This is a genomic window from Streptomyces sp. A5-4, from assembly GCF_051131715.1.
GTDB lineage: Bacteria > Actinomycetota > Actinomycetes > Streptomycetales > Streptomycetaceae > Streptomyces.
In genome coordinates this window covers 7,783,961-7,897,834 of record NZ_CP178591.1, presented here as the reverse complement: position 1 = coordinate 7,897,834, position 113,874 = coordinate 7,783,961, and the positions used below count along the sequence as shown (strand labels likewise).

The window sequence follows — 113,874 nt, the reverse complement described above, 5'->3', positions numbered from 1 at the left end:
CTTGCGCACGGTGCGGACGATGTCGCGCGCCAGGTCTCCCCGGTACAGCTCGTCGACGCCCTCGCGGCCCAACTCGCCGTAGGTGCTGGCCAGATCGGGGTTCTTGAACCGGGAGCCGACCACCGGCAGCTCACCGCCCGGCAGAAACAGCTCCGCCGTGTCGGGGAAGTCCCTGAACCGCGCCTCGTTGGCCTGGGTCTGGCTGCGGAAGGTCGGATCGACGGTGAAGCCGTCGCGTGCGAGCCTCTCGGCCGGCTTCAGCAGGGTGCGCAGGGATTTGCTGCCCCACTTGTCCAGCGCCGTCCGCCAGGTGGCCGGGGTGCCCGGCGTACCGACGCCAAGTCCGCTGCTTACCGCCTGCTCGAAGGGGATCGGCTTGCCGTCCTCCAGGAACAGCGACTTGTCCGCGCTGCGCGGGGCCGTCTCGCGGCCGTCGATCGTGCGCACGGTACGGGACTTGGCGTCGTAGTGGACGAAGTAGCCGCCACCGCCGATGCCCGCCGAGTAGGGCTCGGTGACCCCGAGCGCCGCCGCCGTGGCGACGGCCGCGTCCACCGCGTTGCCACCGTTCCTGAGCACTTCGATCCCGGCCGCCGAGGCGTCCGCGTCGACGCTGGCGACCGCTCCCCCGTACCCGGTGGCGACCGGCGTCTTGCCGGGCGGCGCCTTGGTCGTGGCGGGCGAGGGGGCGGGGCCCCGGGCGGTGGACGGCGGCGCCGTGGCGCCAACCGATGCCATCGCCGCGGCAACGGCCCAGACCGACAATCTCCGTACGGTGGTGCGGCGCATGCGTACCTCCAGTCGTTGACCGTCCGCGCAGCGTAACTTCACCTCGCACTCCCCGCAGGAGCACGCCGAACATCGGTCCGCCTACGGTGCGCGGGGCCGCGAGCACGCCGCCCCATGGATGACGACGTGCGCGACATCGTGCCGGGTGTGACCGCCGCCGGAGTCGACCGACGTGCTAACGCATCACGGGTGGGCCGCACCACCACACGGTGTGTGTGGTGGTGCGGCCCCGAGGTCGCCGATCCGGGGGGCCCTTGGCGCAGGTGGTGGGCAGGATCGAGGAGCCGACCAGGCCCGGCCGCGACGCCGGGGGCCGGGGGCCGACCCTCAGTCCTCGCCCTCCAGGTCGCCCTCCGTCTCCAGATACACCTGTCGCAGTGCGTCCAGCACCGCCGGGTCGGGTTTCGCCCACATGCCGCGTGACTCCGCCTCCAGCAGGCGTTCGGCGATGCCGTGCAGAGCCCAGGGGTTGGCCTGCTGGAGGAATTCGCGGTTGGCCGGGTCCAGGACGTACGTCTCGGTGAGCTTGTCGTACATCCAGTCGGCGACCACGCCTGTCGTGGCGTCGTAGCCGAAGAGGTAGTCGACGGTGGCGGCGAGTTCGAAGGCGCCCTTGTAGCCGTGGCGGCGCATCGCCTCGATCCACCTGGGGTTGACGACCCGGGCCCGGAAGACGCGAGAGGTCTCCTCGACCAGGGTGCGGGTGCGGACGGCTTCCGGCCGCGTGGAGTCGCCGATGTACGCCTCCGGGGCGCTGCCCTTGAGCGCGCGCACCGTGGCGACCATGCCGCCGTGGTACTGGAAGTAGTCGTCCGAGTCGGCGATGTCGTGTTCGCGGGTGTCGGTGTTCTTGGCCGCGACCTCGATGCGCTTGTACGCCGTTTCCATCTCCTCGCGGGCCGGGCGCCCGTCGAGTTCGCGGCCGTAGGCGTAGCCGCCCCAGACGGTGTAGACCTCGGCGAGGTCCGCGTCCGTGCGCCAGTCCCGGGAGTCGATGAGCTGGAGCAGGCCGGCGCCGTACGTACCGGGGCGGGAGCCGAAGATACGGGTGGTGGCACGGCGTTCGTCGCCGTGGGCGGCCAGGTCGGCCTGGGTGTGGGCGCGTACGTAGTTCTGCTCGGCGGATTCCTCCAGCGAGGCGGCGAGGCGAACCGCGTCGTCGAGGAGGCCGATGGTGTGCGGGAAGGCGTCGCGGAAGAAGCCGCTGATGCGGAGGGTGACGTCGATACGCGGGCGGCCGAGTTCGGCCGCCGAAATCGCCTCCAGACCCGTGACACGGCGCGACGCGTCGTCCCAGACCGGTCGGACGCCCAGGAGAGCGAAGGCTTCCGCGACATCGTCGCCGGCGGTGCGCATCGCACTCGTGCCCCACAGGGACAGGCCGACCGAGGTGGGCCACTCGCCGTTGTCGGCGCGGTAGCGGTCCAGGAGCGAGTCGGCCAGTGCCTGGCCGGTCTCCCAGGCAAGGCGGGAGGGCACGGCCTTGGGGTCGACGGAGTAGAAGTTGCGACCGGTCGGCAGGACGTTGACCAGGCCCCGGAGCGGGGAGCCGGAGGGCCCGGCGGGGACGAAGCCACCGTTCAACGCGTGGACGGTGTTGTCGAGTTCATCGGTGGTGGCGGCGAGGCGCGGTACGACCTCGCGGGCGGCGAAGTCGAGGATGTCGGCGACGGGCTGCGGGTGCCCGGCGGCGACATCGACGACGGCGTTCGGGGCCCAGTTCGCGTCCTCCATCGCCTGGACCAGGGCGCGGGCCTGCTCCTCGACCTCGTCGGCGGTGGTGCGGGTGGGCGCCGCCTCGTCGAGGCCCAGGGCCTCGCGCAGGCCGGGCAGAGACGTGGTGCCGCCCCAGATCTGGCGGGCGCGCAGGATCGCCAGGACGAGGTTGACACGGTCGGCGCCGGCGGGCGCGCCGCCCAGGACGTGCAGGCCGTCGCGGATCTGCGCGTCCTTGATCTCACAGAGCCAGCCGTCGAGATGCATGATGAACTCGTCGAAACCCTCGTCCTCGGGGCGGCCTTCGAGCCCCAAGTCGTGGTCGAGCTTCGCGGCTTGGATCAGGGTCCAGATCTGGGCGCGGATCGCCGGGAGCTTCGCCGGGTCCATCGCCGCGATCTGGGCGTGCTCGTCGAGGAGCTGTTCCAGGCGGGCGACGTCGCCGTAGCTGTCGGCGCGGGCCATCGGCGGTACGAGGTGGTCCACCAGAGTGGCGTGGGCGCGGCGCTTGGCCTGGGTTCCCTCACCCGGGTCGTTGACCAGGAACGGGTAGACGAGGGGGAGGTCACCGAGAGCCGCGTCGGGGCCACAGGCGGCGGAGAGGCCGGCGTTCTTGCCAGGCAGCCATTCCAGGTTTCCGTGCTTGCCGAGGTGGATCATCGCGTCCGCGCCGAAGCCGTGGTCCTCGGCGGAGGCAGCGATCCAGCGATAGGCGGCCAAGTAGTGGTGCGAGGGCGGCAGGTCGGGGTCGTGATAGATCGCGATCGGGTTCTCACCGAAGCCGCGCGGCGGCTGGATGAGGATGAGCAGATTGCCGCGGCGCAGGGCGGCGAGGACGATGTCGCCCTCCGGATTGCGCGAACGGTCCACGAACATCTCGCCCGGAGCGGGGCCCCAGTGCTGCTCGACGGCCTCGCGGAGTTCGGGCGGCAGCGTCGCGTACCAGCGCCGGTAGTCGGCCGCCGGGATGCGGACCGGATTGCGGGCCAGTTGTTCCTCGGTGAGCCACTCCTGGTCGTGGCCGCCCGCCTCGATCAGCGCGTAGATCAGCTCGTCGCCGTCGCCGGAGGCCAGGCCCGGCACCTCTTCGGTACCGAAGTCGTATCCTTCGGCGCGGAGGCGGCGCAGCACGGCGACGGCGCTTGCGGGGGTGTCGAGTCCGACCGCGTTGCCGATCCGGGAGTGCTTGGTCGGGTATGCGGACAGGACGAGCGCGATGCGCTTCTCGGTGTTCGGTATGTGGCGAAGTCGTGCATGGCGCACGGCGATCCCCGCGACCCGGGCGGCGCGCTCGGTATCGGCGACGTACGCGGGCAGGCCGTCCTCGTCGATCTCCTTGAACGAGAACGGAACGGTAATCAGGCGGCCGTCGAACTCGGGGACCGCGATCTGGCTTGCGGCATCCAATGGTGAGACGCCCTCGTCGTTGTTCTCCCAGTCTGCCCGTGAACTGGTGAGGCAGAGCGCTTGGAGAATGGGCACGTCAAGGCCAGTGAGGGCGCCGGCGTCCCAGGACTCGTCGTCACCGCCCGCCGACGCCTCGGCGGGCCGGGTACCGCCCGCCGCGAGGACGGTGGTCACGATCGCGTCGGCGGCCCGCAGGGCGTCGATCAGCTCGGGCTCGGGTGCCCGCAGTGAAGCGACGTACAACGGCAGGACGCGGGCGCCCGTGTCTTCCACGGCGCGGCACAGGGCCTCGATGAACGCGGTGTTGCCGCTCATGTGGTGGGCGCGGTAGTAGAGCACCGCGATGGTGGGGCCGTCCGCCTGCTGCGACGTGCGCTCCAGAGGGCCCCAGGAGGGCGCCGGGGCGGGCGGTTCGAAGCCGTGGCCGGTGAGCAGGACCGTGTCGCAGAGGAACCTGGCCAGCTGCTCCAGGTTGGTGGGCCCGCCGTGGGCCAGGTAGGCATGGGCCTCGGCGGCGATGCCGATCGGGACCGTGGAGGCAGCCATCAGCTGCGCGTCGGGGGCCTGTTCCCCGGTGAGGACGACGACGGGGCGCCCGGTGGCGAGGACGTGATCGAGACCGTCCTGCCAGGCGCGGACGCCACCGAGGAGACGTACGACGACCAGGTCGGCGCCGTCCAAGAGCTGCGGAAGGTCCTGGAGCGGGAGCCGGGAAGGGTTCGCGTAGCGATAGGTGACCGGGCCGTTGGCGGCGCGGGCGCTGAGCAGGTCGGTATCGGACGTCGACAGGAGCAGGATCATGCGGCGTCTGGCCTTCCTCGGGGTGTCCACGCCCCGGGCGGTGTCGGATGGCGGTCCCCTGCTCACGCCGGATCGCGAGCGGTGGGGACGGGAGTTCCTGACTCGCCCGGCTGGTGGGCCGGGCTCACAGTGGCGGGACCGCGCCGGAATCGCACCGGGCTTCCTCCCTTGTCGCCGTCTGTGGCGACGACGTGCCGGATGGCCCGTCGCTAGGCATAGTAAGGGTCGCTCTTCTGGTGGGGGTCATACGGACCTGGTGAGGGGGTCGGTATGCTCGCCGCCATGCCCCCGCCAGCCACCTTGCCCGTACCCCTGTCCCCAGGAAACGCGTCAGCCCGTGCCCGTGGCGACGCCTGCCCCGGGGCGCTGCGGCTGCACCAGGCGGACGACGGTGCGCTGGCCCGCGTCCGTGTTCCCGGCGGCGTACTCACCGTGGCGCAGGCCGACGTGCTGCGGGAGTTGGCAGGACGCCTGGGCGATGGTGAGCTGCATCTCACTTCGCGCGGCAATGTGCAGTTGCGCGGCCTGGGACCGGACTGTGGCAGCGAACTGGTCTCCCGGATGGGCGCGTCAGGGCTGCTGCCTTCCGAGCGCCACGAGCGGATCCGCAACGTGGTGGCCTCCCCGCTGTCCGGGCTCGACGGCCGGGGAGATCGGGACATCCGCCCGTGGCTGTCCGCGTTGGACGACCTGTTGTGCGCGAGTGACACGGCGGTTGGCCTGTCCGGGCGCTTCCTGTTCGCGCTCGACGACGGCCGCGGCGATGTGGACGTGCTTGGCGCCGATGTGGCCCTGACGGCACGGAGCGGCGAGGACGCACTGCTACGGATCGGGTCGTCGGAGTCCGTGGTGCGCATACCTGCCAACCGAGCGCCGGAGGCCGCCCTGATCGCCGCCGAGGCCTTCCTGGACGCCGCGCCCGGCTCCGGTGCCTGGCGTGTGACGGATCTGTCCGGGGGTGGCGAGATCCTCCTCGACGAGGTCCTACGGCGGTTGCGGCAGGCCAAAATCCGCTCCACCCGCACCGCCGGCCCCGTACGCCCGCCCGACTCGGCGACTCCAGCCCTCGGCGTCGTGACTGGTCCGCAGGACGCGGTCACGCTGTCTGTCGGCGTGCCGCTGGGACGCATCGGCGCAGCGCAGTGGCAGGCGCTGACGGACACCGCCCGGCGCTGCGGAAGTGGCGAACTGCGGCTGACTCCTTGGCGCGGCGTCGTCGTCCCGGGCACGGATCCGGCGCACGCCGCAGAGGCGCTGGCCCGCCTGGGTTCGGTCGGCCTGATCATCGGCCCCCGCTCCCCCTGGACCGGGGTGGGCGCCTGTATCGGGCGGCCCGGCTGCGCCAAGTCCCTGGCCGATGTGCGGGGCGAGGCGGCAGCGACCGTGGGGGCCGCGGGGGCTCTGCCCGTGTACTGGTCGGGGTGCGAACGCCGGTGCGGTCATCCGCGGGGCGAGTGGGTCGACGTCGTCGCCACCCCGGACGGCCACCAGGTCTCCGTGGTGCGGGGCGAAGAACGAGGCGGCGCCCAGAGCATCCCTGACAGCCCCGCCGCGCTCGCGGCGGCCGTGGCGGCGGCCCGCGGCACCCTGAGCTGACCGCGCCCTACCAAACCGCGAAACCTGTCCGTTTCGCATCCATTCCATGCCCAATGAAGAGAGCGAAAGCACTGTGCACCAGTACGAGAAGGACGGACCGGCCATCTATCGCCAGTCCTTCGCCACGATCCGCGCGGAGGCGGACCTGGTCGGCCTGCCCGCCGATGTGAGCCAGGTCGCGGTCCGGATGATCCACGCCTGCGGAATGGTCGACCTCGTACGCGATCTCGCCTTCACCCCGGACGTGGTGACCCGCGCTCGCCAGGCGCTGCGGGCAGGCGCTCCCATCCTGTGCGACGTGGCCATGGTCGCCAGCGGGGTCACCCGCAAGCGGCTGCCTGCGGCCAACGAGGTCGTGTGCACGCTGTCCGACCCGGCGGTTCCCGGTCTCGCGGCGCAGCTCGGTACCACCCGCAGCGCGGCCGCCCTGGAATTGTGGCGTGACCGGATGGAAGGCGCGGTCGTAGCCGTCGGCAACGCGCCCACAGCCCTGTTCCGCCTGCTCGAAATGATCGAAGAGGGTGCCCCGCGCCCCGCGGCCGTCATAGGTGTGCCGGTCGGCTTCGTCGGCGCCGCCGAGTCCAAGGCCGCACTGGCCGCACACCCGTCCGGTCTTGAGCACCTCATCGTGCGGGGCCGTCGCGGCGGAAGCGCCATCGCGGCAGCCGCCCTCAACGCTATCGCCAGCGAGGAAGAGTAAGCGTGAACGAGCAGAAGAAGGGCCGACTGTACGGAGTCGGGCTCGGACCTGGCGATCCGGCGCTGATGACCGTACGAGCCGTGGAAGTCATCGCCGAGGCGGATGTCGTCGCCTATCACAGCGCCCGGCACGGGCGGTCCATCGCCCGGTCCATCGCGGCCGGGCACATCCACGCCGACCACCTGGAAGAGGCACTGGTCTATCCCGTCACGACGGAGACCACCGACCATCCGGGCGGCTACCGGGGCGCGATGGAGGACTTCTACACCGAGGCGGCGGCCCGCCTGGCGGTGCACCTAGACGCAGGGCGCACGGTCGCCGTGCTCGCCGAGGGCGACCCGCTGTTCTACGGCTCCTACATGCACATGCACAAGCGGCTCGCCGACCGCTACGTCACCGAAGTCATCCCCGGTGTCACCTCCATCAGCGCCGCGGCCGCCCGGCTCGGCACCCCGCTCGCCGAGGGCGAGGAGGTGCTGACCATCCTGCCCGGCACCCTGCCGGAGGAGGAGCTCACCGCCCGTCTGGCCGCCACCGACGCCGCGGTGGTGATGAAACTGGGCCGCACCTTCCCTGCCGTCCGCCGCGCCTTCGAGGCGTCGGGGCGGCTGCCCGAGGCGCACTACGTCGAACGCGCCACGATGGCCGGGGAGCGCATGGGCGACCTGGCCGACATCGACCCCGACTCCGTGCCGTACTTCGCGGTGGCGGTCCTGCCCAGCAGGATCGGCAGGCCCCGCCCCGAACGCGCCCCGGACAGCGGAGAGGTCGCCGTGGTCGGCACCGGCCCTGCCGGACCGCTGTGGCTCACGCCCGAGACACGGGGGGTACTGGCCGCCGCCGACGACCTCGTCGGCTACACCACCTACCTGGAGCGGGTGCCGGTCCGCGCCGGGCAGATGCGGCACGGCTCCGACAACAAAGTGGAGTCGGAGCGCGCCGAGTTCGCCCTGGACCTGGCGCGCCGCGGTCGTCGCGTGGCCGTGGTGTCCGGCGGCGACCCAGGGGTCTTCGCCATGGCGACGGCCGTTCTGGAGGTGGCCTCCCAGGAGGAGTACGCGGACCTGCCGGTGCGGGTGTTGCCAGGGGTGACCGCGGCCAACGCGGCCGCCGCCCGCGCGGGAGCGCCGCTGGGCCACGACTACGCCGCGATATCGCTCTCGGACCGTCTCAAGCCGTGGGAGGTCATCGCGGAACGGCTGCGGGCGGCGGCCTCGGCGGACCTGGTGCTCGCGCTGTACAACCCCGGTTCACGCAGCCGGACCTGGCAGGTCGGCAAGGCCCGCAATCTGCTCCTTGAGCACCGTTCACCGGACACACCCGTGGTCCTGGGCCGGGACGTCGGCGGACCGGCCGAGAGTGTGCGCACCGTACGTCTGGCTGATCTTGATCCGGCCGAGGTGGACATGCGCACGATCCTGATCGTCGGGTCCTCGCAGACGCGATGGGTGCGGCGTGGTGACGGACGGCAGATCGTCTGGACACCCCGCCGCTATCCGCAGGGCTGAACCTGTGGCCTGCGACTACGCCTGAGAGCGCAGGTGTTCGCGCAGCCAGGCGACGGCCAGGCCGGGGGTGCCGGCCACCGTGATTCCCTCGGGAACCGGTGGCCGGCGCACCACGATCACCGGGATCCGCGCCTCGCGGGCGGCGGCGAGTTTGGGGGCGGTGGCCGCGCCGCCACTGTCCTTCGTGACGACGACATCGATGCGATGGCGGCGGATCAGCTCGCGTTCCCCGTCGAGGGCGAACGGGCCCCGGTCGAGCAGCACCTCCATGCGCGCGGGGTGCGGGGGTTCGGGGGCGTCCACCGACCGCATCAGGAACCACAGGTCGTCCAGCCCCGCGAAGGCGGCCAGCCCCATGCGTCCCGTCGTGAGAAAAACGCGCTGCCCCAGCGCGGGCAGCGCCCGCGCCGCCCCAGCCAGGGAGTCGACCGGATGCCAGTCGTCGCCGCCGCCAGGCACCCAGCCGGGCCGGCGCAGTGCCAGCAGGGGAACATGAGCAGCCGCGGCAGCTGTCGCGGCGTTGAAACTGATCGTCTCGGCGAAAGGATGGGTGGCGTCGATGAGCGCGTCCACCTGGTGCGTACGCAGCCACTCGGCAAGCCCTTCGGCTCCGCCGAAGCCGCCGACGCGGACCTCACCCGGTGAGAGCTTCGGACTGGCCACGCGCCCGGCCAGCGAGCTGGTCACCTTGGCCCCGTCGGGCAGCTCCGCCACCAGCAGCTCGGCGAGGCGGCGGGCTTCCGTGGTCCCGGCGAGTACGAGTACGTGCATGGGGTCCATCCATGAGTGAGGCGAGAGGTGGTCGCAGCGCCCAACTCAAACACACCGGTCTGCGGCCGGGCTGGACGACCGGTGCCTGCGCGACCGCGGCGGCCACCGCCGCGTACACGGCCCTGCTGAGCGGTGACTTCCCCGACCCGGTCACCATCACCCTCCCCCGGGGGCAGGCCACGGCCTTCGCGCTGGCGGTGGAGGAGCTGACCGAGGGGCGGGCGACGGCCGGGGTGGTCAAGGACGCGGGCGACGACCCGGACGTCACCCACGGTGCTCTCGTACGCGCCACCATACGGAGACTGCCGACCGGCTCGGGCGTGGTGTTCAAAGCGGGGCCCGGCGTGGGAACGGTCACCCTGCCCGGGCTGCCGCTCGACGTCGGCGAGCCCGCGGTCAACCCCGTTCCGCGTCAGATGATCCGCGACCACATCGCCCGGGTGGCCGCCGCACACCGGGGCACGGGGGACGTCGAGGTCACCGTCTCCGTGGACCACGGCGAGGAGATCGCCCGCTCCACCTGGAACCCTCGTCTGGGAATCCTGGGCGGCCTCTCGATCCTGGGCACGACCGGCATCGTGGTGCCGTACTCGTGCTCGGCATGGATCGACTCGATCCGGCGCGGCGTGGACGTCGCCCGCGCCGCCGGACACACCCATGTGGCGGGATGCACCGGTTCGACCTCGGAGAAGACCGTAGTGGCCGAGTACGGGCTGCCGGAGATCGCGCTCCTCGACATGGGGGATTTCGCGGGCGCCGTGCTCAAGTACGTACGCCGGCATCCGACGGACCGGCTCACCATCTGCGGCGGATTCGCCAAGCTGTCGAAGCTCGCCGCCGGACACCTCGACCTGCACTCGGCCCGATCCCAGGTCGACAAACCCTTCCTGGCCGAACTGGCCCGACGGGGCGGCGCCGACGAAGCCCTTGCCGCCGAAGTGGCGGCCGCCAACACGGGCCTAGCGGCCCTCCAGTTGTGCCAGGCGCGGGGTGTGCCGCTCGGGGACCTGGTGGCCGTGGCGGCTCGGGACGAGGCTCTGTCGGTCCTGCGGGGCGCTCCGGTCGCCGTCGATGTCATCTGCATCGACCGGGCAGGCACGGTCGTCGGGCGCGGCAGCGTGCGCCGACCGGCCGCCCGGCCGGGGTGACGGCGCCGTCAGCAGGCGTGCCGCTCGCGTCCGGGCGAGTAGAGGTGGCTGTCGTGGAACTGCTCGGCGCCGAGCGTGCGGCCGACCATGATGACGGCGGTACGGATCACGCCCGCCGCCTTCACCTGCTCCGCGATGCCTTCGAGCGGCCCGCGCAGGATGAGCTCGTCGGGGCGGGAGGCCAGCGCCACGACGGCGGCGGGGCAGTCGGCACCGTAGTGCGGCAGTAGTTCCTCGACGACCCGGTCCGCGTACTTGGCGGCGAGGTGCAGGACGATCAGGGCGCCGCTGCGGCCCAGGGTCGCCAGGTCCTCGCCCTCGGGCATCGCGGTGGCGCGGTTGGCCACCCGGGTGAGGATGACGGTCTGGCCGACCGTGGGCACGGTCAGCTCCCGCTTGAGGGCCGCCGCGGCGGCCGCGAACGCGGGCACACCCGGAACCACTTCGTAGGGCACGCCCGCCTCGTCGAGGCGCCTCATCTGCTCGTTGACCGCGCTGAAGACGGAGGGGTCACCGGAGTGCAGGCGGGCCACGTCGTGGCCCTCGCTGTGCGCGCGGATGAGTTCCTCGGTGATGCGGTCGATGTCGAGCTGCGCGGTGTCGACCAGCCTGGCGTCCGGAGGGCACTCGGCGAGCAATTCACGGGGCACCAGGCTGCCCGCGTACAGGCACACTCCGCAGGCGGCGAGCGTGCGCGCACCACGCACCGTGATCAGGTCGGCCGCACCCGGCCCCGCGCCGATGAAGTACACGGTCATCTGTCGTCTCCTGAGTGTTCTGCGGGGGGTGCGGCTGAGCGTTCCGCGGTGGGGGTGAGCGAGGGCTTGCGTACGGACCACTGGGTGACCGGCATCGCCTGGCGCCAGCCGGTGAAGCCGCCGACGGGCACGGCGTGGGCGACGGCGAGACGGGTCAGCTCACCGCCATGCCGTCGGTATCGCTCGGCGAGCAGCGCCTCGGACTCCAGCGTGACCGTGTTGGCGACCAGGCGACCGCCGACCGGCAGCGCTTCCCAGCAGGCGTCGAGAAGGCCCGGGACGGTCAGCCCGCCGCCGATGAAGACGGCGTCGGGCGTGGGCAGTCCGGTCAAGTTGTCGGGGGCCCGGCCGGTGAGCACGCGCAGGGTGGGCACACCGAGGTGTTCGGCGTTGCGTGTGATGCGCTCCGCCCGTACGGGGTCGCGCTCCACGGTGATCGCCCGGCAGGAGGGGTGGGTGCGCATCCACTCGATCGCCACGGACCCGGAGCCGCCGCCGATGTCCCACAGGAGCTCCCCTGGGGCAGGTGCGAGCACGCCGAGGGTGGCGGCCCGGACGTGGCGCTTGGTGAGCTGGCCGTCGTGTTCGTACGCCTCGTCGGGCAGCCCGGGGACGGCCCCGAGGCGCGGGGTGTCGGGGGCAGGGCGCGCGGCGCCCGGAAGCCCGGCCCCCCCGTCGGCTCCGGTGCCCACGACGCTCACTGCGGGTGCCGGGCGTGCGGCGGGTTGGGGGTCACGGACGGTACCTCGATGATCGGGGGCTGACACATCCGAACCCTACTGTCCGGCCACAGCCGGACACCGGTCAGGTGGTCTTCGCCGTACCCTCCCCGATACCGCCGGTGCGCAACTCCCTCCGGGCGACCGGGCAGTCGGCCGGTCACGCCCGGGGGCCGACGGCGGGCGTCGCCTACGGAGAGCCTTGTCACACTCGCGTTCCGTCGATTTTTCCCGATTTCCGCAACCCGAAAGCCGCGAATCGACTCTGCCTTGGAGACAGACATCGCACCGGAGGTTTTCGAGTTGAGCCGCATACGCACGTCGAGCCGCACGCGCACCCTGGTCATCGGCACCGCGGCGCTTGCCGTCGCGCTCTCCGCCTGTTCCGGCGGTGGGACCGACCAGGCCGGAGCGGCTGATTTGTCCGAGAAGTCCCCCGAGATCTCGGTGAATCTGCAGGGCAAGCAGGCCAGGGCAGGGCAGCCGGTGAAGGTGACACTGGCCGACGGCAAGCTGCAGCAGGTCACGGTGGCGAACGGTGACGGCGAGAAGCTCGACGGGAAGATATCCGCCGACGGGAAGACCTGGACATCCGCCCGCGGGGCCGCGCCAGGCACCAGCTACAGCGTCCAGGCCAGGGCCGACGCGGGCGGCACGGCGAAGGCGTCCTTCGCCACCGCCGCACCGGAGAAGGTCAACAAGCTCAGCCTGGCCCCCGGCAAGAATTCCACCGTCGGCATCGCCCAGCCGCTGTCGATCGTCTTCGACCACCCGGTGAAGAACAAGGCCGAGGTGGAGAAGAACCTGAAGGTCAGCACCTCGAACAACACCGAGGGCTCCTGGGGCTGGATGGAGGACTACTCCGGCAGCACCAGGGTCGACTGGCGGCCCAAGGAGTACTGGAAGGCGGGCACCAAGGTCACGCTCGACGCCGACCTCGGCGGCATCGACTCCGGCACCGGCGGCTGGTTCGTCCGTGACTACAGGACGAATCTGACCATCGGCAAGAACCAGGTCGTCAAGGTCGACCTCGACAATCACCGGCTGAAGCTGATGCGCGACGGGCAGCAGGTCGCGGACGTCGCCATGTCGGCGGGCACCCCGGGCGGCGACAAGGCCTCCTGGCGCGGCAAGACCGTACTCATGTCGAAGGAGGGCACGATCAATATGCGCTCCGAGACCGTGGGCCTGGGCGACGCCTACGACAAGATGGTCGACTACTCGATGCGGCTCACCTGGTCCGGGATGTACGCGCACGCCGCGCCCTGGAACGCCGGGTACTTCGGCAGCGCCAACAAGAGCTCGGGCTGCATCGGCATGAGCGACGCGGACGCACGGTCGATCTACGACCAGGTTCAGATCGGGGACCCGTTCGAGGTCACCGGCGACGACGCCAAGGGCACCCAGGCGATCAACAACGGTTACGGCGAGTGGAACCTCTCCTGGACCGACTGGCAGACGAAGAGCGCCCTGCGCTGAGCCGGGCCGGGCCGCCGCAGGAGCCGTTGGCGCACCCTGCTGACACCACATCCAATAATCGTTACCCGCACGTAACTTACCGACCAGTTACCAGCGGTAAGCGGCGGAGGTTACCGTCGGGTCACTTTGCACTTACACGAGTGAGGAGTGATCCGTGAGATCCCCCCGCACAGCTCTGCGCGTCTCCACCGTCGGTGCCGCCGCCGCTGCCCTGCTCGCCACCACGGCCACCGGCACGGCGCCGATGGCCATGGCCGCCGACCCCGCCGTACAGCCGGCCGCGGCCACCGCGTCCGGCGCTCAGCCCGGTGTCCGGTTCGTCGACATCGCCGGCGACGGCGGCACCGTCCTCAAGGCCAATGTCTTCACCCCGGCCGGCGCCGACGGCGCGCGCTCCTACCCGGTGATCGTGCTGCCCACCAGCTGGGCCGTACCGCAGATCGAATACATCGCGCAGGCCAAGAAGCTCGCCGACTCCGGTTATGTCGTGGTCAGTTACAACGTCCGCGGCTTCTGGGAGTCCGGCGGCAATATCGAGGTGGCGGGTCCGCCGGACATCGCCGACGCCTCCAAGGTGATCGACTGGGCACTCGCCAACACCCCGGCCGATCCCCGGAAGGTGGGCATGGCGGGCGTCTCGTACGGCGCCGGTATCAGCCTGCTGGCCGCCGGCCACGACAAGCGGATCAAGGCGGTGGTGGCCCTCAGCGGCTGGGCCGACCTCATCGAGTCGATCTACAGCGGCCGCACCCAGCACCTCCAGGCCGCCGCGGTGCTCACCGGCGCCGGATACCTCACCGGCCGCCCCAGCCCCGAACTCCAGCAGACCATGAAGGACTTCCTCGGCTCCAATCTGGCCAAGGAACAGGACATGATCGAGTGGGGCAGGAAGCGCTCCCCCACCACCTACCTCGACCAGATCAACAAGAACGGCTCGGCGGTGATGCTGGGCAACGCCTGGGGCGACACCCTCTTCCCGCCGAACCAGTACGCCAAGTTCTACGAGAAGCTGACCGGCCCCAAGCGCCTGGAGTTCCGGCCGGGCGACCACGCCACCGCCGAGGCCACCGGTCTGCTCGGGCTGCCCAACGACGTCTGGACCAACGCCCAGCGCTGGTTCGACCATCACCTGAACGGCGCCGACAACGGCATCGACCGCGAGCAGCCCGTCCAGCTCAAGTCCCGCTCCACCAACGGCTACGAGGGCTACCCCGACTGGAAGTCGGTCGGCGCCAACCAGCGCAAGATCGAGCTCGGCGGCACCAAGAAGATCTACGCGAACGTGGACTCGGGCGCCAACGGCGGAGTGGTGTTCCTGTCCAACGCGCTCGACCAGTTTTTGAGGCTTCCCCCCACCGCCTCAGTTCCGCTGCTGCCGCGTTCCTTCGCCTCGGTCTGGCAGTCCGAGCGGTACGCCACGGCGCAGCGCGTGCGCGGCACCAGCAAGCTGCATACGACGGTCACCAGTACCAAGGAGAGCGGCACCCTCGTCGCATACCTCTACGACGTGGGCCCGCTCGGCCTCGGCAAGCTGGTCAGCAATGCGCCGTACACCTTCCACGACAAGGCGCCGGGCCGGCCGTTCCCCGTCGACCTGGAGTTGTTCTCCACGGCCTACGACGTACCGGCCGGCCACCGACTGGCCGTGGTGGTCGACACCGTCGACCCGCTCTACATCGAACACAACCCGTCCGGCGCGCAGCTGACCTTCTCGTCACCCGGGACCGACCCGTCGTATCTGACGGTCCCCTTGCGCGACAACTGATCTCCGGCTGCTGCCGGGCAGGCATGTGCCCTTTGAACTACCGCACGCCCGGCAGCAGCGTGCCCGGCTCGGCCGTGGAGACGTCCACGGCCTCGTTCTTGGGGTTGCGCTGCTCCCGCTTGGCCACCCACTGGGCGAACCAGGAGAGCAGCATGCACATCCCGATGTAGATCGGCGAGATCACCATCACTACGGGGATGAACGGCAAATCGTAGTCGAGATTCGACGCGATGAGCTTGCCGGCGTGGAGGAACTCCTCGTAGGTGATCAGGTAGCCGAGCGAGGTGTCCTTCAGCGCGACCACGAGCTGACTGATGATCGTCGGCAGCATCGCGCGGACGCCCTGCGGCACCAGCACGAACGTCATGACCTGGGTTTTGCGCATGCCGAGCGCGTACGCAGCCTCCCGCTGCCCCCTTTCCACGGAGTTGACCCCCGTACGGAACACCTCGGCGAGCACCGAGCCGTTGTAGAGCGTCAGTCCGGCCACCAGGGCTGGGAGCGGCTGGACCTTCAGCGCCACGAAGATGAAGAAGATCATCACCAGTACGGGCATGGCGCGGAAGAATTCGACCAGCAGCGTCGCGACCCATCGCAGCGCGCGGTGCTGGGAGAGCCGGCCCGTCGCGAGGACCGCGCCGAGCGCGAGCGAGAGGACGGCGGCGTACGCGAAGGCCTTGAGTGTGTTGCCCAGGCCGCGCAGCAGCAGCTCCTGGATCCCCTTGTACTGGAAGGGGTTCCACTTGGCCGACGTGAACTGGTTGGTGTCGAACAGCAGATACAGCACCCAGCCGAACAGCGCGGCGATGACGATGGTCGACGCGACGCCGTACAGGAAGTGCCGCTTGCGGGTCTTGGGCCCCGGGACGTCGTAGAGGGCGGTGGAAGTGGCGGTCATCGGGCGACTCCCCAGCGCTTCTCCAGCACGTTGAAGAGCGCGCTGATGGTCAGGGTGATGATCAGGTAGCCGACGGCGATCCAGACGAACGTCCAAATGATGCTGTAGCCCAGCTCGTTGAGGGTCTTGTAGGTGCCGAGCAGCTCCGTGACGCTGAACGCGCCGGCGATCGCCGAGTTCTTGGCGAGCGCGATGAGCGTGGAGCCGACGGGCGGGATGACGGAGCGGAAGGCCTGCGGCAGTACGACGGTGCTCAGGGTCTGGCCGAAGGTCATGCCGAGGCTGCGGGCGGCCTCGCCCTGCCCCAGCGGGACGGTGTTGATGCCGGAGCGCACCGCCTCGCAGATGAAGGCCGAGGTGTAGCAGCCGAGTGCGAGCACCGCGAAGAGCTGGAAGGGCAGGACGAGCCCGAAGCGCGGCAGGCCGAGCAGGACGGCGAAGAACAGCAGCGTCAGCGGGGTGTTGCGCAGCACGGTGACCCAGACGGTGCCCAGCACCCGGAGGGATCCGACGGGCGCGACTCGGCAGGAGGCCATCAGGAAGCCGAGCACCAGCGCGAGTACCGAGGCGTAGACCGTGAGCTCGACGGTGCCGAGGAAGCCCTTGCCGTAGAGAGAGAAATTCTCGGTGAGTACGTTCACGATGTCCTCAGCTCGCCGGATAGCGGTCGATCGCGGGCGGCTTGGGGGCCGGCACTCCGGAGAGGCCGAGCGTCGCGTCGTACGCCTTCGTCCAGTTCCCGTTCTTCTCGTTGGCCTCGATCGCGTCGTCGATGGCCAGCCGCAACGCGTTGTCGCGGCGCGGGACACCGATGCCGTACGGCTCTTCGGAGAAGGGCTTGCCGACGATCTTGAGCTCCTCGGGCACCTTGGCCGCGTAGCCGATGAGGATGGCGTCGTCGGTGGTGACGGCGTCGACCTGGAACGTCAGCAGGTTGTCGACGCAGACCGAGTAGGTGTCGTACGCGACGAGGTCGGCCTTCGGGTAGTCGGCCTGGATCCGCTGGTACGGGGTCGACCCGGCGGCCGAGCAGACCCGCTTGCCGGCGAGGTCCTGCGGTCCCTTGATGTCGGTCTCGTCGGTGCGCACGAGCAGCGACTGGCCGCCCATGTAGTACGGGCCCGCGAAGCCGACGAGCTTCTTGCGGTTGTCGTTGATCGTGTAGGTGCCGACGTAGTAGTCGATCTGGCCGTTCTGCAGGGCGGTCTCGCGGTTGGCCGAGGCGATCGTCTTGAACTGGATCTTCTGCGGTTCGAAGCCCAGCGAGGCGGCGACCATCTTGGCGATCTCGATGTCGAACCCGGAGTAGACGCCGCTGGCCGGGTCCTTCTCGCCCATGTACGGCTGGTCCTCCTTGGCTCCGACGACGAGGCGACCCCGGCGCTTCGCCTTCCCCCAGGTGCGGGAGGCGGGCAGGTCGAAGCCCTTCGCCACCGTGTACTTGGGCAGTTCATCGGGCTGCGGGCCCTTCACCGGCGGACTGCCCTCCTTGCCGCAGGCGGCGGCGAGCAGGACGAGCACGACGGCGGCGAGGGTACGTGACATGCGCTTCATGAGTCCGTACACCGCCCGTCAGTGCTTGAGGATCTTGGAGAGGAAGTCCTTGGCGCGGTCGCTCTCCGGGGCGGTGAAGAAGGCTTCGGGGGTGCGGTCCTCGATGACGCAGCCGTCCGACATGAAGACGACACGGTTGGCCGCCGAGCGGGCGAAGCCCATCTCATGGGTGACGACCACCATCGTCATGCCCTCCCGGGCCAGCTGCTGCATGACTTCAAGGACCTCGTTGATCATCTCCGGGTCGAGCGCGGAGGTCGGCTCGTCGAAGAGGAGGACCTTGGGGTCCATGGCGAGGGCGCGGGCGATGGCCACGCGCTGCTGCTGGCCGCCCGAGAGCTGGGCCGGGAGCTTGTCGGCCTGGTCGGCGAGTCCGACGCGTTCCAGCAGTTCGCGGGAGCGCTGGTCGGCGTCTTCCTTCTTGCGTTTACGGACCTTGAGCTGCGCCAGGGAGACGTTGGCCAGCACGGTCTTGTGCGCGAAGAGGTTGAAGGACTGGAACACCATCCCCACCTCGGCCCGCAGCTGCGCGAGGGCGCGCCCCTCCTCGGGGACGGGTCTGCCGTCGATGCGGATACTGCCGGACTCGATCGTCTCCAGGCGGTTCATCGTCCGGCAGAGCGTTGACTTGCCCGAGCCGGACGGACCGATGACTACCACCACCTCCCCGCGCGCGACGCTGAGATTGATGTCCTGCAGGACATGCAACTTCCCGTAGTGCTTGTTGACGTCACGCAGCTCGATCAACGGATCGACGGCCATACGCTGCCCTACCCATTCTCAGCTGTGTCGAGGTCAGCGCAAACTATCCATCCCGCCAAGGGACTTCACACTCGACACGCTCAAATAGGGCATAAGGCGCACTAAAGAGTTTAAAGGCCTGCGCCCGGGAACGGTCAGGCCTCGGCGGCTTCCCCGTACACTTGGGAGAGCTCGGGCGCACCGTTGACCGCCCAGTCCAGACCGGCCTCCACCACATTGATCTCGCGCCCCGAGGCAAGCCTGACCACCGGCTGGCCGCTCGGCCACAGCTGCCACAACGCCCCCGGGACCGTACGCACGATCACCGTGCCGAGGTAGAGGCCCGCGTCATTGCCCAGCCAGGGCAACTCCTCGGGATCGTCGCGCCAGCGCGGCGGCAGCTGGTCGAGCGCCTCCAACGAGGCCGGGGAGTCGTCCAGTTCGAGACCGGCCTGCGCCACCCGGACGCGGAGCAGCTCGCACTCGGAGAACAGCTCGGCGATACCTTCCTGGTCGGCGTCGGCATCGATGGCGAACACGGCGGTGCCGCGCGCCGTGTCATGCCGCTTGCGCCAGTTGTCCAGAAAAGGGATGTTCTTCATACCGCTCAGCCTCGCATTCGTCCTGCCGTGTGCACCACCGGCGCGCGGGTACCTGCTCGCCTCGGAGGCCGAAGCGAACGCCGGGTCAGAGATCGAGGTCGACGACCACCGGCGCATGGTCGGACGAGCCCTTGCCCTTGCGCTCCTCGCGGTCCACATAACTGTCCTTGACCGCGGCGGTGAAGGGGGCGTTGCCGTAGACCAGGTCGATGCGCATGCCCCTGTTCTTGGGGAAGCCGAGCTCGCGGTAGTCCCAGAAGGTGAACGGCCGGTCGTACTTCAGCGGGCGCGGCATCACGTCCGAGAGTCCGGCGTCGCGCAACGCGGTGAGGGCCGCGCGCTCGGCGGGGGTCACATGGGTGGCCCCCTCGAACAGCGCGGGGTCCCAGACGTCCTCGTCGGTGGGGGCCACATTGAAGTCGCCGAGGACGGCGAACGGGCGCTCGCCCGCCGTGTCCGCGACCACGGCCTTGTGGAGCGCCTCGAACCAACGCAGCTTGTACGCGTAGTGGTCGTGCCCGACCTCGCGGCCGTTCGGCACGTAGACCGACCAGAGGCGCAGCGGGCCGCAAGTCGCGGAGATCGCCCGCGGCTCCTGTGCGCCCTCGTAGTCCGGCCCGTCGGGCAGGCCCGTGACGACGTCTTCGAGGCCGACCCTGGAGACCACGGCCACGCCGTTCCACCGGCCGGTGGCGTTGACCGCGGACTCGTAGCCGAGCTCGCGCAGCTGGTCGGCCGGGAAGCCCTCGGCGGTGGTCTTGGTCTCCTGGATGCACAGCACATCGGTGCCGGTGCTCTCCAGCCAGGCCAGCAGCCGGGGCAGCCGGGCGGTGATCGAATTGACGTTCCAGGTGGCGATGCGCATGTACGTCATGTTATCCGCGGGGTGTGACACTCACAGGTCGGTGGAGTCGCCCGGCGTCAGCCTGCTGTGGTCCGTGCCGCCCAGTGAGCCGATCTGCGAGTCGTAGATCGGCCGGGCCAGGTCGGTGAGCAGTGCGTCGTGAATGTCGATGGCGCGCTGCGGCTTCACCTCACGCACATAGTCGATGACCTCGGAGAGCTTCGACCAGGGCGCCATCACTGGAAGCATCAGCGTCTCGACGGGGTGGCCGGGGACGGTGAGCGCGTCGCCGGGGTGGAAGAGCGAGCCGTCCACCAGGAACCCGACGTTGGTGACGCGCGGGAGGTCCGGGTGGATGACGGCGTGCAGCTCGCCGTGCACCTGCACGTCGAAGCCGGCCGCCGTGAAGGTGTCGCCGTGGCCGACCGTGTGCACCCGGCCGGGGAAAGCCGCCGAGAGCTGGTCCGCGACGCTGCGCAGGGTCCAGATCTCGGCGGCCTGGTTCGACTCCAGACCGGCCCGCAGCCGGTCCTCGTGAAAGTGGTCGAGGTGCTCGTGGGTCACGAGGATGACGTCCGCGCCGACCGCCGCGTCCTGTTCGCTGAAAGCCCCCGGGTCGATGACGAGCCGGCGGCCGTCCTTCTCCAGGCTGATGCAGGCGTGGGTCCTCTTCGTCAGCTTCATACATCCATCCTGCTACGCCTGCGGGGTGGTCTCCTGCTGGATGACGGCCTGCGCGACCTTGAAGGCCGAGTTCGCCGCCGGGACGCCGCAGTAGACGGCCGTGTGGATCAGCACTTCCTTGATCTCGGCGGGGGTCAGGCCGTTGCGCAGGGCGGCGCGGGTGTGAAAGGCCAGCTCGTCCAAGTGGCCGCCCGCGACCAGCGCGGTGAGGGTGATGACGCTGCGGGTACGGCGGTCGAGGCCGCCCCTGGTCCACACCTCGCCCCACGCGTAGCGGGTGATCAGCTCCTGGAAGTCGCCGGTGAACGCGTCGGCGTCGCCGAGCGCCCGGTCCACATGGGCGTCGCCGAGCACCTCACGGCGGACCTTGAGCCCGGCGGCGTACGGATCGGCGCGACCGCCCTCGTCGAGCACGGCCTCGGGCTGCACGGCCGCGGCGATCTCGGCGACCGGGCCGGTGGGCGCGGGGATCGCCGACAGCAGGGGCGGGGCCTGGATCGCCTGCATGCCGGTGGTCGTGCCCGGCGCGGCCTGCCAGGCGGTCGAGAAGTGCCGTACGAGCAGGTCGGTGACGGCGGCGGGCTGCTCGACGGGGGCCAGGTGGGAGGCCCCGGGGACCAGCGCCAGGCGGGCGTCGGGGATGCCCGCGACGAGGGTGCGGGCCTCGGCGGGCCCGGTGACCTGGTCGTCGGAGCCGACCAGAACGAGAGTCGGGACGCCGATGCGGCCCAGCTCGGCGCGTACGTCGAAGGCGGCCAGCGCCTCGCACGCGGCGATGTAACAGCCGGGGTCGGTGGTGCGGACCATCTGGACGGCCCACTCCACGATCGCGGGCTGGGCGGCGGCGAAGCCGTGGGTGAACCAGCGCGAGGGCGCGGTGGCCGCCATCGGCTCCAGGCCGTTGGTCCGCACGATCACACCGCGCTGGCGGAACTCGTCGGCGGTGCCGAACCGGGGCGAGGCCGCGACCAGGCCGAGCGAGGCGATGCGGTGCGGGTGGCGCAGCGCCAGCTCCGCGCCGATGGCGCCGCCGATGGAGCAGCCCGCGTAGCCGAAGCGCTGCACGCCCAGGCCGTCGATGGTCGCGAGGAGCCGGTCGGCCAGGTCGGAGACCGAGGCGGCGGGGTGGGCGGGGGCGCCGCCGTGCCCCGGCAGGTCGAAGCGGAACACCCGCCAGTGGCGGATCAGCTCCGGTATCTGACGATCCCACATGTGCCATGTGGTACCCAGTGAGGGACCCAAGATCAGGACCGGGGCGTCTTCTGGCCCGTCAAAGCGGTATTGGAGGGTGTTCTTCGGTGTCTCGCTCACTCGTCCGAGCCTCTCATCTGTCACGAGATGTCACATCGCCGGGGTGGACCCCGTGGTTCTTGCCTCCCTCGTGGCGGCAAGTCCGGCACTGCGGGAACCATCGAGGGACCAGGTAAGCGCTCACCGGCGTGTACTCGCGACCCTGTCGACAGTCTGTCATCCACGCACGCGCCCTCCCCAATGCCTACGGCAAGACCTTGTGCCTCGGTCGTGGCCTCCATGTGATCGGTTTGCACCAGCAAGCGTCATGGCACAAGCAAGCGACTCGGCAAGCGCTCGGCGGGTGGACCGCATGGTTCACGCTCGCCCCTCCCCCACAACCCCGTGCAATTCATCCCATGTGGTGGCGGCCCCGCGCAGATCCTCTACGTCCGGTTTGATGTACCACCGCTTGGTCGTCTTGATATTCGTATGCCCGGCCCACCGCGCGAGGATGTGGTCCGGCACACCGTTGTTGGCCAGGAGGGTGAAGCACGACGCGCGTGCGTCATAGAGCCTGACTCGACGGAGCCCGAGAAGCTCCATGAGCCGGTACGCGCGCCGACGAAGTTGCTTGATGGTGAAGGCATCTCCCTCCTCGTGCACCAGCACGTAGCCGGACCTCACGTACGCCTCCCCCAGAGCAATCCTCTCCTCGGCCTGGAGAGCCCGGAGCGCCTTGAGGGCGGCTCGCACCAGAGCCGGGAGCGGCAGATCCCGCTCACCCGCAAGAGACTTGGTGTCCTTCTCCACCACGTACCGGTTGCCCATCATCGTGCGCGTATTGGCAATCGTGATCTTGGCGTTCTCCAAGTCAACGTCTTCCCACCGAAGGCCACAGACTTCAGCCGGACGGAGACCCATCAGCGAAAGAAGAAGAGCAGCATAAAGACGCTCTGCTTCAATACCATGAATGAACTTCTGAACCTCCTGGACGTTCCACGGCTTAACCGTCTCCTTTGTCTTGCGCTCTTCCTTTCGTGCCCTCCGAGGAATGGTTACGTGTGCGGCGACATTGACATACACCAACCGTCGCGTAACAGCCCGCCCCAAAGCCTCCTTCAGCCGACCGAGGCTCATATCGACGCTGGTTACCCCGAGCGGCGTCCCGGCCTTCAGGCCACGCACACGCCCATACGCGAGCGCCCAGTCCCTCCACTCTTCCACATGCTCTTCGGTAAGTTCCTGAAGGAGGATTCCTCCGAGCCTCCCCCGGACTCGGTCCAAGGTGACGCGATAGTTATATATGGTCGTCTCTTCAAGGTCCTCCGACTTCATGGTCAACCACCGATCGAGCCACTCATTTACGGTGATCTTATTCGGCGCCACTAGCGATCCTTCGTGCCGCCGATTAGTTATGTTCGCGTACTCAGCCCTAGCTTCCTTCAATGAATCGAAGGTGCGCCTCAGCTGCTTACGCTTCCCAGTATCGGGGTCGACTCCTGCGTCGACAACAAAACGGTACCTGACCTTCCCATTCGAGTTCGGCGGAAGTTTCTTGATGGGATCTGGCAGGACAATCACTCTCCTCGAATAAGCACTTCACAACGCCGCCGCTGACGGTGCCGATCAGGGCTAGGCGAACTATTCGCGCCCGCCGTCACAGCTCCACCGCCAAGCGCAGCCACTGCGAACTCCTAATGGTCGTGCCGATCGCCGGTTTGGCTAACCGGCGATCGTCGTCTATGTTGCGTGCCGCATCACCGAAGTCCGATTGCTTCTGTGCTGGCTGCGGCTAGGAAGCCAACCGGTATGACCGCAGGGCTGGGGTCGCGCCGTCCGTGACGACTACCAGCAGACCGTCATCAGTGAGCCGGTCAAGATTTCGCGCTACGACACGCTCCGGAGCCCTTATCGCACGGGCCACGTGCCGAGTTAACGATTCCGGGTGCACCGCAACATATGCAAGGACGGCCCGGTCACGACGATAGGCGCGTTGCAGTAGGTCCTCGCCGAACAGCCCGGCCGCGCATACACACACAGCCCACTGGACACGGCACCGTAGTCCCCGGCCGTTTGGCCGGACCAAGCGCTCACTGCGCCGAGCGCAAAGAGGACGGGGAAGTGAAACGGGCGGAGCGGAAAGCGGAATCCGACAGACGGACCTCCTAGTACTCCAGCCGTAGTTCGTGATCTCGATGGTGAAGGGTGCCGAGGAGACAGGTGGCCAGCGTTGATCGTCTGGACGAGATCGGCCACGCCATCGGGAGGTGTCGGTTCCTTCCCCGCCTACCCGAGGCCGCCGAGACGGAGGGCGTCCCTTATCGGGTCTTCGAATTTAGTGGGGGTGCTGCTCCCGTCGGGCTCGCCGGGTTGTAGCGCAACGTGAGCGCAGGCGTTGGTTGGCGCGGTTGCGGAAGCCGAAGGCGTTGCGGGCTTCGAGCTTGATGAGGCGGTTGTTGCCTTCGCTGGCGGCGTTGGTGATCCCGGTCGTGATGTACGCCTCGATGCCGTCCCACCAGGTGTCGATGGTCTCGGCGAGGGTGACCAGTTCGGGGAGGTGGGCGTGGTCGGCGATGTGGGTGTTGAAGCGGTGGCGGGCGGCGGAGATCGCGGAGCGGTCAGGGTGGGTGTGGGTGTGCTTGAAGGCCAGGCGGAGCAGGTCGCGCAGAAGTTCCTTGGCCTGCCAGCCGGCGTATATCTGCCGCCCGTAGGTGCCCATCTGGTCCAACTCGGTGTTCAGAATGGTGAGTTGGTCGGGGTTGAGGTCTTCCTTGTTACGGCGCAACAGCTTGCGGACGGTGTAGATGCCATCGCCCTTGCGGGCCCGGCGGCCGTGCTGTTTCCAGGTGAGGCGACGGCGCAGGTCGGCGAGGTGGCGTTGGGCGAGCTGGACGATGTGGAAGCAGTCGACGACCACGACCGCATCGGGCAGTGCGGTGCGCACGGCGGCCCGGAAGGTCGCGCACAGGTCGATGGCGACGTACTTGACGTGCTGTTTCCAGTGTTCGGGCTGGAGGGTGAGCCAGGCGGCGACGCAGGCGGCGTTGCGTCCCTCGACCTGGCCGAACAGGCCGCGTCCGCCGATGGCGTCGACGAAGCCGATGTGCCAGGCATCCGCGAGGAGTTCCCACTTGCCGGTGTCCGGGTTCTGCTTCCAGACCGGCTTGCCGCGCCGGGTCTCATCGATCCCGACCGCCTCGGTGGCCTCGGGCTCGGCAGGCAGGGCGGTGGCGGCGAAGGAGATGAAGCAGCGGTGGACGACCGGCCAGGAGAGCCCCAGATCGCGGCCGGTCTGGACAATGGTGCGGCCGCCGTCGACCACCGCCGCCCCAGCCGCCCGGCGCAACGTGATCGTCGTCCGCATTCCGGCAGTAACCTGCGGTATCTGCTCGGTGAACGAGCCGCGCTCGCACCGGGTTTCGGCGCAGTACCAGCGGGCCTTGCGCCAGTGGACGGCCACGGGCCGGCCCCCGCAGGGCAGGTGCCTGGGCCGGGTGGTGCGGTAGTCCTTGAGCCGGGTGGCGAACACCCCGCAGCCAGGACAGGCCCGCGCGGCCGGGTCGGCGGTCACCACGTGCACCAGGCTGCCGCCCGCCCCGTCGTCCACGACGTTCACCACACTCACCCCCTCTACCCCCAGCAGGCGCGTCGCCGCCGCGTTGATCTCTGTATCGTTGATGGTCGAGCCCGCAGGTTCTTCTTGATCCGTTGTCTAGACACCAACCATGATCACGAAGCCCTGCGGGCTCTTCACATCGGGGGCGCCACACCCGACTAAACGTCACGCTGCGTAGCCATCGCGGCCGTTGGCACTCACCGCACCCCCACCAAGCTCGAAGACCCCCCTTATCTCGCTGAGCTTCGCGGTTGTCGCCGGGGTCCGCTCCTTCGCCTGTCCGCTGAGACGGAGGGCATCCTCAATCTCGCTGAGTTTCGGGGAGGACAGGACGCCTGCCCGCTCGATCAGGTCGTCCCGGGACACGGTGGTTAGCCACGTGCAAGGGGTTAAGCCTGGACGCGCGAGGGCGAACCGCAGCACGCCTTCGAAAGGCAGTCCTTCCATGGCGCCAACTCGCACTTCGACGCCCAGACCGCTGATGTCGACGCCCGCCGGAGCGACGACCTGCATCGCCCGGATCCCGGACGCGTCGTCTACCGACAGCAGTACGACCAGCCGCCGCTCGTCGAACTCGACCCACCAGACTTCGCCACGTTGCACATGTCCTCCTGACACAGGACGGCAGGCAAACGCTGCGCGACCCTGACACGCTGTGGAGACGGGTGCGGCCACCGTTGATCATCGGTGTGTGAAGACAAACGATCATGTGATGGCCGCAGGTCACAGCGTAGACCCTGCCCGCTGGCAGGAGGCTTTCGAGGGCCTGATGAGCCGGATCGCAGGCCGGTTCACGCGGGTCGAACCCCGGCGTCGGGTCCGGCAATTGGTACTCGGCCTGCTGTCGGACCTGCCGCGCAAGAACTGCTGGACCATCGCCGAGTGGGCCGGAGAGAGGACCCCGGACGGCATGCAGCACCTGCTCGGGCGGGCCAAGTGGGACGCCGACCAGGTCCGCGACGACGTGCGTGGCTACGTGGTGGAGCACCTGCACGACGGCCAGGCGGTTCTGGTAGTCGACGAGACCGGCGACGTGAAGAAGGGCAACGGCACGGTCGGCGTGCAGCGGCAGTACACCGGCACCGCGGGCAGGATCGAGAACGCCCAGGTTGCTGTCTACCTGGTCTACGCGGGACGACGCGGACACGCCGCGGTGGACCGGGAACTGTACGTTCCTCGCTCCTGGACCTCCGACTCCGACCGCTGCCGGGCCGCCGGGCTCGGCGAGGAGACAGGGTTCGCGACCAAGCCGGAGTTGGCCGCTCGCATGGTCGCCCGGTTCCTGGACGCCGGCCACCGGGCCGCCTGGGTTGCGGGGGACGAGGTCTACGGCGGCAACCCGACGCTGCGAACCACGCTGGAGGAACGCGGCACCGGCTACGTCCTCGCGGTGGCCTGCTCGCACGAAGTCACCACAGGCGCCGGGAAGTTCCGCGCGGACGCCCTGGCCAAGAAGGTGCCCAAGCGGGCCTGGCAGAAGCTGTCCGCAGGGGCCGGAGCCAAGGGCCACCGCTTCTACGACTGGGTCGTCATCGACCTCGTCGACTCCCGGCCCGGGAATCGCCAGTTGCTCATCCGCCGCAACCGCAGCACCGGCGAACTCGCGTACTACCGCTGCTACTCGCCCGCACCGGTGCCGCTGACCACCCTGGTGCGAGTTGCTGGATCAAGGTGGCGGGTGGAGGAGTTCTTCCAGTCCGGCAAGGGCCTGGCCGCCCTGGACGAGCACCAGGTCCGCCGCTACCCGTCCTGGTCCCGCTGGGTCACCCTGGTCATGCTCGCCCACGCCTTCCTGGCCGTCGTCCGCGCGGACGAACACGCCCGCCACCCCGCACCCGAAGCCCTCATACCGCTCACCTGCAACGAGATCCAACGACTGTTCGTCACGCTCGTCGTCCAACCCGTCCACGACGCCGTCCACCGGCTCGGCTGGTCCGACTGGCGACGCCGCCACCAGGCCCGATCCCAGGCCAGCCACTACCGACGACAAGCCACTCAGGCATGAAGATCACGATCTACGGCTGGAGTACTAGGTAGGGACCATGCCAGAGGGTGGCCGGTGCGGCCGGGATTTCGAATCAGTCGCAATCCCGGCCACACCGGGGGAACCGCACCGTCTGACCTGGTATTTGCCGGGACGTTGTACGTTGACATGCTCCCGGCGGAGGTATCCAGTCCTTTGGGGTTCTTTCTTGTCTGCCGTGGGCGAATGCCCACGATCAGCTGCCGATGAACCGCTGGTATCGACCTTGATGAGGTGAAGGGCCGCCACAGGCACCCTGAACACGGCGCATACCTTCGGCGACCGACAACGAGCGCGGCTCTGGCTCACCCAAAGGGCCGCGCTCGGACAGCGTTCAGCTATCGCTCGTCACGTTGCGCTCGGGCGTACGCGCCCGCAGCGAGGGTGCGGTCGATCCTGCGACGCACTTCGTCCATCCAGCCTGGCGCGCTGACAAGGCTCGCTTCCGTTGCTGGCACCAGCAGGTTCAAGGTGGCAGCTTGCTGGTGAACCTTGTCGGCCCGGTAATCCCGGCGGTCGCCAGATCGAGTTCTCGCGCGTTGGCCTGGTAGAGCCTGCACAGAGGGTCGATGGTGGCGGGCTGCCGGCGGTGCTCGGGCCTCGTCTCCCAGACCCGCAGCTGATCCTGGTTCAGTTGGGGACCTGCCAGCCCCTGTACGGCACACATCGACCGAAGTTCTGTACGGCACGGACCAGCGTCCAGCCCCGGGGCGAGACGGTATCCACGGAGCCGGGAGACCCCACAGCATGTAGTGATCTCGTCGACCAGCCGGCTCGTGTACTCCAACCCGCTTCCTGTGCACGCACCCGCCAGCTGGCGACGCATCGTGAACCGTGCCCGGTCGACATCGCACTCCCTACGAACATCCCCTGATCGCTGGCCAGTTGCTCGTAGGAAACTGGGGGTTCTCCGGCGTGGAAAAGCCGCGAGGAAATCAGCGGTTGGCCCGAAAGCGGTAGAGGAGCCAATCCGTTGGAGCTCATGTGGCGGGTGGCACGATCCTCAATCCGTATGCATCGTGCTCGGCGCCGGAACGACATCTGTGACGCACTCGAATGGGGTCGCCTGCTCACGCCAAAGCACGAAGCCTCGGTGCATCTTCAGCTGCCTTTCCGCCAGTGTGCGGTCGCACTGGTTGAGATCTCCCGCGGGTGCAGGAGCTGGCAAACGGCTGTAGAGCTCGGCTTTTTTCGTCTTCATGCCGCGGGCAGCCACTCCGTCTCCAGCACGGAGTGGACAATGGAGTCCCTCCACTGGCCGCCCTTGCAGATGTGTTCGCGGATACGGCCTTCCTCGACCATGCCGGCCTTGTTCATGGTCTGGGCCGAGGCCGCGTTGCGCGGGGAACGGGCACCCCACACGCGGTGGAGGCCCAGCTCCTCGAAGGCGAGACCGAGGAGGAGCTGGACGCATTCCAGGCCGTAGCCGTCGCCCCAAGTACTGGGGTTCAGGGCGAAGCCCATGGTGGCCGCACGTTGTTGGTGGGGGTCCATGGCCAACCGGGCGAAGCCGAGCACTTCGCCGTCGTCGCGTTCGGCCAGCGCGAGTGCGTACTCGGTGCGCGGCTCTGCGGTGGCGGAGGCGATCGAGCGGGTCACGATGTCGCGGACCTGGTCGTGGGTACGGGGCGTGAACGAGAGATGCTCGGTAGCAAGTTCGCTTCCGTAGATCGCGTGGATGGCGTCCACGTCGCCGACGGTGAGCTCGCGGAGCGCCAGGCGCTGGCTTCGGCGGTTGACCGGGTACATGTCAGCGGACTCTACCCGGACCGTCGGGGCGGCTCAGCGCGGGAGAGCGGGGCGGCGGGTGGGGCCGTACGCCTCGATCTCCTCTCGCAAATCGCGGGCCAGCGTCGCGTCGCGTGCGGCGCTGTGCAGCAGGGCCTGGCCCACGCGTTCGGCGGAGACGACGATGCCGCGATTGCGCAGTCCGGACTGAAGGTCCAGGACGGGGCGCAGGGCTTCGGCGGCGCCGTCGACTTCGTTGCCGCGCAGCCGGGTGAGGGCGAGGTTGCAGCGGGCGCCGGCCTGGTCGCCGAAGGCCCAGTGCGGCGCCTGGGGGTCTTCAAACGCCTCGACGGCCCGTTCGGCGAGGGCGACCGTTTCGCTGTCGCCGCGGCCCAGCAGGACCTGAGCTTCGGTGGCGTAGTACAGGTGCTTGGGCTCGGGGAAGGTCAGCAGGCCGCCGTAGGCGTCGAGGCTGTCCGGGGTGACCCGTTCGCGGAGGCCCTGGGCTCGGTGGAGGGCGGTGATGGCGGCCTGGTCGTCGCCGAGGAGGGCTGCGGCTCGTGCTTCGAGGCCGGCCAGCCAGACGCCGACGGTGCCGTGCAGGTCCGGCTGTTCGGCGGCCCCCTGCCGTGCGTAGTGCAGGGCCTGGGAGCCCTTGCCAGACCAGTAGGTGATGAGGCTCTTGAGGCCGTAGGTGAGCGCGATCAGCCCGCCGTGTTCGGCCTGCTGGGCGCAGACGCCGGCGGCGCGGGCCTGGACCATGGCCGACTTCTCGTCGCCCATGTCGTGGCTGGCTTTGGCCATGTGGATGGACAGGATCGTGGCGAGGAAGTGGAGGTCGCGGGTCTGGGAGGGGCGTGCCCGGCCGCCTTCAATCAGGCGGAACGTGTCGTCCTGGGCTTCGGCGATGCTGTCCCAAATTTCCGAAAGCGGCACTTTGGGGTATTGCTCGACGATGTCGCCCACGGTGTCGGTCAGGAGCCCGAGGGTCTCGGGCCCGATCTGTCCGCGCTCTGCCCCCAGGGCGAAGTCTGCTGCGCGTCGTGCGGCCATGGCTGCCGTCCTTCTCATCTCGTGGTGCACCGCGCCGCTGTCGGCGCGGAGGTCGGCGGACGCGCCAGCCTGAGGGGAGGGTGCGGCTCCTTCGGGAGCCGGATTCCAGAGCTCCTCGATGCTGTGGCCGAGCATGTGTGTCAGCACCCGGCGGGCATCCCTTTGTGGTTGGCGCTGCCCGTAGTACCAGCCCTCGTACGTGGACAGGGCGGGCTCCAGGTTGCACAGCGACGCGTTCTCCTCGATTGCCGCTCGTTGTCGGGCCGCGGCTTTGAAGTCGGGCAAAAACGCGGCGTAGTCCGAGCGCCCGCTGGTGTCGAGCAGCTGTCGGAACAACGTGCGCATCGCGCCTCCCGTGTGCCCTGTGGCCAGTGCGTCCGTACCTCCGACGGTAGAACGTCGACATCCCCAATGTTCCCTGGACAGACGGTACTTGCCCAGTCCGAAGTGGCTCCGAGGGAGACCCGAGGAAGATCCGGCGACTCACCTCGGACCTTCCTCGGCTTCCGAGGGCGGGATGGGGCTGGAGTTGCATCCAACGGCTCGTCAGGATCGAAGCATCCATTACGGAGGGTGCGTCACCGGTGCTCCGCCCCGGTCCCCCTGCACTGCCCCACACTGATCCGCTCCGAACGAAAATCCTCCCGGAGGACACGATGAGGACCACTACCGTCTGGCCGCCCGCAGCTCGGGACCATGTGGGCCTGGTGCGCGGATACGAGGTGGTGCTGGGCTGGGCCCTCATCGTGGGCGGGCAAAGCGTCTCCTCGGCCTCGCGCGCCGCCCAGGAGATGGCCCGTGACGAGAACCTCCGCCTGCGCACCATGTGTTCGGCCTTCGACGCCATTTCCCTTCCCCGTGCGGCAGGCACGGACGCTCTACTCCGCCTGGACCGGCGTGACCTGTCTGCGCCCAGCCTTATCTCCGCAGACCGGGTGACGCTGTTGGTGACAGCCGGCACGGGCACCCGGCTCCGCGACCTGCCCGGCGTGGAGGTCGCTTTCGGAAGTAATGCGTGGTTGGCACTTCCTCCGTCGGCCGGGGTCCGTTGGGACACCGTGCCCTGGTCGACCTCGTCCCCGGATCCGCTCGAACTGCCCGACGGGATGATGGTGCGCGGGTCACTGGCGGACGGGCTGCGCCTCTATGGCCAGAGCGCCGCGCACCACACCAGCCCACCGCTCAGCACCCCGACTTTGACCAACCGTTCGGCTGCAGCCCGCACCCAGGCCACCGGCGCCCGGCAGGCCCGGCGATGAACGAGACGCTGTCCGGAGGGTCGGGCTGGGTGCTGGCGATCGGCATCGCGCTCCTGGTGATGATGTCGGTGCTGCTGACACTTCCGCAGTCGTCCCTCTCCCCCACGGACTCTGATGCCCCCGATGCGGACGTCTCCGGCGACGGACAGGAGACTTTACGGTGAGCGAGATCGGCACGCGCACGACCGTGGCTCGGCTGCACAAGATCCGCGCCCCCCGGGACCAGACCGGACCCCGCTGCCAGCAGGACGCCGCCGCGCTGCGCAAAGACCTGGCAGTCCTCGTGGTTGCGGCGACGGCCCTGCAGCAGGAAGTCTCCACCGACACCAGCCACAGGGTTCTGCGCGCTGCCGTACGCACCGCGACCTCGGTGCTGGCGTTGCCTGCCCAGGACGGCGAGCAGGGGTCGGGGGCTGTGACCGGGCGGCTGGCCTCGCATCAGCCCGTCTCGCGCACCGTCCGACTGGCCCGGCAAAGACGGCCGGACTTGGTGCGAGTCCCGAATCCCTGCGAGCAGGCCCTCATGCCCGTCCGTGTGAGCACCAGCAACGAGGGGTCACGGGCAGCCGAGCTACGGACGCGCCGAAGCATCCAACCAGTAAGTGGCAAGCATCTCGCCCGGCCACGCTGGCTGACGGATGTCGCTTCGGGGCCCCATCTCCTCGAAGTACGGCGCCAGGTCGATGACCGGAGTCCCATCGATGGCGTCGAGATCCGTTACCAGAAGTTCCCGGCCCTCCACTTTCAGCAACCGCGGGTAGCTGGTCGCCAGTTGGTTGGGCCTCCGGTGGTTGCGGTGGACGAACGTGCCGGTCGCCGGCCACGCCGGGTTCCCTCGGGGGCTACGCGCGTGCAGCTGGACGTCTTCCGGCTGCGCCAGGTGGAAGCGCCACGTGACCGTCAAGTGGGAGAACTCCTCGATGCCCTGCAGGGTTTCGAGGGGATACGCCTCGTTGAGTCGGATGATCGATTCGACCCCGCCCTGGTAGTCGTCCTGAACGCGGGCGTGGCCCCCGACCAGCGTTGCGATCGATTTGACCTCGTACGTCGCCATCGGGGTTCGTTCCTCTCCCTCAAAGTTGCGCATTCGGAAGCCACCACGCGAAGCGACTGGCCTGCTCCGCAGTCACCCTATGGCCCGCAGCATCTCCCTTGCCCGACGGTCCAGTTGGGTGACTTGGCTACCCCCGCGTTGCCGGACGGGCGAGAGATCGCTCTGCATCCGAACGATGACGTCGCGGGCGCGGCCGGAGTGGACGCCGGCCATGGCATCAAGGGCCTGGCCCCAGGTAACACATGCCTCATCGAGGCGTCCTTGCTGGACCTGGACGGCACCGAGGTAGCCAAGGGTCACGCTGTGTGTCCGAGCATATTGCTGTCGGCGGCGGGTGGCAGCACTGCGTTGGAAGTGGATCTCCGCATCGGCTGGCTGGCCCATGTCGCGCAGAGCGCAGGCGGTCTCGTGGGCGAGGGAGGCTTCCTGGAAGAAGTCCACGCGGCCTGGCGCATCGTCATTGTCGGCGCGGGCGAGGTCCCGCTCCGCGCGACTGATGGCCGCGAGGGTGCCGGGCCGGTCGCCGTCAGCCGCGAGCGCTCGGGCGTGGACGATCGCGAGCAGGGCCTTCTCGCGCTGGCTGGCCTGACCATAGCGGTCGCGGGACATGGAGGCGTCGGCCATGGCGAGTGCTTTGCGGGGGTGCCCGAGGTCCACTGCTTGGTGTGCGAGGGCGCGCAGGATGTGGCCGGCGAGCGGCCCGTCCCCGGCTTCGGCCGCGATGCGGGCGGCGAGAGTGAGGTAGCGCTGGGCCGTGCGGTGTTCGGAGGCGTCGAAGGCCATCCAGCCAGCGAGGTAGGTCATCTCCGCGACGGCGGAGTACGTGTCGCGACGGTGTCGGTCCGTACGAAAACGACTGCCGAGCAGGGGGGCTGCTTCGTCGCGAAGATGGCCGGCCAGGGCCGAGCGCCCGGAGGCTCCGCCGCGCTGCTGGTCGCGTGCGGAGTAGAAGTTGGTGAGGTCGCGGACGTCGTCGATGTCAGCCTGGCCTACCAGCCGAGGGGAAACTGCCGTGCGCTGGCTGCTGCGGCAGGGGCGGCTGTCCACCACGAGGAAGTGGGCAAGGCGAGACCGGCGGCGGAGTACGCGGCGGTCGCCAGCAGCTTGCGTCGGTGCATGTCCAGATCGTCGCTTCCCAGCTCGGCCAGCACAGTCAGAGGTTCGACGCTCCAGTCGGAACCGTGGTCAGTCGCGCCTGTCGGCTCGACTTCCAGCCCGAGGTCTGCCTGGGTCAGGGGGCGGCGGAGCCTGCGGGACAGCGTCTCGCGCAGGATATGCCGCGCCCTTCCGCTGGGTTTCGTGCCCTGGACCCACATGGCGATGTGCGAGCGGGAGATGGCCTCCAGCTCCCGCACGATCCTCGCTCCGGCCCGGTGGCGTCTGGACCGGCCGGAATTGCCCGACCACCGGGCCTCCTGGGAGGAATGGCACAAAGCGGCCGAGGAGTGGCGCACGCGCCGCCGAGAACTCCTGTTCGGATCAAGCCAAGTTGAGTTGGCAGGACGGTCTACAGACTCCCACCGCCACCGCAGTGCGCGCTGGGACGGCCTACGTAACGAACGCCGCCTACTTCACCCAGCAGGACCCCAACCTGCTCCTGGCCGACATCGACCTTCCGTAGCACGTCAGTCGCCGCGCAATGGCCAAACCCGCAGCGGGTAGCTCCTGCCCCCCAGTTATCTTTTTCGCGGTCCTGCAAGAGGGCCGCTGGCCTCCGGGCCCGACATGACTTCCCCCCTTTGTCAGCCATGACAATGCCGTTGCTTTAGACCGTGTCCTACATGGTGAATTGGCGCTTGTACTGGCCATGGGGAGTGGACGGTGGGATTGGATCGCTCCGGACGGCTTGTGGGAGATGGCGGCGCCGTTGCTACCGCGCGGAACCAAGCTTCACCTACGCTCGCGGCACACCGGCGCCAACCAGAAGCGGCCTCTACCCGGCCAAGCAACCCTTCGACTCCATCGTCACCGCGAGGGGCTGGGCCGACGACGGCTTACGCCTCGTCGTCGACCCAGCTCATGAGCTTGCGAAGCTCCTTGCCGGTGGTCTCCAGGAGGTGCTCGGAGTCCTGCGCTTTGTACTCGTTGTACTTTTTCAGACCGCCGTGATATTCGGCCATCCGCTGCTTGGCAAAGGCCCCGTCCTGGATCTCGGCCAGGACCTTCTTCATCTCCACCTTGGTCTGGTCGGTGATGATGCGGGGGCCGGTGACATAGTCGCCCCACTCGGCGGTCTCGGAGACCGACCAGCGCATCTTCTCCAGGCCGCCCTCGTACATGAGGTCGACGATGAGCTTCAGCTCGTGGAGGCACTCGAAGTACGCGATCTCCGGCTGGTAACCGGCCTCGGTCAGCGTCTCGAAACCGGCCTTGACCAGGGTGGCGGTGCCACCGCAGAGGACGGCCTGCTCGCCGAAGAGGTCGGTCTCGGTCTCCTCCTTGAAGCTCGTCCTGATGACGCCGGCGCGGGTGCCGCCGATCCCCTTCGCGTAGGAGAGGGCCAGGGCGAAGGCGTCGCCCGTGGCGTCCTGCTCGGCGGCCACCAGACACGGGACGCCGCGGCCCTCCTCGTACTGACGGCGCACCAGGTGCCCCGGGCCCTTCGGGCGACCCTGCAGATGTCGACGCCTGCCGGCGGCTCGATGAAGCCGAAGCGGATGTTCAGGCCGTGGCCAAAGAAGAGCGCGCCACCCTTCTGGAGGTTGTCCTTGACGGACTCCTCATAGACCTGGGCCTGGACCGGGTCCGGGGTGAGGATCATGATCAGGTCGGCCTCGGCCGACGCCTCAGCGACGGAGACGACGCGCAGGACCTGTTCCTCGGCCTTGGCCCTGGACCTGGAGCCCTCCTGGAGGCCGATGCGGACGCCGGAGTCACGGAGCGACAGCGCGTGGGCGTGGCCCTGGCTGCCGTAACCGATGACCGCGACCTTGCGGCCCTGGATAATGGACAGGTCAGCGTCGGCGTCGTAGAACAGCTCGGCCACTGTGGGTTCTCTCCTTGCGTGCGGGCGTGTCGCGCCCCACCGCATGCCGGTGAGGGGAAGTGATGTCCGGGGGGCGACCGCCGTCGTGGCGCGGCGCGAGGGGCGCGGCGCGGAAGCCCGGTGGGATTCGGGGCGCGCTCCGCGCGATCGACGGCGGTCGCCGCCGTCGGCCGGTGGCGGTCCCCCTTCTCGTCAGGCCAGAGTCGCCGAGGCGGCGACGATCCAGTTTCTGAACTCCACGGCGAAGTGCCGGAGGTGGTGCTCCAGGACCTCAGGCGAGCACGAGGTGGGCAGGTAGACGGACAGGCTGGAGGTGAAGCCGCCCTCGGTGTCGCCGAACTGGATCAGGACCCGGCCGACGATCGTACCGTCGGCGAGGAAGAGGTTCGTGGCCTTCTTGAACGGGAAATCGGCCTTCGGGAGGAGTTCGGCCGCGTCCTCGGCCCAGGCCATCGCCTCCGCCGCCCAGTCTCCGAGGTAGAAGGAGCAGACGTGGGGGCCGACGTTCTCCACCACGTGGACCGACCCGTCGGCCTGGCCGACCATCGCGTAGTGCTCCGGCTGCGCCTCGAGGAGGACGTTCTCATCGGCGAAGGCCTTGTCCATCCAGCCCACGAACGCGGCCGCGCCAAGACCCCGCGTCGAGAGGACCGTCGTCCCGCCGGTGAAGGCGCCGCCGGAAGTGCGGGCACTCTCCCGCAGGAAGGCCTCACCCTTGTCGAGGTCGTCGGCCAGCAGGTTAAGCAGAGCCTGCCGCCCCAGCAGGTTCCGGAGGCGGCTCAGGGCACGGCGCGCGTAGAACAGCTCGAAGTCGTCGATGCTCCCGGGGCCGGTCGGCCCCGATACGAGTGTCACGGTCGCAGGCGTTGAAGTCAGGTGGTCAGTCATGCCCAAAACCCCATTAATGCGAATGTGAACTTACATTCGCGATAGTAGATTGATGCGGTCGCCTCTTGTCAAGGAAATCCGCTGAGGTGATCGCCGATACGATGCGCAGCGTGATGGCCGACGCGAACCCCCGAACCCACTACCGGGAGCCGCGGCAGGCGCGCAGCGCCGCGACGCTGGGCGCATCCTGCACTCCGCCGAGGAGCTCGCGTCGGCGACCGGCCCGAAGGAGATGACGGTCACCGGCGTCGCGGAACGGGCCGGCGTCTCGGTGGGCTCGATCTACCGGCGCTTCGGGGGCAAGGAACGACTGGTCACCGCGCTGACGGAGCGGATACTGGACCAGCGCGAGGAGTACGTGCGGGAGCAGTTGTGCCATGCGGAGCCGTCACTCCCCGGCATCGCGGACTCCTGCACCCGCGCGCTGCTGCGTTCCTTCGCCGACAGCAGCAATCTCTTCACCGAACTGCTGCGCATGCGAGGCGCCCACACCCTGGACCGCGGGTCCGGACCCTCACCGAGATCCACCGCCTGCTGTTCGAAGCGGCTGGCCCCTTCACCGACCAGATCCGGCGCGAACGATCCGCGGACGGCGCTGGACACGGTGGCGCGCGCCCTCCTCGGCGCGTGCTTCCACGACTCGCTCCGCCACGACCGCCCCGCCGGCGAGGCGGCCCGGATCCGGCACGCGGACGAGCTCAGCGGTATGGCGATCGCCTATCTCCGCACGCCCGGCCGACGCCGCCCCACCCACTCCTGAGACGCCGGCCTGGCCGGACACCGGGCACGAGGGGTGGCCTCGCGCCGCCTCCGGCACCATGCACGGCGGCGGAGTACGCCGACCCCGCGCACCGGCGTACCGCTACGCGGTCTGGATCGCGTTGAGGAACCCGACCCTTCCCGCCTCGCTGTGCTCGCGCAGGACGTTGTTCTCCATGTCGGGGTTGTGCTCGGCGTTCGGCTCGGGCACCAGGGGATTTCCGGTCCAGGACATGAGCCGGCAGACGCGGTGTCGGATACGCCAGCCCTCGTCGGTACGGACGAGCTCGTCGTCGTACCAGCCCGTTCCCTGCCACTTCGGGCCGCCTTCGGCGCCCTCGCGCACCAGGACCCAGTTGCCGTAGCTGAACGCGTAGGCCTTGTCGCCGTCGACGTGCACCAGGTGGCTCATCATCGTGTGCTGATGACCAGTCAGGCTCTCGTGGAACTCGGCGAAGGAGCGCTTGAATTCGCCCAGGCCGTGCCAGGCGGCGCCGGCCGGGCCGAACTCCGCCGTCACGTCGTCGGTGAAGACACGGTCGAAAAGGTCCCACCGGTGGGCGTCGAGCGCGAGACCGTAGAGATTCAGGGCCTCGATGATTGCGGCTTTGTCATGTTCAGCCATGGTTGCGCTCCTCGTTCGTTCAATAGCGATCGGGCAGGTGACACCGCCCGCCACGCTCGGTGGCGCACCGCGCCGCCCGCACACCGGGAGCCTGCCCGGGGCCGGTCACGTCGGCCTCGGGACACCGGGTGGGGCGCCGCGGAGATTCGCGCTTCGTCGGCCAGGCACCACCCGGCCCGCCCCCGTGATCATGGACGGGTACGGCGGCACGCGGGTGGCAGCATGCAGGTCGGTCAGCGGGTGACGTGACCATGGGCTCGTCCCCCGTGTCGGTCCGACTGCCGGACCGGCATCCCCCGCTCGACGACTCCGGGCCGACGGAAGGGGTGGCGGGCAGGGGACCATCATCAGGAGCCACTTCAGACATGTCAACAGTTTGCACCAGGCAAGCAGAGTCGGCATACCGCCCGATCATCCGGGGAGCGGACATCACTCGCGCCAGACTCCCTCTTCTGGGCGGCATCGATCCGCCGTCGAGGGCGATGACGTGCATTCTTCGCGGAGTCGGGCGGCGTAGCACCGAGAACGCACACGATGACTATGCCTTCGTGAAGGGCACATGAAATGTTGACACTCTGTGGTGCGTTCTCTTACGGTGCCGGTGGTGAACAGTACGACGGAGCCGGTCTCGGCGGCCCGCGCGATCAACAGGCCGAGAGTCGCCGGACGACGGCATTCCCTCCTGGGAGCCGCCGCCCGCCCTCGCCGAGCAGCGGAACGAGCACGACGGGATCGGCGTTCGTCGCGTTCCTCCCCGTCCGGAGTCACCGCCGTACGCGCCCACCGCCGCCGGTCCGCAGGACGGGTGGCACGAGACGTCCGTATCCGTGCAGCCGCCCTGGTGCCGGTGCGCACACCCGTATACCTCAGCGACATCGCCGATGCCGCCGGAGCGGCGCCGAGCGTGCCTTCCGCCGATCCGGTCGCGGCCTCGCGACACCAGGTACGCCCCCGGCCGGCATTAGTGGATCCGGCCCTCGATCCGCACGAACGAAGCACAGGAGATGACGACGATGGTTGCGACCCCCGACACGTCCGAGGCGCTGGCGACGGTTCTCCGACAAGTCCGCACGCTCGGACCCGACCTGCGCAAGCGTGCGCTCGACGCGGAACGCGCGGGCCGCCACGCGGACGAGACCATCGAGGACCTGGACGCCACCGGCGCGTTCGACATCGGCAGCCCCGCCGAGTACGGCGGCTACGAGCTGACCGTCCGGCAACAGCTGGACGTCGTCTCCGAGGTCGCGAAGTGGGACGGCTCGGCCGGTTGGACCGTGTGGGTGGGGGCCTCCACGAACTGGATCCCCGCCGGTTCGGGCGCTCGCGTCGTCGAGGAGGTCTACGGATCCGAATGGGTCGGACCGCGGGTCGCGGGATCGAGTCACTTCCCTGCCTCCCGGGGACGCGCACGACGGGCGGAGGGCGGCTGGGTCGTCACCGGCGGCCCATGGACGTTCGGGAGCGACTCGCTCTGGGCGCCATACACCAACCTCGGCTGCATCGCCGACGACGGCGACGGCCCCTATCTGGTGGGCGTCCAGGTTCCGCGCGATGAGCTGCGCTTCCTCGACGACTGGCAGGTCGCCGGGATGCGCGCCACCGGCAGTGTCTCCCTCACCCTCGTGGGCGACGAGCTCTTCGTACCGGACTACCGCTGCGTCGACTTCCGTCACATCGTGGGCGCGACCATCGACAACGGCCTCAAGGGCTCGCTGTGGAAGGCTCCCTCGCTCGGCTGGGCGTTCAGCCTGATGGCGGGGATGTCCATCGGTCTCGCACAGGGGGCACTGGAACGGTTCCTGGAGCGCTCCGCAGGGCGGCCCATCCGCGGCACCACGTACAAGAACCAGCTCGAAGCCCCCTCCACACATCTGATGCTCGCCGAGGTCCACTCCAAGCTCCAGTCCGCGAGCCTGTCGGCACGGGCCAACGCCGAGGAGACCGACCGGCTCGGTGAACTCGCCGCCGCCGGGACGCCGGCCGATCCGGAATACATGCAGAAGTTCAGCGCCCGGGTACTCGTCGAGACGGCGTACGCGGCCAAGTGGTGCGCGGAGGCGATCGAGCTGCTCCAGCGAAACTCGGGCTCGACCGCGATCATGGAGACCGAACCGATCCAGCGGGCCTGGCGTGACGCCCGGGTCATCACGCTGCACGGCGCGCTCAACCTGGAGGCGCTGTCCGAGAACTACGGACGGCTGATGGCCGGATCCCAGCCGCACAAGTTCGCGGGGATCACGACCCTCGACCGCTTCGCCCCGGCTCCGCCGGCCGCGCCCGGCAAGGTCTGACGGTTTCGTTCTTCCCACTGCCGCCGCCCCTGTCGTCCCGGGCCCGCGGACGCACCGAAAGGTGCCGTCCGTGGGCCCAGGGTCGTTTCCGATCTGCGCCGTCCCGTCTCTCACCGCCCCCGTGCCGGGTCGAGCGGGGAGCGGTGAGGGGGCCAGGGGCGTCGGCGGCGTACCCCCGACACCCCCGTCCCGCGCTCTCCTACGACCGTCGTTCGAGCAGGCTCGACGACGTGGGTACGGCCGCGACCCCGCACAGCGCCCGTCCCGTGTTCTCCATCCAGGTGTCGATGTTGTGCGCCGCGTGCAGGCTGCCGGCCCGGCAGTTGCGGGCGATCAGCTGGAGTGGCTGGCGCTTGACGATCGCCGAGGCGCCGGAAGCCCGGAAGAGCGTCTCGACCGCGACACTGCAGGCGTCCCAGACGTAGGCCACGTCCGTGTGGAACTGGACTATTTCACGCTCGGAGGGGTCCGCCCCCTCGGCGTCGAGCCGGTCCAGCTCGGCCACCGCCGCGTCGGCCACCAGGCTCGCCGCGTGGAGCTGGGCGTGGGCGCGGCCGACCGTGAGGTGGGTGACCGGCGCGTCGAGCTGCCGCGCGTAGGACGAGTAGGGGATGTTCCGCTTGCCGACACCGCCGAGGAACACCTCCATGGCGTGGTCGGCCATGCCGAGTGCGACGCCGGTGCCCGTTACGAGTGAGCGTGCGAGTCCGCCGCGTCGCGGTCCCCGTCCTTCCTCGGTGAGAACGGCGAGGTGGGCCGTGAGCCGCTGGGGGGTGCTGAACCGCTCGTCGGGGACGAAGAGTTCGCCGTCGGTCGCGACGGTCTGGCTGCCTGTGGCCGCCATGCCCATCGCGTCCCAGTCGTCGCGGGCGACGAGCGCGCTCTTCGGCACGAGGACCATGCCGACCTTCGAGTCGTCGGTCTCGTCGAGGAAGACGGCGAGGAAGCCGTGTGACGCGTGCACGCTCCCGGTGGCGAACGGCCACGCGCCCTCGATCATCCAGCCGCCGTCGACCTGCCGTGCGGTCCCCGACATGCGCCGGCTGGTGCCGCCGACCGCGAAGGTGCGGTTGCCGACCCACGGCATCTCGTACACCGGCGACATGACGTCGTCGGCGAAGGAGAAGCTCCACAGGTTTCCGCCCGCCGCCGCCCACACCATCCAGGCGGTCGCCCCGCAGCCCGCGCCGAGCACCCGGTAGACGTCGTGGAGTTCACGCGTCGTCAGATCCGCACCGCCGTAGCGCCGGGGCGAGGTCAGCGCGAAGAGACCGGCCGCGTCGAGGCGCTCGATGCTCTCCTGTGGGATGCGGTGCTGCTGCTCGGCGTCGGCCTGGTGCTCGCGCAGCCAGGGCCGCAGTTCCGTCAGGCGGGCGATGATCTCCTGTGCCTGGGGCCGGGCGATATCTGTCGTGACGGTTGTCGCCATGATCTTCATGACCTCCTGGGTCGCCTCGGCCACTCGGACCGGATTCGGTCGCTGGCGGCCGGGCACGCTCGAAGCAGATCAGCGTCCCGCCGGCGCTGTGGTGCCGGGAGTGACGGCGTGGTGCCGGCGGGACGTGCGGGTTGTCTGTCGGCGAAGGGCGCGCGGCCCTTCGCCGGGGGCCGGAGAGCTCCGGGTCAGGCGGGCCATATACCGTCGGTCAGCGGTGTCCCGTCGAAACCGGCGACCTCGCGGAGGCTGGGGTCGCTTCCGTCCCGGCGCCCCACGGAGGCGTCGGGGTGGTCGTCGAACCAGCCGTCGGCCGGGTACTTGTACATCCACTCGACGTGCATTCCGCGGCGGGCTATCAGCCACTTCCCGTCCCGGCGCTCGAACCTGTCGAGGTAGCGCGCCCAGAGCTTGACGGTCTCGCCCTTCCACTGGTGCTGTTCCGTGCCCTGGTGGTCGGCCTGGAAGTACGTCTCGACGTGAGCGGCGTCGGGACCGTCGAACTCGACGAGGCTGTTCCCGAGGAAGTGCATGGTCCGGACGAACCGCGGCATCTCCCCCGCCAGGAAGTCGACGAAGCCGTGGACCGGCCCGACGTGCAGGCTCTCCGGGAACTGGATCCAGGCGTCCGAGTGGAAGGCGCCCCGAACCAGACTCATGTCCACCCGGTCGAGGCCGCGACAGTAGCGCAGCAGTACGTCGTGGATCTCCGCTCGCGCGCTCAGTTCCTCGATGTTCATCAGGTTCTCCCCACTGTCGATGTGCTTCTCAGGGCGGTTCATGCGTGCTGCCGGAGGCCGGCGCGATGGGAGCGTGCGTGCCCGGCTGTGCGCGGGCCGCCGGCTTTCGCTACTTGGGCGGCAGGACGGGCAGTTGCAGATAGCTGGGGTATTCCAGGCCGGTGAAGACCGTGTTCTGTGCGCCGTCGTGGCAGGACGCGTCGTAGGCGTGCCGGTTGCCGTGGCCGACCCCGGTGTACGGCTGGATGTCCAGCCGTATGCGGTGGCCCTTCCGCACCAGACCCGTGTTCGGGATGATCTCCACTTCCACCGGCACGATCTCGCCGTCCCGCAGCGGGGCGTGGTCCGCGCGCAGGTGGGTGTGCTTCGGTCGGAAATCGGTCGACCGCTCCGTGTCCAGCGCGCGGTGCGACACCTTGAGCCATCCCTTGGCCAGCGGGTAGAGCCGGGTGGAGACGCCGGGGATGACCGCCGGGCCGCAGAAGTCGACCTCCCGGTCCTGCTCGTCCAGCACGCGCAGCGAGACGAAGAGGTCCATGTCCTCGCTGGTGGAGGCCACCCACACCACGAGCTTGCTGTATCCGGCGAGCACCGTGTCCTCCTCCAGCGGTGCGCTGACGAAGGTGGCGCCGGGGCTGCACGGAGCGGTGGCCATGACACTCCTCCCGGCGACCGGGGCGGGCGCCAAAACGGGGGCGGCCGGGTCCACCTCGGCCGAATAGGTCACGGACCGCTCGACGTTCGGGACCGTGGTCGCCAGCCGCAGAGTGTGGTCGCAGGGGAGGCGCTCCCCCAAGTCGGAGGGCGACGCGTCCAGGTACCACTTGACGTACCGGGTGCGCGCGACCGGCCACTCCTGCTCTTCCTGGACGTACGACGCGCCTCGCCCCGTCCTGATCTCCAGGCGCACGGGCGGTTTGTCCATGATCCCGTTGTCAATGCCCTTGAGCCAGTGGTCGAAGAACGCCACGTGCTCGTCGACCGCCTCGGCCGAGTAGGACTTCATGAACCAGTCCTCCCAGAAGTCGATCTTCTTGTTCTCGGTGGGCGTGTTCAGGTACGTCTCGCTGCTGCCGAGCTGGTGGAAGTGGGCAGGGTGCGTCGTCACGGCGACCGTCCACAGCGGCACGGTCACGTCACCGAGGTCCGGATTCATCAGCACCTCGGACCGGGGGCCGAAGACCGCCGAGGGATCGGAGTCCTTGAAGGGGTTGGCCCTGGCCATGGCCAGGAAGTCCTTCGCGTCAACCTCGCCGCAGACGGCGGGCGCGATCCCCTTCCGGAACCAGAAGGGGAAAAACTCCTCGTTGAGGATGCCCCCGGTGTAGACGACCTCCTCGTAGAGGTCGGCGTCCGTGCCGATCGCGATCATCGCCTTGAGGTGCGGCGGACGGAGGCTGGCCACCGCGTGCTGGTTGACCGCGTAGTACGACATGCCCCACAGACCGACGTTCCCGTTGGACCACGGCTGGACCCCGGCCCACTCGATCGCGTCGTAGAACGCCTCCGCCTCGTCGATCCCCCAGATGCCGAGAGTCCCCGGGCTCCTGCCGGCCCCGGGGCCGTCGACGCGGACGAGGGCGTAGCCGCGCGGGATCCACGTCGCGGTGTTGATGCTCTCGTGGTTCTCGTACTCGTATCCGTCGGGGTTGCCGTGGAAGTAGCGCTCCTCCATCGCCTCGTGCTTCTCGGCGTCCCGCTCGTCGCAGACGGAGTGGTGGACGAACGCCCGCCCGTACACCCCGCAGTTCATGACGACCGGCACCGGCTCGTCGTGGTCGGGACGGTAGACGTCGGCGTAGACGAACGAGCCGTTCCGCAGGGGGATCCTGACGTCGCGGAAGCGGCGGATGCCGAGGATGTTGCGGCGGACCTCGTTCCGCGCGGCGGCCGCCGACCTGAGCGCGCGCGGGGTGGCACCGGTGAAGACCTTCGCCCGGTTCAAATCGTCCAGCAGCGCGGCGACGGCCGGATCGTCTGTGAAGTCCTGGACGAGGTCGGCAGGAGCCGGCGCGAGCGTCGTCTGGTTGCGGAAGTGGATGACGCGGTCCACCACCAGCGCGTCGATCTCCGGCGTGAGGGTGATCCCGCCGTCCGGATCGCCGTCCCGGCCGAGGGTCTGCAGGAAGCGGGCGATGTTGGTCAGGCCGGGATCGGCCAGTTTGCCGATGTTGCCGGCGACCCGCGCGACGATGTCGGCGACGGTGAGCCGCTCGGCTCCACGCGCCGCGCCGACCACGACGGAACCGACCGAGAAGGCGACGGTCTCGCCGTCCCGGTACTCGAAGGTTCCTTCCACGTCCGTGACGCCGGAACAGGTGGGGGTTTCGTATCGCAGGCCGGCGACTGGGCCTGCGAACTTTCCTTGACGCAGCATGGTTGTCTGCTTTCGGAGTTGGGGCACGACATCTGTCCGGTCGGTCGAGGGGCCGCATCACCCACGAGACCGTGAACCAAAACACCCGTATCAGGCGCCACGACGTTGGCGGACGCCATCGCTGGGCGCGACGCGCTCGAAGAGCCCTGCGCACTCGACGCCACCGCGGATCGGACCGACCAGGACACGCGGGGCCTGGAGAGATTCCCGGACGCGATGCGGCGCGCCGGCGGCAACCTCAAGGACTTCCTACGGACCGGCCGGGCTCCGTACGCGTGCATCGAGGTGCCTGTCCGGGCCGTGCGCGCGGTACGCGTGGCGAGCATCGGGCTCGGCGACGAAGGACGCACCAGGGCCGCCGTCGGGACGCGCCGGGGCGCCGGCGCGTCCGGTGGGTCGGACGGTCGGTCAGGGCTGCGATCCGCCGCCCCGGTCTACGGGCGCGAGGAGTCCCGGGCCGGGACCGGCGGCGGCCGGCCGACCATGACCGCCGATGACGGGGGCCGGGTCACCCTCTTGGAGCGTCCGGTTCCGCGCCCGGCCTCCGCTCGTCCGCACCCGAACTCTCCGCGTCGACGCGACGCGGAGTGGTCCCGTCCGCCGGGGAGCGAGAAGAGCTTGGACATGAGGCGTCTTTTCTGAGCTGTCGCACGGAGCGGAGGGGGACGGCGAGGGGGGTTCCTGGGAGCGGTCAGAACTCGACGGTGCCGGCGGCTACTGGTCGCAGACGACGGCCAGGGCCCGGCGGATCCGGGCGGGCTCGTACGTGGGTGCTGCGATCGAGAGGACGACGAGGGCGGTGCGGCCGAGGTGGATAGCCAGGGCCTGGGAGGCGGCGGCTGCGTCGCCCGCCTTGACCGCCTCGGCGATCGTGCGGTGCTGCGTGCTCGTCTCGGCCTGCCATTCGAGCGGGTTCCACGAGACGAAGGCGAGCCGATAGCGCGTGGCGTGGTCCGACAACAGGGCGAGTTCCCGCTCCATGCGCGGACCGGACGGGTGCACCAGGGCGCGATGAAACCGATCGTGGGGGCACTCCCACTGCTCGACGTCTCCCAGGCGCGCCTTGTCGTCCATCTCCACCAGCAACCGGTCGAGTTGCTCGAGGTGCGCATCGGTCATGCGCGGCACCGCGATCCCCACCGCGAGCGCTTCGAGAGTGATGCGCATGGCGTACAGCTCGTCGAGGTCTTCGTAGCTGAACGTCGTCACCCGCGCTCGGTGCTGGGACTCCTGTTGGACGAAGCCCTCACGCTGCAGGATCCTGAGCGCCTCGCGCAGCGGGCCGCGACTCACGCCCAGCTTCCGGGCCAGGGCGACCTGCGACAGGGGATCGCCGGGGCGGAGCTCTCCGTGCATGATCTCGCGGCGCAGCGTGTGGTGGGCCCTGCTCACCTCGTCGGGGTGAGCGAGGCCGTTCGCCACCTCGGCTGACTGAGCTGTCATGTTGTGCTGGCCTTTCACGCGGGTCCACCGGGCGCCTGGATGAGTTGCAAGGACAACCGTAGCCGATGTCGACCACAATTTTGCCGACACTTTCGGCACCTCCTTGTTTCAGCTCCGATTCCACGGGTCGCATTCTCCTGCCATATAGGGGCCGCCTGGGAAGGAGGCAGCCCTCCCTCGGCCCAAACTGTCGACACTTCATGGTCTCATCGGGCCGCACCACGGCGCCGGTGGCACGCTCCTTTCCGGCCCCGGCGCCGGCGGCCCGGCCGGGCGGTCCGCCGGTCGCCTCAGTGCCTCGGGCCGAGCTGCGCTGCGACGGCGTCGAACGAAGGACGGTGGGCGGAGGCGACCTCCGCCGATCGATGCTGGTTGCCGACGACGGTGTTGCGCACCATCCCCAGCCGTTCCACCTCGACCTCGACCGTGTCCCCCGGCTGCAGGAGCTGGGGCGGCTTGCGGGCGTAGCCGACTCCCGCCGGCGTGCCGGTCGCGAGGAGGTCACCCGGACGCAGTGTCAGGGTGTGCGAGATCAGGGCCAACGTGTCACCGACCGGGTAGATCATCTGGTCGGTTCGGGCGTCCTGCACGGTCACCCCGTTGACGCGGGTCCGCAGCCTCAGGCCCCGGCCCAGGTCGCCGACCTCGGAGGCGGGGACCATCGGGCCGAGCGGGCCGGACCGGTCGCCGTTCTTGCCCAGGATCCACTGGGAGGTCAGCTTCTGCGCCCTGCGCGAGGTCAGGTCATTGAACGCGGCGTACCCGATGACGGACGCCAGGGCCTCCTCGGGGCTCGCGTCGACGAGCGGTGCTCCCACCCAGGCGACGACCTCGCCCTCCCAGTCCAGGCCGTCCTCGTTGGAGGGCACCGGAACCTCCGCCCCGTCCACGGTCAGCGACCGGGTCCAGCGGGCGAACAGAGTCGGGTAGGGCGGCAGCTCCTGGTCGCGGAAGGTGCCTTCCGCGGCGTGCTCCGAGTAGTTGAGCCCGACGCAGAACACACGTGCGTCGGGCAGCACGGGCGGCACCTGTTCGACCGACGCGGCGTCGAGGGTCGGCCCGGCGGGCGGCCGGGACAGATACCCCGCCGGGTCGGCCCAGAAATCGGCCAGTGGGGCGATGACGGTGACGTCAGCGCCGTCGTCGGCGAGGGCCGCGACCTCCACCCCGTAGTCGGCACACTGCCGCCTGACACCCACGATCCTCATGTGCTTCTCCCTGCTTCCGGTCCTCGGGATGTGGCCCGGGGCTCCGTCTCGGTCGTTGCTGTTCTGGTGCCTGAGGCGCCGGTTCGTCCGTCTCGGCCGACCGTCTGGCACCGGGACTCCGCCGGTCAGTCGGCGGTGTCCCCCGGCGCCCCGCCGTGGTCGTGTTCGAGGTGGTGCCGGAGCAGCAGGTCGGCCCCGAAGTCGTTGGAAGGGGCGCGCCAGACGCTGTGGACGTGGTTGGCGTCGTCCTCGGCGTTGTCGAACTCCACAAGGGTGACCGGGCCCTGGATACGGAAGTAGTGCGGCTGCTTGACGGAGGTGCCGCCGGCCCAGGCGAAGTGCAGGTCGTCGACGCCGCCGGCCGCCGCGATCCGGTCCATCTCGAAGCCGACCAGGCCCGGCCGGGCCCGCTCGACGAACAGCGCCAGCAGTTCGTCGAAATGCTCGCGCTGGGCGGGTGAGAGGTCGCCGGCCCGGAAGCCGCGGGGGTGGGCGCGGAAGTAGGCCAGGGCCTTGCGGTCCTCGTCGGTGATCATCGCGTCGCGGCGGCCGACGCCGTGGTATGCGGGGTACTCGACCTCGCCGACCGTCGGCGCGGTCCGGGTGACGAAGTCGGCCGGCGGCCGGGAGTGGATGACCGTCCGTTCCCGCTGGGGGCCGGTGAGGCTGTCCAGGAGGACGAAGGCCGCGTCCTCCTCCTCGCCGAGGATCCGGAAGGGACCGAAGCGGGCGGGCTCGGCGCCGAGCAGGAACGGGGTGGCGTTGACCAGGTCGCCGTCGACGACGGTGATGTTGATCGACAGATGGTGGCCGACCAGCCGCCAGCCCCAGGTGGTGTCCGGCTGCGGCTGGCCGAAGAACGTGAGGAAGTAGCCGCCCGCGTCGCGGAGCGTGGCGGCGACGTGCCCGAAGAGGGGCAGGTTGAGTTCGCGCAGCACGTGCTCATTGGCCATCACCTGGACCACCCGGGCGTAGGCCGGGATCGACATCGACTCGGCGATCAGCCGATGCGCCAGCACCTCCTGGTGCCGGTCCAGCTCTCCGAGCGGCACGCCGGGGCGGCCAGACTCGGGCAGGAAGTTCCAGTGGGTCCTGCCGGGATCCGCGTGGGGGAGCAGTACCCGCGCCCGCTGGTCGGCGCTCAGCCCGTCGAACAGTCCCATCGCCGCGAAGGTGACCGCCGTCGCGTCGAACGAGCCGCCCGCCCGCGGGCGGTGTGCCTGCGGGAGATCGTGGTGCGGGAGCGGAGGGGGCATCGCCGTCATGACGTTCCACGCCTTTCTTCGGAAGCTGATCGGGGTCGTCCGCCGGACGGACGCGCGCGGGGACGCGGGGCGCGGAGGCCGGGGCCGGTGCGGTGGCTTGCGGAGGGGGCTCGCGCCACGAAAGGTATCCGCGCGGGCCCGCGTCGGTGCTGTCCTGCCGACCGAGCGAATGTCCCGCCCCGCGCGGGAGCGGCGGGGCAGGCGGCCCGCCGCACGAGCGGCCGGCGGCCGTGACGTACTGCGGCCGACCGGCCGGTGGACGGTCGGCCGCCGGGGGCCCGTTCACGCGGGGGCCGGGTCGTGCCGATACGGACCGAGGTTGAGGAACAGTCCGGCGCAGATCACGCACCCGACGGCCAGGGTGAGCAGGGCCGGCGTGTAGGAGCCGTAGGCCTCCCTGCTGACACTCACCGCGGACGCGGCGATCGCGGCGCCGATCTGGAACACGGCGAACGCGACGCCGTAGATCTTGCCGAAGGACAGCCGCCCGAAGTAGCGGGGGATGAGGTAGCTCAGGACGTCGAACTCGGCGCCGATGAGCAGCCCCGCCAATGCCGCGGCGACGATGGCCGTCAGCACGTTGGGTCCCCCGGCGAACAGCAGCAGCGAGACGATGCCGCCGATGAGGTAGACGGACATCACCTGGGAGACCTTGAAGCGGTCGAGCAGCCAGCCGGTGGCGATCCTGGCGACGATGAGCGCGACTCCGAGCGCGACCGGCACGAGGTTGGCGACGTCCTGCGAGATCCCAGCCTCCCGGAGCAGCGGGATTTGGTAGACGATGACCGTCGAGCCGATCACCCCGAGTAGGAGGAACGCGCCGAGGACGAGCCAGAACGGCCGCCTCGTCGCCGCGGTCCGCAGCGTGTCGCCACCGACCGGGACGCCCGTCGTGCGCGGGCTGGGTTCGGCGAGGAGGAAGTACGCGACTGGGAACGCGAGGAGCGCGAACGCACCCAGTCCGAGGAACGCCACCCGCCAGCCATAGGCCCCGATCAGCACGGCGGTGAGGACGGGGACGATGACGGTGCCGACCCCGATGCCGGAGTTGGCGATCCCCAGCGCGAAACCGAGCCGGCGCTCGAACCAGCCCGCCGTAAGGCGGAGGTAGGACACCGGCCACAGGCCCAGGCCGCACAGCGGAATGGCGACCCAGGCCAGGTAGAACACGGGCAGGCTGTCGGGGAGGAAGTACATCGCCATCAGGGACAGCGCGAAGACCGGGGAGCTGTACAGGATGAGCCGGCGGCCGCCGAAGCGGTCGACGAGGAGTCCCTGGACCGGCGAGATCACCATGATCGTGATGCTGAGGACGGAGGCGGCGGCCGCGATGGCGGGCACGCCCCATCCGAACTCCCGGTCGAGCGGGGCGATGAACGACCCGAACGCCATGACCGTGAGCACGCTGGGGCCGCACGCGAGGCCGAACGCGGACGCGGCTGCCGTACGCCATCCCGCTGCTGTGTCGGTGGGTTCCGCGATGACCTGGGTGGGCGCTGCGACCTCATGCGTTGCCATGGGAAGTCCTCCTCGGAGTCGCCGGTTCGCCGGCCCGGTCGGGAGAGGCCGCGGAAGGAGCGGTCACGGCCGGTTCGGTCACGACGGGTGCGGTCACGGTGAGCCGGTCGGTGCGCACGGGTGTCATCGGCCACCGCCTGTCGCGGAGGCCGGGCGCAGCGTCTGCCGCAGGCGCGCGACGAAGCGGGGGACGTCGGTGTGATCGCCGGCCGCGTACACGTAGAAGTCGGGCCGGGCGAGGAAGGCCTCGCAGTCATGCTCCTCGAACCAGCGCGCGTAGGCGTCGTCGAGATCCTGGACGGCGCCGCCGTCCGACAGGTCCGCGACGACCCCGCCGAGGTCCCGGAACCAGGCCAGGTCCTCCTCGTCGAGGAGCGCGGCGGGGTTCCCGCGTCGGCTGATGAGCTGCCAGGGACCGCCCACGACGTCGTCGAACAGGCCCACCCGGCCGTCGTACCCGACCCGGCCCTGCGGAGCCAGCCGTCCCTCGGCGCCGCGGCTCGCGAGCGTCAGCGAAGGCTCGCCGAGCCGGGGGTGCGGGGGCTTGCGCGTGGCGGCGGGATCGCGCGCGATCTCCCGCATCCGGGCGTCCCGGACGGCCGCGCGATCGGCGTCGAGTTCGCAGATGACACGTCCCGCTGAGACCGCCTCGTCGATGATCTCCCGTACGTGTCCGACGCGTTCGGGCCCGTACGAGTCGAGCACGGCCGGCGCCGCCAGTCCCCCGTGCACCATTCCCAGCCGCCAGCTCAGCGCCCGTGCGTCCCGCAGGCCCGAGCAGAGCCCCTGCCCGAGGAAGGGGGGCATCAGGTGGGCGGCGTCACCCGCGAGGAAAACGTTCTCCTCGCGCCAGGTGTGCGCCCATCGCCCGCGGAACGTGTAGACGGCGTGCCGCTCCAGCCGGGCGGTCTCCGGGGTCACGCCCCAGGGCTCCATGAGCCGCCAGGCCGTGCTGTCCCGGCCCAGCTCCTCGACGGTTGTGTCCGCGCGGCGCATGAACTCGAAGCGGCGGCGCCCCGGACCGCTGTTGACCGCGGTGGCGGGCTGCGCCGGATCGCAGTACTGGGTGACGAAGGCGCTCCATTTCTCCTCGGCCAGCGGCTGATAGTCCACCACCAGCCAGTCGGCCTCGAAGCCCGAGTCGCCGACGTCGATGCCGAGCCGGGAGCGCACGGCGCTGTTGGCCCCGTCCGCACCGATGAGCCACCGCGCCCGCGCCTGTACGACCTCGGCCGGAGCGTCGGTCCGTGCCACCTGGACGGACACTCCGCCGGGGTACTGCGTCAGGTCCTGGAAGGTCCAGCCGCGGTGCACGCGCACGCCCGGCGTGGCGACCGCCAGCTGTTCGAGGGCGGCTTCGAGGTCGGGCTGGTGGAAGCCGTTGGTGTTCGCCCATCCCGACTCGGCGGGCCGGTTCCAGTCGATGGCCTGCAGGAGTTCGCCGTCGCCGTTGCGGAACTCGTAGCCGCCCCGCTCCCCCTGGGACGCCTCGAACAGGTGGGCGTGGTCCGCCATGAGGCCCGTGGACTGGAGGATCCGGAGTGCCTCGTGGTCGATGGTGCACGCCCGGGGCAGCGGGTACCGCTCGGGCCAGCGCTCCACGACGGACACCCGGAGGCCGGCCCCGCCGAGGAGGACGGCGGTCAGCAGGCCCACCGGGCCACCGCCGACGACGAGGCAGTCGACCTCCGGCCCGGGCGGCGCGGCGGGGTTCGGTTCCTGTGCTGTCGTCATGCGCCCGGCCTCCCCGCTCCCGGAAGGCCCGCAGACGTGATCCGCGCGGCGGACAGGGCGTCGGCCGACGGCACGGGCGGGCCGGTCACCGTGGTGCGGCCCGGTCGCACGAGGACGGGGCCGTAGGTGTCCTGGGGCACGACGACGCACTTGTGGCGCGGCGAGGCCGCCTGGGCCCGCCATGCCGACGGGAGTTCGTCCAGCCCGACGGTGCGGACCTCGACCTGGAGCTCGTCGCGGGCGAGCGCGCTCCACAACCAGGCCAGTGCCGGTCGCTTCGCGTGCAGCGGGGTGTGCAGGCCGGCGAAGCCGGACAGGGTGAGCTGTTTGCCGCGCAGCAGCCCGGCGGGTATCCGGGCGGTCGCACCGGCCGGGTTGCCGATGTTGACCACCCGGGCCCGTGGTGCGCAGACCTGGAGGGCCCCCTCCAGCGGCATGCCGTAGACGCCGTCGAGAACGACGTCCACCGGTCCGGCCACCGCGAGCAGCCGGGCGGCCAGCTCGTCGACGCTCTCCTCGGCCCGCAGTTCGATGACGGCGTCCGCGCCGAGGTGGAGCAGGTCTGCCAGTGCGGCGCGATCGCGGGCGACGCCGATGACCCGGCCCGCTCCACTGCGGTGCGCCACCTGGACCGCCAGCCGGCCGACCGAGCCGGTAGCGCCCAGCACCAGTACCGTCTCCCCGGGGCGCAGGCCGGCGTCCTCGATCAGCGGCATGTAGGCGGCGGTGCCGGAGTTGCCGACGGCCGCGGCCGGTACGGGGTCGAGACCATCGGGCAGCACGAGGAGGTTCTCGTCGGCGACGAGCGTCCGGGTGGCGAACGGGCCCGGGGTGTCCGGCGAGGCGTCGCACTGGCCGTAGACCCAGGAGCCGGGCGGGTGGACGTCGGAGGCGATGACGACGCCCACGCACTCGCTACCGGGGACGTAGGGGGTCTCGTGGCGGGCTGAGTGGAACGTTCCGGAGGCGATCACCAGGTCCAGCGGATTCAGCGGTGCCGCGACCACGGCCACGAGCGTGGTGCCGGTGGCGCGGGGCGGCAATGTGACGGTGCCCAGCCGCGGTTCACTGCCGGGAGCGTCGACGATCGCCGCAGGGATGTGTCCCTGGCGCGCCTCGTCCGGCGATTGCGTGCTCTCCATCGTTCAGCCTCAACTCCTCACAGCCGTGGGTCGGCACGCGTCGCGGTGCCGGTGCGGTTCGGTCGCCCGGGCGGGGCGACGTGCTGCCTCGTCAGATGCCGGCCAGGCGCCGGAAACGGCTGGCGTGGAAGACGAGCGGGGAGGTGTCGGGAACCGCGCTGAGACCCTCGATGCCGAGCAGCACGATGTCGTGGTCCCCGAAGGTGACCTCCTGGTGGATCGTGCAGTCGAGCCACAGCGTGGCGCCGTCCACGAAGACGCTGCCGTCGTCGGAGGCGACCCAGTCCATGCCGGCGAATCGGTCGCCGTCCTTGCTCGCCAGCCGGGCGCAGATCTCGTCCTGCCCCTCGGCCAGCACGCTCAGCCCCAGCCTGCGCTGCTCGCGCAGCTTGGGCCAGGTCGTGGAGGTGTGCTGGATGCACACCGACACCAGCGGCGGCTCCATCGACACGGACGTGAAGGAGCTCGCGGCCAGGCCGACGGGCTCACCGTCACGGTAGCCGCAGAGGGCGGTGACTCCGGACGGGAAGCATCCGAATGCCTGCCGCAGCTGGTGGGCGGCCGTCACCGGCTCGATGTCTCTCACCGAATTCTCCTTCTCGTTCCGTGTGCGGGCCGTCCCGGCCGGCACGGACGTGATGTGTGGGTGTAGTCGGGGGTGGTGCCGCCCCGGGCGCGGTCCGGCCGGCTCACGGGTTTCTTCGGCCCTGTGCGACGGGGCACGGGTCACGTCAGGCGGAGGAGGAAGCGGGCGCCGTGTCCAGCCAGTCCCGGATGGCGCCGGCGTCGGCGTCGAGGACGGGTGGCGGGCGGTGGTCGAGGCGGGTGGTCTCCGTCTCGGCGCCGGCGGCGTCGACGGTGTAGGTCCGCAGCGCCGAGCCCGGCAGCGTGATCTTCCCCAGCGTGTCGTGCTCGATGTCGAGGAGGAGCCGCTGCGAACGGGTCTGCTCCCACGCGTAGACCTCGTCGAGGGTGCGGACCCGGCCGGCGGGGATGTCGGTGTCTGCCAGCCGGTCGAGGAGGTCGTCCAGCTCGCAGCCGACGAACGCGCCTTCGAGCAGTTCGGTGAGGCCGGCCCGGTTCGCCAACCGGTCGGCGTTCGTCGCGTAGCGCGGGTCGGCGGCGTCGAGGTCGAAGGCGAGGCAGAGTCGTCGCCACATGGCGTCGTTCCCGCAGGCGATCTGCACACTTCCGCCCGCGCAGCGGAACAATCCGTAGGGGGCGATCGTCGGGTGCTGGTTCCCCTGCGCCCGGCCGACCTCGCCGGCCACGGTCCAGCGGGTCCCCTGGAACGCGTGGGCCGCGACGACGGAGGCCAGCAGCGAGGTGCGCACGATCTGGCCCTGACCTGTGCGGTCGCGTTCACGCAGCGCCGCGAGCACGCCGAAGGCGCCGTTCATGCCGGCGAGCAGGTCCGCGATCGGCACGCCGACGCGCTGCGGCTGGGTGGGATCCGGTCCGGTGAGGGACATCAGGCCCCCCTCACCCTGAGCGATCTGGTCGTACCCGGCGCGGCCGGCCTCGGGACCGTCGTGCCCGAACCCGCTGATGGACAGCACCACCAGCCGCGGATTGAGCCCCATCAGCCGGGCGGTCCCGAAGCCGAGCCGCTGCAGCGCCCCCGGCTTGTAGTTCTCCAGCAGGACGTCCGTCCGCTCGATGAGCCGGGCCAGTACGCGGGCGTCCTCGTCCCACTTCAAGTTGAGCGTGATCGATTCCTTGTTCCGGTTGCACGACAGGAAGTACGTCGACTCCGCCGTGCCATCGTCGGGGTTGTCGGGGGCGACGAACGGCGGACCCCAGGACCGGGTGTCGTCCCCGGCGGGACTCTCGACCTTGATCACCCGGGCACCGAGGTCCGCGAGCATCATGGCGGCCTGCGGGCCCGCGAGCGCGCGGGTCAGGTCGACGACGAGCAGTCCGGCGAGCGATCCGGTCATGAGCGGGCCTCCGGTGCGGTGGACGCCGGGCCGGCCGGGTTGGGCCGGATCACGAGCATGCTCGCGGCGAGGTTCGTACGGTTCTCGACGGCGCGGAGCGTGCCGACCGTGAGGCGGGCGGAGTCGAGCTCGCGCAGGACGTGGGTCCCGCCGTCGGCGTCGGTGAGGGTGAGGGCGCCGGTGAGCACGGTGTAGACGGTCTCCACGGGGACGGGTGACATGTCGGCCCGCCCTCCCGGCACGTAGTGCGAGAGGGCCACCGTCACGGCGCCGTCGTACTGCTCGCCCCCGAAGAGGTGGACGGGTCCGACGCCGTGGTGGCCCGGGGGCTGGAAGCGTACGGCGTCGGTGAGATGGGTGATGTCGATCGGCACGATGGGCACTCGATTCCGGCTGGGCGTGCAGGCCAGGCGCTTGCGATGGCAGTCGATGACGGCGACCGGCCGCGTCCGGGGTGGCCGTGGGGCTCACCCGCAGCGGGCCTCACCGGCCTGCTCCGGGCCGCCGTCGGCCGGCCGGGATGGCGCGGCGGAAAGGCCGCGGTCAGGAGCACCATGCGACAGTCGAGCCAAATCTGTCAACATTTTTGTAGCCTCCAGTTCACAGACCGCTCCCACCCTCCGCTCCGGCCTCGGCCGCTCGAACCGGGCCATTCCCTGTGTTAATGCAGACAGTGACATGGCGGAGCTCCCACCGGGCGGCCGGGCGTGATGTTTCAAACTGTTGACAGTTTGAGGTCGGCTCGCCAATGCTTGTCACGGCCGTATGCCTTCTGCCGGGCTCGCCTCCCCCGCACGGGGGCGACCCGCGACACGGGCGTCACCTGCGCTCGTCGCCCGGGCCCCGCCGTCCGCACCTCGGCCGGCGACGCTCCCCGGGGCCCGCCCGGCCTGGCAGACGCCTTCGTCCCACGACTCCGTTAGGGCCTCCATGACCGTTCTGCCTGATGACGGGCTCCCGCTCGCCGCCGAGTTCCCCGACGCCTCGCACGAGCAGTGGCGAACCCTTGTAGGGGACGTGCTGCGCAAGTCCGGCGGGGAGGTTCCCGGCACTGCGGCGGAGGACGTCCTGTCCACCAAGCTGGAGGATGGGCTGCGCGCCAGGCCCCTCTACACAGCGGACGCCCCGGCGCCCGACCCGGGATTCCCCGGCTCGGCGCCCTTCGTACGCGGCAGGCGGGCGGAGGGGAACACGCTCGGCGGCTGGGACGTACGCCAGCGGCACGCGGTGGCCGACAGCGCCGCGGTCCTGGGCGATCTGGAGAGCGGCGTCACCTCCCTGTGGCTGGTCGTCGGAGCCCACGGCATCCCGGTGTCCGCGCTCGAAGGGACGCTGAAGGGCGTACATCTCGACCTGGCCCCGGTCGTCCTCGACGCCGGGCGCGAGACACCGGCCGCCGCGGAGGAGTTGCTGCGGCTGTACGAGGGGCGGGGCGTCGAGGGGGCCGCAGTGCGGGGTGTCCTGGGGGCGGATCCGCTCGCCCACGAGGCCCGCACCGGCGAGGTGCTGGACCTCGCGCCGCTCCGCCGCCTCTCCCGACTCTGCGTGGCAGGCTATCCGGGCCTGCGCGCGGCCACCGTGGACGCGCTGCCCTACCACGAGGCCGGCGGGTCCGCGGCGCAGGAGCTCGGGTGCTCCCTGGCGACCGGGGTCGCCTATCTGCGCGAGCTGACCGCGGCGGGTCTGGGCGTCGAGGATGCCTGTGGACAGCTGGAGTTCCGTTACGCGGCCACGGCCGACCAGTTCGTCACCGTGGCCAAGTTGCGCGCGGCGCGACGGCTGTGGGCGCGGGTGGCCGAGGCCTGCGGCGCGGCAGGGGCGGGTGCGCAGCACCAGCACGCGGTGACCTCGCCGGTGATGATGACGCGCCGGGACCCGTGGGTGAACATGCTGCGCACCACTGTCGCCACGCTGGCCGCCGGGGTGGGCGGGGCCGACTCCGTCACGGTGTCGCCCTTCGACGACGCGCTCGGCCTGCCGGACGCGTTCGCCCGCCGTATCGCCCGCAACACCTCCGGGATCCTCATCGAGGAGTCGCACCTGGCCCGGGTGATCGACCCGGCCGGCGGCTCGTGGTTCGTGGAGCGGCTGACGGACGAACTCGCCCTTGCGGCCTGGGAGTTCTTCCAGCACATCGAGCGGGCCGGCGGCCAGGCGGCATCCTTGCGCTCCGGGATGATCGGCGAGCGGCTCGCCGCGACCTGGGCCGTGCGCGGCGCGAAGCTGGCCACCCGGAGCGAACCGGTCACCGGGGTCAGCGAGTTCCCCCACCTGGCGGAGAAGCCGGTCGTCCGCGAGCCGGCGCCGGAGCCGCCGTCCGGCGGACTGCCCCGGGTGCGCCGCGACGAGGCGTTCGAGACGCTCCGCGCCCGCTCCGACGCCCACCTCGCCGCCACCGGCGCCCGGCCGCGCGTCTTCCTGGCCGCCCTCGGCCCGGCCGCCGCGCAGACCGCGCACCTCATCTTCGCCTCGAACCTGTTCCAGGCGGGCGGGATCGAACCCGTCACCGACGGCGCCTTCGAGGAGAGCGGCACCCGGGAGGTGTGCCTGTGCTCCGGAGCCGCGCTCCACGAAGAGCGGGCCGGGTCCGCCGCCGGGCGGCTGCGGGCTGCGGGCGCCGGGCACGTGTTCCTCACGGGCCGCGCGGGGCGGTACCCCGGCGTCGACACGTACGTCCACGCGGACTGCGACGCCGTCGCAGTGCTCTCCGCCGCCCTCGACCGCATGGGAGTGTCCTGATGTCCATCCCCGACTTCTCCGGTATCAAGCTCGGCATACCGAAGGCCGCCGGCAGCGCCGACGAGTGGCGGACGGCGGCCGAGGCTGCCGGCGCCGGCCCGCTTTGGGAGACACCGGAAGGCATCGCCGTCAAGCCGCTGTACACCGGGCGGGACCTGGAGGGCCTGGACTTCCTGGACACCCGTCCGGGCATTGCCCCCTACCTGCGTGGCCCGTATCCGACGATGTACGTGAACCAGCCCTGGACCATCCGGCAGTACGCGGGCTTCTCGACCGCCGAGGAGTCCAACGCGTTCTACCGGCGCAACCTGGCGGCCGGGCAGAAGGGCCTGTCCGTCGCCTTCGACCTGCCCACCCACCGCGGCTACGACAGCGACCACCCCCGGGTGACGGGTGACGTCGGCATGGCGGGCGTGGCGATCGACTCGATTCTCGACATGCGTCAGCTCTTCGACGGCATCCCGCTGGACCGGATGACGGTGTCGATGACGATGAACGGCGCGGTGCTGCCGGTCCTGGCCCTGTACATCGTCGCGGCGGAGGAGCAGGGAGTGCCGGCCGAGAAGCTGGCCGGGACCATCCAGAACGACATCCTCAAGGAGTTCATGGTCCGCAACACCTACATCTATCCGCCGAAGCCCTCCATGCGGATCATCTCCGACATCTTCGCGTACACCTCGCAGAAGATGCCGCGCTACAACTCCATCTCGATCTCCGGCTACCACATCCAGGAAGCGGGAGCGACGGCCGATCTGGAGCTCGCCTACACCCTCGCCGACGGCGTGGAGTACATCCGGGCCGGGCGCGAGGCGGGGCTGGACGCGGACGCGTTCGCGCCCCGGCTGTCGTTCTTCTGGGCGATCGGCATGAACTTCTTCATGGAGATCGCCAAGCTGCGCGCCGCCCGGCTGCTGTGGGCGAAGCTGGTGAAGCAGTTCGACCCCCAGAACCCCAAGTCGCTCTCGCTGCGCACCCACGCGCAGACGTCGGGCTGGTCACTGACCGCGCAGGACGTGTTCAACAACGTCACCCGCACCTGCGTGGAGGCGATGGCCGCCACCCAGGGCCACACCCAGTCGCTGCACACCAACGCCCTCGACGAGGCGCTGGCGCTGCCCACCGACTTCTCCGCCCGCATCGCCCGCAACACCCAGCTGCTGCTCCAGCAGGAGTCCGGGACCACGCGCGTGATCGACCCGTGGGGCGGCAGCGCGTACGTGGAGCGGCTGACGTACGACCTCGCCCACCGCGCCTGGCAGCACATTCAGGAGGTGGAGCGGGCGGGCGGCATGGCGAAGGCCATCGACGCGGGCATCCCGAAGCTCCGTATCGAGGAGGCCGCGGCCCGTACGCAAGCGCGGATCGACTCCGGGCGGCAGCCGGTGATCGGCGTGAACAAGTACCGGGTGGAGACCGACGAGCGGATCGACGTGCACACGGTCGACAACTCCTCGGTGCGCGCCCAGCAGATCGCCAAGCTGCGCCGGCTGCGCGCGGAGCGAAACGAGACGGCCTGCCAGGACGCGCTGGACGCGCTCACCCGCGCCGCCGCGGGCAAGGGCAACCTGCTGGAACTCGCGGTGCACGCCGCTCGTGCCATGGCGACGGTCGGGGAAATCTCGGACGCCCTGGAGAAGGTGTACGGGCGGCACACCGGCCAGATCCGGACGATCTCCGGCGTCTACCGCGACGAGGCGGGCGGGTCCCCGTCACTGGACCGCACCCGGACGCTGGTGGACGCCTTCGCCGCGGCCGAGGGCCGCCGCCCGCGCATCCTGGTCGCCAAGATGGGCCAGGACGGCCACGACCGCGGCCAGAAGGTGATCGCCACCGCCTTCGCCGACCTCGGCTTCGACGTGGACGTCGGCGCGCTGTTCCAGACGCCGGCCGAGGTCGCCCGCCAGGCCGTCGAGGCCGATGTACACGTCGTCGGGGTCTCGTCGCTCGCCGCCGGCCACCTCACGCTCGTGCCGGCGCTGCGCGAGCGGCTCGCCGAGGAGTGCCGCAAGGACATCATGGTCGTCGTCGGCGGGGTGATCCCGCCCCAGGATGTCCCCACGCTCCTCGGGATGGGTGCGGCGGCCGTCTTCCCGCCCGGGACGGTGATCCCGGACGCGGCCCACGACCTGGTCGAGCGGCTGGCCGCCGCCCTCGGGCACGAGCTCCCAGACGCGCGGCGACCGTGACGATCGATCTCGACGCGTACGTCGAGGGCGTACTCGCCGCCAGGCGGGCGGTCGTCGCCCGTGCCATCACCCTCGTCGAGTCCGTCCACACCCGGCACCGGGCCCCGGCCCAGCAACTGCTGACCGCGCTGTTGCCGCACAGCGGCAGGGCCCGTCGGATCGGGATCAGCGGAGTGCCGGGGGTGGGCAAGTCGACGTTCATTGACGCCTTCGGCACGATGCTGACGCAGCGAGGGCACCGGGTCGCCGTGCTGGCCGTCGATCCCTCCTCCAGCCGGACCGGCGGCTCCGTCCTCGGCGACAAGACCCGGATGGAACGCCTGGCCGTCGACCCCGCCGCCTTCGTCCGCCCCTCCCCCGCGGCCGGCACCCTCGGCGGCGTCGCCCGGGCCACCCGGGAGTCCATCGTCGTGATGGAGGCCGCCGGCTACGACATCGTCATCGTCGAAACCGTCGGTGTCGGCCAGTCCGAGACGGCCGTGGCGAACATGGTCGACTCCTTCCTGCTGCTCGCTCTGGCGCGCACCGGCGACCAGTTGCAGGGCATCAAGAAGGGCATCCTGGAGCTGGCCGACGTCGTCGCCGTCAACAAGGCCGACGGCCCCCATGAGCGCGAATCCCAGGCCGCTGCACGGGAACTGACGGGGGCCCTGCGGCTGATGCACGGTCACGATGCCTTCTGGACGCCGCCGGTGCTCAGCTGCAGCGCGCGCGAGTCGACCGGACTCGACACCGTCCTGGACCGGCTGGAACACCACGGGGACCTGCTGGAGTCCAGCGGACGGCTCGCAGAGCGACGCCGTGAGCAGCAAGTCGCCTGGACCTGGAGCATGGTCCGCGACGACCTGCTGGGCCGCCTGCACACCGACCCGGCCGTACGGTCCCTGGTGCCGGAGCTGGAACGACAGGTCAGAAGCGGCGAGCTGACTGCCGCACTGGCCGCCGGGCACATTCTGGACGCCTTCGGCGGACAGGGCGGCGAGGTCGTGCCCCTACCCGGTGACACCGGGTAGGGGCACCGACACCACGGACCCGTACCCGGCCCGGTACGGGTCCGTGGTGTCGGTCACACGCCGAGCAGGCGCTCGGCGTTCCGGTGGGCGATGCTCGCCTGCTGCCGGCCGCCCGGGTGCAAGGCGTCCGGGAGGGTGCGCTGGACGTCGGCTACAGCCCCCGACGTCGGGCTCGGCGACGCCGGCGACCTCGTCCTGACCCGGCGCGCGGGAACAGCGCTGTCGATCGCCGTACGGCACGACCACGTACTGGCTTCCGCGCCGTCGGTCACCATGAACGATCTCGCCAACGAGCACCTCGTCGTGTTCGCCGCTGACCAGGACGACGCCAGCGTGCTCGCCCGGCTCGGGACGGCCTCCGGTGAGCACCGGCTCGCGGTGGGCGTGGCCGTGGTCCCCACCACCACGGATCGCATCGCGCTGCCGGAGATCACCTGCCTGCCGCTGCGCGACGCGGGCACCGGACTCGACAGCATGATCATCAATCAGTCCGACGAACTCTCGGGCCCGGTGCGGGCCTTCGTCGACTGCTGCACCGGGGTGGCCCGGACCTGGCCGGCCTGTGCGGGGAGATCCGGGCCGGCCGGGCTGTACCTCCCCGGAGCGCGCCAGGAGCCGGCCCGCTCCGCCCAGGGGGCGGGGCGGGCCGGTCGGGTCAGGCGTTCCGGACCGGAAGCTGCAGGTACGACGCGCGGTCGCCGCCTGTGTGCACGATGTGCTTCCCGCTGTTGGCCGGGGTGTACTCCCGGGTTCCGGGCATCATCGTCCCCAGGAGCGACCGGCCGCTGACGACGAAGCGCAACTGCTCGCCCGGGTGGAAGACCAGGCCGACCGGGAGCAGGTCGATCTCGACGTCGACCGCCTCGCCGGGCGAGAGCTTCTCGACCCGGTCGAAACTGTGGGCCGGGATGTCGTCGACGGACAGCTTCTCGTCCAGGTGGCGCATCGAGACGCGCAGCCGCCCGTCGGAGCCCTTGTACCGCAGGATCGAGGCGCCCCGCTCGGTGACGTCCTGGACCATCGCGCTGCTGTTGGGCGCCGTGAACTGCTGCAGCGGCGTGCCGTGGGCGTCGAGCTTCTGGACGAGGAGGAACAGGTCCATGTCGTCGGAGCCGTCGGCCTCGACCCACAGATGTGCCTTCGGGTACCCGACGAGGACGGTCTCCTGCTCGAAGCGCGTCACGAACGACACGATGTCGGGGTTGGCGCCGACGGTGTAACCCGCCGTCGCCGCGTCGGCGGGCGGCGTCGTCGCCAGGGTCCGCGAGCGGCCGTCGAGGTAGTACTTCGTCGACGTGACCTCCGCCGGCGGGAACTGGTCCGCGGCGACGTTCACCTGGTCGCCGCCCTGGAGGTCCAGGAGTGCGTAGCGCACCCGCGGCGTCTGCTCCCAGCCGTTGTCCTCGCCCTTGAGGTAGCGGTCGAAGAACCGGCGCAGGTCCTCCCGGTTCTCCTCGTCGTAGTAGTCGGGCCACTCCTGGCTGTTGTGGACGCGCAGCCACTTGTCCTGGGACGCGATCCGGCGCCAGGCGCGGAAGGTACCCGCGGTGTGCAGCGTGTTGGAGTAGCTGGCGACGACGTACGCGGGCACGGTGATCCGGTCGAGGAGCGGGGTCTTGTTCTCCCACAGGTCGTTCATCAGCGGGTAGCGCTCCGACTCCGTGATGATGTTCTCCCGGCGGCCGTGGCCCCAGAAGCTGTTGTCCTGCAGCTGCCGGGCGAATCCGTTGTCGGGCATGCCGCCGCGCATCACGAGGTCGCGGTAAACATCGCTGACGCCCTCCCACGGGTTGATCGCCGCCAGGTGGGGCGGCTGCTCGGCGGCGGTGAACCACTGCGCGACCGCCAGGTAGGAGGTGCCGCTCATCGCGACCTTGCCGGTGCACCAGTCCTGGACGCCCAGCCACTCGATCAGGTCGTAGCAGTCCCGGCCCTCCTGCCGGTCCCACACGACGCTGTCGCCCTCGGAGTCACCGACGCCGCGGATGTCCGGGTTGCAGATCGCGTAGCCCTGCGCGCACCAGTAGGCCGGGTCCGGGCCCTCGAACTTCTCCAGGCCGGAGACGATCCCGTTGTCCAGCCCGACCATGCCGAAGATGCCCATCACGCTGGCGGACGTCCCCTGGCCCTTGCCGTAGGGGCTCCAGGCCACGATGACCGGCACCTTCTCCGTCCCGGCGGGGCGGAAGACGTCGATGTGGATCGTAACGCCGTCCCGCAGGGTGACCGGTACGTCCTTCTCGAAAACGATATCGACCGGCACCGGACAGAACTGCGGCGCGATACGGAAGCCTGCCTCCAGCGTGCGTGTCCCGGGCTCGTATCCGCTCAGGATCCCGTACCGGGCACCCGGCTCCAGAGGCTGGGACGGCGTGAATACCTTCTTGTCGTCGCTCATGGTGAGTTCCTCGCATGTCGTCAGCGGACCGGCTCTGGCGGTGATCCGACCGTACGTCCGCGCCTCCAGTAACTCAACCCCTGTTGATATTATCGTCGGAAGGTAGATTCGCAGCATGACCGCGCACACGAGCCCCGCCTCCTCCGCGCGCCGCGGGCGCAGACCGGGGACGAGCACGACCCGGCAGGCCGTCCTCGATGCGGCCCGCGCCCGATTCGCGGCCGACGGCTTCACCGCGACCACGATCCGGCGGGTCGCCACCGACGCCGGGGTGGACGCGTCGCTGGTGATGCAGTTCTTCCGGTCGAAGAACGAACTGTTCGCCGCCGTCATGTCCGTTCCCCCAGAGGCGCTGACCCGCTTCAGCGCGGCGTTCGAGGGGACCGACGACCGTCTCGGCGAACGCGTGGTGCGCGCCTTCATCGAGATCTGGGAGGGCGACGCCCGGAGTTCGGAGCCGTTGATGGCGATGCTCCGTGGCGCCATCGCCAACGATCAGGCGAACGAGCAGCTGCGCGATTTTCTCCAGGAACGACTGCTGGTCGACGCCATCGCCTCGCGCTCCGTCGACAACGCGACGCTCAGGGCGGGGATCGTGTCGTCGATGCTCGTCGGGCTCATGGTGGGACGAGGTGTCGTCGGCGTCCCGACGCTCACGGGGGCGGACCGCGAGACGCTGGTCTCGCTGGTCGGGCCGGCCGTCCAGAGCGTGCTGGTCCCGCCGCCGGCCGGCGACGAGGGGAACGCGGGCTGACGACGGTGGTGACCGACGGTCGGAGTCGGGCCGAGTCCCCTCACCGCGGGCCCGTCCCGCGCTCGCTCGACGGCACCGACGTGGGCGCGCGGGCGCTCCCCGCTCGCGGGACGGCGCCTCCCACGGACCGCGGAGCCCGCTCAGGCGTTCACGCCGCCGCTGTCGGCGGTGCCGCGCCGGTCGGGTGTGAGGAGGTAGGCGATCGCCATGTCGCTGAGCTCGTCCGCGTACTGGCGTCGGCCCGCCTTGCCGGTGGCGGGGTCGGGGCGTACCGAGTTGTGGAAGCAGGCACCGAGGACGGCGCGGGCCACGGTGTCCAGCGCCGCCTGCGGGTCGGAGCGCCGGATCTGGCCGGCGTAGGGGGCCGCCGCTTCGAGCAGGAGCCGGTGGATCGCGGTGATAGTGCGGGCCCCGCGGTCCAGTGACGCGGCCCCCCGGGTGCGCAGCAGCTCCGGGAAGAGGTTGCTGCTGTCGACGAAGGACTGCAGCAGGGCGCGCGCGTAGGCGTCCATCACGCCGGAGAGCGACGGCTCGGCCGCGCCCAGCCGCTCGGCGACGTACGCCTCGCGCCGCTCCAGCATCCGCTCGGTCAGAGCGGTGATCAGCTGTTCCTTGTCCTCGAAGCGGCGGTAGATCGTGCCGACCGAGACGCCGGCGCGCTCCGCGACCCCTGTGATCGTCATCTCGTCCAGGCCCGAGGAGGAGGCGATCTCCTCGGCGGCCAGCAGGACGCGAGCCAGGGTCGCGGCGCTGCGTGCCTGCCGGGGTTCCCGGTAGCGCAGGGGGCGGGCCGGCTCGTCAGTCATGTGCCGCATGGTACCGGCGGCGATCACGGTGGGTTCTTTTGACAAGCGGTGCACACCTCCGGGTACTCTCAAAATGCGAACGTGAATTCACATTTACATCATACGGAGGTTCGACCATGACCAGCCAGACGCCCCCGCCCGTGACCGTGACGCTCGTGTCGGGGCCCACCGGCTCCGGGAGCATCGACGATCACGAGCTGTTCTACGCCCGCCGCGCCCTGGACCGCTTCAGGAGCCGGCTGGGACGCCAGGGCCTGCTCGACCTGCTGGCCACGGACATCGAGAACGGCAACACCTTCCTCCGGGAGAGCGCCCTCGCCTCCAACGGCGGCTTCACACCGGGCACGACGGTGCTCGCGACGCGGGGCCTGACCTCGGGCGAGTTCCTGGCCTGGATGGAAAAAGCCTTCGCGGGCGACGAGGACGCCCTGCTCGCGGCGCACCCCGAGCACTACGTGATGGCCCCCGGCGCCGACGGCTCATTCAACGTGGTGGAGAACATCGGCCCCCACGTCTGCTCCTTCTTCATGGGCGGCTGGGGCACGGACTCGATGGCCTGGGCCGCGGACGCCGACGAGCTCCTCCCGGAGTCCGAGTTTCCGCACAAGATGTCCTCGAACCTCTTCCTGGCCGACGGCACAATCGTCGGACGGGCACTGACCCAGTTCGGCGACACGGCCGACGGCTTCACCGCGAACCTGACCGTGTACGTGCCCTCCTCGTGCCCGGCGGACGTCCTCGAACACCACCTCCGGCACTACGCCGTCGAGTTCAGGAACTGGATCCTCACCGCCACGGCGGCCCGGGCCTGAGGACTTGGCCGGACGACGGGCTGTTCCGGCCGCCGGCGGGCCACCCGGCCCGGCGTCCGACCGACAGCCGCGCGACGCCGACCCGAACGGGTCGACCGGGTCGACACGCACCACCCGCTTCGGCGGGCGCGGCCTTGGACGCGCAGCGCCGCTCCGATCCTCTCCACCGCCCAGGCCGAGAGGAAGCTCCCCCTCTCCCGCGCACGTCATGAAGCAAGGAAAGACTCACCATGCCCCCCTCCTCCCCCCTTCCCGGCACGGGACGCAAGCTGGCCCTGGTCGTCCTCGGCCTGGCAGCGCTGATCACCACGATGCTGTGCGCCTTCGCACTGCCCTCGCTGAACAGCGGCCCGCACCACGTCCCCATCGGCGTCACCGGGCCCCAGCGGGCCACCGACGCCGTCCGGGAGAACACCGACGACAACGCGTGGGACGTCCGCGTCTACGAGACCCCCGCCGAAGTCCGGTCCGCGGTCGAGAACCGTGAGATATCCGGTGCTCTCGCGGTCACCGACCAGGGCGTCGACACTTACGTCGCCACCGCCGGCGGCCCCTCCGCCACCGGCGCCCTCACCGCACTGGGCGACGGCATCGCCGCCCAGCAGAAGACCGAGGCGTCCATCCACGACCTCGTGCCATTCACCGCGGACGACCCCCGTGGCACCGGCCTGACCTCAGCACTCCTGCCCATGATCTTCGGCGGGATCTTCCCCGCTCTGATCCTCAGCAGCGTCTTCCCCGGCCACCGGGGTCTGCGGACCCGCATCGTGGGAGCCCTGCTGTTCTCCGTCGTGGCGGGCGGCGCCGTCACCTCCGTCCTCCAGTTCGGCACCCACTCGATCGACGGCAGTTACTGGCTCACCACCCTCGGCGTCGTCTTGGGCATGGCCGCCATGTCGACGACCATCCTGGGTCTCCAAGCACGCTTCGGCATGGCTGGGTTCGCTTTCGGTGGCGCGCTCATGATGCTGCTGGGCAACCCCCTCTCCGGCCTCACCACCGGCCCCCACTGGCTCCCCAGCGGCTGGGCCACCCTCGGCCAGCTCCTCCCCCCGGGCGCCTCCGGCAGCCTCCTGCGCGCCAACGCCTTCTTCGACGGCGCAAGCGCCAGCCTCCCCACTCTCGACCTCGCCATCTGGGCCGCCGTGGGCATCGCCCTCGCCTTCCTCGCCGACCAGCGCGGCAAGCGCACCGCCCCCTCCCCCTCCCGACTCGAAACCGCCACCGCCTGAACCTCGATTCACGAGTGCTGCTCCGCGCAAGTTCGTGGAGGGGTGTTCAGGTGTCGAGGTAGAGGTGGCAGGCGCAGTCGAGGGCTTCTTCGGGTGAGCCTGCGGGGAGGCCGCTGGGCAGGATGTTGTCTTCGTAGCCGTCTCGGCTGGCGAGGTAGAGGGCGAAGCCCCACGTGTGCAGGACGCCGGTGAAGCGCAGGCGGCACAGTGGCAGGCACTCGCCGTCCGTCAACTCACCCTCCACGTAGGCGAATCCGGCCCGGTAACGGACCTTCACTCCGGCGAGCTGGGGCCAGCGGTTGCGGGCGTGGTCGTTCAGGCGCTGACGCAGGGAGTGCTGCATCGATTCCGGCGGGTTCTTCGGCACGGGACCCATCCTGCACGCCCTTCCCCGCGATGCGCCATGATCACCGGCAGATCGCAGGGGAGGCGAGGGGATCGGTGCTGGTAGCGGAGGCAGTCGCAATCGTGCTGGACGACGACGAAGGGGTACGGGATCGGCTGGTGCGGGCGGCGTCGTCGGTGACAGCACAGGTGCGTCAGGCCCTGCGGGCGCGGATCGTGCTCGCCGCGGCGGACGGGCTGACCAACGGGAGCATCGCCCGTGAGCTGGGGATTTCGGTGAACACGGTCCGTAAATGGCGGGGCCGGTTCGCGGCGGGCGGACTTCAGGGCCTGCTGGACGCGCAACGTTCGGGGCGCCCTCGTACCTACGGGAGCGAGGTGCGGGTCGCGATCGTGGCAGCGGCCACCAGTGCCCCGCCTCATCCGGAGTCGACCTGGTCACACCGCACGATCGCCGCCCAGGTGGCGGGCACCGTGTTCGCGAAGATATCCGCCTCTCAAACCGGCCGGATTCTGGCTGACCTGGACCTCAAGCCGCACCGGGTGCGTGGCTGGCTCACCCGCCGTGACAGCCCCGACTTCTGGGAGCGGGTCGCCGATGTGTGCAGCCTCTACCGCAATCCGCCCGAGGGAGCGGTGGTTCTGTCCATCGACGAGAAGACCGCGATCGCCGCCCGCTCCCGCAGGCACCCCGGCGTCCCGGCCGCACCGGGCCGGGATGTCCGCGAGGAGTTCGAATACCGCCGGCACGGCACCGCCTCCATAGTGGCGGCCATGGACATACGCACCGGCGAGGTGCTGAGCGAGCCGATCGTCCGGAACAACGCGGTCACCTTCACCGCCTTCCTTGCCCGGCTCGATGCGGTCATCGAGCCCGGAAAGGAGATCCACGTGGTGCTGGACAACGGCTCCTCCCACACCGCCAAACACACCCGGAAGTGGTTCCAAGCTCATCCGCGCTGGCGCGTGCACTTCACCCCGCCGCACGCATCCTGGCTCAACCAGGTGGAACTGTTCTTCTCCGCCCTGACCCGCCGGGTCCTGCGGCACGGCGACTTCTCCAGCCGCGACGACCTGATCGACAAGATGGACCACTACGTCATCACGCACAACGAGAAGGCCAAGCCCTACCACTGGACCTACGACGGCACCCCGCTCAAGACCTCCTGATCAACACCCCTCCACGAACTTGCGCGGAGCAGCACTAGGGAGCGGTGATCGCCTGCTGCGTGGTCATCGTACGAACCCCGGTGGGGGTGCGCATCCGGGCCAAGGGCCCGGCTTGCTGGGACCTTGGCCCGGGCGCGGCTCCTGCCGGTGGCTCAGACGCGGCTGTCGTTGGCGGCGCTGGGCACAGCGCAGGTGCCGTCAGGGCCGCACAGGGCCGCGTCGCCGCCCAGGTCGTTCAGGGGACGGGGAACTGGTGAACCGGACCGGCGCTCCGGCCCTCCTGACCACGGCGGACCGGGTCCGCCGTGGTCTGCCTCGAACGCGAAGAGGCCGGACAGGCACTGCGGCTGTCCTACGAACGGGGCCAGGTACTGCCGATCAATGCCGGTGCGGCAGCCCTGGCCCTGCTCGCCTGGGTGCCGAACGAAGAGCTTAACGATCTTCTCGCCAACCCCCTGACCCGGTTCACCGATGCCACCTACGCCGACGCCGACAAGCTGGCAGAACACCTCGCCGACATTCGCCATCAGGGGTACGCGGTCAGCCGCGGCGAACTCGACCCCGACGTCCTCGGCATCGCTGCCCCGGTTCGCGGCGCAGACGGCCGCATCATCGGCGCCATCAGCATCGCGACACTCTCGCATCGGGTGCCCGACGCGACGATCGACCAGTACGTCACCCCTGTTCTTGAGGCAGCCAAGCAGCTGGCTGATCAAGTGGAGATGCGAAACATCGCCTGACGCTGCAGTCCATTCAGTACGGCCGGGGCGGCCAACGCCGCACCATGGGCTGGATTGCCATCGAAATTGGGACGACCAGAGCAGCGACGGGAGCATCGTTCCCAACTCCGGGACCGATGGCCTCGCCGGTGTCTCGGGCGAGCATGGAGCGCCAGTTCCAAGCGCCTCCCTGGTCTACACGTTTTGAGGGCTGCCGAGGCCAGCCACGACCTGCAGCCAACAGCTAAAGGATTTCCCACGCAGGCGATGGACGGCTCAATCCCACCTCTCGTAACTCTTTGTGGCTTTCGCGGCCAGTTGCCTCCCCGTCGACTGGTCGCGAGCGGGGGAGCGGAACGGGCAACTGACACTGTTGGGGGTCTTCGCTGGCGTCAGTGCAGATGATGCTTTCGGCGTGCCCGTGCAGAGCGGGGAATTCACGACACCTGAATGTCCCCCCTCGTGGAGGAGGCGATCGGGTCGCCGTGGGCGAAGTCGCCCGGCGGGATGCCGGGGTAGTGCCCGCCCCGTACGGGCGGCACTGCGGCCGCGGTCCCGAGTGCGAGCCGGGACACGATCCGGTAGCGGTCACCCCGGTAGAGCGAGTGGACGTACTCGACGGGCCGGCCGGTGGTGTCCGAGGTCAGCCGCTCGAAGAGCAGTGCGGGGGAGAGTTCGGGCACATCGAGCAGTTCCGCCTCGGCGCGGGTGACGACAGTGGGTTCGATGGCCTGGACGGCTTCGTGGACATGCACTGCGTGTGTGTTGCGCAGATGCTCGTAGAGGTCGCCGCTCTCAAGTTCCGGGGCCGAGAGGCCGGGGACGAGTGCGGCCCTGATGTGGAGATGCTCGATCGCCATCGGGGCGCCGTCGACCAGCCGCAGCCGTGCGACGTACACGATCTCCTCGGCGGGAGACATGCGCAGCTTGCGGCCGACGCGGGCGCCCGCCTGGAGGGTGGTGAACTCCAGGATCCTGCTCGTCCAGGCTCCGGCCGCCTGCGGGACGCTCAGGGTGAGGTCCGCCGACACGAGTTCCTGGGTGATCTTCGCGGGTGCGACGAACATGCCGCGGCCGTGTTCGCGGACCAGGAGACCGGCGGCGACCAGTTCGTCGATCGCGGCGCGCACGGTGGGCCTCGACACTTCGAGCAGGGCGCACAGAGCACGTTCCGACGGGATAGCGTCCCCGGGTCTGCGTGACTCGATCAGTTCCAGGACGGCATCGCGGGCCCGTTCCCTCTTGAGCACCGTCCCCTGCACATCGGCTTCCATGCTCACCCCTCCGTGAGGCCCGATTTCTTTACCAGTCGATCAGCCAGTGCCTGTGATTATGCCACTGGTCAGTTGAAGTGTAGCTGCCACTCATCACGAGGCGATCGACGGGAACCGCAGAAGATCACCAGTACCCCTTTGTACGCGGGGACTTGACGTTCTCATTGGTCTATGCCACTTTCATCCACCACCAGGAGGTGAGCTGACCAGTGGGCTTCACTGGTCAGGTGTTCAGGTCCTGCTCTTTCCGAGGTGAACCGTGAAGTACCGCTTGCTTGCCGGTGGGTCCGCGCTTGTGATGGCCGCCACGCTCAGTGCCTGCAGTTCCTCGTCGGACAGCGCCGGTGAGGCCGGTGGCGCGACGACGGTCGATGTCTGGCTGATGCGCGACAGCGTCTCGGCCGAGTTCCAGAAGGAGTTCACCGAGGGCTTCGAGGCCCAGCATCCGAAGATCAAGGTGAAGATCCAGGTCCAGGAGTGGGACGGGATCGGCCAGAAGATCACCGCCGCTCTGGCCAGCAACGACGCACCGGATGTGATCGAGACGGGCAACACGCACATCGCGCAGTACGCGCAGAGCGGCGGGTTGCTGGACCTCAGTGACAAGACCGACGAACTCAACGGCAAGGACTGGCTGAAGGGCCTGGCCGAGCCGGGCGCGTACGAGGGGAAGCAGTACGGCATCCCGTACTACGCGGCGAACCGGGTCGTCATCTACCGCACCGACCTCTTCGAGGCGGCGGGGGTCGACGCCACCGCGATCAAGACGCGCGAGCAGTGGACCGACGCCACCACGAAGCTCAACAAGGACAAGACACAGGGCATCTACCTCCCAGGGCAGATGTGGTACGCGCTGGGCGGCTTCATCTGGGACGAGGGCGGGGACTTCGCCACCGAGTCCGACGGCAAGTGGAAGGGCGCACTGGACACTCCCGAGGCCCTGCGTGGCATGGAGTTCTACGCGCGGCTCCAGGCGCTCGGCAAGGGGCCCAAGGACGCCGACGAGGCCGATCCGCCCCAGGCCGACGTGATGGCGAAGGGTGACGTGGCCCAGGTCATCTCCGCGCCCGGCGGAGCCAACGTGGTCATCGAGAAGAACCCGGCCCTCAAGGGCAAGCTCGGTTTCTTCCCGATTCCGGGCAAGACCGCCGACAAGCCGGGCGCGGTGTTCACCGGCGGATCCGATCTGGTGATACCGGCCGCGGCGGGCCACCCCGACGAGGCGCTGACGTTCATCAAGGAACTGACCGGTGACGCCTGGCAGAAGAAGCTCGCCGTGGCCATGAGTTACGTACCCAACCGGACCACTCTGGCATCGGCCGTGGCCGACGACCCGGGCGCCGCCGCGATGGCGGTCGGTGCGGCGAACGGGCACGCCACACCCAACTCCCCCGGCTGGGCAGCGGTGGAGGCGGAGAACCCGATCAAGGACTACATGACCGCGGTGCTCACCGGCGGCGACGCCGCGAAGGAAGCGGCCAAGGCCTCCGAGGACATCGCCCGGGCCATGAACGCCGGTTCCTGACCCGCTTCCCCCATCCGTTCCCTCACCGTTCCCTGCTCCCATCCGTTCCCTCACCGAGAGGAGGCGTGCCGTGCCGGTCACCCGTGAGCGGGCCGCACCACGCACCCCCCAGCACCGACCGGCCGGCCGCCGCCCCGCCGGAGCGCCAACGCGGCGCTCCGGATCGTCGCACAGCCTCTGGCCGTACGCCCTGATCGCACCCGCGATCGCCGGCATGCTCTATCTACTTGTGTACCCACTGGGCCGGGCGGTGCTGATCTCCCTCCAGGACTTCCGGCTCCGCCAGCTCATCAGCGGCGACGCGGAGTTCGTAGGACTGCGGAACTACCGGACCCTGCTGTCCGACCCGCGGTTCTGGGAGGTCGTGGGGCGCACCTTCGTCTTCATGGCCATCAACGTCGTACTGATCATGGTGATCTCCACGCTGGTCGCGCTGATGACGGAGCGGCTGGCCCGGACCGGGCGCACGATCGTCCTCAGTGCGCTCGTGCTTGCCTGGGCCATGCCCGTGGTCGCGGCCACGACTGTGTTCCAGTGGCTGTTCCACTCCGAGTTCGGCATCGTCAACTGGTCGCTGACCTCGCTCGGCTTCGACTCGTTCGACCGCTACCCCTGGTTCGCGAACGGCACCGCGGCCTTCGCCATCCTCGTCGTGCTGATCGTCTGGCAGTCCGTACCGTTCGCGGCGATCACCCTGTACTCGGCACTCACCACGGTTCCCACCGAGCTGTACGAGTCGGCCCGGCTGGACGGCGCGTCCGGCTCCCGGATCTTCCGCTCGGTCACGTTCCCGATGCTGCGGCCGATCTTCATGCTGGTCTTCTCCCTCGAAGTGATCTGGACGTTCAAGGCGTTCGTCCAGATCTGGGTGATGACCCGCGGCGGGCCGGGCGACGCCACCACGATCCTGCCCGTGTACGCGGTCCAGACGGCGCTCTCCAGCCAGCGCTACGACCTGGGCTCCGCCGCCTCGATGCTCACCGTGGTCCTGATGTCCGGGGTGCTCGTCCTCTACTTCCGCCAGATGTTCCGCCAGGAGGACGAACTGCGATGACCCTGCTACGCCCCCGGCTCCGCCGGATACCGTTGAACGCCGCCGCCGTGGTGACCGTCGTGGTGTGCCTGTTCCCCGTGTACTGGATGATCACCACGGCCTTCAAACCGTCCCAGGACATCCAGTCGGCCACCCCACAACTCCTGCCGTACACCTGGACCCTCGATCACTTCCGCCGGGCCATACAGGCCGACGGCTTCGAGCTGTTCTGGCGCAACAGCATCCTGGTCACGCTCGGCGCGGTACTGCTCTCGCTGCTCGTGGCGCTCGGGGCCGCGTTCGCCGTCGCCAGGATGCGCTGGAAGGGGCGCCGGCAGTTCATGCTCCTGGTCTTCATCGCCCAGATGGCACCGTGGGAATCCCTGATCATCCCCATCTACATCATCTCCCGCGACACCGACATGCTCGACCGGCTGCCGACGCTGACGCTGGTCTACTTCATGATCACGCTGCCGTTCACGATCGTGGTGCTCCGGGGTTTCATCGCGACGATTCCGCCCGAGCTGGAGGAAGCGGCGCAAGTCGACGGCTGCACAAAAACGGGCGCCTTCTGGCGGGTCGCGATGCCACTGCTCGCCCCCGGCCTGATGGCGACCTCGCTCTTCGGCTTCATCACCGCGTGGAACGAATTCGCCTACGCCAACTTCCTGATCATCAAGGAGCAGGACAACCGCACCCTGCCGGTCTGGCTGTCCTCGTTCCAGAACACGTTCGGCACCGACTGGGGCGCCACCATGGCCGCCTCCACGCTCTTCGCCCTTCCCGCGCTGGTGATCTTCCTGTTGCTCCAGCGCCATGTCACCTCCGGCTTCGCCGCCGGCGCCGTCAAAGGCTGAGCACCGGCCAGAGCCCGCGAACAGCCCGAGATACGAACCCGGAGGCCACCCGTGCCCGCACCACGCCCCGAGCTCTCCCTCCTCCCCCGGCCACGCAAGGTTTCGCCCCGCCCCGGCCGCTTCACCCTCGACGGTGACACCTCCATACGGGCGATGCCCGGGACACAGCCGGCGGCCGACCTGTTGCGGACCCTGCTGGGCCCCGCCACCGGACTGCCTCTCGCGCCGTCCGCCGACGGCCGGATCGTGCTGACGCTCGACCCTCAGCTCGGCGGTCTCGGCGAGGAGGGGTACGGGCTGACGATCGGCCCACAGGCCCTGCTTCTACGCGCCGCGCGGCTCACCGGCCTGCTCCACGGCGTGCAGACGCTCCGCCAGCTGCTGCCTGCGGAGGCACTGTCGGACACGCCTCGGCCAGGCACGCCCTGGGAGCTCCCCTGCATAGAGATCAGCGATGTGCCCCGCTACCCGTGGCGCGGGGCGATGCTCGATGTCGCCCGGCACTTCCAGCCCATTTCCTACCTGCGCAGATACGTCGATCTGATGGCTCTGCACAAACTGAACACGCTGCACCTGCATCTCACCGACGACCAGGGCTGGCGCATGCCGGTCGACGCCTACCCACGGCTGACCGAGACGGGAGGCCGCCGCGCCGAGTCCATGAACGGGCCCCCGACGCCCGGCGGCACCGACAGCTTCGACGGCGTACCACACTCCGGGGCGTACACCCGGCAGGAGCTGCGGGAGCTGGTCGATTACGCGGCGGCGCGTGGCGTGATGATCGTCCCCGAGATCGAGATGCCCGGCCATGTACGGGCGGCCCTCGCCGCATACCCGGAACTGGGCAACGATCCTTCGCGGGCACTGGACGTGTGGACGCGGTGGGGGGTCTGCGACACCGTTCTCGGCGTCCACGAGCAGGTGTTCGACTTCTGCCGGACCGTGCTGACCGAGGTCATGGATGTCTTCCCCTCGCGCTATATCCATATCGGCGGGGAGGAGTGCCCGACCACCGAGTGGGAGAACAGCCCGGCAGCTCGCGCCCGTGCGGCCGCCGAGGGACTGCCCGATGCCCGGGCGCTGCACGGCTGGTTCCTGGGCCGTATCGGGGCGTTCCTGGTGGAGCACGGGCGCATACCGATCGGCTGGGCCGAGACAGGCGCCGAATTGACCCTCGACTTCGCGGTGATGACCTGGCGCGACCCCGCACACGCGCTGGCCGCCGCCCGCCGCGGCCACCAAGTGGTCCCCGCACACCACCGTTCCACCTACCTCGACTACGCCCAGTCCGACGACCCGGGCGAGCCGCCCGCGCAGCCGGGCCCGCCCGTCGACCTGCGGGCCGTGTACGACCACATCCCCGCACCGCCGGGCTGGGAGGAGTCCGCGGCCAGACAAGTCCTGGGCACACAAGCTCAGTTGTGGACTGAATATGTCACCTCCACCGAGCGGATCGAATACCTCACCTATCCGAGGCTGTGCGCCCTGGCGGACCGCGCATGGTCCGGCCGCCGCAGCGACTGGGCCGGCTTTACCGAGCGACTGCGCGGTCACACCGCCCGCCTGGACGCCCTCCGTGTCCCCTACGGCCCCCTGAACCCACCGTCCCTTCCGACCGCCTCCGCAGGAACAGCGCGAACCCGTTAGCCCGCACTCCCCCACCACAGTTCCGGAAAGGAACACCCATGAGAAGGATCGCCACAAGCCGGCTGCGCGCCGCGTCGTCAGCGGCCATTGCCGCAGCCCTGGGCTGTGCGGGACTGGCCGCTCTGCCCTCCACCGCCAACGCGGTCGCCGCCGACGGGCTGGTCGTGCAGTACCGCACCGGCGCGTCCGGGGCGACGGCCGACCAGAGCGAGCCGTGGCTCAAGGTCCGGAACAACGGCAGCACCGCGATTTCGCTCAACAAGGTCAAGGTGCGGTACTACTTCAAGGCCGATTCGCCCTCCGCGGCGTACCGGTTCGCCTGCTCCTGGGCAGTGAAGGGCTGCGCGAACATCACCGGGACCTTCGGGACGCTCGCCACCCCGACGGCCACCGCCGACCGCTACCTAGAGATCGCGTTCACCGCAGGAGCCGGGTCACTCGCCCCCGGAACCGACACCGGAGACATGCAGCTGCGCTTCCACCAGACGAACTGGCAGACCCTGCGGCAGAGCGACGACTACTCCTTCGGCGCCGGCCAATCCACCTACGGCGACTGGACCCGAACCACGGCGCACCTCAACGGGGTCACGGCCTGGGGCGAGGCACCCGGGGGCAACGACCCGACCGACCCCACCGATCCGACCGACCCGCCGACCGACGGGCCCACCCTGTTCGACGACTTCAACTACAGCGGACACACCGACCCGAAGATCGACGCGAACGGCTGGAGCGTCCGCTCGAACTCCGGCGGTCCCGGTGTTCCGGGCGCCACCTGGGCCGCGGAGAACGTCACCTTCGCCATGCAGAGCGGCAACTCGGTGATGAACCTGGAGACCTCAACGGCCGGTACCGGCGCGTCGACGAAGCACACCGAGATGCTGACCAAGTCCACGAAGTTCCACAACGGCACCTACGCGGCCCGCGTGAAGTTCAGTGACGCTCCCCGGTCCGGCCCGGACGGCGACCGCGTCGTCCAGACGTTCTTCACCATCAACGACCTCAAGGCGCCGATGGCGGACGACTACGCGGAGTACGACTTCGAGTACCTGCCGAACGGCGGCTGGGGCGAACCGGCCAACATCCTGTACACCACCTCGTGGGAGACCTACCGCCCCGACCCGTGGGAGGCCGTCAACCAGCACAGCGAGTCCCGGCAGAGCTTCGCCGGCTGGCACGACCTGGTGGTGACCATCGACAACAACGCCATCACGTACTACGTCGACGGACAGCACTTCGGCACCCACGGAGCCGCGTACCTCCCGGAGCGACCGATGTCGATCAACTTCAACCAGTGGCTGATCGACCTGGCCGGACAGACCAGCACCACCCCGCGCTCCTACGACCAGCAGGTCGACTACGTCCTGCACATGAAGAACCAGGTACTTACGCCGGCGCAGGTGAACGCCAAGGTGAGCGCCTATCGCACCGCGGGCACGACGTTCCAGGACACGGTGCCCGCCGGCTAGAAAGGCTACGACGCTCTCAGGTTCCGGCCCCACTGCACGGTCGGTGGGGCCGGACCTGTTGGTGCGCTGTGACGGCCCGGTTCTGGCAGTCGTCGCACAGGTGCGGGTGGGACTGGCGATACCGCCAGTCCCGGGAGTCGATCCGCTTTCACCGGTCGTCGGTGAACTTCTCCCGGCAGTCCGCGCACACGCGCCACCGCGCCTCCCGTTCCGCGGCAATCCGCTCCTCACGGCGGCGTTCCTCTTCCCGGACGGATTGGCGACGGCGACTACTCGTCACACGTAGCTGCTGCACCCCTCGACCAGCCGCGTGTCTCGCCCTCATCGATGAGGCGTCGCCCGGCCTTCCACAACGCCGAAGAGGCATAACCGATTACCGCCTTGCGGGCTCGGACATCGCCGGCGGTGACGCCTGGAGTGCGCCACGCCACCGCGTGCCATCCAGTTGAGAAGGAGTGGCTGCAGCCGGTCCATGGCCTTGGCGAATTTGGCTTCGGGAGTGCGGCGCTCCTCGAATTCATCCCAGAGGGTTCGCATGCGCTGAGCTTGGTCCGTCGGAAGCAGTGTGAAGAGTTCGTCAGCCGCGACGACTTCCCGCTCCCGCTGATCGATACCCGCGTCACTGTCGTACAGGGGAGTGTCGCCGGCGTAGATCTCCACGAGATCGTGCAGCAGGACGAGCTGAATCGTGTGCCCTGCATCGATGGGCCGGTCGGAGTGTTCGGCGAGGATCACGACCATCATCGCCAAGTGCCATGAGTGCTCCGCGTCGTTCTCACGGCGGTCTGCCGCGATGAGGGGCGACTGGCGGAGGACGGTCTTGAGTTTGTCCACCTTTACAGAAAGGTGAGCTGGGCGCGCAGCCTTTCATCGAGATCGTCAGGGAAGGGTGTCTTCTCAACGGGCAGGCGCCGGCGTTCATTGCTCATGCCCTCATCGTGGCACGCACGGCTCCGCGCATAGATGACAGAGCCGATCCGGCACCTGCGCCGTATCCGAGGTGCCGCCGATCCCCGTCTGGACTACAGGCCCCCTTCGACGAGATACACCGTCTCTCTCTGAAGGCGCTTTCGTGTTCACGGCCGGCAACTGGCCTCACGCCATGTGAGACGGCGAGGTCAGGTCGAAACGGGCTCCGCCTCCGCATCGGCGCGCCGGCCGGAGTCGAGTACTCCGGCCAGCGTGGAAGCAACGATCAGCAGGGCGAGGACGACGGTCATCGTGAGCCTGAGTCCGATGTGATCGGCGAGGAAACCGAGCGCGGGTGGGCCGACGAGGAAGGCAACGTATCCCGCGGTGGCGACCGCGCCGACCCGCGCCGCCGCGTCGTGCGGGTGGTCGCCCGCCGCGGACAGGGTGACGGGGAAGCCGAGTGACGCGCCCAGCCCCCACAGGACCGTGGCTGCGCCCGCCATCAGCGGGCTGGGCGAGACGATCACCACCACCAGCCCCAGGGCGGCGGTCGCGGCGCTGATCCGGACAACCTGGCCCCGGCCGAAGCGTGCCAGGAGGGGCCCGCCGGCGAACCGGCCGAGCGTCATCGAGGAGGCGAAGGCCAGGAAGGTCAGCGATCCCGCGGTCGCGCTGACGTGGTAGCCGTCCACCATGAGCAGCGGCAACCAGTCGTTGGCGGCACCCTCCGCGAAGGCCATGGCCAGCACGATCACCCCGATGAGGATGAGCCGCCGGTCCCGCCATACGTGCAGTTGGCCGCGCAGGCCGCCCTGGTGCGAGGAGTTGTCGGAGGCGGCCTCCTTGCCCGTGCCGTGCGGTATGGACAGGATCGCCCGCACGGCGGCGGCGGCGATGAGGGCCGCTACGGCTGAGAGGTGCCATCCGACCGGGAACCCGGCGGCGGTCATCGCCATGCCAAGCAGTGCCCCGACGACGGTGCCCAGGCTGAAGCAGCCGTGCAGCACCGGCAGTACGGGCCGGCCGATGATGCTCTCGATGGCCGCTCCCTCAATGTTGAACGCGACCTCCGCGAGCCCCATCCCGGCGCCGAACAGGGCCAGTCCGCAGGCGACCCCGCCCGCCAGTGACAGGCTCGTGCCGGCGGCGACGACCAGGAGCCCCGCGACGACGAGCGACGCACCGACGCTGATCGTCACCCGGCCCCCGTAGCGGCGCACGAGCGGGCCCGAGGCCGTGACCCCGGCCATCGAGCCGGTCGAGAGACCGAACAGGACCAGTCCCATCGCACCGGTGGACACATCAAGGCCGTCCCTGACGGCCGGTGTACGGGCTACCCATGAGGCCATGCCGGTGCCGGCGGCCAGCATGAAGAGGAACAGAGCGGCACGCCAGCGGCGCGTAACGGCATCCATGGCAGGGAGCCTCAGCAGACGGATCGAAAACGGTAAACACGAGGAGCGTACGATCGTACGCCTTGAGTGTATGATCGTACTCATGACGGACCACTTCGCAGGAGACCCCCGTACGAACCGCGAGCGGATGCTCGCCGGGGACCTCTACATCGCCGACGACCCCGACATCCTGGAGGCCCAGCGGCGCGCCGTGCGCCTCGCCGCCCGGTATCTGGCGGCCTACGCCGAGGACCCCGACGCCGCGCAGCCCCTCGTCGCCGAGCTCCTCGGCGGCCTCGGCGCCGGAGCGCACATCCGGCCGCCGCTGTACGTGGACTACGGCTCGTACATCACGGTCGGCGAGGACACGTTCATCAACTACAACCTCACCGCCCTGGACGTGGCCCCCATCACCATCGGCCGCGACTGCCAGATCGGGCCGAACGTCCAACTGCTCACACCCACCCACCCGGTGGAGCCGGAGCCCCGCCGGGACAAGCTGGAAGCGGCCAGGCCGATCACGATCGGCGACAATGTCTGGCTGGGCGGCGGCTCGATCGTGCTGGCCGGGGTGACCATCGGGGACAACAGCGTCATCGGCGCCGGAGCCGTCGTCACCAAGGACGTACCCGCCAACGTGGTCGCCGTCGGCAATCCGGCCCGGGTGATCCGCTCGATCTAGCAGCTCTACGCAGAAAGAAGCACCGTGGCCACCGGACAGAACGACCCCGAGCGGCGGGAACGCATCATCGCCGCCGCACTCGACCTGATCGCGGAGGAGGGGGTCGCCGGCACCTCGCACCGCAAGGTCGCCGCCCGTGCCGGTGTACCGCTCGGCTCGATGACGTACCACTTCGGCGGCATGGACGAGCTGCTCCGGGAGGCGTTCACACGCTTCTCTGACAGCATCGTCGCCGTCTTCGAGGAGCGTCTCGGCGCCGCCTCCGCTCCCGCCGAGGCCCGGGAGGCCGTCGCCGATCTCGTCCATCACCTGTCCGGCGGCAGCCAGCGCGAACTCGTCCTCACCCACGAGCTGTACACGCTCGCAGCCCGCGAGCCCGCCTACCGCGAGTTGACCCGGGAGTGGATGCGCCGCAGCCGCGTCGCCCTGGAGCGGCACTTCGACCCGGCGACGGCCCGCCAGCTCGACGCAATGATCGAGGGCCTGTCGATCCACCGCGCCCTGGAGACCGAGCCCCACGACCGGGCCCTGACCGTCGAAGCGATCGCTCGCATCACCCAGAGCCACGGTGCGTCTTCCTGACGCGCACCCCCAAGACCCCGGGCCGGCACCCCACCTGACCAAGGTGCCGGCCAGGACCTGCTAGCCGCGACGGACGCCGGTCAGGCCAGCGGCTGGTGTCACCTTCGCCCCGCATCCGCGCGGTGACGGTGAGCCCGGCCGTTCCACCAGGGGCCCCGTGCGGCCAAGCCACCGTGCACGTCACTCGGCCTCTTGGACGTCCAGTTCCCCGTGCCAAGTAAGGTGGCCCACAGACCGCCCCACCATGATCCGGTAGGCCCCAGCCTCAGTGCGCCAGCTCTGCTCGTCCTCGGACCAGTGCCGCAGCGCACGTGCGGGAATTTCCACCACGGCGGTCGTCGCCGCACCGGCCTCCGCGTGGACCGCGGCATAGCCGGCGAACCAGATGGCCGGTCGTTCCACGGCGGAGTCGGGGCGTGCCAGGTACACCTGCACCACCTCGCGACCCGGCCGCGCGCCTGTGTTGCGCAGCTGGACGCCGACGTTGAACGGAATTCCTTCCGTGACCTGCGCCGGGGCGCTCACCACCCCATATTCCCAGGTCGTGTACCCCTCACCGTGCCCGAACCAGTAGGCAGGTTCGCTCTTCGCGCGCGCCCATGCGCGGTAGCCGATGTGCAGACCTTCCTCGTAGTCGAGTCGGCCTTCGACCGGCTGTGAGCGGGTGACGGGTGCGTCCGAGAGTGAGGCTGCCCAGGTCGTCGGAAGCCGGCCCCCGGGTTCGACAAGTCCGAAGAGCATGTCGGCGAGACCGGACCCGGCCTCCTGTCCGGGAAACCAGGTGAGCAGGACGGCGCCAGCCTCCTCTCGCCACGGAAGCTCCACCGGGCCCCCGCTGTTGACCACGGCGACCGTGCGTGGGTTGACCGCTGCCACGGCGTGGACGAGCGCGTTCTGGTGTCCGCCGAGGGAGAGATCTGTGCGGTCGTATCCTTCGGTCTCGGTGTGCTCGGTGGTGCCGACCACCACGATCGCCGCGTCCGCGTTCCGGGCTGCTTCCACCGCCTCGGCGAGAGCGGCTGTCGCCTCGCGCTCTGGGGGCGCTGCCGCGACGATCGTGGCCCGCCCGGCTCCCGGGACCAGTTCGCGCCGGGCCACCAGATGGACGGGATGTTTCGTGCTGATCGTCGCCTGCGCGGTGTGGAGAGGCGGGGTCACATGGACGATGGCCGGGTCGTCGGTGGTGCACGGGAACTCACCGTCCAGCACGATCCGGTCATCAATCGTGATTGACATGTGGCCGAAACCGGCGACGCCGAAGGTCCACTCCCCCGTCGTCTCCGCTTTGATCAGCGCGCTGACCTCCACGGTGTGCGTGCCGGGGATGACCGGGGGTTCGAGCTGCCTCCCTGACAGGCGGTGCTCCGCATACAGCTCGTGGCCAGCAGCGTCGAGGAGCCGCAGCAGCACTCCGGGCTCCCCCGACCGGGGGTTGCTGCATCGATCGGGATCGAGCGGGGCCGGGGGCGCACCCAGTGAAGGACCGGGTACGTGCACGACGCGGGCGTGTCCGCGCAGTCCGGCACGAATTCCGTTGAGAGGCGAGACCGTGCCCGAGTCGAAGACGCCCGCGCTGCCACCGCCCTGCACCCTCGGGGACGCGGCGTGTGCACCGATGACCGCGACGGTCGACAGGGCGGCCCGGTCCAGCGGAAGCACCCCGTGGTTGCGTAGGAGTACGGAGCCGGCGGCCACTGTCTGGCGCAGCAGCTTACGGGTATCGCGGGATGTGGACGCCGGTACGCGCCGGGGCCGGCGCGGTCCGAGCGCGTGAAGGCGGCGGGCGAGTCTCAGCAGGCGTCGCACCTTGTCGTCGATTACCTCCTCGGGAACGAGGCCGTCCTTCACCGCCTGGGCCAGGCCTGCGTCCCATGGCCCCTGCGGCCCGGGCATCGCCAGGTCGAGAGCGGCGAGCGCGGGGCCCGTTGTCGAACGAAGCGCGCCCCAGTCCGACACGACCACCCCGTCGAAGCCCCAATCGTCCTTGAGCGGCTCGGCGAGAAGACTGCTGGCGGTCATGGTCGCGCCGTTCACGCTGTTGTATCCGGCCATGACCAGCCACACACCCGCGTCGACGGCTGCCTCAAACGGAGCCAGGTATACCTCCCTGAGTACGCGCTCGGGGACCCGTACGTCCACGTGCATGCGCTCGGACTCGGAGTCGTTGGCGACGTAATGCTTGGCTGTGGCCGCCGCACCGGCCCCCTGGATGCCCCGGATCAGCGCCGCACCGGTACGGCCCGTCAGCTCGGGATCCTCCGAGAAGCACTCGAAGTGCCGTCCTCCCAGCGGGGTGCGGTGCAGGTTGAGCGTCGGGGCGAGGACGATGTCCACGCCCTTGCGAGCCGCTTCCGCGGCGAGCACACGGCCCAGCCGTACGGTCAGTTCCTCGTCCCACAGCGCACCGATCGCAGAGGCCGAGGGCAGTAGTACGGAGGTGCGCCGCTCGTCCCATGCCTCTCCTCGCACGCCTGCGGGACCGTCGGACATGACCATCTGCCGTAGCTCGACGGCCGGTTCGTCGGCGGTCCGCCAGGTGGTGGCGCCGCTCAGCAGCCGCACTTTTTGGGTCAGATCGAGCTTTCCCAGCATCAGATCGATCACGTCGTCAGTCATTCCCACCCCAGTCACGTCAACCGCCCCCTCTAAACGGGAGAGCGCTCTCCAAACTTTCGCCCGCCATGGGGTTCACGTCAAGGCTCATCTACTAATCAGCCGTCACCGGCGCATGAGGAAGGCCCGGTCGCCCCGAATACGGAAGGGGGTGACCGGGCCCGTGCGCATCACCGGCAGGCTTAGGGCAGACGGTGGTCGGCGTTCAGCACGGCACCACGTTCGGGGCGGTACAGGTCGAAGCCCCGCGTGTCGCACTGCAGGCCGCCGACGAGGCAGTGGTCGACCAGGGCCTTGAGGGTGCGCTCCTCCCACGCGTTGAAGAAGTCGTAGTGGAAGGAGTAGCCGCGGCCGCTGGCCAGGCGGACCTGGGACATGTCGCCGTTGACCGGCCACGCCATCTTGAACTCGATCATCGGCAGGGCGACGGGGTGGGAGGCCGGGCACATGTTGTCGTTGGTGCCGGGCTTGACGACCGGGTAGGCCATGTGACTTTTGTGGTCGGGGGTGTCGAGGTACAGGCCGTTCCAGCAGCTGGGGGCCTGCATGCGCAGGTTGAGTTGCACGTCGGGCCGGTTCGGACAGCTCGCCGGGATGTCCGTGTTGAAGAAGCTGTCACCGCATTCCCAGCCCTCGACGAAGCCCTTGTGGCTGCGGAACTCCTGGGCGGTCTGCATCGGGTTGCCGACGACGAACCGCAGCCCCTTGGGGAAGGGCCGCACGCTCCGGTAGTCGGTGACGCCGGCCTTGTAGTAGATGACCTGAGGGCCGACGGGCAGGATCTTCTGATCACCCTTGTACAGCGAGGGCATCCAGTACGCGGAGGCGTCCGCGGGCGCCTTGCAGGTGGTGTTCCCTCCGTACAGCGATCCGGTGGTGCTGGCGGCGTTGGTGGAGGTGTTGCCCATGAATGTGTGGTCGTGGGACTTGCCGAACTGGCCGGGGTAGACGATCGGGTCGTCCGGCGCCGTGTGGGTGACCGCGCAGCCGGCCTGGAACTCGTGATGGTAGGCCGGGGGCGGGGTGGCTGTGGAGGGTGTCACACCGGTGACCTGGGGTACGGCCGGGATGTAGCCGTCTCCGTCGGCGTCGTCGCCCGACGCCTGGGTGGACGCGGCCATGGAATGCCCGATGTGGGCGGTGGCGGCCGACGAGGGGGAGGCGCCGCCCGGGTCCGCCGCTGTGGCGATCGTGCCGACGCTCAGGACGCTGGCGACGAGGGCGGAACCGAGGAGAAGCCCGGTGAGCCGTTTGGAAGTCAGTCTCATGAAGATCTCCTGCAGGATGGTGGAGGTGGGTGTGGTGCTGCCGTGCGTGCGTGGGTGGCGAAAGGCGGCTCGCTTCCGCCACCCACGGTCCGGGCGCTCGGTGCGGCCGGGGTCAGCGCCGCGGCGGCACCCCCGCCGTGCTTGGCGGACCGGTCACGGGTGCGGGGGTCAGCTGTAGACCCCGAGCTCCTGGAGCGAGTAGCCCCAGCCGGTACCGCGCGCGGTCAGGTTCAGCCGCACGTGGCGGGCCGTCGCCGACACGTCGATCGTGTCGACGTCACCGTTGCCGGTCGTCGTGGTGTGGACCGTGCGCCAGGTGGTGCCGTCATCGGAGACCTGGACCTCGTAGGACTTGGCGTAGGCGGGGTCCCAGACCAGTTGCAGTTTGCGGACCGCGGTGGGAGCACCGAGGTCGACCCTGATCCACTGCGGGTCGCTCCAGTCGCTGGCCCAGCGGGTGCCGGTTTTGCCGTCGGTGGCGTTGCTGGCCGGGCACGGGCAGTCGCCGTACGAGGCCTGGGCGGAGGAAGCGGTCGTGGACTTGTTCAGGGCGAGGTTGGTGCCGGTGACGGGCGGGGCGACGACCTTGACGGACTTCGTTTCGATGCCGGCGTTGCCCCGGCCGTCCTCGGCTTGGATGTAGACCTTCCATACGCCGAGCTTCTCGGGCGCGGTGACGGCGAAGGTGCCGTTGCCGGTGGCGCGCCACTTCGCCTCGATCAGCCGCTTGTCGCCGCTGGCATAGTTGCCGCTGAGGAAGATTTTGTGGGTCAGGGGGTCGTTCTCGGGATCGCGGATGTCGGCGCGGACGGTGAACTCGCCGCCGGCCGGCGCCTGTGATGCCGGGGAGACCGTCATGTTGGTGATGACGGGCGGAGTGTTGTCACCCGCGGTCGACCCGGCGTAGGCCTTCTTCACCGCGTAGTACGACAGCCGCTTGAGGCCGTCGGGCAGCAGGTTGAACCAGATGCCGCCGAAGTCGTGCTCCAAGCCGTAGTGGAAGAGGGTGGCGCCGAGGGCGACGCCCTGGTGGCCGGTGATGCAGTCCCACGCCTTGGTGTAGCCGTTGGCCTTCTGGACGTCGGTGGGCTCGTCGGGGATGCCGTTGGCGTCGTTCGGCACCTCCCACTCGCCGGCGGGGCCGCCCTCGGTGATGATGTACGGCTTGTTGTAGCCGCCGTCGACCCAGTCCTGGCGTACACCGCAGATGTCGCCGTAGGAGTTCATTGAGTACAGGTCGAGGTCGGGCGCGTTGCGCTTGTAGTAGGGCCAGGCGCCGGTCCACGCGTCCGTCGAGGTCACGGGGTGGTCGGCGTCGATGGAGTGGATCTTCTTGGCGACGTCGTTGACGAAGGTCGTGTAGGCGTTGCGCTGGGTCTCCAGTTCGGTCCCGCCGTAGCAGTTCTGCAGACCGAGGACGGATTCGTTGCCGACGTTCCACATGAGGGTCGCCGGGTGCGACTTGTAGGCATCGACCCACTTGGCGACTTCAGTGAGCATGGTGGTCTTGTACGCGGTGTCCGTGACGTAGTTCACGCAGCCGCCGGAGCCCGGCCCGCCGCCCGGCTGGAGCCAGAAGCCGTTGATCACCCGGATACCGTGCGCCGCGGCGGTGTCGAGCAGGGGTTTGGTGCCGCCGTCCGTGCCCCAGGTGCGGATGGTGTTGACGCCCATGGACTTCAGGTCCGGCATGTACTTCGAGGCGTCCGCGATGGACGGGCCCCAGGTGAGACCCTTGACGGTGTACGGCTGGCCGCCGACGGTCAGCTGCCAGTTGCCCTGGGAGCCCGCCACGCGTACGGCGCCCTGCGTCGGGTTGCTGCCGCCACCGCTCTCGCCGTACACCTGGAACTCCCACAGGGAGTAGCCGTAGCCGCTGGAGCGGACGAGGCCGTTCATCCGCACGTACCGGCCGGCGCCGGAGATGGCGATGTCATCGGTGCCGCCGTCGCTGCCGGTGACGGTCTTGGCCGTGCGCCAGTCGGTTCCATTGTCCGAGACCTGGATCTCGTAGTTCTTGCCGTACGCGCCCTCCCAGGTGAGGACCACGCGGCTCAGGTCCTTGTTCGCCCCGAGGTCGACCTGGAACCACTGAGCATCGCTCCACTGGCTGGCCCACCGGGTGCCGGTGAGGTTGCCGTCGACGGCGGCGGCAGCGGACAAAGCCTCACCTTCGGAGGAGGAGGCGGTGGCCGTCTTGCCCTGGGACAGCAGGGACTCCGCGGCGCTCGCGACAGGCGCGGTAGCGAGGGTGAGGGAAGAGGCGAGAAGCGCTCCGAGGGTGAGAACTGCCGCCGCGCCGCGCATACGGCGGGCTGGTGCGGTTCTGGAGGGGGGATGGAACATTGCGGCTCCTGATGTCAATGGCGGTGACGTTGGACCAGTTCCCGGAAGGTGACACGCCCGCAAGACAGTGCTCTCCGTGTTCGACGAACATGGCATGACCCTGTCACGTTCTGTGACACGCCTGGGTCGGGACGTCCCGGGCATGCCGACCGGATGGTCTGGGAAGTGCCCCCGGGCCGGGGCGCGGGGACTTCACCCGGCCCGGGGAGTTGCGGCTGGTCTCCGTTTCGTTACCGGAGACCGGCGACGAGGCGATGAGACGTTAGGGGAAGGAGACGACGGTGGACGGCACGGTGGAACTGCCGGCGGGGATGGTGGACGCCCCGGTGTCGTTGATGACGTGGTTGTAGTGGCCCATGCCGCCGAGGGAGACCACCAGGAGGCTGTGGAACTTCACGCCCGGCTTGACGGGTGCCTTGAAGCCGTGGTCCTGGACGATGGTCGGGTCGACGTTGTAGTTGCAGTAGCTGCCGAGCCCCCACGCCTCATGGGTGTTCACCGAGTCGTCCACGCGGTAGGCGGCGTAGCCCTTCGTCGTGCCGTTCTGGATGGCGGCCTGGTTGGGGGCGTCGTACGCCTTCTCGTTCTGGTAGAAGATCGTGCGGCCGCGCTCGCCGTACCACTCGACGTCGTACTTGTTGAAGTGTTCCACGAACAGGCCGGTGGCAAGCACGTCGTCGCCGTTGACGCGGACGCCGTAGTCGGCGCGGTTGGTCTCCCAGCCCCAGCCCTCGCCGTGGTCGGCGCGCCACACCCAGGTGTGGTCGATGATGGCGTCGTCACTGTTCACGACCATGCTGGTGGTGGCCTTGCCCGCGCCGGCGCCTCCGATGCGGATGTAGACGTCCTGCACGGTGGTGGGGTTGGCGGCGTGGTCGGCGCCGGCGCCCTGCGGCCCGATCTCCAGCAGAGTCGGGGAGTTGACCGGGCCCGCGTCGATCAGGAAGCCGGCGAGCCGGACGCCGTCGACATCGGCCACCTTCATCGCGGTGACGCCGTTGTCCGGGATGATCGTCGCGAGGCCGAGACCCAGCACGATGGTGTTCTCGCGGTTCACGTTGATGGTCTGGTCGACGTGATACACGCCCGGCGTGAAGATCAGGTGCAGGCCCTGAGCCAGCGCCTGGTTGATCGTGCTGGCGGTGGCACCTGGCTTGACCACGTAGAACTGGTTCAGCGGGATGGACTCACCTTGAGGGGTGCCGTTCGCCCAGCTGGTGCCACGGGCGTTGACGCGCTTGGCGGGCGCGAACACCTTGTACTCGCTGCCGTCGAGGTAGAGGTAAGGCTTCTCGCGGGAGATCGGGGTCGTGTCGAGCGTGGTGTAGCGGGGCTCGGGGAAGGAGGTGGCCGGAGCGCCCTCGACGCCCGAGAAGGTCTGGTTCCACACGCTGTTGGACCAGCCGCCGATGGAGCTGTCCCGGGTGTACCACTGCTGCTGCGAGTAGTTGCCGATCTGGCCGTCGACCTTGGAGTCGGCGATATAGCCGCCGCTGGCCCAGCCGTAGCCGTTGGGCGCGAGGTTGAGGTCGCCCTTGACGTGCATGCGGCGGAAGGACGCCGCCTGCGAGACCGCCCACCGGTTGGTGCCGGTGACCGGGTTGAGGGTCAGGCCCTCGGCGCCGCGCCAGAAGTTCTGGGTGGCGTTGCCGTTGAACCAGCCCGCGTCGACGGTCACGTCACCGTTGATGGTGGTGTCGCCGGGGCGCAGTCCGAGGCCGGCGATCTGGGTGTAGAAACCGATCTGGGCGTTGAGACCGTTGTACGTACCCGGCTTGAGCAGGAAGGCATGCCGGCCAGAACCGAACTGGGCCGACTCCTGCTGCTGGAAGACCTGGTCCAGCTTGGTCTGAAGACCGGGGGTGGACGGGTCGAAGACGTGCACGTTGGGGCCGAGATCGCCGCCGCCCGGCAGTGTCGGACCGCCGCCGTCGGTGGAGCCGTAGACCTGGAACTCCCAGAGGGAGAAGCCGTATCCGGTGGCCCGGGTGAGGCCGTTCATCCGGATGTAGCGGCCGCTGCCGGAAAGGGTGACGTCATCGGTACCTCCGTCGCCGGCGGCGACGGAGGTGACGGTCCGCCAGTCGGTGCCGTTCTCGGAGGCCTGGATCTGGTAGCTCTTGCCGTACGCGCCTTCCCAGGTGAGGGCGGCGTGGCTGAGCGTGGCGCTTTTGCCGAGGTCGACCTGGAGCCACTGGGCGTCCTGCCACGAACTGGCCCAGCGGGTGCCGGTGAGGTTGCCGTCGACCGCGGCGCTCGCGGCGAAGGCGGGGCCCTCGGTGGAGGAGGCGGTGGCCGTCTTCCCCTGCGAGAGCAGGGTGGGGGCAGCGTGCGCCGTCGTGGCGGGCGCCAGCGCGAGCAGGCTGCCGGCCAGAGCAGCGGCACCCGTCCCGGCAACCCATTTACGGGATGGAAGGGGACGGCGTCTGCGGGATGGGGCTGCAACCGGTATGCCAACAGGCATGAAGGGCTCCTTAAACAAACCTGGAACGGGAGAGCGCTCTCCAGACCTTGGCCTGACACACAATGCGCGGTCAAGAACCCCGACCCACTTTTCTTTAGCCTTCCAATAAGTTGCAGAGGGCACGGATACGGATCGCCGCTCCCATAAGCACCGGACGTCCCAAAGCGGCATGTCTAGTGACGAAGTGCCGTCAGGGCAGCTGCGCCCGGCAGCAGCCGTGCGTCGGCACGTAGGCTGTGGCGGTTTCGCGATCGAGACGACACGTTAGGGTTCCGGGTATGAGCAGAAGGGGCCCGACGCTGGAGGATGTCGCACGTCAGGCGGGAGTGTCGCGGGCGACGGTGTCGCGGGTCGTCAACGGGATCCGCAACGTGGACCCCAACATCCAGGAGCTCGTACGCCACGCGATCGAGCAGACGAGATACAGGCCCAACCGGGCAGCCAGGTCGCTGGTCACGCAGCGGACGGAGACGGTGGCGTTGATCATCTCCGGCGCGGGAGACACCTTCGCTTCCCGCGTCTTCGCCGACCCGTTCTTCGGCAGGGTGGTCAATGGCGTGGTGGGGTATCTGCGGACACATGCGATGCATCCAGTGCTCCTGGTAGCCGAGTCCGATGCCGCCAGGGACCAAGTCGTCGATTATCTGAGCCAGGGCACAGCGGATGGCGCGCTGGTGGTGTCCATACAGGCTGCCGATCCCCTCCCGGAGATGCTGGCCGCTGCCCAGATCCCCGTGGTGCTCTTTGCCCGCCCGGAGCCCCCGCAGGCCGTCAGTTACGTCGACCTCACGCACGCCGAAGGGGCCCGGCTGGCCGCCGAACATCTTCTGGCCAGGGGCTGCTGCCGGATCGCGACGATCTCGGCTCCCCAGTCGATCCCTGCGGCCCGTGATCGTCTCGACGGCTTCCGTGAGGCGCTGGCATCCGCTGGGGTCGTCGACGTTCCTGTTGCCGAAGGTAACTTTACGGTCGACAGCGGTGCTGCGGCCATGGCCCAGCTCCTGAGCGATCACCCGGGCTTGGACGGCGTGTTCGCCGCGAACGATCTGATGGCGCAGGGGGCCTGTCAGTTCCTACGCGAACAGGGCAAGCGGATCCCGCAGGATGTGGCTGTCATCGGCTTCGACGACTCGAGTGTGGCAGTGACATGCCGACCTCCCCTGACCACGGTGCGCCAGCCGGTGGAGAAGATGGCCGCAGCGATGGCGCGCATTTTGTCGGAGCATATTCAAGGGACGCACACCCAGCCCGTATCGGTGCTTTTCGACGCCGAGCTGGTGGTGCGCGAATCGGCCTGAGCGGCCGCGAACGACGTACGCCGGACACCGCAGACCGTGCCATGTGAACGCATACGGTTTCGGCCCGTCGGTTGGGTGACGGACGGGCCGAAGCCGGGAGCACACGGGAAAAAGACCTGGCCCCGTGCGGGCGGCGCCAGGTCGACGGTGGTGACCGCAGCGCTCGGCTGCGACGCCCTGTTACGCATGGATCCGGCGGAGCTGCGGATGATCTCCGCATAGCGTCGTCCGCTTGTCTTCACGGTCTGCTTCTGGGTGGTGTAGTCGACGTGGACGAGCCCGACATTCGAAGATGTCGAGCAGCGGCCAGGCGTAGCAGCCGGCGAGGGGGCGCCCTTGCGAACGGCTCGAGCGCAGGCCTCCAGGCGCTGCTCGAAGTAGCAGGTCCGCTCGGGGTCGTATACCTCGCCTTCGGGTCGACGGTGTCGGGAAAGGCCGAGCCGTTCTCGGTGACGTACAGCTTCCGGATGCCGTAGTCATCGGTGAGCCGCAGCAGGAAGGCCTCAGGGCCACCGGCGTCGATCTGCCCGTCCATGCCCGTGCCGGGCACGCCGGGGAGGCGTACCTCTCGGCGTACGGGACGGGGCCCGTCGGGTCGCCGGTGACGGGAAAGTGATAATTGACGCCACGCCAGTCGAGCGGCGCGGCGATGATCTCCGCGCCCCGGCGCGCTCGGGCAGCTCGACCCCGTACAGCTCGCGCATGTCGGTAGGGAAGCCGCGGCCCTACACCGGTCGAGCCACCAGCGGTTGGTGTGACCATCCATGCGGAGGGCGCCGCAGGAAACGTCACCCGCCTTCCGGCTCCGCGACGATCGGCTGAGGGGTGCCCCCACTTTCCTGGGTGGGCTGGCGCTCCCAGACGAGCGGGAGGAACCAGAGGGGCGCCAGGATTCCGCCGGAAAAGAGGAATTCCTGGGACAGGACGTTGCCGATGCCGGGACCGGTGCCGACACCCCGAGGGGCGGCTCACCTGCATCGACGCTCAGGAAGACCGCATCAGGGCCCGATCGGGAGGACCGGGCCCTGATGCGTCAGCTAGTGATCGGTAGGTTTCGTCAGCCGGTCAGGGTGAACGCCTGGGCGGTGGAGCCATCGCAGGACTGTTGGGAGAGCTTGGCGCCGTTGGCGGTGGAGGAGCCGTTCACGGTGAGGCACTTGCCGCTGTGGCGTGCGGTGAAGCGGTACTGGCCGTTCGTGCCGACCGGCTCGGGCCGCCACTGCTGGTTGGAGCCTCCTCCGTAGGTCCATAGGTGCACCTTGGCGCCGTTCGAAGTGGCGCTGGGGCCACCGTCGACGTCCCATGCCTTGGAGTTGTGGCGGTTGACGACCTGGTAGTTCCCGTCGGAAGTGGGTCGGAACTGCCAGCTCTGGTTGACGCCGGTGCCGCAGGCCCACTGCTGGAGCGCGGTGCCGTCAGCCGTGCCCCAGTCGGCGGCGTCGAGGCAGGCGCCGCTGTTGTTGTTCTTGACCTGGTACCAGGCTGCGGGGTCGATGGGCCCGGTGGGCGGCGGGTCGGTGGGGCCGCCGTTGCCGTTCCACACGAAGGTCGCGACAGCGCCGGCGGGGAGGGTGTAGGCGAGGGACTTGCCGTTGTCGGTCAGGGAGAAGCGCTGGGCGCTGCCGGCTGTGTTGACGACGTAGGCGGCGCGAGAGCCGTCAGGGTTCTGGAAGGCGACGTTCTCCACGCCTCCGCTGCCCTGGCTGGTGGAGCCGATGCGCGTGGCTCCGGCCTTGATGAACTTCGTGACGTGGCCGAGGACGTAGTACTCGGCGCCGCGGGTGACGTTGCCGTTCGCGATCTCGACGATGCCGTTGCAGCGATCGGCGCAGCCTCCCTGGTGGGGGCCGCCGTTCTGGTCCAGGGCGAGGTTCCAGTTGATGACGGTCTCGCCGCCGTTGCGCATGTTCTGCACAACGAGGTTCTCGGCGTGCCACTGGAGGGTGTCGGCGTAGGTGGCGGCCCGGTTGGCGCTCTCGATACCGGAGCACTCGGTGAAGAAGACGCGCTTGCCTGCGTTGACGACCTGCTGCTGGGCCGAGGGGTTGCCTCCGTAGCAGTGGAAGGCGGCGCCGATCACCCGGTTGAGGCCCTGGGTGTTGTTGAAGACCTCGATCGGGTAGTTGGGGTGGTCCCAGTTGTGGTCGTAGGCCAGGAGGTTGGTGGGCAGGCCGGCTGCTGTCAGGGTGCGGTCGAGGACCTTGAAGAAGTCGGCCTGCTGGCCCGATGTCATGGTCATCGACGGGTAGCCGGCCGCGAACTCGGGTTCGTTCTGCACGGTCAGGTCGGTCAGCGTGATGCCTTCCTGCCCGTACGCCTTGATCGACTTGACCAGGTAGTCGGCGTAGTCCTGGTAGTTCTCCGCCTTCAGGCTGCCGCCGATGAGGGAGTTGTTGGTCAGGAACGAGCGGACCCGCTGACAACCAGGCACCGTCCACTCCGGGCGGTCTCACCGCCACCGCCGCCGGCGCCACCTCGGTGACTCTCGGGTGGAACGCCTCCACCGACAACGTCGGTGTCACCGGCTACCGCGTCTACCGAGGCTCGAGCCTGATCACCACCACCTCCGGCACCGCCACCCAGTACACCGACACCTCCCTGACCCCGGAGACCGCCTACTCCTACACCGTGCGGGCCATCGACGCCGCCGGCAACGCCTCCGCCGCCTCCAACACCGCCGCCACCACCACCTCCCCCGGCACCGGCGGCGGCGACATCGACCCGACCAAGTGGTACCAGGTCATCAACACCGGCAGCGGCAAGTGTCTCGACGCCACCGGAGGGTCGACCTCCAACGGCACCCGGCTCCAGCAGTGGACCTGCCAGGCAGCGAACAGCAACCAGCTGTGGCAGCTGCAGCCCACCACCGGTGGTAACTACCGGGTCGTCAGCCGCAACACGACTACCCTCGCCTGGGACGTCGACGGAGGGCCTGGTGCCACCGGCAACGGAGCTTCCGTACACCTGTGGACCTACGGCGGCGGCACCAACCAACAGTGGCTGCCCGCCGACCGAGGCAACAACACCTACACCTTCAGCGCCCGCAACAGCGGCAAGTGCCTCGACATCGCCGACGCCTCCACCGCCAACGGTGCCCGCACCCAGCAATGGACCTGCCACAACGGCCCCGCCCAGACCTTCCGGCTCGTGCCCCAGTCCTGAGCCGGAAGGACGCATCACCCCAAGTACGGGGATGATTCCTTCCGATCATTCCTGACAGCCCGGTCGCGGCGGATCCGACCGTCCGCCGCGACCGGCCACGGTGCTCCAGCCGCCGCGACCTGTCCACTGCCGCTGGAGCGCTTCCGGCGACCGGCCTTACCCAAGTGCCCTGCTCCACCCGGAGCAGTGGACCAGTGACCGCCGGGGCCGGCCCGTTCTGGGGGAGGGCCGGCCCCGGCTTTCCCTATATCCCTGTAGACGGCCCGCCGCATATACGCAGGTCTGGCGCAGACCGACCTCTGCGGCCTCCGACAGGGGTGCGCGAGCAACGCAAGAAACAGCGGCCGGCCCGCGGTCAGGACGGGCCGTGCCCCGTACTCACCCCGGCGTGTGCCCGCTCTGCCGAGTCTCGGTCGTGCCCGCTCAAGGGGTGCCACCGTCCGTTCCAGCCATCATCAGGAGGGTCCATGGAATCGCGGTATCTCCGTGGCAGGAGAACCAACGCACGAGCCCGTACGCCCTTCGGACGCGGCCGGCGGGCGATCCTCGCCGCCGCCACAGTAGCGACCGGTGCGCTGCTCGCTCCCACTGCCCTGGCCGCCGTCGACGCAACGCCGGCCGCCGCAGCCACGACCTCGGTGCAGGTGTACTTCAGCTCAGAGTCCACAGCGCCGGGATTCGGCCCCAGCAACGGGAACTGGTATACCGACCCGGCAACCGGTCTGGCGGCCACCCCGTACAAGCTCTCGAAACAGACGGACCTGACCACCACCGCCGCGTCCGGCTCGGCGTCCTCGGCAACCCTGGCTCGCCCAGCGACGCGTTCAACGCCGTGGACGGCGTAGCGTTCCACGACTACGGCGGCGACCCGACGGCCATGGCGCAGGTCAAGGGCAGCTACCCCACCAAAGACATGGTGATGACCGAACGAGCCGGGCCTTCACCCTTGATCGTGGACACCGGTTGTTATGCGGCGGAGGCCAGCGTAGTTGATCGCTGTTCGTAGTTGATCGGGCTCTGCTGGCCGAGGGCTGAGTGAACCGCCCCGGGTTCGGTAGAGATCTCAGATTGTTGTGGTGAACTGGGGTTTCGTGGATTCCTTGTAGTGGTTGGCCTCGTACTCGGCGGGTGGGATGTGCCCTATCTCACCGTGCAGGCGGTGGTGGACGTACCAGTCGGTCCACTCGGCGGTGGCGAGTTCGACCTGGGAGAGGTTCTTCCAGGGCCGCTGCGGTTTGATCAACTCGGTTTTGTACAAGCCGATCGTCGATTCCATCAGGGCGTTGTCGTATGCGTCTCCGACTGATCCAATACTCGCTGCGATGCCGGCGGCGTCCAGATGCTCGGCGAGCTTGAAACTCGTGTACTGCGACCCGGCATCCGAATGATGGATCAACTCGCCACGCGAGTAGGGGAGTTCATCCCGGTCGCGCTGCCACAGAGCCATCTCGAGTGCGTCCAGGACCAGCCTGGTCTCCTTGTTGGTCGCGGCAGACCAACCGACGATGCGGCGGGAGAAGGTGTCCACGACGAAAGCGACGTAGACGACTCCGGACCAGGTGGCGACATGAGTGAAGTCGGCTACCCAGCAGCGGTTCGGCGCCGAGGCGACGAAGTCGCGGTCGACCAGGTCGGGGGCCCGCTCGGCCCGCTCGTCGGGGACCGTGGTGACGATCTTCTTGCCGCGGACCGCGCCGGTGATGCCCAGCTCACGCATCAGGCGCTCGACAGTGCAGCGGGCCACCTCGTGACCTTGCCGGTGCAGCTCGCGCCAGATCTTGCGGGCGCCGTAGACACGGTAGTTGGTGGTGTGGATCTCCTGGATCCGTGTCTTGGTTCCGGCATCGCGCACCGTGCGGGCGGCGGGGTTCTCTAGGCGTTTCTTGTGGGGTTAGTAGGTGGAGGGGGTGATCTTGCAGTCATGCTCGGTGAGCGTTCTGCGGATCGGCTCGACGCCGCCGAAGCGGTCCCGGTGCTCGTTGATGAACGTTACGAGCGTGTGTGTGGCCGGTCGAGCTCGGCCGCGAAGAAAGACGCCGCAGCCTTCAAGATGTCGTTCGCCCGCTTCAGCTCGGCGTTCTCCTTCTTCAGCGCCTTGAGCTGGGCGGACTCCTCCGTCGTCGTTCCCGGCCGCTGTCCGGCGTCGATCTCGTGCTGCTTCACCCAGTTCCGCAGCGTCTCTCGGGAACCGATGTCCAACTTTTCGGCGACGGACTGCAGTGCTGCTGTCTCGGTCGGGTAGTCGCCGCGGACCTCGGCGAACATGCGCACCGCGCGACGGCGCAGCTCAAGCGGGTAACGGGAAGGTCGTGCCATGACTCAATCCTTTCACGGAATCGAGTCTCTACCTGACCCGGGGCGGTTCACCCGTGCAAGAACACGACCGGGCGTCCGTCGCCGGAGTCTTCGTAGTGCAGGAGCGCTCCGTTGGAGTGGAAAGCTGGCACCTTGGCCTCTTGTTCGTGTGAGATTGAGACTGCTTGGCCCTCGACTCGCCACGGCGAGTCGAAGCCAGCACTTCGTCGGCGTTATCGGACTGGTGGGAGCAGGACACAGACGGTCGTGTGTTCGCCCTCGCCTGAGCTTGTCGACCCGCCTGACCGCTTGCGCGTACCTGGCGCCACAAGGGGAACGTGCGGGTGGAGTGCCGGCCGGGCGAGGGTGCACAGCACGCGCTCCGCCCGGCCGGCTGTCAGGCGCCTGGCCGGGCGTCCATCATGGTGCCGACCAGGAGGCACGGAGCGTCGGAGCGGTTGCTCCAGCCGTGATTGGTCCCTCGGATGATCACGGTGTCACCCGGGCGCATGAGGACCTCCTCGACGTCGGTGATCAGGTAGATCTCGCCCTTGACGCAGGTGATGCAGTCGAGGGTGTCGGTGCGGTGCATCGTGGGGTGGCGCTGGGAGTCGGCGGCGCTGGGTGTGTGGGTCTGCTGCGCCTGTTCGTTGAGGGCGGCGAAGACCTGCCGGTGGTCGTCGGCGTCCTTCGCATCCGGCGGGATCTCCAGTGCCCGGCACAGCATCCCCTGCGGGAAGGGTTCGCGCCGGGCCCCCGGGGCGAGGGACCGGTCGCCCTCGATGGTGTTGTCGACCGGCATTTCCTGCGTGGCCCACAGGGTGGACCGCCAGAAGAACCCTTCCTTGGACTGGACGTCACCCAGTGCGTCGTCCAGGACAGCTGAGCGGCCCTCGGCGTCGGGTCCCACCACGTACCGATTGAGACGTGCGGTCATGTCACGTTCCTCGTTCCCTATGTTCTTTGAACAGCTGAGCGGGCGGCGCGGCGGGGATTAGCGCTCCGGGAAGCCGCTGGCCGGCGGGAGGGGCCGGGAGAGAGCCGAGTTCTGGGCGGCGGTGTGCAGCGCGTGGACGGTGTCCTCGCAGAAACGGCGGAAGCCGAGTACGTCCAGGCCAAGGCAGAAGACCTTGACGCCGTCTTCCAGGGCCTTGGTGCATCCTTCGGCGGTGGGGTCGAGAACCGGGCCGCCCATGATGGCTACGTTATGGCGTTCGGCCGCGGCCTTGACCTTCTGGTATGCCTCGCGGATCTTGGGGCTCTTGGTCATGTTGGTGCCCTCGCCCAGGGCGTAGGCGAGGTCTCCGGCGCCGAACGCGAGGATGCGGACCTGGTCGAGGGCGCAGATCTCGTCGATGTTGTCGACGGCGTCGGGGTGCTCGATGAGGGGGATGACGACGAGGTTGCGGTTGTTCCATTCGGCGTACTCCACGAAGCTGCGGAAGGAGTACTTGGCGGCCCGGGTGGAGGGGCAGATGCCGCGGGTTCCCATAGGCGGGAAGAGTGCGGCGTCCAGGACCCGCTGCACATCGGCCGCGGATTTGGCCATGGGCACGAACAGACCCTGTGCGCCGGCTTCCATTGCGCGGCGGATGGCGGTCTCGTCGTCGCAGTGCGGGACGCGTACCAGGGGTACGAGGCCGACGCTTTCGGCGGCCAGGACGGAGTCTTCCATGGCTCGGGGGTCGGCCGGTGAGTGCTCGGTGTCGATCATGACGAAGTCGAAGCCGGTCAGGCCCATGACTTCGATCAGGGCGCGGTGACCAGTGAAGCACTGCATGCCCAGCGGAATCTGCTGCTGCTCGATCATGGTGAGCAGTCGGTTGTCAGTGTCGAACACCGGGATTCTCCTATAGGTGGGGAGGGTGAGGATCGGGTTCAAGCGCCGGGGTCGGGGCGCAGGTCGCAGGCGCGGATGGCCTGGATCGCGCAGTCCTCGTCGTTGTCGGGCTGATGGCCGCTGACGCCCACCGCGCCGACGATGTTCTCGTCGACGTCGCGGACCAGGACTCCGCCGGGGACGGGTACGAGGTCGCCGTCGGCCAGCGCCACGAGCGCGTTGACGAAGTCGGGATGGGACTTGGCCCTGCCTGCCAGGCTCCGGCTGCCCACCCCCATGTTCAGGGCGCCGTGGGCTTTGCCCCGGGCGATGCGTTCGCGCAGCAGGCTTGAACCGTCCTCGCGGCCGAAGGAGATCAGTCGGCCGCCCGCGCCCAGGACCGCGACTGTCATCGGGGGGAAGCCGTTGTCCCGCGCATGGGCCAGAGCACGTTCCACCATGGTGGCGGCCTGGGGGTAAGTGAGCATGGGATGCCTCAGCCTTCGGTGAACGCGACGGTTTCGAGCGGGCCGGCCGCTTCGGTGTAGAGCTGGATGTTCATGCCGTCCGGGGTGCGCAGATCGAGGCAATGGCCGATGCGGGCACGGCGGATCTCGGTGCGGGTGACTTCCAGGGCGTCCAGGTGTCCGGCCCACTGCTCCAGCGCGGAGAGGTCGGGAACGCTGAGGGTGACCGGAGCGAATCCGGCCAGTGCGTCCGCCGCCGCGGGGGCGATCCGCAACTGCACGGGTACCGCGAGGCCGGGCAGCCTCATGATGACGGCGAAGAGGGCTCCGGATGGATCGTGATGGTCCAGGCGCGGTATGCGCGCCGCCTCCAGGACTCGCTCGTACCAGCTGATGCCGGCCTGGAGATCGGAGACCGGGAAGGTCACGTGATGCACGCCGGACGTCGTTGTGGGCGGCAAGATAACTCCTCAAAGAGGAACGAACGTTTCGTCTTTGTTACGTTAACCATTGACATCTCATAGCGCAAGGGTTCGTTTCCGTATAGCGTTGGCGGGTGCCAAGAATTAGCGAAAAGACCTGGGCCAAGCGCCGCGAACACGTCCTGACCAGCGCCTGGGGCTGCTTTTCCCGCAACGGCTTTCATGCCACGTCGATGGACGAGGTGATCGCCGCGACAGGGATGTCCTCCAGTGCGGTCTACCGCTACTTCCGCAGCAAGGAAGAGCTGATCGACGCGACGGCCGAAGCTGGTCTCGCCCTGGTGGTCGACATCTTCGTCCGCCTGCTGGAGGTGCGTCCCACGCCCTCGCCGACGCAGACGCTGAGCGTCCTCGTGGACGAGCTGCACGGCCGCACCGAGAACCCGGACTACGACCTGTCCCGTATCGCGGTGCAGATCTGGTCCGAAGCCCTGAGACGCCCCCCGCTGCGCGAGCACGCCCGCGTGTTGTACGACGAGGCGCATCAGCGCCTGTCGGAACTCACCACCCGCTGGAAGGAAGACGGACATCTGCCGCCCGAGGCCGATACGAAGGCCACCGCGTCGGTGGTCTTCGCCCTGATGCACGGCATGATCGTCAGCCACCATCTCGCCTCCGATCTGACCCTGGAAACACTCAGCCGTGGCATGTCCGACCTGGGGGCGGCTCTCGGCCCGGGCGAGGCAAAGATCCAGGGCGCCTGAGAGCCCATCCCCGGCAGGCCGATCAGGCCGGCGGCGGTCAGGCGGCCGAAGCTGGAGCGCGTTCCTCGCGGATGAGCTGCAGCACACGGCTGCGCAGCGCAGCGAACTCGGGCAGTGCCTTGGTCGAGAGCTGGTCCCGGTCTGCGCCGAGCTCGACCGGAATGCGTTCGCGCACCCGGGTCGGAGACCCCGAGAGCACGGTCACTTCGTCACCGAGGTAGACCGCCTCGTCGATGTCGTGGGTGACCAGGATGACCGTCACGCCGTACTGGTTGCGCACGCTCAGGATGAGGTCCTCCAGTTCCGCACGGGTCTGGGCGTCAACCGAGGCGAACGGCTCGTCCATCAACAGGGCATCGGGCTGGTAGGCCAACGCCCGTGCGATGGCGACGCGCTGCTGCATGCCGCCGGACAGCTGCCAGGGGTATTGGTCGGCGCTGCCGCTCAGGCCCACTGCCTCCAGCGCGGAGCGGGCGCGTTCGGCGCGCTCGGACTTGCGGATGTCCTGTGAGCGCATGGGCAGCATGACGTTGCGCTGGACCGACATCCACGGCATGAGGGAGCGGCTGTAGTCCTGGAACACCAGGGCCAGCCGGGCCGGTGGCCGCTCCACGCGTTCGCCGTCGAGGTAGACGCCGCCCCCCGTGGGGGCCAGCAGCCCGGACATGCAGCGCAGCAGGGTGGTTTTACCGGCTCCGGACGGTCCGACGATACATACGAAGGCGCCGCGCTCGACGTCGAAGTTCACCTCGTCCAGGACGAGCCGGTCCCCGCTGCCGGTGCGGTAGCTCTTGGAGAGCCCGCGTACGGAGAGGATCGGGGTGGTGGGCGAGGGCTGGGGGGTCTGTGTTCCTGACATGGAGCCGTTCCCGTCGTTGATCCGCTACAGGTGGGTGCGCCGCATGCCGCGGTGCCAGCCCAGGAGGGCCCGTTCGAAGCCGCGGAATGCGATGTTGAGGAGGTATCCGAGAACACCGAGCAGGACCATGCCGGCCCACATGCCCGGGATGTCGAAGTTCCGTTGGTCCTGCAGCAGTTGGAAGCCGATACCGTGGGCCGAACCGACCATCTCGCTGAAGACGATCATGATGACGCCGATGGACAGGGCGGTGCGCATCCCGGCCACGATCTGCGGACTGGCCGCGCGGAGCGCCATCACCAGACGGTCCCGGCGCCGGATGCGGTAGCTGCGGGCGACGTCGGCGAGCACCGGATCGAGGCTGCGCACACCGTCCGCGGTGTTCAGCAGGACCGGCCAGACGGTCGCGGAGGCGATCACCACCACCTGCACTTCGGTGCCGACCCCCATGAGCAGGACCGCGGCCGGCACCAGCGCCACGCTCGGCGTCGCGCGGGCGAACTCGAGCAGCGGGGAGACGGTGTCGGCGAGGAAGGGAACGAGGCCGAGTGCCAGGCCGACGAGGACGCCTGCGGCTGTGGCCAGGACGAAGCCCGCTGCCAGATGCTCCAGGCTCGGCACGGCGTCCGAGCCGAACTGGGCGAAGAGCCAGTCCTGCCGGAGTGCTGTCACTATGGTGCGCAGGGGCGGGAAGTACAGCGATGTGCTGGCCGAACTGGCGAACCACCACACGGTGATGAGAGCGACGGGGGGCAGGATTTCGACGCCGAGGCGTCCGATCCTGCGAGCCGCACCGTTCAGCGGTTTCGGTGTGCGGGGTGCCATGAAAGGACGCTCCTCTCCGCTCGGGTCATTGCCAGGTTGAGCGCGACGCCCAGCAGGGCGCTGACGAGAACGAACGCGTACATCGTCGGCATGTCCTGCGTCTGCTGGGCCTGCGCGATGGCGTTGCCGAGGCCGGCAGCCCCGCCGAGCAGCTCGGCGCCTATGGCCAGCAAGAGGCTGATGGTCGCCGCGATCCGGACGCCGGTCGCGATGAACGGCGCCGCGCTGGGCAGCATGACCGCTCTCACACGTTGGCTGCGCGGCAACCGGTAGGCGCGCGCCACGTCGGCGGTCACCGGGTCGATCTGGTGCACGCCGTACATGGTCTGGAGCAGCAGCGGCCACACCGAGCCGAAGACCACGAGAACCAGCGCCATTTTCTCCGTCGCCCCGTAGAGCAAAAGCGCCAGGGGAAGAAGGGCTATGGGGGGGATGGTGCGCAGGAAGTCGACGGTGATCCGGGACATGCGGTACGCGAGCTCGCTGGCACCGAACAGCAGACCTGCCGGGAGTGCGATCACCAGGGAGAGGTCCAGGCCGATCGCCCAGGTACGGACGGTGTCGCCGGCAGTCGTCCAGAACTCAGTGGTCGTCACCAAGGAGCCCAGTGCTCGTACGATCTCGGTCGGCGCGGCCACCGCCTCACGGGTCAGGGCTCCGGAGGCCACCAGGTATTGCCATACGCCGGCGAGTGCCGCGGCGCACAAGAGGCGGGCGGCCAGCAACCGCGCGGTGCGTCCTCGCAGCACCGCCGGCGTGCTGCGGCCTGGTGTGGGAGCCGTCGTATCACCAGGGAGCCGCGTCTTGGGCGGGGTCGCGGAGCGGGAGGCTGTGGACATCACGGCGTCAGGACCGCCTTGTCCACGTCGATCGGCGCGCTGATGGTCTTGTACGTGATCATCGTGTCCACGACACGCTGCAGCGCGGCCTTGTCGGGCGTGGCCGAGGGGAATTGAGGGAGAATCATGTCGGCGGCCTGAGCAGCGGTGAGGTGTGACGACTTCTTGGCGTAGGAGCGGACGAAGTCGGGATGCTGGGCCGCGTACTCGTTCGCCTTGGTCATGGCGCGAGCGAACTTCTCGACCACGTCGCGGTGCTCGGCGAGGTACGACTTGCTGGTCACGTAGACGAAGATCGGGACGCCCGGCAGCGCCTTGGACATCGGGGAGAGCAGGGGCCGCAGTCCAGCGGCCTGGCCCTGCACGACACCGGGCTCGCTGGTCACCGCCGCGTCCACCGCGCCGTTCCCCACCGCGCCATTCATCGCGTGGGGCGGCATTTCCACGAAGTCGACCTTGCTGGAGTCCCCGCCCAGCTTGTCGATCGCCGCGGCCGCGGACAACTGCGAGATGTTGCCCATGCCATTGACAGCCACCTTCTTGCCCGCGAGATCGGACGCGGAGCGGATCGACGCGTTCTTCTTGACGAGCACCGCTGTGGAGTCGTCATCAGGCGTCCGGCCGCTGACGGAAGCCGCTGCGACGATGACCAACGGCATGCCCTTGGAGATCGCGGTCAGCGCGCCCGTCGCGTCGGTGGCGGAGAACTGCAACTGACCGTTGAGGATCAACGGCACGGCCGCGGAACCCGAATTGACAGGCTTGCGATTGATCTTCAAGCCCTCCTTGGCGAAGGCATCGGTGGTGAGCGGGGCCATGAAAGCGCCAACCCCACCGCCGACGTTGATTTCGGTACCGGCCGCTGAGCCCTTCGCCGCTTGGTCCCGCGCAGGCGGGGTGGAGCCGCAACCCGCCATTGCAAGGGCACTGACCAATACAACGGCGGCGACCCGTGGACGACTGCTCATGGGTGTTTCTCCTAGCTACGCACAGGGGACCTTCGCTCCACAGCACGGCCGCCCTGGCACAGGGGCGGGTGCGAGAGGCGGTGCGAGCGGGCCCGCAAGGGTTGACTGGCCCCCGCGGAACGGGGGCCTCTGGTGAGGTAGAGATGATCGGCAGGAGAACAAGGAAGAGACACCAAGTCACTTGGTGACTTGAGAATGGCGACACACCTCACCGGCGTCAAGGGGTAGGTCGGCAACGATTTCCGGTCTCCCTGCGGCGCCGCGAGCACCAGGGGAATGCGGCGGAGGCGCCCCTCTCCTCGCGAAGCGCCGGACGATCGCAGCCGTCGGCGGCCGCCGAGCGCCCCGTGATATGCCATGCGCATGACATCAGTACGGACGTCGCAGAGGCGGCAGCAACGGGCCCGCCTTTCACGGCCTACGCGCCGTCCGGACGTCGACGCGGCCCAGTTGGCTTGCCGGAGCTGGACGGGCTCGGGTCAGAAGGCGTCTCGGATCAGGAGGCGTCGAGGCGCGGCTGTTCGCCGATGTTCTCCCGCACCAACGCCATTCCGCGGGCCGTGTAGGTCAGCACGGCCACCTCAGCCGCGGGGCCGTCTGCGTTTCGGAGCGCCTCGATGATCGCCGTGCGCTCGGTGCTCAGTTGGCCGGCGATGCGGTGCCACACCGACGGCGTTCGCCGGGCGGCTTCCTTTGCCAACGTGATCTGCGTGTCGATGAGAAAACCGGAGAGACTGATCAGGAGCGGGTTGCGCGAAACAGCAGCCAGGGCCTTCAGGAAACTGGCAAGCCCTTCGGTGAGGTCGAGGTCGTCGGCACCCGGTCTGCAGCGGTCGGCAGCCTCGCTCAGCCTCGCGAGATCCGCGTCGGTGATGTCACCGACGGCCAGTCGCACCGACTTCACATACAGGGCTTCGGAGACCTCCAGGATCGCGAGCAGGTCAACCTGTTCGAGCTGCACCACGGCGGTCATCGCCGAAGAGAGCAGCTTCGACGTCTCCGCGACGACATAGGTGCCGGAGCCGTGCCTGATCTCCACCAGGCTCATGGCACTCAGCGCCCGCAACGCCTCCCGGACGGTCGGCTGGCTGACGTCATAGTGGGCGGCGAGATCCCGCTCCGAGGGCAGACGCGTCCCGCGCGCCAGATGGCCGACGAGGATCTGCGAGCGAAGATCGTCCAGTACCTGCTCGGCAGCCCGCGTCCTGTTCCGCCGGAAGGAACCACTGACCAGGCCGTTCTCCACTTTGCCTCATACCTCCGCACCGGCGCCGACCGCGCTGGTGCGGCGAATGAACTCACTAGGTCACACGGTGACTCGCCGATTGTCGCACGTGGGCCGCCCAACATGGGGCCCCCTCCCATGAGCCCCTGCGGTGGCGAATGCGCCGCCAAGCGGCGCCGGGGAGGGGGCACGGATGGCCTTCACCAACCGTGGCTTCTCAGTGCGGGAAACGGCCACGCACCGCTCACTGCGCCCAGTCCACGCTCCGGCCGGCATGCTCCTCGAAGACCAGCCAGGTGCGCGTGGCGAGTACTCCCGCGATCTCCTGGACGCGTTCCAGCACGACGTGGCGCAGAGCGGAGTTGTCCGGCGTGCGAACCAGGACCAGGACGTCGAAGTCGCCGCCGACGAGTGCGATGTGCTCGATGTACGGGATGGTGCGCAACGCCTCGGCCACTGTGCGCCAACTGTTCTGCTCGATGGTGACGGTGACATAGGCGCTGGTGCTCAGCCCTGCGTTCTTCGGGTTCAGTTGCGCGGTGAATCCGGCGATCACTTCGTCGGAGACCAGGCGGTTGATCCGGGTGTAGGCGTTGGCGCGTGAGATGTGGATCTGCTCGGCCAGCGCGCGGATCGAGATCCGTCCGTCCTGGAGGAGCTCGGCGAGGATCGCCCGGTCCGTCTCGTCCAGATGGGGTGCCATGTGTCCGGCCGACGCCCCAGCGGGTTCTGTTTCCGATGACATATTGCTCCGTTCGTCCAGCTTCTTCGGCAGTATGTCGCCAATCAGGCCCGCATCTTGTGCATCTATTCACTTCTGCGCACGATTCTCCTGTCAAGTGTCTCGAAGAAGGCGGGTTCGCTGCATGTCCGTGAAAACTCTTCGGCAGACGGTGCAGGGCCTGCTTCCCTCGCTGTCGCCGGTCCGGTTCGTCTCCGAGGACGGCACCTCGGTCAAGCCTCCGGCCGGGTACGTCGAACCCGATGATGGGCTGCTGCGTGAGGCGTACCGGCGGATGGTGCTGGGCCGCCGCTTCGACACCCAGGCGACCGCGCTGACCAAGCAGGGCCGACTGGCTGTCTACCCGTCGAGCCGTGGCCAGGAGGCGTGTCAGGTCGCCAGTGTGCTGGCGCTGCGCGAGGACGACTGGCTGTTCCCCACCTACCGCGACTCCGCCGCCCTGGTGACGCGCGGCGTGGATCCCATCGAAGTGCTGACGCTCCTGCGCGGCGACTGGCACTGCGGCTACGACCCCATGGCCACCCGGGTGGCACCCCAGTGCACCCCGCTGGCCACCCAGTTGCTGCATGCCACCGGCATGGCGCACGCCCTGCGCAGCAAGGGCGACGACGGTGTCGTGATGGCCCTGGTCGGTGACGGGGGCACCAGCGAAGGAGATTTCCACGAAGCGCTGAACTTCGCCGCCGTGTTCAAAGCCCCGGTGGTGTTCTTCGTTCAGAACAACAAGTACGCCATCTCCGTCCCGCTGGCCCGCCAGAGCGCGGCACCCTCCCTCGCCTACAAGGGCGTCGGGTACGGCATGCCCTCCGAGCAGGTCGACGGCAATGACCTTCTCGCCGTGCTCTCGGTCCTTTCCGCAGCCGTCGAGCACGCCCGGTCCGGTCAGGGGCCCTTCCTGGTGGAGGCGCACACCTACCGGATGGACGCACACACCAACGCCGACGACGCGACCCGCTATCGCGAAGCGGCCGAGGTGGAGGAGTGGACGGCGGCTGACCCGCTGGTGCGCCTGGAGACACATCTGCGTGCTCGGGGACTGCTCAGCGAGGACGACATAGTGTCCGCTCGCGCGGCGGCCGAGGCACTCGCCGCGGATGTGCGGGCCCGGATGAACGCCGACACCACCGTCGACCCGCTGGAGCTTTTCGACCACGTCTACGCCGAGCCGACACCTCAGCTGCTGGAGCAGCGCGAGGCGTTGACGGCTGAGCTCCACGCACAGGAGGACTGAACATCATGAGCACGCTAAGCATGGCCCAGGCGCTCAATACGGCGCTGCGCGACGCGATGCACGAGGACGAGCGGGTCCTCGTATTCGGCGAGGACGTCGGAGCACTGGGCGGCGTGTTCCGCATCACCGACGGCCTCACCCGCGACTTCGGCGAGCAGCGCTGCTTCGACACCCCGCTCGCCGAGGCCGGGATCGTCGGCTTCGCGGTCGGCATGGCGATGGGCGGGTACCGGCCCGTCATCGAGATGCAGTTCGACGCGTTCGCCTACCCCGGTTTCGAGCAGATCGCCTCCCACGTCGCCAAGCTCCGCAACCGCACACGGGGCAAGATCTCCATGCCGATGGTCATCAGGATCCCCTTCGCCGGCGGCATCGGGGGCGTCGAGCACCACTGCGACTCCAGCGAGGCGTACTACGCCCACACGCCCGGCCTGAAGGTCGTCACCCCCGCGACCGCCGAGGACGCCTACTGGCTGCTGCGGGACGCCGTCGCCGATCCGGACCCGGTGATCTTCATGGAACCCAAGAAGCTGTACTGGTCCAAGCAGGAAGCCGACCTCACCGCACGCCAGGCCAAGCCGTTCGGCCAGGCTGCGGTCCGCCGCCATGGACGCGACGCGACCTTGGTGGCCTACGGCCCGTCCGTGCCGGTGGCCCTGGAGGCCGCCGAAGTCGCCGCCGCCGAGAGCGGCATCGACCTGGAGGTCGTCGACCTGCGCACCTTGGTTCCCTTCGACGACGAGACGGTGGCGGCATCGGTACGACGCACCGGCCGCTGCGTCGTGGTGCAGGAAGCGCAAGGCTTCGCCGGCGTGGGTGCCGAGGTCGCCGCACGGGTTCAGGAGCGGTGCTTCCACTCCCTGTCCGCCCCGGTGCTGCGCGTGGCCGGCTTCGACATCCCCTACCCGCCGCCGAAGCTGGAGCACGCCCACCTGCCCGGCGTCGACCGCATCCTCGATGCCGTCGACCGCCTCCAGTTCGGCGACGAGCCCGACCTCCGCCACCTTGCCAAGGGGGCAGCATGAGCACCGGAACAGCCAAGGAACAGCTCTTTCGCCTACCCGACCTCGGTGAGGGCCTGACCGAAGCCGAGATCATCGGCTGGACGGTCTCGGTCGGTGACACGGTCGAGATCGACCAGGTGGTCGTCGAGGTCGAGACGGCCAAGGCCGCCGTCGAGGTACCTGTGCCCTTCGCCGGCACCGTCCTGCACCTGCACGGGAAGGCCGGGGACTCCGTCGACGTGGGCGCCCCGTTGATCTCGGTCGGCCCCTCCGCGGACGCGGGCGCGGCGGCGGCAGAACAGTATCGCGAGGAGGAACAAGGCGGCTCCGGCAACGTACTGATCGGATACGGCACCGGCCACGCGGGCACCCCGCGCCGACGCCGCCGCATCCGCCACAGCTCGCCGACCGGAAGTCAGCAGGCCGCACCGGCCCCCACGCAGTCCGACAGTGCGCCGCCGGACGCGGCGGTCAGGCTGCGGGACTCCGGCACTCAAGGCGCGCCCCGCGTGCTCTCACCGCTCGTGCGCAAACTGGCCCGCGATCACGGCATCGACATCGCTCAGGTGACACCCAGTGGCCCCTCGGCAGTGATCCTGCGAAAAGACATCGAACAGTCCATCGCCCGCAGCGGGCCACCCGCCGTCCCCGCCGGCTCGGCGGACAACAGCGCACGCCAGGAAACAACCCCGGGAGCGCTTCAGGCGGATGGCGTCGAGCGTATTCCGCTGCGTGGGCTGCGCCGAGCGATCGCGGAGAAGCTCACCCGCAGTCGTACCGAGATCCCCGACGCCACCACCTGGGTCGACGCGGACGCCACGAATCTGCTGCGCGTCAAGAAAGTGCTTCAGGCCGCAGCGCCGGACCAACCCCTTGGTCTCCTGGCCCTGTTGGCTCGCATCTGCGTGTCGGGGCTCCAGCGCTTCCCTGAGCTCAACTCCTCAGTGGACACGGCTCAGAACGAGATCGTGCGGTACTCCGCGGTACATCTCGGCTTCGCCGCCCAGACGCCGCGCGGGCTGATGGTTCCTGTGGTGCGTGACGCCCATCGCATGACGACCGCGCAACTCGGCGCGGAACTGGCCCGGCTGACCGCGCTCGCCCGCACAGGCAGTCTGCCCCCCGAGGTCCTGACCGGCGGCACCTTCACCCTGAACAACTACGGCGTGTTCGGAGTCGATGGTTCCACGCCGATCATCAACCACCCCGAAGCGGCGATCCTCGGCATCGGCCGCATCGTCGACAAGCCCTGGGTGCTGCAGGGCGAGCTGGCCGTGCGGAAGGTCACGCAGTTGTCCTTCACGTTCGATCACCGCGTCTGCGACGGCGGGGTCGCCGGTGGCTTCCTGCGCTACGTGGCTGACTGCGTCGAGCACCCGGAGACGCTGATAGTCGATCTGTGACGAGCCGGCCCCTGGGGCCGGGAGGCCACAGGGTTCGATGTCCCGGATCAGATCTGCGCACAACCGCGCTCCAGCGGAGCAGCCTGCGGATGACTAAACGGAAACGTTGCTTGCGCCTTGCGCGGTTGAGTCGTACCGTTCACAAAGCAGAAACGTTCGTTTCTCTTACGGTCGAGCTTCAGCCCGCTCGCTCAGTCACGACTGGGAGCCTGCCCCCCATCCGCCGTTGTTTGGTCGGTGGCGCTCACAACCGCAGCGCCCGCGGACGGCGCGAGGTCGGCCGTGCGGCCTGTTGTAAACAGTCAGGAGTAACCGTGGAGCCTGTGCGCATCGAACAAGGGCTGATCGCCGGCAAGGCAGAGGAAAGCCTCTACAGCTTCCTGGGCCTGCCGTACGCGGCGCCGCCAGTGGACGAGCTTCGCTGGGCCCCGCCCGCCGCACCCGCACCCTGGGACGGCGTGCGGGATGCCACCCGCTTCGGGAACATCGCGATCCAGGCGATCAACGCCGGTGTCGACATGGGGGCCGACCAGAGCGAGGACTGCCTCTACCTGAACGTCTACACCACCACCCTGGATCCCAAGGCGCGTCGGCCCGTCGTGTTCTGGATCCACGGAGGCGGCTTCCTCATCGGCTCCTCCTCCCAGGACTGGTACCCCGGCGGGCCGCTGGCGCAGCGCGACATCACGCTGGTGACACTGAATTACCGCCTGGGCGCCTTCGGCTTCCTCGCACACCCGCAGATCAGCCCCAACCTGGGCGTGCAGGACTGGGTCGCCGCCCTGGAATGGGTGAAGCGAAACATCACCAACTTCGGTGGCGACCCCGACAACATCACGATCTCCGGCCAGTCCGCCGGCGGCGCCGCGACCCGCGCACTGCTCCACACACCCTCCGCACGCGGTCTGTTCCACCGCGCCATCGTCATGAGCGCCGGGTTCGAGGACTACGCCGCTGTCGACTCGCCCAGCAACCGACGCTCCACGCATGCCACCGAGAACGTCTTCCGCCACCTGGGCACCAGCGACATCGAGGAACTGCGCAAGGCCCCGGCGGAGAAGGTGGCGGCGGCCTCGCTGAAGGAGTCGGGACAGTTCCCGCCCGCAGGCCAGGTGCATACGCCCGCGAACCTGGTGTGGTACCCGGCCGCGGACGGCCAGATCGTCACCGAGGACTTCTCCGGCTGGGCCGAGGACGTGGAGGTCATGTTCGGAGTCACCCGGGACGAATCCCGCATGTTCCACGCTCCGGGCGGCGTCTTCCCGCCCCGCGACGTCGACCCGGCCGAGGTCTATACCCCCGAAACGCTCGCCCACATGGCCAGAAGGCTGGGAGGCGAGCGCGCCGACGACATCATCGCTCACTTCACCGAGCGCGGATCAGCCCCCTACGAAGCACTGGTAGAACTGTCCACCGCGGCCATCTGGCACGAGCCCGCCCTGGCCACCTACCGCCGTTTCGCCGCGCTCGACCGCACGACCTACTTCTACGACTTCGCCCGCCATTCCCCGGGATCCATCAAATCCGGGCTGCTCGCCAAGCACTCCGCCGAAATCCCCTACCTCTTCGGCACGGTCGCGGCCGGCGACTTCTACAACAGCGTCGATGCCGACGTATCCGACACCGTCCAGCACGCCTGGACCGAATTCGCGCGCACCGGCATCCCCAGCAGCCCCGACGGAACACCCTGGCCGGCCTGCGACAGCGTCGCGCCCCAGTTCACCCTCATCGATGACCTGACTGCGACCAAGCCGCTGGACCTCATCGCCACTCCGCTCTGCGACATGATCAGGTCACAGCGCGAGGAGTAGCTCGAATAAGCAGACCCGCCCCGGTGGTGCCCCTGTCATGGAAGGGGCACCACCGGCTTGCGCTGGACGTGGCCAGATCGGGAGCGTCGGCAAGGGCTCCGGATGCACGACGGGTTGGTCCGGGAGCTGGGTGACGTGCCGGCCGGGACTCGCAAGGCGGCCGAGCAGACGCGGGACCAGGCGCGGCAGGCTTGGACTGGAGCACCGTGCGGGATTCTCAGAGGGAGAGGGAGAAACGGGCTTTCTCCGCGTTCGGCTGAGCGGACCCGGGTGCCGGACGGCTCTCCTGTGGTTCACCCACTGCGTTCACATCCCCGCTCACGACGCTTCCGGGAGGCAGGGTTGCGTCCCACGCAGTGCGCTGGGCGCGGGTGCCGCCGTAGAGCGGGCGCCGGTGAGGGTGGCGCCGATGCCGGCGAGGACCACGAAGGCGATTCCGACTGCCGGTGCCAGGCCGGGTATCTGGCCGAGCACGAGGAGGCCGATGAGCATGGCGATGGCGGGCTCCAGGCTCATCAGGGTGCCGAAGGCAGAGGTGGTCAGGCGGCGCAGGGCGAGGAATTCGAGGGCGAAGGGGAGCACGGGGCTCAGGGCGGCCAGCGCGAGCATGATCCACAAGGCTGTCCAGGTGACATGGGCCGAGATGGTGGGTGCGGCGATGAGCATGCCGAGGATGCCCGCGACGGGCATGGAGATAGCCAGTCCCTTCAGGCCGGTGACGCTGTCGCCGACGCGTTGGGTCAGCAGGATGTAGGCGGCCCAGCAGGCCGCGGCAGCCAGCGCGTATCCCGCCCCGAGCGGGTCGAGGCCGCCGTGCCAGGGCTCGGTCAGCAGCACGACGCCGATCGCGGCCGCCGCGGTCCACGCCTTGCGGCCGTGGCCGGGCCCGTACAGGGACACGACCAGCGGGCCGAGAAACTCCAGCGCGCTCGCGGTGCCCAGCGGCAGGCGGGTCAGGGCCAGCATGAAGAACAGCATCATGCCCGCGGTCACGGCTCCGAGCACGGTGCAGGCCAGGAGGTCTTGGCGGGTGAAGTCGCGGCGCCGGGGCCGGATAAGGATGAGGAGAAGCACGCCGGCCCATCCCAGGCGCAGCCCCGCGGTGCCCAGCGCGCCGAGCTGGCCGAACAGGGGCACGGTCAGTGCCGAGCCGAGCTGGACGGTGGACATGGCGGCCACCGCCATGAGGAACCCGGTCTGGGCACCGCTCGGGCGCGGCCGGTGTGAAGACTTCAGCGGACTCATGGGCTCCAGTAGAGAGCGCGGATATCGTTCGCGTCCACGTGCTGATCATGGACATTCCGTTCGATGATCCTGGACAATGAGCGCCATGGAGACACGGCGCCTGCGGCTACTGGTGGAACTGTCCCGGCTGGGATCGATGCGTGCGGTCGCCGACGTGATGGACACCACCACCTCGACCGTCTCGCAGCAGCTCACCGTCCTCGCGCGGGAGATGGGCGCCGCCCTGATCGAGCCGGACGGGCGGCGGGTCAGGCTCACCCCGGCAGGCCGCCGCCTGGCCGAGCACGGCGCGGTGATCCTCGCCGCGGTCGAGGCCGCGCGCCTGGACCTCGCCCCAGGCGCGGAGCCCAGCGGAACCCTGCGGGTGGCTGGTTTCGCCACCGCCATCCGCGCCCACCTGCTGCCCCTCGTCACCGGCCTGACCGCCACCCACCCCGGGCTGCACGTCCTGGTCCGCGAGCACGAACCCGCCGAGGCTCTGGAACTACTGGCCGCAGACGAGACGGACCTGGCCCTCACCTACGACTACAGCCTCGCCCCGGCAGATCCCGGCCCCGCATTGCACGCCACCGCGCTGTGGAGTGCCCCGTGGGGCTTGGGCGTCCCCGCACACGCTGATCCGCCCGACGGGGCGGACACCCTGGAGGTGTTCGCCCGCTTCCGTGCCCGGGACTGGATCGTCAACTCCCGCAATACCGCCGACGAGGCGGTCATCCGCACCCTGGCTTCAATGGCGGGGTTCACGCCCCGTATCACGCACCAGGCCGACAGCCTCGACCTGGTCCAGGGCATGATTACCGCAGGGCTCGGCGTGGGACTGCTGCCGATCGGCACCCCCACCTTCCCCGGGGTCCGCATGATGCCGCTCACCGGCCCTCAGGTGATGCTGCGGGCCTATGCCGTCGCACGCCACGGCCGCCTCGGCTGGCCCCCACTCACCCTGGTCACCGATCTGCTCGCCCGGCGAACCGCGACCACAGCCAGGGACAACCCCTCCCCGCCGCCCTGAAAACCAGGGCGCCCAACCTGCCACCTGGATGTTCCCCACCTGCCCGCAGCGCTGATGCGGCAGCCAACGATGAGGAGATCGACGATGACGACTACGGCCCGAGCAAGTGTGCAGCACGAGGACGAGCGGGTGCGTGTCACCCTCTGGGACTTCGAGCCGGGCGAGAGCACCGGCCCTCATGTGCACGAGTACGACTACGTCGTCGTACCGGTCGTCGATGGCCGAACCAACGTGATCGCCCCCGACGGAACGGTCACCTCCTCGCAGCTGCGGGCAGGCGAGTCCTACGCCCGCCCGGCCGGCGGGGAACACGAAGTCGTCAACGCCGGCACCTCCCCGCTGGCCTTCGTGGAGATCGAACTGAAGTAACCGACGCCTGAAGTCGACGAAATCCGTCGAGCGCCTGGCAGCCCCATGCGGCTACGGTACGGCGATGACCAGCACATACCGGGCTATCTCCGCCCGGATAGCCAACCCCGCGAACATCGACGCCATCGTCTCCACGATGACCACCGCCTTCTTCCACGACCCGCTGTGGGGACCGGCCTTCCCCGACGAGTCGCGGCGCGCCGTGCAGGCGGCGGCCATGTGGCGCCTGTACGTCACCTCCGCTCTGCGCTACCCCTGGACCCTGGTCACGCCCAGCCTCGAAGCTGCGGCCGTGTGGATTCCGCCGGGCGGCACCGAGCTCACCCACCAAGAAGAGAAGGGCCTGGAGGATCTGTTGGCGCAGGCCGCCGGCCCGGAGGCGGCCAAGGCGATCCTGGCGATCTACGACCAGCTGGAGGCGGCCCACCCCGGCGAGCCGTGCTACTACCTCACCCTGCTCGGCGTCCACGACGACCACCGCGGCAAGGGGCTCGGCATCGGCCTGCTCGCCGAGAGCCTCGCCCGCATCGACGCCCTCAGCGCCCCCGCCTACCTGGAATCGTCCAACCCCGCGAACATCGCCCGCTACGAAAGTGTCGGCTTCACTCCCCGCGACGAGATCACCACCGCCACCGGCCACGTCGTCACCACCATGTGGCGCCCGGCACGCTGATCCACGCTCCAAGGCGTCGGGGGTTCTGGAACTCGCAGACAACGCGGACCTTTACAGCCCGGTCATGCCGCACGCCCGTCGCTCTCTGCCCGGTGTGCCCCGCGTGCACTCGCCGGTGTCGCCCTGCGTATCCGAGCCGTACGACCCGAAGGAGCCCAAGGCTCTCGCGCGACGCGTACCCAGAACAACGGCGCCGTTCGCTCGGGGATCGCCGGCCGCCCCCTTCGAGCTGGGCGGGAACCCAGGCGTCGCGCAGCCCTTCGAAGCCGGGGATGTGGTTGCGGAGCCTCCCCAGCTTGCCACGGGTGCGCCGCCGGTCCCGTTCGGTGCGGCTCATTGGCGAGCGGGGCAGCGGCGGGCACTCGGGCGGCCGCCACCCCTCGCCGCATCAGGGGAGGAGGGAGTCGGCG

At 69.4% G+C, this 113,874-nt stretch carries 96 protein-coding genes, 7 pseudogenes and 1 riboswitch (2 of these 104 only partly in view); of the genes and pseudogenes, 41 read left to right on the top strand and 62 right to left on the bottom strand.

Features of this window, described 5'->3' with window-relative positions; translation table 11 throughout:
* Both ggt and cobN read right to left on the bottom strand, forming a co-directional pair.
* On the bottom strand, positions 1-789 hold the 5' portion of the coding sequence (ggt, locus tag ACLLJJ_RS36950; protein WP_434599051.1) for a gamma-glutamyltransferase. 1,044 nt of this gene lie to the left of the window's left edge; only the first 789 of its 1,833 coding nucleotides appear in the window; the start codon lies at positions 787-789; the stop codon falls past the left edge of the window.
* A gap of 327 nt (positions 790-1,116) precedes the next feature.
* Positions 1,117-4,713, bottom strand: coding sequence for a cobaltochelatase subunit CobN (cobN, locus tag ACLLJJ_RS36945; RefSeq protein ID WP_434600625.1), 3,597 nt, complete (start codon positions 4,711-4,713; stop codon positions 1,117-1,119).
* 91 nt (positions 4,714-4,804) lie between these two features.
* Positions 4,805-4,903: riboswitch (cobalamin riboswitch) on the bottom strand.
* Between the two features lie 80 nt (positions 4,904-4,983).
* Between cobN and cobG the strand changes: the two genes are divergently transcribed.
* From cobG to ACLLJJ_RS36930, 3 genes are all read left to right on the top strand, one after another.
* The gene (gene cobG, locus ACLLJJ_RS36940; protein WP_434599050.1) at positions 4,984-6,309 is read left to right on the top strand and encodes a precorrin-3B synthase; all 1,326 of its coding nucleotides are present in this window, start codon (positions 4,984-4,986) and stop codon (positions 6,307-6,309) included.
* Between the two features lie 73 nt (positions 6,310-6,382).
* On the top strand, positions 6,383-7,009 hold the full coding sequence (locus ACLLJJ_RS36935) for a precorrin-8X methylmutase (protein ID WP_434600624.1): 627 nt from the start codon (positions 6,383-6,385) through the stop codon (positions 7,007-7,009).
* Positions 7,010-7,011: 2 nt separating this feature from the next.
* Entirely contained in the window at positions 7,012-8,517 is a 1,506-nt protein-coding gene (locus ACLLJJ_RS36930; protein ID WP_434599049.1) for a precorrin-2 C(20)-methyltransferase, read from the top strand.
* Positions 8,518-8,532: 15 nt separating this feature from the next.
* Here ACLLJJ_RS36930 and ACLLJJ_RS36925 read toward each other — a convergent pair whose 3' ends face one another.
* On the bottom strand, positions 8,533-9,288 hold the full coding sequence (locus tag ACLLJJ_RS36925; RefSeq protein ID WP_434599048.1) for a cobalt-precorrin-6A reductase: 756 nt from the start codon (positions 9,286-9,288) through the stop codon (positions 8,533-8,535).
* A gap of 11 nt (positions 9,289-9,299) precedes the next feature.
* On the opposite strand from ACLLJJ_RS36925, the gene ACLLJJ_RS36920 reads away from it, so the two are divergent.
* Positions 9,300-10,436 carry a cobalt-precorrin-5B (C(1))-methyltransferase gene (locus tag ACLLJJ_RS36920; protein ID WP_434599047.1) on the top strand — a complete coding sequence of 379 codons (1,137 nt, stop codon included), beginning with the start codon at positions 9,300-9,302 and terminating at the stop codon, positions 10,434-10,436.
* 8 nt (positions 10,437-10,444) lie between these two features.
* Here ACLLJJ_RS36920 and cobM read toward each other — a convergent pair whose 3' ends face one another.
* Together cobM and cbiT are read right to left on the bottom strand one after the other, a co-directional pair.
* Entirely contained in the window at positions 10,445-11,194 is a 750-nt protein-coding gene (cobM, locus tag ACLLJJ_RS36915) for a precorrin-4 C(11)-methyltransferase (protein ID WP_434599046.1), read from the bottom strand.
* Positions 11,191-11,835, bottom strand: a pseudogene (gene cbiT, locus ACLLJJ_RS36910) (precorrin-6Y C5,15-methyltransferase (decarboxylating) subunit CbiT); the annotation flags it as partial. The gene cobM and the pseudogene cbiT, both read right to left, overlap by 4 nt.
* 381 nt (positions 11,836-12,216) lie before the next feature.
* On the opposite strand from cbiT, the gene ACLLJJ_RS36905 reads away from it, so the two are divergent.
* Together ACLLJJ_RS36905 and ACLLJJ_RS36900 are read left to right on the top strand one after the other, a co-directional pair.
* Positions 12,217-13,392 (top strand): L,D-transpeptidase, encoded by a 1,176-nt coding sequence (locus tag ACLLJJ_RS36905; protein WP_434599045.1) that lies wholly within the window; start codon positions 12,217-12,219, stop codon positions 13,390-13,392.
* Between the two features lie 154 nt (positions 13,393-13,546).
* Positions 13,547-15,157 carry an alpha/beta fold hydrolase gene (locus ACLLJJ_RS36900; RefSeq protein WP_434599044.1) on the top strand — a complete coding sequence of 537 codons (1,611 nt, stop codon included), beginning with the start codon at positions 13,547-13,549 and terminating at the stop codon, positions 15,155-15,157.
* A 37-nt stretch (positions 15,158-15,194) separates the two neighbouring features.
* Here ACLLJJ_RS36900 and ACLLJJ_RS36895 read toward each other — a convergent pair whose 3' ends face one another.
* The 11 genes from ACLLJJ_RS36895 to ACLLJJ_RS36845 all read right to left on the bottom strand — a co-directional run bounded on the left by ACLLJJ_RS36895 (position 15,195) and on the right by ACLLJJ_RS36845 (position 25,932).
* A complete protein-coding gene (locus ACLLJJ_RS36895; protein WP_434599043.1) occupies positions 15,195-16,055 on the bottom strand; it encodes an amino acid ABC transporter permease in 861 nt (286 codons plus the stop codon).
* Positions 16,052-16,696 (bottom strand): amino acid ABC transporter permease, encoded by a 645-nt coding sequence (locus ACLLJJ_RS36890; protein WP_434599042.1) that lies wholly within the window; start codon positions 16,694-16,696, stop codon positions 16,052-16,054. The genes ACLLJJ_RS36895 and ACLLJJ_RS36890 overlap by 4 nt, the downstream gene beginning before the upstream one ends.
* Before the next feature lie 7 nt (positions 16,697-16,703).
* Positions 16,704-17,600: a glutamate ABC transporter substrate-binding protein gene (locus tag ACLLJJ_RS36885; RefSeq protein WP_434599041.1), complete on the bottom strand. Its 897-nt coding sequence runs from the start codon at positions 17,598-17,600 to the stop codon at positions 16,704-16,706.
* A 27-nt stretch (positions 17,601-17,627) separates the two neighbouring features.
* Positions 17,628-18,371 (bottom strand): amino acid ABC transporter ATP-binding protein, encoded by a 744-nt coding sequence (locus tag ACLLJJ_RS36880; RefSeq protein ID WP_434599040.1) that lies wholly within the window; start codon positions 18,369-18,371, stop codon positions 17,628-17,630.
* Between the two features lie 134 nt (positions 18,372-18,505).
* Positions 18,506-18,952, bottom strand: a complete 447-nt coding sequence (locus ACLLJJ_RS36875; protein ID WP_434599039.1) for a DUF6278 family protein — start codon at positions 18,950-18,952, stop codon at positions 18,506-18,508.
* Positions 18,953-19,037: 85 nt separating this feature from the next.
* Positions 19,038-19,817: an exodeoxyribonuclease III gene (locus ACLLJJ_RS36870; RefSeq protein WP_434599038.1), complete on the bottom strand. Its 780-nt coding sequence runs from the start codon at positions 19,815-19,817 to the stop codon at positions 19,038-19,040.
* A gap of 30 nt (positions 19,818-19,847) precedes the next feature.
* Positions 19,848-20,480: an MBL fold metallo-hydrolase gene (locus tag ACLLJJ_RS36865; protein ID WP_434599036.1), complete on the bottom strand. Its 633-nt coding sequence runs from the start codon at positions 20,478-20,480 to the stop codon at positions 19,848-19,850.
* A 12-nt stretch (positions 20,481-20,492) separates the two neighbouring features.
* Positions 20,493-21,791, bottom strand: coding sequence for a bifunctional 3-oxoadipate enol-lactonase/4-carboxymuconolactone decarboxylase PcaDC (pcaDC, locus tag ACLLJJ_RS36860; RefSeq protein ID WP_434599035.1), 1,299 nt, complete (start codon positions 21,789-21,791; stop codon positions 20,493-20,495).
* A 297-nt stretch (positions 21,792-22,088) separates the two neighbouring features.
* On the bottom strand, positions 22,089-23,294 hold the full coding sequence (locus ACLLJJ_RS36855) for a tyrosine-type recombinase/integrase (protein WP_434599033.1): 1,206 nt from the start codon (positions 23,292-23,294) through the stop codon (positions 22,089-22,091).
* Positions 23,295-24,048: 754 nt separating this feature from the next.
* Positions 24,049-25,338, bottom strand: a complete 1,290-nt coding sequence (locus ACLLJJ_RS36850) for an ISL3 family transposase (RefSeq protein WP_434596753.1) — start codon at positions 25,336-25,338, stop codon at positions 24,049-24,051.
* Positions 25,339-25,494: 156 nt separating this feature from the next.
* Positions 25,495-25,932, bottom strand: coding sequence for a type II toxin-antitoxin system PemK/MazF family toxin (locus ACLLJJ_RS36845; protein WP_434599031.1), 438 nt, complete (start codon positions 25,930-25,932; stop codon positions 25,495-25,497).
* Positions 25,933-26,041: 109 nt separating this feature from the next.
* Between ACLLJJ_RS36845 and ACLLJJ_RS36840 the strand changes: the two genes are divergently transcribed.
* Positions 26,042-27,334 (top strand): IS701 family transposase, encoded by a 1,293-nt coding sequence (locus ACLLJJ_RS36840; protein WP_434600623.1) that lies wholly within the window; start codon positions 26,042-26,044, stop codon positions 27,332-27,334.
* Between the two features lie 484 nt (positions 27,335-27,818).
* Here the strand turns inward: ACLLJJ_RS36840 and ACLLJJ_RS36835 are convergent, their stop codons facing one another.
* The 3 genes from ACLLJJ_RS36835 to ACLLJJ_RS36825 all read right to left on the bottom strand — a co-directional run bounded on the left by ACLLJJ_RS36835 (position 27,819) and on the right by ACLLJJ_RS36825 (position 30,478).
* Positions 27,819-28,019 (bottom strand): hypothetical protein, encoded by a 201-nt coding sequence (locus tag ACLLJJ_RS36835; RefSeq protein ID WP_434599030.1) that lies wholly within the window; start codon positions 28,017-28,019, stop codon positions 27,819-27,821.
* A gap of 530 nt (positions 28,020-28,549) precedes the next feature.
* The gene (locus ACLLJJ_RS36830; RefSeq protein WP_434599029.1) at positions 28,550-29,101 is read right to left on the bottom strand and encodes a GNAT family N-acetyltransferase; all 552 of its coding nucleotides are present in this window, start codon (positions 29,099-29,101) and stop codon (positions 28,550-28,552) included.
* A 33-nt stretch (positions 29,102-29,134) separates the two neighbouring features.
* Positions 29,135-30,478: a hypothetical protein gene (locus ACLLJJ_RS36825; RefSeq protein ID WP_434599028.1), complete on the bottom strand. Its 1,344-nt coding sequence runs from the start codon at positions 30,476-30,478 to the stop codon at positions 29,135-29,137.
* A 311-nt stretch (positions 30,479-30,789) separates the two neighbouring features.
* On the opposite strand from ACLLJJ_RS36825, the gene ACLLJJ_RS36820 reads away from it, so the two are divergent.
* The gene (locus ACLLJJ_RS36820; RefSeq protein ID WP_434599027.1) at positions 30,790-31,392 is read left to right on the top strand and encodes a hypothetical protein; all 603 of its coding nucleotides are present in this window, start codon (positions 30,790-30,792) and stop codon (positions 31,390-31,392) included.
* Positions 31,389-31,556 (top strand): hypothetical protein, encoded by a 168-nt coding sequence (locus tag ACLLJJ_RS36815; RefSeq protein ID WP_434599026.1) that lies wholly within the window; start codon positions 31,389-31,391, stop codon positions 31,554-31,556. Before ACLLJJ_RS36820 ends, ACLLJJ_RS36815 begins: the two co-directional genes overlap by 4 nt.
* A gap of 407 nt (positions 31,557-31,963) precedes the next feature.
* Here the strand turns inward: ACLLJJ_RS36815 and ACLLJJ_RS36810 are convergent, their stop codons facing one another.
* Entirely contained in the window at positions 31,964-32,446 is a 483-nt protein-coding gene (locus ACLLJJ_RS36810) for an SAM-dependent methyltransferase (protein ID WP_434599025.1), read from the bottom strand.
* 72 nt (positions 32,447-32,518) lie between these two features.
* Positions 32,519-33,762, bottom strand: a pseudogene (locus ACLLJJ_RS36805) (Tat pathway signal protein).
* Here ACLLJJ_RS36805 and ACLLJJ_RS36800 point away from each other — a divergent pair.
* Both ACLLJJ_RS36800 and ACLLJJ_RS36795 read left to right on the top strand, forming a co-directional pair.
* Positions 33,761-33,856 (top strand): annotated as a pseudogene (locus ACLLJJ_RS36800) (hypothetical protein); the annotation flags it as partial. The pseudogenes ACLLJJ_RS36805 and ACLLJJ_RS36800 overlap by 2 nt on opposite strands.
* A gap of 79 nt (positions 33,857-33,935) precedes the next feature.
* A complete protein-coding gene (locus tag ACLLJJ_RS36795) occupies positions 33,936-34,067 on the top strand; it encodes a hypothetical protein (protein WP_434600704.1) in 132 nt (43 codons plus the stop codon).
* A gap of 373 nt (positions 34,068-34,440) precedes the next feature.
* On the opposite strand, the pseudogene ilvC reads toward ACLLJJ_RS36795, so the two are convergent.
* Positions 34,441-35,432: pseudogene (gene ilvC / locus ACLLJJ_RS36790) on the bottom strand (ketol-acid reductoisomerase).
* Between the two features lie 192 nt (positions 35,433-35,624).
* Positions 35,625-36,287 (bottom strand): hypothetical protein, encoded by a 663-nt coding sequence (locus ACLLJJ_RS36785; protein WP_434599024.1) that lies wholly within the window; start codon positions 36,285-36,287, stop codon positions 35,625-35,627.
* A gap of 265 nt (positions 36,288-36,552) precedes the next feature.
* Between ACLLJJ_RS36785 and ACLLJJ_RS36780 the strand changes: the two genes are divergently transcribed.
* A complete protein-coding gene (locus tag ACLLJJ_RS36780) occupies positions 36,553-37,080 on the top strand; it encodes a TetR/AcrR family transcriptional regulator (protein WP_434599023.1) in 528 nt (175 codons plus the stop codon).
* A gap of 102 nt (positions 37,081-37,182) precedes the next feature.
* Here ACLLJJ_RS36780 and ACLLJJ_RS36775 read toward each other — a convergent pair whose 3' ends face one another.
* A complete protein-coding gene (locus ACLLJJ_RS36775; RefSeq protein WP_434599022.1) occupies positions 37,183-37,704 on the bottom strand; it encodes a nuclear transport factor 2 family protein in 522 nt (173 codons plus the stop codon).
* Between the two features lie 1,004 nt (positions 37,705-38,708).
* Between ACLLJJ_RS36775 and ACLLJJ_RS36770 the strand changes: the two genes are divergently transcribed.
* Positions 38,709-39,995, top strand: coding sequence for an acyl-CoA dehydrogenase family protein (locus ACLLJJ_RS36770; RefSeq protein WP_434599021.1), 1,287 nt, complete (start codon positions 38,709-38,711; stop codon positions 39,993-39,995).
* 199 nt (positions 39,996-40,194) lie between these two features.
* Here ACLLJJ_RS36770 and ACLLJJ_RS36765 read toward each other — a convergent pair whose 3' ends face one another.
* The 3 genes from ACLLJJ_RS36765 to ACLLJJ_RS36755 form a co-directional block, all read right to left on the bottom strand.
* Entirely contained in the window at positions 40,195-41,424 is a 1,230-nt protein-coding gene (locus tag ACLLJJ_RS36765) for an acyl-CoA dehydrogenase family protein (protein WP_434599020.1), read from the bottom strand.
* 194 nt (positions 41,425-41,618) lie between these two features.
* Positions 41,619-42,212, bottom strand: a complete 594-nt coding sequence (locus ACLLJJ_RS36760) for a nuclear transport factor 2 family protein (RefSeq protein ID WP_434599019.1) — start codon at positions 42,210-42,212, stop codon at positions 41,619-41,621.
* Positions 42,213-42,279: 67 nt separating this feature from the next.
* Positions 42,280-44,547 (bottom strand): CocE/NonD family hydrolase, encoded by a 2,268-nt coding sequence (locus ACLLJJ_RS36755; protein ID WP_434599018.1) that lies wholly within the window; start codon positions 44,545-44,547, stop codon positions 42,280-42,282.
* A gap of 105 nt (positions 44,548-44,652) precedes the next feature.
* On the opposite strand from ACLLJJ_RS36755, the gene ACLLJJ_RS36750 reads away from it, so the two are divergent.
* Positions 44,653-45,189: a hypothetical protein gene (locus ACLLJJ_RS36750; protein ID WP_434599017.1), complete on the top strand. Its 537-nt coding sequence runs from the start codon at positions 44,653-44,655 to the stop codon at positions 45,187-45,189.
* Between the two features lie 72 nt (positions 45,190-45,261).
* Here the strand turns inward: ACLLJJ_RS36750 and ACLLJJ_RS36745 are convergent, their stop codons facing one another.
* The 9 genes from ACLLJJ_RS36745 to ACLLJJ_RS36705 form a co-directional block, all read right to left on the bottom strand.
* A complete protein-coding gene (locus ACLLJJ_RS36745) occupies positions 45,262-45,990 on the bottom strand; it encodes a GntR family transcriptional regulator (RefSeq protein ID WP_434599016.1) in 729 nt (242 codons plus the stop codon).
* Positions 45,991-46,280: 290 nt separating this feature from the next.
* The gene (locus tag ACLLJJ_RS36740; RefSeq protein ID WP_434599015.1) at positions 46,281-47,198 is read right to left on the bottom strand and encodes a fumarylacetoacetate hydrolase family protein; all 918 of its coding nucleotides are present in this window, start codon (positions 47,196-47,198) and stop codon (positions 46,281-46,283) included.
* A 125-nt stretch (positions 47,199-47,323) separates the two neighbouring features.
* Positions 47,324-48,463 (bottom strand): DUF3500 domain-containing protein, encoded by a 1,140-nt coding sequence (locus ACLLJJ_RS36735; RefSeq protein ID WP_434599014.1) that lies wholly within the window; start codon positions 48,461-48,463, stop codon positions 47,324-47,326.
* A 282-nt stretch (positions 48,464-48,745) separates the two neighbouring features.
* Positions 48,746-49,981, bottom strand: a complete 1,236-nt coding sequence (locus tag ACLLJJ_RS36730) for an MFS transporter (protein WP_434599013.1) — start codon at positions 49,979-49,981, stop codon at positions 48,746-48,748.
* Between the two features lie 123 nt (positions 49,982-50,104).
* Positions 50,105-51,715, bottom strand: a complete 1,611-nt coding sequence (locus tag ACLLJJ_RS36725; protein WP_434599012.1) for a bifunctional 3-(3-hydroxy-phenyl)propionate/3-hydroxycinnamic acid hydroxylase — start codon at positions 51,713-51,715, stop codon at positions 50,105-50,107.
* Complete coding sequence (locus tag ACLLJJ_RS36720) at positions 51,712-52,857, bottom strand: quinone oxidoreductase family protein (protein WP_434599011.1); 1,146 nt, start codon at positions 52,855-52,857, stop codon at positions 51,712-51,714. Before ACLLJJ_RS36720 ends, ACLLJJ_RS36725 begins: the two co-directional genes overlap by 4 nt.
* A 91-nt stretch (positions 52,858-52,948) precedes the next feature.
* Positions 52,949-53,443, bottom strand: a complete 495-nt coding sequence (locus ACLLJJ_RS36715) for a flavin reductase family protein (protein ID WP_434599010.1) — start codon at positions 53,441-53,443, stop codon at positions 52,949-52,951.
* Between the two features lie 145 nt (positions 53,444-53,588).
* Positions 53,589-54,797, bottom strand: a complete 1,209-nt coding sequence (locus ACLLJJ_RS36710; RefSeq protein ID WP_434599009.1) for a CaiB/BaiF CoA transferase family protein — start codon at positions 54,795-54,797, stop codon at positions 53,589-53,591.
* Positions 54,794-55,171 carry a cupin domain-containing protein gene (locus ACLLJJ_RS36705; protein WP_434599008.1) on the bottom strand — a complete coding sequence of 126 codons (378 nt, stop codon included), beginning with the start codon at positions 55,169-55,171 and terminating at the stop codon, positions 54,794-54,796. Before ACLLJJ_RS36705 ends, ACLLJJ_RS36710 begins: the two co-directional genes overlap by 4 nt.
* 556 nt (positions 55,172-55,727) lie before the next feature.
* On the opposite strand from ACLLJJ_RS36705, the gene ACLLJJ_RS36700 reads away from it, so the two are divergent.
* Genes ACLLJJ_RS36700 through meaB form a run of 3 tightly spaced genes read left to right on the top strand, consistent with a single transcriptional unit; the run spans position 55,728 to position 60,735 of the window.
* Positions 55,728-57,536: a methylmalonyl-CoA mutase family protein gene (locus ACLLJJ_RS36700; protein ID WP_434599007.1), complete on the top strand. Its 1,809-nt coding sequence runs from the start codon at positions 55,728-55,730 to the stop codon at positions 57,534-57,536.
* Positions 57,536-59,722 carry a methylmalonyl-CoA mutase gene (scpA, locus tag ACLLJJ_RS36695; RefSeq protein ID WP_434599006.1) on the top strand — a complete coding sequence of 729 codons (2,187 nt, stop codon included), beginning with the start codon at positions 57,536-57,538 and terminating at the stop codon, positions 59,720-59,722. Before ACLLJJ_RS36700 ends, scpA begins: the two co-directional genes overlap by 1 nt.
* Complete coding sequence (gene meaB, locus ACLLJJ_RS36690; RefSeq protein ID WP_434599004.1) at positions 59,719-60,735, top strand: methylmalonyl Co-A mutase-associated GTPase MeaB; 1,017 nt, start codon at positions 59,719-59,721, stop codon at positions 60,733-60,735. The genes scpA and meaB overlap by 4 nt, the downstream gene beginning before the upstream one ends.
* Before the next feature lie 53 nt (positions 60,736-60,788).
* On the opposite strand, the gene ACLLJJ_RS36685 is transcribed toward meaB, so the two are convergent.
* A complete protein-coding gene (locus ACLLJJ_RS36685; RefSeq protein ID WP_434599003.1) occupies positions 60,789-61,211 on the bottom strand; it encodes a hypothetical protein in 423 nt (140 codons plus the stop codon).
* A gap of 179 nt (positions 61,212-61,390) precedes the next feature.
* Positions 61,391-63,133, bottom strand: a complete 1,743-nt coding sequence (locus tag ACLLJJ_RS36680) for a CocE/NonD family hydrolase (RefSeq protein ID WP_434599002.1) — start codon at positions 63,131-63,133, stop codon at positions 61,391-61,393.
* Positions 63,134-63,248: 115 nt separating this feature from the next.
* Here ACLLJJ_RS36680 and ACLLJJ_RS36675 point away from each other — a divergent pair, with 115 nt between their 5' ends.
* Positions 63,249-63,887: a TetR family transcriptional regulator gene (locus ACLLJJ_RS36675; protein ID WP_434599001.1), complete on the top strand. Its 639-nt coding sequence runs from the start codon at positions 63,249-63,251 to the stop codon at positions 63,885-63,887.
* A 140-nt stretch (positions 63,888-64,027) separates the two neighbouring features.
* Here ACLLJJ_RS36675 and ACLLJJ_RS36670 read toward each other — a convergent pair whose 3' ends face one another.
* Positions 64,028-64,693, bottom strand: a complete 666-nt coding sequence (locus ACLLJJ_RS36670; RefSeq protein ID WP_434599000.1) for a TetR/AcrR family transcriptional regulator — start codon at positions 64,691-64,693, stop codon at positions 64,028-64,030.
* Positions 64,694-64,809: 116 nt separating this feature from the next.
* On the opposite strand from ACLLJJ_RS36670, the gene ACLLJJ_RS36665 reads away from it, so the two are divergent.
* Entirely contained in the window at positions 64,810-65,505 is a 696-nt protein-coding gene (locus ACLLJJ_RS36665) for a hypothetical protein (RefSeq protein WP_434598999.1), read from the top strand.
* A 230-nt stretch (positions 65,506-65,735) separates the two neighbouring features.
* Complete coding sequence (locus ACLLJJ_RS36660; protein ID WP_434598998.1) at positions 65,736-66,737, top strand: hypothetical protein; 1,002 nt, start codon at positions 65,736-65,738, stop codon at positions 66,735-66,737.
* Between the two features lie 46 nt (positions 66,738-66,783).
* Here the strand turns inward: ACLLJJ_RS36660 and ACLLJJ_RS36655 are convergent, their stop codons facing one another.
* The gene (locus tag ACLLJJ_RS36655) at positions 66,784-67,104 is read right to left on the bottom strand and encodes a hypothetical protein (RefSeq protein ID WP_434592928.1); all 321 of its coding nucleotides are present in this window, start codon (positions 67,102-67,104) and stop codon (positions 66,784-66,786) included.
* Between the two features lie 101 nt (positions 67,105-67,205).
* Between ACLLJJ_RS36655 and ACLLJJ_RS36650 the strand changes: the two genes are divergently transcribed.
* Both ACLLJJ_RS36650 and ACLLJJ_RS36645 read left to right on the top strand, forming a co-directional pair.
* Entirely contained in the window at positions 67,206-68,252 is a 1,047-nt protein-coding gene (locus ACLLJJ_RS36650) for an IS630 family transposase (RefSeq protein WP_434598997.1), read from the top strand.
* Between the two features lie 305 nt (positions 68,253-68,557).
* Positions 68,558-68,992, top strand: a complete 435-nt coding sequence (locus ACLLJJ_RS36645) for an IclR family transcriptional regulator (protein WP_434598996.1) — start codon at positions 68,558-68,560, stop codon at positions 68,990-68,992.
* Between the two features lie 416 nt (positions 68,993-69,408).
* On the opposite strand, the gene ACLLJJ_RS36640 is transcribed toward ACLLJJ_RS36645, so the two are convergent.
* Entirely contained in the window at positions 69,409-70,245 is an 837-nt protein-coding gene (locus tag ACLLJJ_RS36640; RefSeq protein ID WP_434598995.1) for a GntR family transcriptional regulator, read from the bottom strand.
* Between the two features lie 259 nt (positions 70,246-70,504).
* Between ACLLJJ_RS36640 and ACLLJJ_RS36635 the strand changes: the two genes are divergently transcribed.
* From ACLLJJ_RS36635 to ACLLJJ_RS36615, 5 genes are all read left to right on the top strand, one after another.
* Positions 70,505-71,770, top strand: coding sequence for an extracellular solute-binding protein (locus tag ACLLJJ_RS36635; RefSeq protein WP_434598994.1), 1,266 nt, complete (start codon positions 70,505-70,507; stop codon positions 71,768-71,770).
* 70 nt (positions 71,771-71,840) lie between these two features.
* A complete protein-coding gene (locus ACLLJJ_RS36630) occupies positions 71,841-72,824 on the top strand; it encodes a carbohydrate ABC transporter permease (protein WP_434598993.1) in 984 nt (327 codons plus the stop codon).
* Complete coding sequence (locus ACLLJJ_RS36625; RefSeq protein ID WP_434598991.1) at positions 72,821-73,660, top strand: carbohydrate ABC transporter permease; 840 nt, start codon at positions 72,821-72,823, stop codon at positions 73,658-73,660. Before ACLLJJ_RS36630 ends, ACLLJJ_RS36625 begins: the two co-directional genes overlap by 4 nt.
* Positions 73,661-73,711: 51 nt before the next feature.
* The gene (locus ACLLJJ_RS36620; RefSeq protein WP_434598989.1) at positions 73,712-75,307 is read left to right on the top strand and encodes a beta-N-acetylhexosaminidase; all 1,596 of its coding nucleotides are present in this window, start codon (positions 73,712-73,714) and stop codon (positions 75,305-75,307) included.
* A gap of 38 nt (positions 75,308-75,345) precedes the next feature.
* Positions 75,346-76,773, top strand: a complete 1,428-nt coding sequence (locus ACLLJJ_RS36615) for a cellulose binding domain-containing protein (protein ID WP_434598988.1) — start codon at positions 75,346-75,348, stop codon at positions 76,771-76,773.
* A 321-nt stretch (positions 76,774-77,094) separates the two neighbouring features.
* Here ACLLJJ_RS36615 and ACLLJJ_RS36610 read toward each other — a convergent pair whose 3' ends face one another.
* Both ACLLJJ_RS36610 and ACLLJJ_RS36605 read right to left on the bottom strand, forming a co-directional pair.
* Positions 77,095-77,607 (bottom strand): HD domain-containing protein, encoded by a 513-nt coding sequence (locus tag ACLLJJ_RS36610; RefSeq protein WP_434598987.1) that lies wholly within the window; start codon positions 77,605-77,607, stop codon positions 77,095-77,097.
* Between the two features lie 284 nt (positions 77,608-77,891).
* Positions 77,892-79,100 (bottom strand): MFS transporter, encoded by a 1,209-nt coding sequence (locus ACLLJJ_RS36605; RefSeq protein ID WP_434598986.1) that lies wholly within the window; start codon positions 79,098-79,100, stop codon positions 77,892-77,894.
* 82 nt (positions 79,101-79,182) lie between these two features.
* Here ACLLJJ_RS36605 and ACLLJJ_RS36600 point away from each other — a divergent pair, with 82 nt between their 5' ends.
* Positions 79,183-79,761 (top strand): sugar O-acetyltransferase, encoded by a 579-nt coding sequence (locus ACLLJJ_RS36600; RefSeq protein ID WP_434598985.1) that lies wholly within the window; start codon positions 79,183-79,185, stop codon positions 79,759-79,761.
* A 24-nt stretch (positions 79,762-79,785) separates the two neighbouring features.
* Positions 79,786-80,343 carry a TetR/AcrR family transcriptional regulator gene (locus ACLLJJ_RS36595; protein ID WP_434598984.1) on the top strand — a complete coding sequence of 186 codons (558 nt, stop codon included), beginning with the start codon at positions 79,786-79,788 and terminating at the stop codon, positions 80,341-80,343.
* A 180-nt stretch (positions 80,344-80,523) separates the two neighbouring features.
* Here ACLLJJ_RS36595 and ACLLJJ_RS36590 read toward each other — a convergent pair whose 3' ends face one another.
* The 4 genes from ACLLJJ_RS36590 to ACLLJJ_RS36575 all read right to left on the bottom strand — a co-directional run bounded on the left by ACLLJJ_RS36590 (position 80,524) and on the right by ACLLJJ_RS36575 (position 89,034).
* Positions 80,524-82,959 (bottom strand): glycoside hydrolase family 3 C-terminal domain-containing protein, encoded by a 2,436-nt coding sequence (locus tag ACLLJJ_RS36590; RefSeq protein WP_434598983.1) that lies wholly within the window; start codon positions 82,957-82,959, stop codon positions 80,524-80,526.
* A 179-nt stretch (positions 82,960-83,138) separates the two neighbouring features.
* On the bottom strand, positions 83,139-84,224 hold the full coding sequence (locus tag ACLLJJ_RS36585) for a DUF1996 domain-containing protein (protein ID WP_434598982.1): 1,086 nt from the start codon (positions 84,222-84,224) through the stop codon (positions 83,139-83,141).
* 168 nt (positions 84,225-84,392) lie between these two features.
* On the bottom strand, positions 84,393-86,531 hold the full coding sequence (locus ACLLJJ_RS36580; protein WP_434600622.1) for a discoidin domain-containing protein: 2,139 nt from the start codon (positions 86,529-86,531) through the stop codon (positions 84,393-84,395).
* A 301-nt stretch (positions 86,532-86,832) separates the two neighbouring features.
* On the bottom strand, positions 86,833-89,034 hold the full coding sequence (locus ACLLJJ_RS36575; RefSeq protein ID WP_434598981.1) for a discoidin domain-containing protein: 2,202 nt from the start codon (positions 89,032-89,034) through the stop codon (positions 86,833-86,835).
* 278 nt (positions 89,035-89,312) lie between these two features.
* Between ACLLJJ_RS36575 and ACLLJJ_RS36570 the strand changes: the two genes are divergently transcribed.
* The gene (locus tag ACLLJJ_RS36570; protein ID WP_434598980.1) at positions 89,313-90,332 is read left to right on the top strand and encodes a LacI family DNA-binding transcriptional regulator; all 1,020 of its coding nucleotides are present in this window, start codon (positions 89,313-89,315) and stop codon (positions 90,330-90,332) included.
* A 200-nt stretch (positions 90,333-90,532) separates the two neighbouring features.
* Here the strand turns inward: ACLLJJ_RS36570 and ACLLJJ_RS36565 are convergent.
* Positions 90,533-91,107: pseudogene (locus ACLLJJ_RS36565) on the bottom strand (family 1 glycosylhydrolase); the annotation flags it as partial.
* 282 nt (positions 91,108-91,389) lie between these two features.
* Positions 91,390-92,763, bottom strand: coding sequence for an RICIN domain-containing protein (locus ACLLJJ_RS36560; protein ID WP_434598979.1), 1,374 nt, complete (start codon positions 92,761-92,763; stop codon positions 91,390-91,392).
* 14 nt (positions 92,764-92,777) lie between these two features.
* Between ACLLJJ_RS36560 and ACLLJJ_RS36555 the strand changes: the two are divergent.
* From ACLLJJ_RS36555 to ACLLJJ_RS36545, 3 genes and pseudogenes are all read left to right on the top strand, one after another.
* Positions 92,778-92,993: pseudogene (locus tag ACLLJJ_RS36555) on the top strand (fibronectin type III domain-containing protein); the annotation flags it as partial.
* Entirely contained in the window at positions 92,970-93,494 is a 525-nt protein-coding gene (locus ACLLJJ_RS36550; protein ID WP_434600621.1) for an RICIN domain-containing protein, read from the top strand. The pseudogene ACLLJJ_RS36555 and the gene ACLLJJ_RS36550, both read left to right, overlap by 24 nt.
* Before the next feature lie 467 nt (positions 93,495-93,961).
* The gene (locus ACLLJJ_RS36545) at positions 93,962-94,339 is read left to right on the top strand and encodes a hypothetical protein (protein ID WP_434598978.1); all 378 of its coding nucleotides are present in this window, start codon (positions 93,962-93,964) and stop codon (positions 94,337-94,339) included.
* A gap of 218 nt (positions 94,340-94,557) precedes the next feature.
* On the opposite strand, the pseudogene ACLLJJ_RS36540 reads toward ACLLJJ_RS36545, so the two are convergent.
* From ACLLJJ_RS36540 to ACLLJJ_RS36520, 5 genes and pseudogenes are all read right to left on the bottom strand, one after another.
* Positions 94,558-95,810 (bottom strand): annotated as a pseudogene (locus ACLLJJ_RS36540) (IS3 family transposase).
* A 376-nt stretch (positions 95,811-96,186) separates the two neighbouring features.
* Positions 96,187-96,726, bottom strand: coding sequence for a cupin domain-containing protein (locus tag ACLLJJ_RS36535; protein ID WP_434598977.1), 540 nt, complete (start codon positions 96,724-96,726; stop codon positions 96,187-96,189).
* 57 nt (positions 96,727-96,783) lie between these two features.
* The gene (locus tag ACLLJJ_RS36530; RefSeq protein ID WP_434598976.1) at positions 96,784-97,629 is read right to left on the bottom strand and encodes an HpcH/HpaI aldolase family protein; all 846 of its coding nucleotides are present in this window, start codon (positions 97,627-97,629) and stop codon (positions 96,784-96,786) included.
* 38 nt (positions 97,630-97,667) lie between these two features.
* Complete coding sequence (locus ACLLJJ_RS36525; protein ID WP_434598974.1) at positions 97,668-98,096, bottom strand: GlcG/HbpS family heme-binding protein; 429 nt, start codon at positions 98,094-98,096, stop codon at positions 97,668-97,670.
* 8 nt (positions 98,097-98,104) lie between these two features.
* On the bottom strand, positions 98,105-98,536 hold the full coding sequence (locus tag ACLLJJ_RS36520) for a VOC family protein (protein ID WP_434598973.1): 432 nt from the start codon (positions 98,534-98,536) through the stop codon (positions 98,105-98,107).
* A 95-nt stretch (positions 98,537-98,631) separates the two neighbouring features.
* Here ACLLJJ_RS36520 and ACLLJJ_RS36515 point away from each other — a divergent pair, with 95 nt between their 5' ends.
* A complete protein-coding gene (locus ACLLJJ_RS36515; protein ID WP_434598972.1) occupies positions 98,632-99,261 on the top strand; it encodes a TetR/AcrR family transcriptional regulator in 630 nt (209 codons plus the stop codon).
* Between the two features lie 37 nt (positions 99,262-99,298).
* Here the strand turns inward: ACLLJJ_RS36515 and ACLLJJ_RS36510 are convergent, their stop codons facing one another.
* From ACLLJJ_RS36510 to ACLLJJ_RS36485, 6 genes are all read right to left on the bottom strand, one after another.
* On the bottom strand, positions 99,299-100,120 hold the full coding sequence (locus ACLLJJ_RS36510) for an ABC transporter ATP-binding protein (RefSeq protein ID WP_434598971.1): 822 nt from the start codon (positions 100,118-100,120) through the stop codon (positions 99,299-99,301).
* A 24-nt stretch (positions 100,121-100,144) separates the two neighbouring features.
* Complete coding sequence (locus ACLLJJ_RS36505) at positions 100,145-100,945, bottom strand: ABC transporter permease (RefSeq protein ID WP_434598970.1); 801 nt, start codon at positions 100,943-100,945, stop codon at positions 100,145-100,147.
* Complete coding sequence (locus ACLLJJ_RS36500; RefSeq protein WP_434598969.1) at positions 100,918-101,694, bottom strand: ABC transporter permease; 777 nt, start codon at positions 101,692-101,694, stop codon at positions 100,918-100,920. Before ACLLJJ_RS36500 ends, ACLLJJ_RS36505 begins: the two co-directional genes overlap by 28 nt.
* An 89-nt stretch (positions 101,695-101,783) precedes the next feature.
* Positions 101,784-102,602: an ABC transporter substrate-binding protein gene (locus ACLLJJ_RS36495; protein ID WP_434598968.1), complete on the bottom strand. Its 819-nt coding sequence runs from the start codon at positions 102,600-102,602 to the stop codon at positions 101,784-101,786.
* A gap of 646 nt (positions 102,603-103,248) precedes the next feature.
* The gene (locus ACLLJJ_RS36490; RefSeq protein ID WP_434598967.1) at positions 103,249-103,998 is read right to left on the bottom strand and encodes a FadR/GntR family transcriptional regulator; all 750 of its coding nucleotides are present in this window, start codon (positions 103,996-103,998) and stop codon (positions 103,249-103,251) included.
* A 223-nt stretch (positions 103,999-104,221) separates the two neighbouring features.
* Entirely contained in the window at positions 104,222-104,680 is a 459-nt protein-coding gene (locus ACLLJJ_RS36485) for an Lrp/AsnC family transcriptional regulator (RefSeq protein WP_434598966.1), read from the bottom strand.
* 163 nt (positions 104,681-104,843) lie between these two features.
* Here ACLLJJ_RS36485 and pdhA point away from each other — a divergent pair, with 163 nt between their 5' ends.
* The 4 genes from pdhA (at position 104,844) to ACLLJJ_RS36465 (ending at position 110,168) form a co-directional block, all read left to right on the top strand.
* Complete coding sequence (gene pdhA, locus ACLLJJ_RS36480) at positions 104,844-105,950, top strand: pyruvate dehydrogenase (acetyl-transferring) E1 component subunit alpha (protein ID WP_434598965.1); 1,107 nt, start codon at positions 104,844-104,846, stop codon at positions 105,948-105,950.
* Between the two features lie 5 nt (positions 105,951-105,955).
* On the top strand, positions 105,956-106,975 hold the full coding sequence (locus ACLLJJ_RS36475) for an alpha-ketoacid dehydrogenase subunit beta (protein WP_434598964.1): 1,020 nt from the start codon (positions 105,956-105,958) through the stop codon (positions 106,973-106,975).
* Positions 106,972-108,357 carry a dihydrolipoamide acetyltransferase family protein gene (locus ACLLJJ_RS36470; RefSeq protein WP_434598963.1) on the top strand — a complete coding sequence of 462 codons (1,386 nt, stop codon included), beginning with the start codon at positions 106,972-106,974 and terminating at the stop codon, positions 108,355-108,357. Before ACLLJJ_RS36475 ends, ACLLJJ_RS36470 begins: the two co-directional genes overlap by 4 nt.
* A 314-nt stretch (positions 108,358-108,671) precedes the next feature.
* Complete coding sequence (locus ACLLJJ_RS36465) at positions 108,672-110,168, top strand: carboxylesterase/lipase family protein (RefSeq protein WP_434598961.1); 1,497 nt, start codon at positions 108,672-108,674, stop codon at positions 110,166-110,168.
* A gap of 318 nt (positions 110,169-110,486) precedes the next feature.
* On the opposite strand, the gene ACLLJJ_RS36460 is transcribed toward ACLLJJ_RS36465, so the two are convergent.
* Entirely contained in the window at positions 110,487-111,413 is a 927-nt protein-coding gene (locus tag ACLLJJ_RS36460; protein WP_434598960.1) for an EamA family transporter, read from the bottom strand.
* An 85-nt stretch (positions 111,414-111,498) separates the two neighbouring features.
* On the opposite strand from ACLLJJ_RS36460, the gene ACLLJJ_RS36455 reads away from it, so the two are divergent.
* The 3 genes from ACLLJJ_RS36455 to ACLLJJ_RS36445 all read left to right on the top strand — a co-directional run bounded on the left by ACLLJJ_RS36455 (position 111,499) and on the right by ACLLJJ_RS36445 (position 113,464).
* Complete coding sequence (locus ACLLJJ_RS36455; protein ID WP_434598959.1) at positions 111,499-112,422, top strand: LysR family transcriptional regulator; 924 nt, start codon at positions 111,499-111,501, stop codon at positions 112,420-112,422.
* Positions 112,423-112,506: 84 nt separating this feature from the next.
* A complete protein-coding gene (locus ACLLJJ_RS36450) occupies positions 112,507-112,791 on the top strand; it encodes a cupin domain-containing protein (RefSeq protein ID WP_434598957.1) in 285 nt (94 codons plus the stop codon).
* A gap of 64 nt (positions 112,792-112,855) precedes the next feature.
* Positions 112,856-113,464, top strand: coding sequence for a GNAT family N-acetyltransferase (locus tag ACLLJJ_RS36445; RefSeq protein WP_434598956.1), 609 nt, complete (start codon positions 112,856-112,858; stop codon positions 113,462-113,464).
* Positions 113,465-113,852: 388 nt separating this feature from the next.
* Here the strand turns inward: ACLLJJ_RS36445 and ACLLJJ_RS36440 are convergent, their stop codons facing one another.
* Positions 113,853-113,874, bottom strand: partial view of a TetR/AcrR family transcriptional regulator gene (locus tag ACLLJJ_RS36440; RefSeq protein ID WP_434598955.1) — the 3' end only. The gene runs 620 nt beyond the window's last position; 22 of the gene's 642 nt are visible here — the last part of the coding sequence; its start codon lies off the right edge, out of view; it ends in the stop codon at positions 113,853-113,855.

Bases quoted from the DNA above. Each gene is read 5' to 3' on its own strand.
- ACLLJJ_RS36460 (WP_434598960.1), bottom strand. From the start codon at position 111,413: ATGAGTCCGCTGAAGTCTTCACACCGGCCGCGCCCGAGCGGTGCCCAG.
- ACLLJJ_RS36455 (WP_434598959.1), top strand. From the start codon at position 111,499: ATGGAGACACGGCGCCTGCGGCTACTGGTGGAACTGTCCCGGCTGGGA.
- ACLLJJ_RS36730 (WP_434599013.1), bottom strand. From the start codon at position 49,981: ATGGCAACGCATGAGGTCGCAGCGCCCACCCAGGTCATCGCGGAACCC.
- ACLLJJ_RS36700 (WP_434599007.1), top strand. From the start codon at position 55,728: ATGACCGTTCTGCCTGATGACGGGCTCCCGCTCGCCGCCGAGTTCCCC.
- ACLLJJ_RS36580 (WP_434600622.1), bottom strand. From the start codon at position 86,531: ATGCGCGGCGCGGCGGCAGTTCTCACCCTCGGAGCGCTTCTCGCCTCT.
- ACLLJJ_RS36605 (WP_434598986.1), bottom strand. From the start codon at position 79,100: ATGGATGCCGTTACGCGCCGCTGGCGTGCCGCTCTGTTCCTCTTCATG.
- ACLLJJ_RS36445 (WP_434598956.1), top strand. From the start codon at position 112,856: ATGACCAGCACATACCGGGCTATCTCCGCCCGGATAGCCAACCCCGCG.
- ACLLJJ_RS36505 (WP_434598970.1), bottom strand. From the start codon at position 100,945: ATGGCACCCCGCACACCGAAACCGCTGAACGGTGCGGCTCGCAGGATC.
- ACLLJJ_RS36815 (WP_434599026.1), top strand. From the start codon at position 31,389: ATGAACGAGACGCTGTCCGGAGGGTCGGGCTGGGTGCTGGCGATCGGC.
- cobN (WP_434600625.1), bottom strand. From the start codon at position 4,713: ATGATCCTGCTCCTGTCGACGTCCGATACCGACCTGCTCAGCGCCCGC.
- ACLLJJ_RS36765 (WP_434599020.1), bottom strand. From the start codon at position 41,424: ATGGCGACAACCGTCACGACAGATATCGCCCGGCCCCAGGCACAGGAG.
- ACLLJJ_RS36590 (WP_434598983.1), bottom strand. From the start codon at position 82,959: ATGACTGACGACGTGATCGATCTGATGCTGGGAAAGCTCGATCTGACC.
- ACLLJJ_RS36665 (WP_434598999.1), top strand. From the start codon at position 64,810: ATGACCAGCCAGACGCCCCCGCCCGTGACCGTGACGCTCGTGTCGGGG.
- ACLLJJ_RS36640 (WP_434598995.1), bottom strand. From the start codon at position 70,245: ATGGAAGCCGATGTGCAGGGGACGGTGCTCAAGAGGGAACGGGCCCGC.
- ACLLJJ_RS36570 (WP_434598980.1), top strand. From the start codon at position 89,313: ATGAGCAGAAGGGGCCCGACGCTGGAGGATGTCGCACGTCAGGCGGGA.
- ACLLJJ_RS36825 (WP_434599028.1), bottom strand. From the start codon at position 30,478: ATGCGCACGTTGTTCCGACAGCTGCTCGACACCAGCGGGCGCTCGGAC.
- ACLLJJ_RS36735 (WP_434599014.1), bottom strand. From the start codon at position 48,463: ATGACGGCGATGCCCCCTCCGCTCCCGCACCACGATCTCCCGCAGGCA.
- ACLLJJ_RS36470 (WP_434598963.1), top strand. From the start codon at position 106,972: ATGAGCACCGGAACAGCCAAGGAACAGCTCTTTCGCCTACCCGACCTC.
- ACLLJJ_RS36755 (WP_434599018.1), bottom strand. From the start codon at position 44,547: ATGCTGCGTCAAGGAAAGTTCGCAGGCCCAGTCGCCGGCCTGCGATAC.
- ACLLJJ_RS36625 (WP_434598991.1), top strand. From the start codon at position 72,821: ATGACCCTGCTACGCCCCCGGCTCCGCCGGATACCGTTGAACGCCGCC.
- ACLLJJ_RS36925 (WP_434599048.1), bottom strand. From the start codon at position 9,288: ATGCACGTACTCGTACTCGCCGGGACCACGGAAGCCCGCCGCCTCGCC.
- ACLLJJ_RS36810 (WP_434599025.1), bottom strand. From the start codon at position 32,446: ATGGCGACGTACGAGGTCAAATCGATCGCAACGCTGGTCGGGGGCCAC.
- ACLLJJ_RS36780 (WP_434599023.1), top strand. From the start codon at position 36,553: ATGACGGTCACCGGCGTCGCGGAACGGGCCGGCGTCTCGGTGGGCTCG.
- cobM (WP_434599046.1), bottom strand. From the start codon at position 11,194: ATGACCGTGTACTTCATCGGCGCGGGGCCGGGTGCGGCCGACCTGATC.
- ACLLJJ_RS36770 (WP_434599021.1), top strand. From the start codon at position 38,709: ATGACGACGATGGTTGCGACCCCCGACACGTCCGAGGCGCTGGCGACG.
- ACLLJJ_RS36775 (WP_434599022.1), bottom strand. From the start codon at position 37,704: ATGGCTGAACATGACAAAGCCGCAATCATCGAGGCCCTGAATCTCTAC.
- ACLLJJ_RS36545 (WP_434598978.1), top strand. From the start codon at position 93,962: ATGGAATCGCGGTATCTCCGTGGCAGGAGAACCAACGCACGAGCCCGT.
- ACLLJJ_RS36885 (WP_434599041.1), bottom strand. From the start codon at position 17,600: ATGTCACGTACCCTCGCCGCCGTCGTGCTCGTCCTGCTCGCCGCCGCC.
- ACLLJJ_RS36895 (WP_434599043.1), bottom strand. From the start codon at position 16,055: ATGACCGCCACTTCCACCGCCCTCTACGACGTCCCGGGGCCCAAGACC.
- ACLLJJ_RS36740 (WP_434599015.1), bottom strand. From the start codon at position 47,198: ATGAGGATCGTGGGTGTCAGGCGGCAGTGTGCCGACTACGGGGTGGAG.
- ACLLJJ_RS36575 (WP_434598981.1), bottom strand. From the start codon at position 89,034: ATGCCTGTTGGCATACCGGTTGCAGCCCCATCCCGCAGACGCCGTCCC.
- ACLLJJ_RS36710 (WP_434599009.1), bottom strand. From the start codon at position 54,797: ATGACCGGATCGCTCGCCGGACTGCTCGTCGTCGACCTGACCCGCGCG.
- ACLLJJ_RS36745 (WP_434599016.1), bottom strand. From the start codon at position 45,990: ATGACAGCTCAGTCAGCCGAGGTGGCGAACGGCCTCGCTCACCCCGAC.
- ACLLJJ_RS36875 (WP_434599039.1), bottom strand. From the start codon at position 18,952: ATGAAGAACATCCCTTTTCTGGACAACTGGCGCAAGCGGCATGACACG.
- ACLLJJ_RS36615 (WP_434598988.1), top strand. From the start codon at position 75,346: ATGAGAAGGATCGCCACAAGCCGGCTGCGCGCCGCGTCGTCAGCGGCC.
- ACLLJJ_RS36835 (WP_434599030.1), bottom strand. From the start codon at position 28,019: ATGTGTGCCGTACAGGGGCTGGCAGGTCCCCAACTGAACCAGGATCAG.
- ACLLJJ_RS36450 (WP_434598957.1), top strand. From the start codon at position 112,507: ATGACGACTACGGCCCGAGCAAGTGTGCAGCACGAGGACGAGCGGGTG.
- ACLLJJ_RS36535 (WP_434598977.1), bottom strand. From the start codon at position 96,726: ATGACCGCACGTCTCAATCGGTACGTGGTGGGACCCGACGCCGAGGGC.
- ACLLJJ_RS36880 (WP_434599040.1), bottom strand. From the start codon at position 18,371: ATGGCCGTCGATCCGTTGATCGAGCTGCGTGACGTCAACAAGCACTAC.
- ACLLJJ_RS36525 (WP_434598974.1), bottom strand. From the start codon at position 98,096: ATGCTCACTTACCCCCAGGCCGCCACCATGGTGGAACGTGCTCTGGCC.
- pdhA (WP_434598965.1), top strand. From the start codon at position 104,844: ATGTCCGTGAAAACTCTTCGGCAGACGGTGCAGGGCCTGCTTCCCTCG.
- ACLLJJ_RS36865 (WP_434599036.1), bottom strand. From the start codon at position 20,480: ATGAAGCTGACGAAGAGGACCCACGCCTGCATCAGCCTGGAGAAGGAC.
- ACLLJJ_RS36675 (WP_434599001.1), top strand. From the start codon at position 63,249: ATGACCGCGCACACGAGCCCCGCCTCCTCCGCGCGCCGCGGGCGCAGA.
- ACLLJJ_RS36600 (WP_434598985.1), top strand. From the start codon at position 79,183: ATGACGGACCACTTCGCAGGAGACCCCCGTACGAACCGCGAGCGGATG.
- ACLLJJ_RS36820 (WP_434599027.1), top strand. From the start codon at position 30,790: ATGAGGACCACTACCGTCTGGCCGCCCGCAGCTCGGGACCATGTGGGC.
- ACLLJJ_RS36870 (WP_434599038.1), bottom strand. From the start codon at position 19,817: ATGCGCATCGCCACCTGGAACGTCAATTCGATCACCGCCCGGCTGCCC.
- scpA (WP_434599006.1), top strand. From the start codon at position 57,536: ATGTCCATCCCCGACTTCTCCGGTATCAAGCTCGGCATACCGAAGGCC.
- ACLLJJ_RS36585 (WP_434598982.1), bottom strand. From the start codon at position 84,224: ATGAGACTGACTTCCAAACGGCTCACCGGGCTTCTCCTCGGTTCCGCC.
- ACLLJJ_RS36840 (WP_434600623.1), top strand. From the start codon at position 26,042: ATGGCCGCAGGTCACAGCGTAGACCCTGCCCGCTGGCAGGAGGCTTTC.
- ACLLJJ_RS36680 (WP_434599002.1), bottom strand. From the start codon at position 63,133: ATGAGCGACGACAAGAAGGTATTCACGCCGTCCCAGCCTCTGGAGCCG.
- ACLLJJ_RS36670 (WP_434599000.1), bottom strand. From the start codon at position 64,693: ATGACTGACGAGCCGGCCCGCCCCCTGCGCTACCGGGAACCCCGGCAG.
- ACLLJJ_RS36720 (WP_434599011.1), bottom strand. From the start codon at position 52,857: ATGGAGAGCACGCAATCGCCGGACGAGGCGCGCCAGGGACACATCCCT.
- ACLLJJ_RS36830 (WP_434599029.1), bottom strand. From the start codon at position 29,101: ATGTACCCGGTCAACCGCCGAAGCCAGCGCCTGGCGCTCCGCGAGCTC.
- ACLLJJ_RS36475 (WP_434598964.1), top strand. From the start codon at position 105,956: ATGAGCACGCTAAGCATGGCCCAGGCGCTCAATACGGCGCTGCGCGAC.
- ACLLJJ_RS36725 (WP_434599012.1), bottom strand. From the start codon at position 51,715: ATGACGACAGCACAGGAACCGAACCCCGCCGCGCCGCCCGGGCCGGAG.
- cobG (WP_434599050.1), top strand. From the start codon at position 4,984: ATGCTCGCCGCCATGCCCCCGCCAGCCACCTTGCCCGTACCCCTGTCC.
- ACLLJJ_RS36485 (WP_434598966.1), bottom strand. From the start codon at position 104,680: ATGGCACCCCATCTGGACGAGACGGACCGGGCGATCCTCGCCGAGCTC.
- ACLLJJ_RS36685 (WP_434599003.1), bottom strand. From the start codon at position 61,211: ATGCTGTCGAGTCCGGTGCCCGCGTCGCGCAGCGGCAGGCAGGTGATC.
- ACLLJJ_RS36760 (WP_434599019.1), bottom strand. From the start codon at position 42,212: ATGAACCGCCCTGAGAAGCACATCGACAGTGGGGAGAACCTGATGAAC.
- ACLLJJ_RS36660 (WP_434598998.1), top strand. From the start codon at position 65,736: ATGCCCCCCTCCTCCCCCCTTCCCGGCACGGGACGCAAGCTGGCCCTG.
- ACLLJJ_RS36920 (WP_434599047.1), top strand. From the start codon at position 9,300: ATGAGTGAGGCGAGAGGTGGTCGCAGCGCCCAACTCAAACACACCGGT.
- ACLLJJ_RS36495 (WP_434598968.1), bottom strand. From the start codon at position 102,602: ATGGCCCCGCTCACCACCGATGCCTTCGCCAAGGAGGGCTTGAAGATC.
- ACLLJJ_RS36510 (WP_434598971.1), bottom strand. From the start codon at position 100,120: ATGTCAGGAACACAGACCCCCCAGCCCTCGCCCACCACCCCGATCCTC.